This window comes from Chitinophaga sp. YR573, from assembly GCF_900110995.1.
GTDB lineage: Bacteria > Bacteroidota > Bacteroidia > Chitinophagales > Chitinophagaceae > Chitinophaga.
In genome coordinates this window covers 660,243-775,585 of sequence record NZ_FOJF01000001.1, presented here as the reverse complement: position 1 = coordinate 775,585, position 115,343 = coordinate 660,243, and the positions used below count along the sequence as shown (strand labels likewise).

General features: G+C 43.5%; 101 protein-coding genes, 3 tRNA genes and 1 riboswitch (2 of these 105 cut by a window edge). Of the genes, 62 read left to right on the top strand and 42 right to left on the bottom strand.

The genetic code is table 11. The features are described 5' to 3' along the window. From BMW86_RS03380 to BMW86_RS03365, 4 genes are all read left to right on the top strand, one after another. Positions 1–73, top strand: partial view of an HYC_CC_PP family protein gene (locus tag BMW86_RS03380; protein ID WP_089778963.1) — the final stretch only. 302 nt of this gene lie to the left of the window's left edge; 73 of the gene's 375 nt are visible here — the last part of the coding sequence; its start codon lies beyond the left edge, outside the window; it ends in the stop codon at positions 71–73. A 53-nt stretch (positions 74–126) separates the two neighbouring features. Beyond that, positions 127–675 (top strand): heavy-metal-associated domain-containing protein, encoded by a 549-nt coding sequence (locus BMW86_RS03375; protein ID WP_089778961.1) that lies wholly within the window; start codon positions 127–129, stop codon positions 673–675. Positions 676–680: 5 nt separating this feature from the next. Beyond that, positions 681–1,520: a hypothetical protein gene (locus tag BMW86_RS03370; RefSeq protein ID WP_089778959.1), complete on the top strand. Its 840-nt coding sequence runs from the start codon at positions 681–683 to the stop codon at positions 1,518–1,520. A 108-nt stretch (positions 1,521–1,628) separates the two neighbouring features. After that, a complete protein-coding gene (locus BMW86_RS03365; protein WP_089778957.1) occupies positions 1,629–3,290 on the top strand; it encodes a L,D-transpeptidase family protein in 1,662 nt (553 codons plus the stop codon). Between the two features lie 140 nt (positions 3,291–3,430). On the opposite strand, the gene BMW86_RS03360 is transcribed toward BMW86_RS03365, so the two are convergent. Together BMW86_RS03360 and icd are read right to left on the bottom strand one after the other, a co-directional pair. Beyond that, positions 3,431–4,663, bottom strand: a complete 1,233-nt coding sequence (locus tag BMW86_RS03360; RefSeq protein ID WP_089778955.1) for an NADP-dependent isocitrate dehydrogenase — start codon at positions 4,661–4,663, stop codon at positions 3,431–3,433. Between the two features lie 138 nt (positions 4,664–4,801). Then, positions 4,802–6,067, bottom strand: coding sequence for an NADP-dependent isocitrate dehydrogenase (icd, locus tag BMW86_RS03355; protein ID WP_089778953.1), 1,266 nt, complete (start codon positions 6,065–6,067; stop codon positions 4,802–4,804). A 109-nt stretch (positions 6,068–6,176) separates the two neighbouring features. Here icd and BMW86_RS03350 point away from each other — a divergent pair, with 109 nt between their 5' ends. From BMW86_RS03350 to BMW86_RS03330, 5 genes are all read left to right on the top strand, one after another. After that, complete coding sequence (locus BMW86_RS03350) at positions 6,177–6,872, top strand: SGNH/GDSL hydrolase family protein (RefSeq protein WP_089778951.1); 696 nt, start codon at positions 6,177–6,179, stop codon at positions 6,870–6,872. Between the two features lie 174 nt (positions 6,873–7,046). Continuing rightward, positions 7,047–7,769, top strand: coding sequence for a LiaF transmembrane domain-containing protein (locus BMW86_RS03345; RefSeq protein WP_177189139.1), 723 nt, complete (start codon positions 7,047–7,049; stop codon positions 7,767–7,769). Between the two features lie 19 nt (positions 7,770–7,788). Next, positions 7,789–8,142, top strand: coding sequence for a DUF4288 domain-containing protein (locus tag BMW86_RS03340; protein WP_089778947.1), 354 nt, complete (start codon positions 7,789–7,791; stop codon positions 8,140–8,142). A gap of 208 nt (positions 8,143–8,350) precedes the next feature. After that, the gene (locus BMW86_RS03335; RefSeq protein WP_255372838.1) at positions 8,351–9,412 is read left to right on the top strand and encodes a sensor histidine kinase; all 1,062 of its coding nucleotides are present in this window, start codon (positions 8,351–8,353) and stop codon (positions 9,410–9,412) included. Beyond that, positions 9,390–10,130 carry a LytR/AlgR family response regulator transcription factor gene (locus BMW86_RS03330; protein ID WP_089778945.1) on the top strand — a complete coding sequence of 247 codons (741 nt, stop codon included), beginning with the start codon at positions 9,390–9,392 and terminating at the stop codon, positions 10,128–10,130. Before BMW86_RS03335 ends, BMW86_RS03330 begins: the two co-directional genes overlap by 23 nt. 58 nt (positions 10,131–10,188) lie before the next feature. Here the strand turns inward: BMW86_RS03330 and BMW86_RS03325 are convergent, their stop codons facing one another. Both BMW86_RS03325 and BMW86_RS03320 read right to left on the bottom strand, forming a co-directional pair. Continuing rightward, positions 10,189–12,066 carry an Nramp family divalent metal transporter gene (locus tag BMW86_RS03325; protein WP_089778943.1) on the bottom strand — a complete coding sequence of 626 codons (1,878 nt, stop codon included), beginning with the start codon at positions 12,064–12,066 and terminating at the stop codon, positions 10,189–10,191. After that, a complete protein-coding gene (locus tag BMW86_RS03320) occupies positions 12,063–12,722 on the bottom strand; it encodes a metal-dependent transcriptional regulator (protein WP_089778941.1) in 660 nt (219 codons plus the stop codon). The genes BMW86_RS03325 and BMW86_RS03320 overlap by 4 nt, the downstream gene beginning before the upstream one ends. Before the next feature lie 149 nt (positions 12,723–12,871). Here BMW86_RS03320 and BMW86_RS03315 point away from each other — a divergent pair, with 149 nt between their 5' ends. Then, positions 12,872–13,789 (top strand): hypothetical protein, encoded by a 918-nt coding sequence (locus tag BMW86_RS03315; RefSeq protein WP_143056467.1) that lies wholly within the window; start codon positions 12,872–12,874, stop codon positions 13,787–13,789. 87 nt (positions 13,790–13,876) lie between these two features. On the opposite strand, the gene aat is transcribed toward BMW86_RS03315, so the two are convergent. Together aat and BMW86_RS03305 are read right to left on the bottom strand one after the other, a co-directional pair. Beyond that, a complete protein-coding gene (aat, locus tag BMW86_RS03310) occupies positions 13,877–14,494 on the bottom strand; it encodes a leucyl/phenylalanyl-tRNA--protein transferase (protein WP_255372837.1) in 618 nt (205 codons plus the stop codon). A 29-nt stretch (positions 14,495–14,523) separates the two neighbouring features. After that, positions 14,524–14,832, bottom strand: coding sequence for an ATP-dependent Clp protease adaptor ClpS (locus BMW86_RS03305; RefSeq protein WP_089778934.1), 309 nt, complete (start codon positions 14,830–14,832; stop codon positions 14,524–14,526). A 162-nt stretch (positions 14,833–14,994) separates the two neighbouring features. On the opposite strand from BMW86_RS03305, the gene BMW86_RS03300 reads away from it, so the two are divergent. The 4 genes from BMW86_RS03300 to BMW86_RS03285 all read left to right on the top strand — a co-directional run bounded on the left by BMW86_RS03300 (position 14,995) and on the right by BMW86_RS03285 (position 19,245). Then, positions 14,995–17,160 carry a cation:proton antiporter gene (locus BMW86_RS03300; RefSeq protein ID WP_089778932.1) on the top strand — a complete coding sequence of 722 codons (2,166 nt, stop codon included), beginning with the start codon at positions 14,995–14,997 and terminating at the stop codon, positions 17,158–17,160. Then, on the top strand, positions 17,161–18,900 hold the full coding sequence (locus BMW86_RS03295) for a tetratricopeptide repeat protein (RefSeq protein ID WP_089778930.1): 1,740 nt from the start codon (positions 17,161–17,163) through the stop codon (positions 18,898–18,900). Between the two features lie 168 nt (positions 18,901–19,068). Continuing rightward, positions 19,069–19,143, top strand: a tRNA-Val gene (locus BMW86_RS03290). Positions 19,144–19,170: 27 nt separating this feature from the next. Then, positions 19,171–19,245, top strand: a tRNA-Val gene (locus BMW86_RS03285). Between the two features lie 333 nt (positions 19,246–19,578). On the opposite strand, the gene mtaB is transcribed toward BMW86_RS03285, so the two are convergent. After that, positions 19,579–20,856 carry a tRNA (N(6)-L-threonylcarbamoyladenosine(37)-C(2))-methylthiotransferase MtaB gene (mtaB, locus tag BMW86_RS03280; protein WP_089778928.1) on the bottom strand — a complete coding sequence of 426 codons (1,278 nt, stop codon included), beginning with the start codon at positions 20,854–20,856 and terminating at the stop codon, positions 19,579–19,581. Positions 20,857–20,984: 128 nt separating this feature from the next. Between mtaB and BMW86_RS03275 the strand changes: the two genes are divergently transcribed. The 3 genes from BMW86_RS03275 to priA are packed head-to-tail and all read left to right on the top strand — an operon-like array spanning position 20,985 to position 24,667. Continuing rightward, positions 20,985–21,416 (top strand): DUF4258 domain-containing protein, encoded by a 432-nt coding sequence (locus BMW86_RS03275; protein ID WP_089778926.1) that lies wholly within the window; start codon positions 20,985–20,987, stop codon positions 21,414–21,416. Positions 21,417–21,476: 60 nt separating this feature from the next. Next, a complete protein-coding gene (locus BMW86_RS03270) occupies positions 21,477–22,217 on the top strand; it encodes a lysophospholipid acyltransferase family protein (protein WP_089778924.1) in 741 nt (246 codons plus the stop codon). Beyond that, positions 22,217–24,667 (top strand): replication restart helicase PriA, encoded by a 2,451-nt coding sequence (gene priA / locus BMW86_RS03265; RefSeq protein ID WP_089778922.1) that lies wholly within the window; start codon positions 22,217–22,219, stop codon positions 24,665–24,667. The genes BMW86_RS03270 and priA overlap by 1 nt, the downstream gene beginning before the upstream one ends. On the opposite strand, the gene BMW86_RS03260 is transcribed toward priA, so the two are convergent. Together BMW86_RS03260 and BMW86_RS03255 are read right to left on the bottom strand one after the other, a co-directional pair. Next, positions 24,668–26,548, bottom strand: a complete 1,881-nt coding sequence (locus tag BMW86_RS03260; protein ID WP_089778920.1) for a DUF3857 domain-containing protein — start codon at positions 26,546–26,548, stop codon at positions 24,668–24,670. It abuts the gene before it with no gap. Positions 26,549–26,551: 3 nt separating this feature from the next. Beyond that, positions 26,552–27,214, bottom strand: a complete 663-nt coding sequence (locus BMW86_RS03255) for an oxidoreductase (protein ID WP_089778918.1) — start codon at positions 27,212–27,214, stop codon at positions 26,552–26,554. 52 nt (positions 27,215–27,266) lie between these two features. Here BMW86_RS03255 and murB point away from each other — a divergent pair, with 52 nt between their 5' ends. Continuing rightward, positions 27,267–28,283, top strand: a complete 1,017-nt coding sequence (gene murB / locus BMW86_RS03250) for a UDP-N-acetylmuramate dehydrogenase (protein WP_089783539.1) — start codon at positions 27,267–27,269, stop codon at positions 28,281–28,283. Here murB and BMW86_RS03245 read toward each other — a convergent pair. From BMW86_RS03245 to BMW86_RS03215, 7 genes are all read right to left on the bottom strand, one after another. After that, the gene (locus BMW86_RS03245) at positions 28,270–29,238 is read right to left on the bottom strand and encodes a YpdA family putative bacillithiol disulfide reductase (protein WP_089783538.1); all 969 of its coding nucleotides are present in this window, start codon (positions 29,236–29,238) and stop codon (positions 28,270–28,272) included. The genes murB and BMW86_RS03245 overlap by 14 nt on opposite strands. Before the next feature lie 39 nt (positions 29,239–29,277). Beyond that, positions 29,278–30,162 carry a class I SAM-dependent methyltransferase gene (locus BMW86_RS03240; RefSeq protein WP_089778916.1) on the bottom strand — a complete coding sequence of 295 codons (885 nt, stop codon included), beginning with the start codon at positions 30,160–30,162 and terminating at the stop codon, positions 29,278–29,280. Positions 30,163–30,385: 223 nt separating this feature from the next. Beyond that, positions 30,386–32,311, bottom strand: coding sequence for a glucosamine-6-phosphate deaminase (nagB, locus tag BMW86_RS03235; RefSeq protein ID WP_089778914.1), 1,926 nt, complete (start codon positions 32,309–32,311; stop codon positions 30,386–30,388). Positions 32,312–32,594: 283 nt separating this feature from the next. After that, a complete protein-coding gene (locus tag BMW86_RS03230) occupies positions 32,595–33,344 on the bottom strand; it encodes a copper homeostasis protein CutC (protein ID WP_089778912.1) in 750 nt (249 codons plus the stop codon). Further along, positions 33,341–34,387, bottom strand: a complete 1,047-nt coding sequence (locus tag BMW86_RS03225; protein ID WP_089778910.1) for a N(4)-(beta-N-acetylglucosaminyl)-L-asparaginase — start codon at positions 34,385–34,387, stop codon at positions 33,341–33,343. Before BMW86_RS03225 ends, BMW86_RS03230 begins: the two co-directional genes overlap by 4 nt. A gap of 19 nt (positions 34,388–34,406) precedes the next feature. Beyond that, positions 34,407–35,372, bottom strand: a complete 966-nt coding sequence (locus BMW86_RS03220; protein WP_089778909.1) for an ROK family protein — start codon at positions 35,370–35,372, stop codon at positions 34,407–34,409. After that, positions 35,344–36,975, bottom strand: coding sequence for an MFS transporter (locus BMW86_RS03215; protein ID WP_089778907.1), 1,632 nt, complete (start codon positions 36,973–36,975; stop codon positions 35,344–35,346). The genes BMW86_RS03220 and BMW86_RS03215 overlap by 29 nt, the downstream gene beginning before the upstream one ends. Before the next feature lie 327 nt (positions 36,976–37,302). Here BMW86_RS03215 and BMW86_RS03210 point away from each other — a divergent pair, with 327 nt between their 5' ends. Then, positions 37,303–38,592, top strand: a complete 1,290-nt coding sequence (locus BMW86_RS03210; RefSeq protein ID WP_089778905.1) for a sugar MFS transporter — start codon at positions 37,303–37,305, stop codon at positions 38,590–38,592. A gap of 61 nt (positions 38,593–38,653) precedes the next feature. On the opposite strand, the gene BMW86_RS03205 is transcribed toward BMW86_RS03210, so the two are convergent. Continuing rightward, positions 38,654–40,048 carry a Gfo/Idh/MocA family protein gene (locus BMW86_RS03205; protein WP_089778903.1) on the bottom strand — a complete coding sequence of 465 codons (1,395 nt, stop codon included), beginning with the start codon at positions 40,046–40,048 and terminating at the stop codon, positions 38,654–38,656. A gap of 580 nt (positions 40,049–40,628) precedes the next feature. Between BMW86_RS03205 and BMW86_RS03200 the strand changes: the two genes are divergently transcribed. Genes BMW86_RS03200 through argH form a run of 8 tightly spaced genes read left to right on the top strand, consistent with a single transcriptional unit; the run spans position 40,629 to position 48,975 of the window. Beyond that, complete coding sequence (locus BMW86_RS03200) at positions 40,629–41,423, top strand: GNAT family N-acetyltransferase (RefSeq protein WP_089783537.1); 795 nt, start codon at positions 40,629–40,631, stop codon at positions 41,421–41,423. Between the two features lie 19 nt (positions 41,424–41,442). Beyond that, positions 41,443–42,636 (top strand): argininosuccinate synthase, encoded by a 1,194-nt coding sequence (locus BMW86_RS03195; protein WP_089778901.1) that lies wholly within the window; start codon positions 41,443–41,445, stop codon positions 42,634–42,636. A gap of 8 nt (positions 42,637–42,644) precedes the next feature. Next, positions 42,645–43,628: an N-acetyl-gamma-glutamyl-phosphate reductase gene (gene argC, locus BMW86_RS03190; RefSeq protein WP_089778899.1), complete on the top strand. Its 984-nt coding sequence runs from the start codon at positions 42,645–42,647 to the stop codon at positions 43,626–43,628. A gap of 57 nt (positions 43,629–43,685) precedes the next feature. Further along, positions 43,686–44,816, top strand: coding sequence for an aspartate aminotransferase family protein (locus BMW86_RS03185; RefSeq protein ID WP_089778897.1), 1,131 nt, complete (start codon positions 43,686–43,688; stop codon positions 44,814–44,816). A gap of 27 nt (positions 44,817–44,843) precedes the next feature. Continuing rightward, positions 44,844–45,800 (top strand): N-acetylornithine carbamoyltransferase, encoded by a 957-nt coding sequence (locus tag BMW86_RS03180; RefSeq protein WP_089778895.1) that lies wholly within the window; start codon positions 44,844–44,846, stop codon positions 45,798–45,800. Beyond that, complete coding sequence (gene argB / locus BMW86_RS03175; protein WP_089778893.1) at positions 45,797–46,573, top strand: acetylglutamate kinase; 777 nt, start codon at positions 45,797–45,799, stop codon at positions 46,571–46,573. Before BMW86_RS03180 ends, argB begins: the two co-directional genes overlap by 4 nt. 3 nt (positions 46,574–46,576) lie before the next feature. Further along, complete coding sequence (locus tag BMW86_RS03170) at positions 46,577–47,641, top strand: M20 family metallo-hydrolase (protein WP_089778892.1); 1,065 nt, start codon at positions 46,577–46,579, stop codon at positions 47,639–47,641. A 2-nt stretch (positions 47,642–47,643) separates the two neighbouring features. Further along, positions 47,644–48,975: an argininosuccinate lyase gene (gene argH / locus BMW86_RS03165; protein WP_089778890.1), complete on the top strand. Its 1,332-nt coding sequence runs from the start codon at positions 47,644–47,646 to the stop codon at positions 48,973–48,975. A 39-nt stretch (positions 48,976–49,014) separates the two neighbouring features. Here the strand turns inward: argH and BMW86_RS03160 are convergent, their stop codons facing one another. Beyond that, positions 49,015–51,381 carry a TonB-dependent receptor gene (locus tag BMW86_RS03160; protein ID WP_089778888.1) on the bottom strand — a complete coding sequence of 789 codons (2,367 nt, stop codon included), beginning with the start codon at positions 51,379–51,381 and terminating at the stop codon, positions 49,015–49,017. 113 nt (positions 51,382–51,494) lie between these two features. After that, positions 51,495–51,587: riboswitch (TPP riboswitch) on the bottom strand. Between the two features lie 200 nt (positions 51,588–51,787). Here BMW86_RS03160 and BMW86_RS03155 point away from each other — a divergent pair. The 5 genes from BMW86_RS03155 (at position 51,788) to BMW86_RS03135 (ending at position 55,027) form a co-directional block, all read left to right on the top strand. Further along, positions 51,788–52,219 carry a single-stranded DNA-binding protein gene (locus BMW86_RS03155; RefSeq protein WP_089778886.1) on the top strand — a complete coding sequence of 144 codons (432 nt, stop codon included), beginning with the start codon at positions 51,788–51,790 and terminating at the stop codon, positions 52,217–52,219. Positions 52,220–52,330: 111 nt separating this feature from the next. After that, a tRNA-Met gene (locus BMW86_RS03150) sits at positions 52,331–52,402 on the top strand. A gap of 95 nt (positions 52,403–52,497) precedes the next feature. Beyond that, positions 52,498–53,364, top strand: coding sequence for a GTPase Era (gene era, locus BMW86_RS03145; RefSeq protein WP_089778885.1), 867 nt, complete (start codon positions 52,498–52,500; stop codon positions 53,362–53,364). 53 nt (positions 53,365–53,417) lie between these two features. Further along, entirely contained in the window at positions 53,418–54,734 is a 1,317-nt protein-coding gene (gene der, locus BMW86_RS03140) for a ribosome biogenesis GTPase Der (RefSeq protein ID WP_089778883.1), read from the top strand. Positions 54,735–54,817: 83 nt separating this feature from the next. Next, complete coding sequence (locus BMW86_RS03135; RefSeq protein WP_089778881.1) at positions 54,818–55,027, top strand: hypothetical protein; 210 nt, start codon at positions 54,818–54,820, stop codon at positions 55,025–55,027. Between the two features lie 110 nt (positions 55,028–55,137). On the opposite strand, the gene BMW86_RS03130 is transcribed toward BMW86_RS03135, so the two are convergent. Then, on the bottom strand, positions 55,138–56,742 hold the full coding sequence (locus BMW86_RS03130; protein ID WP_089778878.1) for a S41 family peptidase: 1,605 nt from the start codon (positions 56,740–56,742) through the stop codon (positions 55,138–55,140). 209 nt (positions 56,743–56,951) lie between these two features. Between BMW86_RS03130 and BMW86_RS03125 the strand changes: the two genes are divergently transcribed. The 8 genes from BMW86_RS03125 (at position 56,952) to BMW86_RS03090 (ending at position 66,550) form a co-directional block, all read left to right on the top strand. Continuing rightward, positions 56,952–57,794 (top strand): N-acetylglucosamine kinase, encoded by an 843-nt coding sequence (locus BMW86_RS03125; RefSeq protein WP_089778876.1) that lies wholly within the window; start codon positions 56,952–56,954, stop codon positions 57,792–57,794. Between the two features lie 17 nt (positions 57,795–57,811). Then, positions 57,812–58,624, top strand: a complete 813-nt coding sequence (gene murQ, locus BMW86_RS03120; RefSeq protein ID WP_089778874.1) for an N-acetylmuramic acid 6-phosphate etherase — start codon at positions 57,812–57,814, stop codon at positions 58,622–58,624. A 107-nt stretch (positions 58,625–58,731) separates the two neighbouring features. After that, positions 58,732–59,295: a hypothetical protein gene (locus BMW86_RS03115; protein ID WP_089783536.1), complete on the top strand. Its 564-nt coding sequence runs from the start codon at positions 58,732–58,734 to the stop codon at positions 59,293–59,295. Between the two features lie 117 nt (positions 59,296–59,412). Continuing rightward, on the top strand, positions 59,413–60,093 hold the full coding sequence (locus BMW86_RS03110) for a succinate dehydrogenase cytochrome b subunit (RefSeq protein ID WP_089778871.1): 681 nt from the start codon (positions 59,413–59,415) through the stop codon (positions 60,091–60,093). A gap of 19 nt (positions 60,094–60,112) precedes the next feature. Next, on the top strand, positions 60,113–62,086 hold the full coding sequence (locus tag BMW86_RS03105; RefSeq protein WP_089778869.1) for a fumarate reductase/succinate dehydrogenase flavoprotein subunit: 1,974 nt from the start codon (positions 60,113–60,115) through the stop codon (positions 62,084–62,086). 35 nt (positions 62,087–62,121) lie between these two features. After that, on the top strand, positions 62,122–62,886 hold the full coding sequence (locus tag BMW86_RS03100) for a succinate dehydrogenase/fumarate reductase iron-sulfur subunit (RefSeq protein WP_089778867.1): 765 nt from the start codon (positions 62,122–62,124) through the stop codon (positions 62,884–62,886). 118 nt (positions 62,887–63,004) lie between these two features. Then, a complete protein-coding gene (locus BMW86_RS03095) occupies positions 63,005–64,387 on the top strand; it encodes a Gfo/Idh/MocA family protein (RefSeq protein ID WP_089778865.1) in 1,383 nt (460 codons plus the stop codon). A gap of 105 nt (positions 64,388–64,492) precedes the next feature. Beyond that, entirely contained in the window at positions 64,493–66,550 is a 2,058-nt protein-coding gene (locus BMW86_RS03090) for a S9 family peptidase (RefSeq protein WP_218149106.1), read from the top strand. Positions 66,551–66,642: 92 nt separating this feature from the next. Here the strand turns inward: BMW86_RS03090 and murI are convergent, their stop codons facing one another. Together murI and BMW86_RS03080 are read right to left on the bottom strand one after the other, a co-directional pair. Further along, complete coding sequence (murI, locus tag BMW86_RS03085) at positions 66,643–67,479, bottom strand: glutamate racemase (protein WP_089778861.1); 837 nt, start codon at positions 67,477–67,479, stop codon at positions 66,643–66,645. Then, the gene (locus BMW86_RS03080; RefSeq protein ID WP_089778859.1) at positions 67,476–68,144 is read right to left on the bottom strand and encodes a carbonic anhydrase; all 669 of its coding nucleotides are present in this window, start codon (positions 68,142–68,144) and stop codon (positions 67,476–67,478) included. The genes murI and BMW86_RS03080 overlap by 4 nt, the downstream gene beginning before the upstream one ends. A 107-nt stretch (positions 68,145–68,251) precedes the next feature. On the opposite strand from BMW86_RS03080, the gene BMW86_RS03075 reads away from it, so the two are divergent. Then, on the top strand, positions 68,252–69,898 hold the full coding sequence (locus BMW86_RS03075; RefSeq protein WP_089778857.1) for an ABC-F family ATP-binding cassette domain-containing protein: 1,647 nt from the start codon (positions 68,252–68,254) through the stop codon (positions 69,896–69,898). 59 nt (positions 69,899–69,957) lie between these two features. On the opposite strand, the gene BMW86_RS03070 is transcribed toward BMW86_RS03075, so the two are convergent. Beyond that, a complete protein-coding gene (locus BMW86_RS03070; protein ID WP_177189138.1) occupies positions 69,958–70,356 on the bottom strand; it encodes a response regulator in 399 nt (132 codons plus the stop codon). A gap of 343 nt (positions 70,357–70,699) precedes the next feature. Beyond that, positions 70,700–71,662, bottom strand: coding sequence for a hypothetical protein (locus tag BMW86_RS03065; protein ID WP_089778853.1), 963 nt, complete (start codon positions 71,660–71,662; stop codon positions 70,700–70,702). A gap of 106 nt (positions 71,663–71,768) precedes the next feature. Between BMW86_RS03065 and BMW86_RS03060 the strand changes: the two genes are divergently transcribed. Beyond that, positions 71,769–72,494, top strand: coding sequence for a ribonuclease H-like domain-containing protein (locus BMW86_RS03060; RefSeq protein ID WP_089778851.1), 726 nt, complete (start codon positions 71,769–71,771; stop codon positions 72,492–72,494). 10 nt (positions 72,495–72,504) lie between these two features. Continuing rightward, on the top strand, positions 72,505–73,500 hold the full coding sequence (gene holA / locus BMW86_RS03055) for a DNA polymerase III subunit delta (protein WP_089778849.1): 996 nt from the start codon (positions 72,505–72,507) through the stop codon (positions 73,498–73,500). Here the strand turns inward: holA and BMW86_RS03050 are convergent. Beyond that, the gene (locus BMW86_RS03050; protein ID WP_089778847.1) at positions 73,497–74,429 is read right to left on the bottom strand and encodes a bifunctional riboflavin kinase/FAD synthetase; all 933 of its coding nucleotides are present in this window, start codon (positions 74,427–74,429) and stop codon (positions 73,497–73,499) included. The two genes, holA and BMW86_RS03050, sit on opposite strands and share 4 nt — an antisense overlap. Positions 74,430–74,570: 141 nt before the next feature. Here BMW86_RS03050 and BMW86_RS03045 point away from each other — a divergent pair, with 141 nt between their 5' ends. From BMW86_RS03045 to BMW86_RS03030, 4 genes are all read left to right on the top strand, one after another. Next, positions 74,571–75,749, top strand: coding sequence for an AIR synthase related protein (locus BMW86_RS03045; protein ID WP_089778845.1), 1,179 nt, complete (start codon positions 74,571–74,573; stop codon positions 75,747–75,749). 411 nt (positions 75,750–76,160) lie between these two features. Beyond that, positions 76,161–79,316 carry an RHS repeat domain-containing protein gene (locus tag BMW86_RS03040; RefSeq protein WP_089778843.1) on the top strand — a complete coding sequence of 1,052 codons (3,156 nt, stop codon included), beginning with the start codon at positions 76,161–76,163 and terminating at the stop codon, positions 79,314–79,316. A gap of 38 nt (positions 79,317–79,354) precedes the next feature. After that, positions 79,355–83,881: a DUF6443 domain-containing protein gene (locus BMW86_RS03035; RefSeq protein WP_089778841.1), complete on the top strand. Its 4,527-nt coding sequence runs from the start codon at positions 79,355–79,357 to the stop codon at positions 83,879–83,881. A gap of 12 nt (positions 83,882–83,893) precedes the next feature. After that, entirely contained in the window at positions 83,894–84,337 is a 444-nt protein-coding gene (locus BMW86_RS03030) for a hypothetical protein (RefSeq protein WP_089778840.1), read from the top strand. Positions 84,338–84,626: 289 nt separating this feature from the next. On the opposite strand, the gene BMW86_RS03025 is transcribed toward BMW86_RS03030, so the two are convergent. Then, positions 84,627–85,841 carry a TonB family protein gene (locus tag BMW86_RS03025; protein ID WP_089778838.1) on the bottom strand — a complete coding sequence of 405 codons (1,215 nt, stop codon included), beginning with the start codon at positions 85,839–85,841 and terminating at the stop codon, positions 84,627–84,629. Then, the gene (locus tag BMW86_RS03020) at positions 85,838–86,218 is read right to left on the bottom strand and encodes a BlaI/MecI/CopY family transcriptional regulator (protein ID WP_089778836.1); all 381 of its coding nucleotides are present in this window, start codon (positions 86,216–86,218) and stop codon (positions 85,838–85,840) included. The genes BMW86_RS03025 and BMW86_RS03020 overlap by 4 nt, the downstream gene beginning before the upstream one ends. Before the next feature lie 481 nt (positions 86,219–86,699). Here BMW86_RS03020 and BMW86_RS03015 point away from each other — a divergent pair, with 481 nt between their 5' ends. The 4 genes from BMW86_RS03015 (at position 86,700) to BMW86_RS03000 (ending at position 91,164) form a co-directional block, all read left to right on the top strand. Continuing rightward, positions 86,700–87,392, top strand: coding sequence for a cell division ATP-binding protein FtsE (locus BMW86_RS03015; RefSeq protein ID WP_089778834.1), 693 nt, complete (start codon positions 86,700–86,702; stop codon positions 87,390–87,392). A gap of 146 nt (positions 87,393–87,538) precedes the next feature. Further along, positions 87,539–87,811, top strand: coding sequence for a 30S ribosomal protein S15 (rpsO, locus tag BMW86_RS03010; protein ID WP_089778832.1), 273 nt, complete (start codon positions 87,539–87,541; stop codon positions 87,809–87,811). Between the two features lie 86 nt (positions 87,812–87,897). Continuing rightward, on the top strand, positions 87,898–90,252 hold the full coding sequence (locus BMW86_RS03005) for a polyribonucleotide nucleotidyltransferase (RefSeq protein WP_089778829.1): 2,355 nt from the start codon (positions 87,898–87,900) through the stop codon (positions 90,250–90,252). Positions 90,253–90,381: 129 nt separating this feature from the next. Continuing rightward, positions 90,382–91,164 carry an NIPSNAP family protein gene (locus BMW86_RS03000; protein ID WP_255372836.1) on the top strand — a complete coding sequence of 261 codons (783 nt, stop codon included), beginning with the start codon at positions 90,382–90,384 and terminating at the stop codon, positions 91,162–91,164. A 63-nt stretch (positions 91,165–91,227) separates the two neighbouring features. On the opposite strand, the gene BMW86_RS02995 is transcribed toward BMW86_RS03000, so the two are convergent. Then, positions 91,228–91,806: a hypothetical protein gene (locus BMW86_RS02995; protein ID WP_089778825.1), complete on the bottom strand. Its 579-nt coding sequence runs from the start codon at positions 91,804–91,806 to the stop codon at positions 91,228–91,230. Between the two features lie 159 nt (positions 91,807–91,965). Here BMW86_RS02995 and prmA point away from each other — a divergent pair, with 159 nt between their 5' ends. From prmA to BMW86_RS02980, 3 genes are all read left to right on the top strand, one after another. Then, a complete protein-coding gene (prmA, locus tag BMW86_RS02990; RefSeq protein WP_089778823.1) occupies positions 91,966–92,784 on the top strand; it encodes a 50S ribosomal protein L11 methyltransferase in 819 nt (272 codons plus the stop codon). 130 nt (positions 92,785–92,914) lie between these two features. After that, the gene (gene plsY, locus BMW86_RS02985) at positions 92,915–93,547 is read left to right on the top strand and encodes a glycerol-3-phosphate 1-O-acyltransferase PlsY (RefSeq protein WP_089778821.1); all 633 of its coding nucleotides are present in this window, start codon (positions 92,915–92,917) and stop codon (positions 93,545–93,547) included. Between the two features lie 150 nt (positions 93,548–93,697). Next, positions 93,698–94,498: a M48 family metallopeptidase gene (locus tag BMW86_RS02980; RefSeq protein WP_089778819.1), complete on the top strand. Its 801-nt coding sequence runs from the start codon at positions 93,698–93,700 to the stop codon at positions 94,496–94,498. 64 nt (positions 94,499–94,562) lie between these two features. Here BMW86_RS02980 and BMW86_RS02975 read toward each other — a convergent pair whose 3' ends face one another. Continuing rightward, positions 94,563–95,510, bottom strand: a complete 948-nt coding sequence (locus tag BMW86_RS02975) for a hydrogen peroxide-inducible genes activator (RefSeq protein WP_089778817.1) — start codon at positions 95,508–95,510, stop codon at positions 94,563–94,565. A 70-nt stretch (positions 95,511–95,580) separates the two neighbouring features. After that, entirely contained in the window at positions 95,581–96,837 is a 1,257-nt protein-coding gene (locus BMW86_RS02970; RefSeq protein ID WP_143056466.1) for a hypothetical protein, read from the bottom strand. 249 nt (positions 96,838–97,086) lie between these two features. Between BMW86_RS02970 and BMW86_RS02965 the strand changes: the two genes are divergently transcribed. The 3 genes from BMW86_RS02965 to BMW86_RS02955 all read left to right on the top strand — a co-directional run bounded on the left by BMW86_RS02965 (position 97,087) and on the right by BMW86_RS02955 (position 99,441). Next, positions 97,087–97,827 (top strand): glycosyltransferase family 2 protein, encoded by a 741-nt coding sequence (locus BMW86_RS02965; protein WP_089778813.1) that lies wholly within the window; start codon positions 97,087–97,089, stop codon positions 97,825–97,827. Positions 97,828–97,832: 5 nt separating this feature from the next. Next, positions 97,833–98,624 carry an O-methyltransferase gene (locus BMW86_RS02960; protein WP_089778811.1) on the top strand — a complete coding sequence of 264 codons (792 nt, stop codon included), beginning with the start codon at positions 97,833–97,835 and terminating at the stop codon, positions 98,622–98,624. A gap of 67 nt (positions 98,625–98,691) precedes the next feature. Then, on the top strand, positions 98,692–99,441 hold the full coding sequence (locus BMW86_RS02955; RefSeq protein ID WP_218149105.1) for a carboxylesterase family protein: 750 nt from the start codon (positions 98,692–98,694) through the stop codon (positions 99,439–99,441). Between the two features lie 64 nt (positions 99,442–99,505). On the opposite strand, the gene hemL is transcribed toward BMW86_RS02955, so the two are convergent. The 7 genes from hemL to hemA are packed head-to-tail and all read right to left on the bottom strand — an operon-like array spanning position 99,506 to position 106,573. Further along, on the bottom strand, positions 99,506–100,792 hold the full coding sequence (hemL, locus tag BMW86_RS02950) for a glutamate-1-semialdehyde 2,1-aminomutase (protein ID WP_089783535.1): 1,287 nt from the start codon (positions 100,790–100,792) through the stop codon (positions 99,506–99,508). Between the two features lie 15 nt (positions 100,793–100,807). Beyond that, the gene (gene hemB / locus BMW86_RS02945) at positions 100,808–101,779 is read right to left on the bottom strand and encodes a porphobilinogen synthase (RefSeq protein WP_089778807.1); all 972 of its coding nucleotides are present in this window, start codon (positions 101,777–101,779) and stop codon (positions 100,808–100,810) included. A gap of 19 nt (positions 101,780–101,798) precedes the next feature. Further along, entirely contained in the window at positions 101,799–102,710 is a 912-nt protein-coding gene (hemF, locus tag BMW86_RS02940) for an oxygen-dependent coproporphyrinogen oxidase (protein WP_089778805.1), read from the bottom strand. Next, a complete protein-coding gene (hemE, locus tag BMW86_RS02935) occupies positions 102,707–103,735 on the bottom strand; it encodes a uroporphyrinogen decarboxylase (protein ID WP_089778803.1) in 1,029 nt (342 codons plus the stop codon). Before hemE ends, hemF begins: the two co-directional genes overlap by 4 nt. Before the next feature lie 5 nt (positions 103,736–103,740). Next, positions 103,741–104,412, bottom strand: coding sequence for a uroporphyrinogen-III synthase (locus BMW86_RS02930; RefSeq protein WP_089778801.1), 672 nt, complete (start codon positions 104,410–104,412; stop codon positions 103,741–103,743). Continuing rightward, positions 104,402–105,316: a hydroxymethylbilane synthase gene (gene hemC, locus BMW86_RS02925; RefSeq protein ID WP_089778799.1), complete on the bottom strand. Its 915-nt coding sequence runs from the start codon at positions 105,314–105,316 to the stop codon at positions 104,402–104,404. The genes BMW86_RS02930 and hemC overlap by 11 nt, the downstream gene beginning before the upstream one ends. A gap of 3 nt (positions 105,317–105,319) precedes the next feature. Further along, the gene (hemA, locus tag BMW86_RS02920; RefSeq protein WP_089778797.1) at positions 105,320–106,573 is read right to left on the bottom strand and encodes a glutamyl-tRNA reductase; all 1,254 of its coding nucleotides are present in this window, start codon (positions 106,571–106,573) and stop codon (positions 105,320–105,322) included. Between the two features lie 231 nt (positions 106,574–106,804). On the opposite strand from hemA, the gene hemH reads away from it, so the two are divergent. From hemH to BMW86_RS33265, 4 genes are all read left to right on the top strand, one after another. After that, complete coding sequence (gene hemH, locus BMW86_RS02915) at positions 106,805–107,836, top strand: ferrochelatase (RefSeq protein WP_089778795.1); 1,032 nt, start codon at positions 106,805–106,807, stop codon at positions 107,834–107,836. A 10-nt stretch (positions 107,837–107,846) separates the two neighbouring features. After that, the gene (hemG, locus tag BMW86_RS02910) at positions 107,847–109,175 is read left to right on the top strand and encodes a protoporphyrinogen oxidase (protein ID WP_177189137.1); all 1,329 of its coding nucleotides are present in this window, start codon (positions 107,847–107,849) and stop codon (positions 109,173–109,175) included. 410 nt (positions 109,176–109,585) lie between these two features. Beyond that, the gene (locus BMW86_RS33295) at positions 109,586–109,795 is read left to right on the top strand and encodes a methyltransferase RsmF C-terminal domain-like protein (protein ID WP_143056465.1); all 210 of its coding nucleotides are present in this window, start codon (positions 109,586–109,588) and stop codon (positions 109,793–109,795) included. 44 nt (positions 109,796–109,839) lie between these two features. Further along, positions 109,840–110,838 carry a lytic transglycosylase gene (locus tag BMW86_RS33265; RefSeq protein WP_089778791.1) on the top strand — a complete coding sequence of 333 codons (999 nt, stop codon included), beginning with the start codon at positions 109,840–109,842 and terminating at the stop codon, positions 110,836–110,838. 77 nt (positions 110,839–110,915) lie between these two features. Here the strand turns inward: BMW86_RS33265 and fmt are convergent, their stop codons facing one another. Together fmt and BMW86_RS02895 are read right to left on the bottom strand one after the other, a co-directional pair. After that, positions 110,916–111,848, bottom strand: coding sequence for a methionyl-tRNA formyltransferase (fmt, locus tag BMW86_RS02900; RefSeq protein ID WP_255372834.1), 933 nt, complete (start codon positions 111,846–111,848; stop codon positions 110,916–110,918). Beyond that, positions 111,838–113,001, bottom strand: coding sequence for an exo-beta-N-acetylmuramidase NamZ family protein (locus BMW86_RS02895; protein WP_089778789.1), 1,164 nt, complete (start codon positions 112,999–113,001; stop codon positions 111,838–111,840). Before BMW86_RS02895 ends, fmt begins: the two co-directional genes overlap by 11 nt. A 130-nt stretch (positions 113,002–113,131) precedes the next feature. Between BMW86_RS02895 and BMW86_RS02890 the strand changes: the two genes are divergently transcribed. Continuing rightward, positions 113,132–113,557 carry an FKBP-type peptidyl-prolyl cis-trans isomerase gene (locus BMW86_RS02890; RefSeq protein ID WP_255372833.1) on the top strand — a complete coding sequence of 142 codons (426 nt, stop codon included), beginning with the start codon at positions 113,132–113,134 and terminating at the stop codon, positions 113,555–113,557. 56 nt (positions 113,558–113,613) lie between these two features. Here BMW86_RS02890 and BMW86_RS02885 read toward each other — a convergent pair whose 3' ends face one another. The 4 genes from BMW86_RS02885 to BMW86_RS02870 all read right to left on the bottom strand — a co-directional run. Next, positions 113,614–114,009 carry an acyl-CoA thioesterase gene (locus BMW86_RS02885; RefSeq protein ID WP_089778785.1) on the bottom strand — a complete coding sequence of 132 codons (396 nt, stop codon included), beginning with the start codon at positions 114,007–114,009 and terminating at the stop codon, positions 113,614–113,616. Beyond that, complete coding sequence (locus tag BMW86_RS02880; protein ID WP_089778783.1) at positions 113,987–114,199, bottom strand: cysteine-rich CWC family protein; 213 nt, start codon at positions 114,197–114,199, stop codon at positions 113,987–113,989. The genes BMW86_RS02885 and BMW86_RS02880 overlap by 23 nt, the downstream gene beginning before the upstream one ends. A gap of 303 nt (positions 114,200–114,502) precedes the next feature. Next, positions 114,503–114,949: a CARDB domain-containing protein gene (locus BMW86_RS02875; RefSeq protein WP_089778782.1), complete on the bottom strand. Its 447-nt coding sequence runs from the start codon at positions 114,947–114,949 to the stop codon at positions 114,503–114,505. 19 nt (positions 114,950–114,968) lie between these two features. Then, on the bottom strand, positions 114,969–115,343 hold the 3' end of the coding sequence (locus BMW86_RS02870) for a hypothetical protein (protein WP_089778780.1). It continues 879 nt past the right edge of the window; the window shows 375 of its 1,254 coding nt (coding positions 880–1,254); its start codon lies beyond the right edge, outside the window — the gene reads right to left on this strand; the stop codon is at positions 114,969–114,971.

The window sequence follows — 115,343 nt, the reverse complement described above, 5'->3', positions numbered from 1 at the left end:
AGTTTATCGCGATCATGCTCCGCCTTCCGGAGATCATCCCCTTTATATTCAATACTGCACTTATCTGATCTGATTTGAATTACATCTTTTGTAATCAATCTTTTACATTATTTAATTCATCAGATCATGAAGAAATTAACTGTTATTATATTACTGGCCACCGGCCTGCACTTCTCTGCATTTTCCCAGATTAAAAAAGCATCCCTTCAGGCAGCAGGATTAACCTGTGCCATGTGTTCCAGGGCAACGCTGGAAGCGCTGAAGACACTTCCTTTTGTAGACAAGATCGATACAGATCTTAACAGCACTACTTTTCTCCTTTCCTTTAAACCAGGTGTACCTGTTGATATCGATCAGATAAAACAGAAGGTAGACGATGCCGGGTTCTCTGTAGCCAAACTGGTATTGACCGCCAGTTTTGATAAGGTATCTGTTCAAAATGATACGCATATCAATTATGCCGGCAGCACTTTTCATTTTATCAATGCTAAGAACCAGGTTTTATCGGGCGACAAGGATATTACTGTGATAGACAAGGACTTCGTATCTGCCAAACAGTTTAAGAAGTTCAGTACGCAAACGACTATGCCCTGTTATCAGACAGGCGTAATGGCAAATTGCTGTAAGATGGAAGCGAATGCGACCTCTCACCGGATTTATCACGTAACTATCTGATTATTATGAAAAGAGTTTTATTGTTTGTACCGCTGCTGTTGTCTTTGTACGCAGGAGCGCAGGAATTATATGTATCTACAGAGCCGGCAAGTAATATGCCGGCTAATTCCCTGGGCATCAGGATGAGTAGCCGGTTTTTTAAGATGGAGCATGAAGGGATTACCGGAATGCGTTTTGAGCCGGAGCTGATGTGGGGTGTTTCTAAAAGACTGATGGTACATGTGGCCGCATATGCCTCTAACCAGATGCAGGCTTCTATAGAACCGGAAGGCGGAAGTATCTACGCGAAGTATAGATTTTTCTCAAAAGATGGTTTGCATTCACATTTTCGTATGGCCGCTTATGTGAAGGGTGCGTTAATTAACAATCCTTATTATCCGGAAAGTTATCATAATGCAGAGATGGACCTGGATGGGGGAACATCCGGAGTGGCGACTGGTGTGATCGCTACACAGTTGATTCATAAACTGGCTGTTTCCGGTTCACTGGGTTACAACAGGTACATGAACAATACAAAGGACCAGCTGCCGGATGATATGTCTGCAAATGCAGTAAATTACAGTCTGTCTGCCGGGTATTTATTATTACCACGCACATATCGCAGTTTTGAGCAAACGAATCTGAATCTGTATGTGGAGTTGCTGGGAAAGTCGAATACGGATGCTGTGAGCCGCAATCATTATGTGGATATTGCTCCGGCTATTCAGTTCATTTTCAATAGTGTTACCCGTCTGGACCTGTCTTACAGGACGCAATTGTTTGGAAATATGCCGAGGAATGTGTTCAATACTTTTATGATAAGGTTTGAGCATAATATTTTTAATGTTGTAAAGAAGAAGAGATGAAAAAGGTAGTCGTGACCGTATTAAGGTTTATCCAATCCCTTTTTGTTAAGAAGAACTGTTGCAAGTAAAGGCGAATCCTTATCTTTGGGGAATTGTTTTTTATCGCCAATGAAGTATAATTATAAAAGGGGCAATCTGCTATACATAGCGGTTTTATTTGCATTGTTCGCTTGTCACAGGAAAAAGTTACTCCGGGAAAAAGAATTAGTGAAGAATGTAGCAGAATTACAGGAAGTTATACCGGAAAATATCGCAGAGCGCTTAAGCTATATTGCAGACAATGAAGGTAAGATGGAGGATAAGATTCCGGTATTACGTTCGTCTGCTTTGCAATATTACTATCAGCAAACCAGTAATGCACCGGGATGGTCATCCAGTGGGGTATTGAACCCTTCAGCAGATACCCTGTTCAACTGTATTCTGAATGCGGAACAGGAAGGACTACAGCCTGCCGATTATCATTTCCTTGCATTGAATGCAGCTTTCCAGCTTTTCAGAACGGATGAAACGGCGAAAAAGGATGCTGCTTTACTGGCACAGCTGGATATAATGATGACAGACGCTTTTATGAAGATGGCTTCTGATCTGCATTATGGAATAGCCCCACGTGACAGTATTACTATCAGGAAAGATTCCGTATTTACAGATACTTTGCTGACCAGCCTGTTACGTACTTCTCTGCAGGAGAACAATGTAGGGAAGGTATTGCGGCAACTGGAACCTCAGCATCCCGGGTATGCGCAGCTGAAAATAGCCATGCGGGCATTTGAGAGAAAGTATGCACCGCTGCGATGGGATACACTACCTGTCAGTTATACGGATACGATTGCTTTCAGGCAGCTGTTAATTAACCGTCTTGTACAAACGCATCACCTGGATACTTCCGGAGGGCATGGCACTGATACTTCGTTACTGAAGAAAGGCATTCTTGCTTTTCAGAAGGAGTTTAATATGTATGAGGATGGTCTTGCCGGGAAGAAAACGGTGCAGGTGCTGAATCGTCCGTTTCGCGACTGGATGATACAGGGGGCGGTGAATATGGATCGCTGGCGTAAGCTGCCGGATACTTTGCCACCACGGTTCATTATGGTGAATGTACCGGGCTACAGGATGGAGTTGTGGGATAGCGGACGAGTGGTGCTGGAATCGCGTGTGATTGTAGGAGCGCCGCGTACACGTACGCCGTTGCTGAACTCCCGTATGACGAACTTTGTGATGTTCCCTTTCTGGAGAGTTCCGTTCAGTATTACTATTAAGGAGATGCTGCCGGCTATTAAGAAAGACCATGGATATCTGACCAAGAAGAATATGGAAGTGATAGACAGGGATGGGAATGCGGTGAACCCGGATAGTGTTAACTGGAACAGGATGAGTAAGAATTACTTCCCTTATGTGTTAAGGCAGATGGACGGGATGGAGAATTCCCTGGGGATCATGAAGTTTAACTTCTATAATAAGTATAGTGTGTACCTGCATGATACGAATAATCACGGGTTGTTCCGGAATACCTACAGGGCGATGAGCCATGGTTGTGTGAGGATACAGCAATGGGACAGTTTAGCAATGTACCTTATAAAGCAGGATGCAAGACATCCAAGAGATAGTGTACGTGCGTGGCTGAGCAGGGGAGAGAAGAAGACCGTGGATATACAACGTCCGGTACCTATCTTTTTAAGGTATTTCACAGCAGAGGGTAAGAACGGGCAGATCGTGTTTCACGAAGATATTTACGGAGAGGATAAAGTAATGAGAAAATTAATGAGATTATAAATGGGTGCAGGGCGAAGCCCTGCAAAACCCCTTGATTTTTTTGAGATGGTGTGAAGCACCTTCTCAAAAAAATAAATTAAATAAAAAATGTCCCGGAAGTCCGGGACATTTTTGTTCATATCAGTATTGCAATCGTGGTCTTATTTGTTCAGCTTTACCTTTAAAGCATTGTCCAGTTCTGTCAGGAACTCTTCAGTGTAAAGATAATGTTTTCCATGTTCAACTTTGTTACCATGGATACATACAGCTAAATCTTTTGTCATTTTGCCGCTTTCTACGACTTCGATACATACCTGTTCCAATGCCTGGCAGAAATCGATCAGCTCCTGGTTGTTATCCAGACGGCCACGGAATTCCAGTCCACGGGTCCATGCGAAGATAGACGCGATAGGGTTGGTAGAAGTTGGTTTACCAGCCTGGTGATCGCGGTAGTGACGGGTAACAGTACCGTGAGCAGCTTCTGCTTCCATGGTTTTACCATCTGGTGTAACCAGGGTAGAAGTCATGAGACCCAGAGAACCGAAGCCCTGTGCTACTGTATCTGATTGTACGTCGCCATCGTAGTTCTTACAAGCCCATACGAAGTTACCGTTCCATTTCAGAGCGCTGGCAACCATGTCATCGATCAGGCGATGTTCGTAGGTAATACCGGCTTTCTGGAATTCGGCTTTGAATTCTTTCTGATAGATATCTTCGAAAATATCTTTGAAACGACCATCATATTTCTTCAGAATGGTGTTCTTGGTACTCAGGTACAAAGGCCATTTCTTCAGCAGTGCCTGGTTAAAGCAGGCGCGTGCAAAACCGATGATAGATTCGTCTGTATTGTACATTGCCAAAGCAACGCCATCACCTTTGAAGTTATATACTTCGTGTTCTATTACTTCTCCGCTTTCGCTTTCAAATTTGATAGTGAGTTTACCTTTACCTTTTGTAACGAAGTCGGTAGCACGGTACTGATCACCAAATGCATGACGGCCGATACAGATAGGGGCAGTCCAGTTAGGCACCAGGCGTGGTACATTGTCCATTAAGATAGGTTCGCGGAATACGGTACCGTCGAGGATGTTACGGATAGTACCGTTTGGTGACTTCCACATCTGTTTCAGTTTGAATTCCTTTACGCGTTCTTCATCCGGAGTGATGGTTGCGCATTTGATACCAACACCTACTTCTCTGATAGCATTAGCGGCGTCTATTGTAACCTGGTCATTGGTCGCATCACGATGTTCCATACCCAGGTCATAGTATTTGATATCCACTTCCAGGTAAGGAAGTATCAGTTTATCCTTAATGAATTTCCAGATGATCCTTGTCATCTCATCTCCGTCCAGTTCTACAACCGGTTTAGCGACTTTAATTTTTGCAGCCATTTTCAGGTTTGAGTTTTAATTAGTTACAAATGCTTGCTTGTAAACGTGAAATATACAAAATGGGTCACAATTTACAATATAAGACGCAAAAAGCTGAACGCATTTTAACATGCATTCAGCCTTTTGGTGTTGAATAGTTTAGAGGTGTTTGATCACTTCATCTGCAAACTCGCTGGTTTTAACCAGGGTAGCGTCGTCCATGAGCTTATAGAAGTCGATGGTAACGCGTTTGCGTGCGATGGCAGTACTGAGGCCATGTACGATAATGTCTGCGGCTTCTTTCCAGCCCATGTATTCCAGCATCATTACACCACTGAGGATAACGGAGCTTGGGTTCATGGTATCTGTGTTGGCGAAGCGCGGAGCAGTACCGTGTGTAGCTTCAAATACAGCATAACCTGTAGAGTAGTTGACGTTGGCACCAGGAGCGATACCGATACCGCCTACGGCAGCAGCGAGTGCATCGGAGATGTAGTCACCGTTCAGGTTAAGGGTAGCCACTACGGAGTAGTCCTGTGGCGCCAGCAGGATCTGTTGCAGGAAGTTATCCGCAATTACATCCTTTATGATGAGTTTTTTGTGAGCGATGGCCACATTCATTTCTTTGTTGGCTTCGTCTTCACCTTTTGCTTTTTTTGTAGCTTCCCACTGTTCCCAGGTGTAGACCTGTTCGCCGTATTCGCGCAGCGCCAGTTCGTAACCCCATGTTTTAAATCCACCTTCGGTGAATTTCATGATATTACCCTTGTGAACGAGTGTAACGGAAGGCAGTTTCTGTTCCAGAGCGTACTTGATAGCGGCACGGATCAGTCTTTCAGAACCTTCTTTGGATACTGGTTTGATACCCAGGGAAGAGGTTTCCGGGAAGCGGATCTTAGTTACGCCCATTTCATTTTGCAGGAAATTGAGCAGTTTGGTAGCTTCCGGAGTACCATACATATATTCGATACCGGCATAGATATCTTCTGTGTTTTCACGGAAGATGACCATGTCTACCTTTTCCGGGTGTTTCACCGGGGAAGGCACTTTGTTAAACCAGCGTACGGGACGGATACAGGCGTAGAGGTCCAGTTCCTGGCGCATAGCCACGTTCAGTGAGCGGATACCGCCACCAACGGGGGTAGACAGGGGGCCTTTGATAGATACCAGGTATTCCTTAAAGGCATCCAGGGTAGCTTTAGGCAACCATTCACCAGTCTGCTGGAAGGCTTTTTCGCCAGCAAGCACTTCTTTCCATTCTATCTTTCTTTTACCACCATAGGCTTTTTCCACAGCGGCGTCAAATACACGCACACTGGCCCGCCAGATATCAGGTCCTATGCCATCGCCTTCTATAAAAGGAATAATGGGATGGTTTGGCACCTGTAAATGGCCATTGGTCATTGATATTTTTTCTGCCGGCATAAAAAACAGTTTCGTTACGTATTTCGTAATTAATTATAGTATAATCGAGCGCAAAGGTACGTATTATTAGTCCAAGTGGGTAGTTGTTGCGCCGCAAAAACTTTTTCCTATGTTCAGATTAATCTTAATTTGCTCTATATTCTTTGGTTATAAAAATAATGAGGTTCCTATGACCGCCGGTACAAATTTGAGCAAAGACACAGGATTTACTTACCTGGCATTGGGTGATAGCTATACTATAGGGCAAAGTGTGCCCGAATCTGACCGTTACCCGGTGCAGGCCGCAAAACTACTGAGAGACGAAGGGGTAGCTGTCGCTGATCCCGTGATAGTGGCCCGTACCGGTTGGACTACCGACGAATTAAGCACCGGGATACAGGAAGCCGGTATTACAGGTACTACCTATGATGTGGTCACCCTGCTGATAGGGGTGAATGACCAGTACAGGGGGAGGGCGGTAGAGTTTTACAAGCCGGCGTTCACCTTACTGCTGGAACAGGCCATTACATTTGCAGGCGGGCATTCCGACAGGGTAGTGGTGTTGTCTATCCCCGACTGGAGCGTAGTTCCCTATGCTGAAGGCAAAGACAGGCAGGAGATCTCTGAAAAGATCAATGCTTATAATAATGCCAACAGGAAGATCGCGAAGAAAATGAAAGTCCATTATATTGATATTACCCCCGGTACCCTCAATGCAGCCAGTGACCCCAGTCTGGTAGCCAGTGACGGGCTGCATTATTCCGGCAAAGAAATGGCCTTCTGGGCCCATAAGCTGGCCGATACGCTCAAGGGTATCCTCCATTAAATACTTTTACCGGCTTTTTCCTGCTGTTTACCGGAACACTCCCTTTTTTAGCCTAAATACCCTTTTCCGGGCAGTGTGGTCTTGCTAATATTGTATCGTAAATGAAACATACAAATGAGCAAGAAAGATATTAGAAAAAACTCAAGGTCCTCAATCGGAAAGGGATTCATTTTTTTGATAGTTGGAGCATTCTTTTTATTAAGAAGTCTGGCTCTTGATATTCCGGATTGGATAGGTTCCTGGGAAGTGCTGGTGATAGGGATAGGCGCCATTATATGGCTTAGCAGTGAGTTCAAAAACAATGCAGGTATAATAATGATGCTGATTGGTAGTGTTTTCCTGGCAAGAGATATTTATGGTTGGCCTTTTGATATATCCCGCTTTATATGGCCAGGCTGCCTGATCCTCATAGGTATTCTCCTGATATTCAGAAAGCAGGGGAACAGAAGACATTGGCATGATCATTCCACTTCCTTCCATGATGACACTATGCATAAAGATGACACTATGCGTAAAGACGACAAGTACCACGCATTTTCCTATAATTCCGTATCTGATGACTTCGTAGATGTTACGGCTGTGTTCAGTGGAGTAAACAGGGTAGTGGTTTCCAAAGAATTTAAAGGAGGAACAGCTACGGCCGTTTTCGGTGGTACTGATATCAACCTGACCCAGGCGGATTTTAACGGCACCATTCAAATAGAGGCCAACTGTGTTTTTGGTGGTGTGGAAATTGTAGTGCCTTCCAACTGGAACGTAAAAGTAAAAATGGATACCGTCTTTGGTGGTGTTGAGGATAAACGCCCGGTAGAGATGATGTCTAATAACCCCGACAAGGTCCTTGTCATTACAGGCACCTGTGTATTCGGTGGAGTAGAAATCAAAAGTTATAATTAACCCGATTAATCTTATTTATATGCAATGGTTTGTGACCAAAATAGTTTACCAGATCATTTGTGGAAATGGCGATCATACTCCACAGTTCGATGAACAACTGCGCCTGATCAGTGCATCTGATAAAGAAGAAGCCTGGAAGAGAGCTTGCGAGATAGGTATACAGGGCCAGTATTCGTTTAATAACCAACGGCAGGAACTGGTGCAGTGGCGCTTTATCAATGTACCGGAAATGAATACACTGGAAATGCTGGGAGATGGAATGGAGCTGTATTCACGTATAGAAGAGCCCAGTGATGCAGATGCTTATATCTCCTGGTTGCAGGTAAAAGCAGCCAGTCTGAGAGGACAGGAGTATATTGATATTCATTCTTAAGTGCAAAACATAATAGGCTCCGTTAGGAGCCCCGTGTTTGTAGTAAACACATTAAAACAACAAAACAGAGACTCCGTAGGAGTCCCCTGAATCCCGAACATTAGGGGACTCCTACGGAGTCAATTAAAGAGGATAAGAATATTTTACTACAAACACGGAGCTCCTAACGGAGCTAACTAAACGATATTGACTCTTAATCTAATATTCATTGGCCAAACAATTACTCACTGACAAGCTTTTTCGCCGGACGTTCATAGGAACAGCTTATGTTTTTCTGGTGGTACATGCAGCTGTCCTGTTATACTGGTACAAACTGGGTAATGGCCTGGCCTGGACGGACAGTGCAGTGCATATTATATTACTTGCACTCTCTGCAAGAGCAACCAGTTTTGGTCTGGCGTATTACAGACCTGCAAGGGGGAAGTATACTTTTCTGCTGACTTACACGGTTGCTCAGACTGCTTTGTGGTTGTTTATCAGTACCAGTATGATGCGGTGCTATTTCCCGGGAGAACAGGCATATTTAGAGTGGGCACATGAGGCTTTACCGGCGCGTTTTGTAATAGGTTGGCTGGTGATCTGTTTTGTAGCCTTCAGGAGCCTGTGGTGGCATGATATGGAAGCACAGCGGGAAGAGCTGTTGCGTAAGGACACAGCAGAAAGACTGGCCCGTGAAGCAGAGTTATATAAACTAAGACAACAGCTGCAACCACATTTCCTGTTTAACAGTCTTAACTCTATTAATGCCCTGATCATGCTGCGCCCGCAACAGGCCCGTGAGATGGTGCTGAAGCTGAGTGATTTTCTGAGAGGAACATTGAAAAGAGAGGACCAGGACTGGATTGCATTACCTGATGAACTGCAATACCTGCAATGGTACCTGGATATTGAAAAGGTAAGATTCGGACATCGTTTAAGCACTAACGTTACTGCTACGGATGCTACAGCTGATCTGAAAATACCCCCGATGTTATTACAACCGGTAGTGGAAAATGCGATTAAGTACGGCTTATATGATACAACAGATGCGATCACGATTACAATAGAAGCATGGGTACAGGATGAGTTACTGTATGTACAGGTACAGAACCCATTCGATTCAGATCTGCAGCAACCTCAGACAGGAACAGGATTCGGTCTTACATCCATACGCAGGCGTTTATACCTGCTGTTTGCCCGACATGATCTGCTGGAGACCACAGCAAAAGAAAACATTTATACTACACTCATTAAAGTGCCACAACTATATGATAAAAGCGATAATAATTGATGATGAACCACTGGCAAGGGAAATTGTAAAAGAATACCTGCAATCATTTACACAGGTAGCGCTTTTACAGGAGTGTAATGATGGGTTTGAAGGATTAAAAGCGATACAGCAACATCAGCCGGATATTGTATTCCTGGATGTGCAGATGCCAAAGATCACCGGCTTTGAGATGCTGGAACTGGTAGAAGCATTGCCTGCTATTATATTTACTACTGCTTTTGAAGAACATGCCATACGTGCATTTGAAGTGAATGCAGTGGATTATTTATTAAAGCCTTTTTCTAAGGAACGTTTTGATAAGGCATTACAGAAATGGCTGGACCGCCGTGCTGCTGATACACCTGTGGAAACAACTGCTTTGCTGGAAACAGCAGCCAGCTCTCCTTTGCAGAATAACCGTATTGTGGTGAAGATAAACGGGAAGATCAAGATTATTCCTGTGGTGGATATTCATTACCTGGAAGCTGCGGACGATTATGTGAAAATCATTACTTCCGAAGGGTCTTTCCTGAAGAATAAAACAATGGCATTTTTTGATCAGACACTGGATGCACAACAGTTTTCCCGTGTGCACAGATCTTATATGCTGAACGTAAACCAGGTAACGCGTATAGAGCCTTATGAGAAGGAAAACCACCTGGCGATATTACGTTCCGGTGCTAAAATACCGGTGAGTAAAACAGGGTACCCAAGATTAAAATCTGCGTTAGGACTATAGTAAATTTTGCTTTTTTCATAGAAGAAAAGCACCTGTCGTTTGGCAGGTGCTTTCTTTTTTATTGCACTATCAGTACGGGGATCCTTACCTGATGTCTTACCTGGTTGGCAGTTTCACCATAGATCCAATCTTTGATACCGGTGTGGCCGTGGCCACCTAATACAAGGAAATCAGCTTTCTCTTCTTTTACAAGACGAACAATTTCTTTTGCCCTGTGCCTGTAGCCCAGTAATCCTTTTGCACGGATATTCCTGGAGTGGAGTAAGGAGATATATTTTTCCATCTGTTCCTGGTCCTTCCTTGTTTCAAAATCGTCTGATTCACGACCCAGGTATTTGGCAGATGCGCTTTCTACTATATGTATTAAGAGATATTCCGTTTGTGGGTTACCGTGAGCCAGTGCATTAGAGATGATCTTTTCATCATCCTTACTGAAATCCAAGGCCATAGCGATATAGTTATACACAGGGATCTGTAAGTTTCCCAGTGCGATTTCGTGGGTATGATGGATCTCTGCAGATGCTTTTTGCTGATAACGGCTCATCAGCGGATAAACAACCGTGATCACCAGGAGGGTGATGAAACCAAGTCCTGCAAGGATGATAACAATGTCTACCAGTATATTGCTGTTACCGGCTACATACTTTGCAGCTTCGGTATATACCATGCGGCCATTGAGGTATACCAGTACAATGGTAATGATCCAGGCGGTTATTTTCACTATTGGTTTAATGGTGAACTTACCCATCGTTTTTTTATCACTTACGAAATGGATGAGAGGAATTACAGCAAAGCCGAGTTGCATACTTAATAACACCTGACTGAATACCAGCAGGTTTCCTACTTTCTCCGGGCCAGCGATGATGATGACCAGTAATGCCGGGATGATAGCCAGCAGGCGTGTGATGAGCCGGCGCAGCCAGGGGTTGATACGCAGGCTGAGGTAACCTTCCATGACGATCTGTCCGGCAAGTGTGCCTGTCACGGTGGAGCTTTGTCCGGCAGCGATCAACGCAATTGCAAACAACATGGGAGCCAGTTTACTGCCTAACAGACCTTCCATCAGTTTATGTGCATCCTGTATTTCCGCAATGTCGGTATGGCCGGCTTTGAAGAAAACAGAGGCTGCAAGGATGAGGATGGCCGCGTTGACAAAAAATGCCAGGTTGAGGGCAACAGCGCTATCAATGAAGTTGAGTTTGAGCGCCTGTTTAATACCTGCATCATCGCGCTTTATTTTACGTGTCTGCACTAATGCTGAATGCAAATAAAGATTGTGAGGCATAACGGTAGCCCCTATGATACCAATGGCAATGTAGAGCGCCACATTATCCGGAATAGAGGGGATAAAGCCTACTACGACCTCATTCAGGGCCGGTTTAGCCATGATCAGCTCTATAAGGAAAGAGATGCCCACAATAGCCACTAACGCGATAATAAAGGCTTCCATTTTCCGGATACCGTAGCGTTGTAATACTAACAAAAGAAAGGTATCGAAAACGGTAATGCTTACGCCCCAGACCAGGGGTAAGTCGGTCAGTAACTGTATACCAATAGCCATACCCAGCACCTCTGCGAGGTCCGTAGCTGCGATGGCTACTTCTGCCAGGATATAGAGAATGAAGTTGACGAGAGGGGGGTAGGTTTCACGGTTGGCCTGTGCAAGGTCGCGGCCTCTTACAATACCCAGGCGTGCGCTGAGGCTTTGTAACAGGAGGGCCATCAGGTTACTCATTAGCAGTACCCATAATAGTTTGTAGCCGTACTGGCTGCCACCTGCCAGATCGGTAGCCCAGTTGCCCGGGTCCATGTATCCCACGCTGACGAGGTATGCCGGTCCAAAGAAAGCCAGGAGTTTCCTCCAGCGGGCCCCGCCGGAGTTGGTCATATCTACACTTTGATGAACGTCGCCAAGAGATGTGTGCTGATGATTCATATTGCTTTAACCATTATATTCTTTGACACCTGTTCACTGATCGTGAAGGCGGGTTGATTACGGATTTTGATTTCAATTGAGTTGTCGAATGCGTAACGTTCTATCACATCCAGTTGTGTACCCAGCCGGATACCTTTGGCGGTAAGGAATTCCAGGAGAGCGGCAGATTTATCTGATACGGCCATGACTTCCAGTCGTTTAGCCTGGGATTTATGTAAAGAGGTTAGTGTACGGGGTTTACCCATTTTGCCCTGTGCATCGGGAATAGGATCGCCGTGGGGGTCAATTGCCGGATTTCCAAGAAATTCGCTGAGGCGGTTGGTGAGTTTTTCACTACGTACATGTTCCAGTTCTTCTGCCAGTTCATGTACTTCTTCCCAGCTGAAGGCCAGTTTTTCTACCAGGAAACACTCCCAGAGGCGGTGCCTGCGTACAATTTGCAGGGCTGCTTTTCTGCCTTCCGGAGTGAGGTTGATGCCCTGATATTTTTCATATGCAATGAGCTTTTTTTCTTTCAGCTTTTTAGCCATATCCGTTACTGAAGCTGGTTTTGTATCCAGTTCGTAGGCAAGCGCATTTGTCGTAACGGAATCCTGTCCTTCTTCCAGCTTGTATATCGACTTTATATAATTCTCTTCTGAAACAGACAAGTTCATAACTCTTAAAATAATATTTAGGTAAATCTAAATAATAATAGGCGAATTAGCAAGTTTGACAGAGGATGCTGGTAACCATCTTTACATTTTTTATACTTCATATCAATTTTTTCTTTAACTTTTCGGCCATAATAAACAAGCAAATACGCATGAATAAGATCGTGTTAGCGCTATTGGCCATCTGCTTACTGGGTGCCTGTAAGTCGAAACATAAAAAGGTAGCAGGGGATGAATTTACATTTGAGGACTTCCGTGATTTATTCACCACTACCCAATTGCCTTATAAGCTGACACTTGATTCCCTGAAAGCGGAAGAGATTGATTCTCTTTCCATTGAACCGGAACTGATGAAGCAATTCCTGACGGATACATTATCCGCAAAGGATTTTCCTGCAGGCAGTGCCGTGCAGTATTTTCCGCTGGCTTACCTGGAAGGGGATAAGATCAATTATTTTGTGGTGAAGGCAACGGGTAAAACTGCCCGGATGGCTTACCTGTGTGTGACAGACAAAAAGGGACATTACCTGAACCGGTTACAGGTAGGGAAGCTGGTTGATAACGGAAACAGTACAAAGTATTTTTCTATAGATAACAAGCGGGCTGTTAAGATAACAGAAGAGCAGCAGCTGGGGCAGGGGCGTACAGCCACTAAAGAAGAGTTTTATGATGTGGCAGCAGATGGCAAGGCTATGCTGGTGATGACAAATTCCAGCGGGGATGCTGTTGCAGGACAGATCTTCAATCCCATTGATACTTTACCCCGTAAGCATAAATTATCAGGTGATTATGAAGCTGGTGAGCTGAGTATTGTGTCTGTCAGGGATGGTAAGGATGTGAAGTCGTTCCAGTTCTTTATCTCTTTCGCCAAAGAAAGTGGTTGTAAAGGAGAGTTATCAGGTACAGGTCATTTTACAGGTACTAACAAGGGAGAGTACAAGGATAAGGATTCAGATTGTGGTATTGCCTTCCAGTTTTCGACGGGACATTTGAGTATTAAAGAGATAGGGGGATGTGGTGCTTACAGGGGAGTGAAATGTTTCTTTGAGGGTAATTTTAAGAAGAAGTAGGGAAAGTGCGCGGTTAATATGCTTCAGACAGGACGGAGACAGGAAGGAGAGTGGACGGAGAGTGGGAGGAGAGTGGAAGCAGGGTAGTTAAAACTGGTGTTTCTTAATAATATCGATAAAGTCTGTTCTTGTAATAAATCTTGCTCCGAAAGAAGCCAGGTGATCTGTATATACCTGGCAATCAATAATTTCAATCCCTTCTTTTGCAGCACGTTGTACAAACGTGATAAAAGCCGCTTTTGAGGCGTTGCTGACTCTTGCAAACATAGATTCTCCAAAAAAGCATTTCCCCAGTTGGATACCATAAAATCCACCGGCGAGTTTGCCATCCATCCAGCATTCTACGGAGTGTGCCCAACCGTCTTTATGTAGTTTGGTATAGGCGGCTTCCACTTCATTTGTAATCCAGGTACCATCCTGTCCGGGGCGGGGAGCTTCTTTGCAACCGGCAATAACACCGGGAAAATCCTGGTTGAAGGTGATGGTGAACAGGTCTTTTTTCAGCACCTGCTTCATGCTGGTAGCTATCTGCAATTCATTGGGAAATAATACAAAGCGGGGATCCGGGCTCCACCATAGTACAGGCGGCTCATTATACCAGGGGAAGATTCCTTCACGGTAAGCAAGCAATAATCTTTCAGGAGAAAGATCGCCACCATAAGCCAGCAGTCCATCTGGTTCTGCCGACTCAACGGGTGGAAACATTAATTTTGCAGTAATGCGGGAAACGGGCATCAGTGGGCGATGGCTTCTTCAAGAGTAGCGCTGATACCTCTGTCCAGTAACGCGTCGCACAGGGGGCGTAATTTGGTGAACTCGCCTTGTTTTACAGCGTATTTCCCATTGTGATGAATAATAAGAGCACATTGCTCGGCTTGTTCCTGCGTATGGCTGCATACTTCCATTAGTGACTGGATAACCCAGTCAAAGGTGTTGACTTCATCGTTCCAAACGATCAGACTGAACGGGAATTGTTCATCTTCGGCTACCAATACATCTTCCCATTCCTTAGTTTGCGTGCCTGTTTGCTTCCGCTGGCTCATATCAGGTAAAAACTTTACACAAAATTACAGTTAATAATCGTTAAATTAAATAGGAAAGTTTTAACAAAAACACCAGAGTATAGTTTTGATAATCATTTAATTAACATATTCTATAAGCATTGGCTGATATTCATTATTATTGTAATTGCTAGAATCAAGCTTATGAGTGTATTGAATGGAATTAAGTTATTAATAGACATCAGCTTACCGCTGAAAGACCCTGTGCCGATCTTCTCACTGGTATTATTTATCATTCTTTTAGCTCCCATCATTTTACGTAAATTCCGGATCCCCAGTATTATCGGATTGATACTGGCAGGTATGTTTATAGGAGATCACGGATTTAAGATCATTGAAAAAGGGAGTATAGATCTTTTTGGAAAAGCAGGATTATTATATATAATGTTCCTGGCAGGTCTGGAACTGGATATGACCGAATTCAGGAAGAACCGCAACCGGAGTATGGTGTTCGGTGCCTTTACTTTTTTCATCCCGCTGATACTCGGATATTTTGTATGTACCTACCTGCTGCATTTCAATTTTATGGCTACGTTGCTGGTCTCCAGTATGTTTGCCACACATACGCTGGTGGCCTATCCGCTGGCCAGCAGACTGGGTATTACCAAAAATGAAGCGGTCACCGTTGCGGTGGGAGGTACCATCATTACGGATACTGCGGTACTGGTAATACTGGCTGTTATTACAGGCGCTGCAGCGGGCAATCTTAACACGGATTTCTGGATAAGGCTGAGTGTTTCACTGATAGTGTTTGCGAGTATTATCCTGTGGATATTTCCCATGATAGGGCGCTGGTTTTTTAAGAAGATAAAGGACGATAAAACATCACATTTTATTTTTGTGCTGGCGCTGGTATTTCTTGCAGCCTTCCTGGCAGAACTGGCAGGAGTAGAAGGAATCATAGGAGCTTTTCTGGCCGGGCTGGCATTGAATCAGCTGATCCCGCATACTTCTCCTTTAATGAACAGGATACAGTTTACCGGTAATGCATTATTCATTCCGTTTTTCTTAATCAGTGTAGGCATGCTGGTTGATCTGCGGGTATTGCTGAAAGGTCCGGAAGCATTGCTGGTAGCAGGCTCTCTCACTGTTATGGCTATTGCCAGTAAATGGCTGGCGGCTTACTTTACACAGATCTCTTTTAAATATACGCCTGTACAACGGAATGTAATATTCGGATTGAGCAGTGCACATGCTGCCGCTACTATTGCGGTGATACTGATAGGGTTTAATATGGGGATCATTGATGAAGGTGTGTTGAATGGCACTGTGGTATTGATACTGGTCACCTGCCTGGTAAGTTCGTTCGTAACAGAGAGCGCGGGCCGTAAACTGGCCATTGTGGAAGCAGAGCGTAAACCCACAGCAGAAGATACACAGGAGCGTATCCTGATACCTATTTCGGGAGCCGACCGTATTGAGGCGATGCTGGACTTTGCCGTGATGCTGAAAGATCCGGATTCGGCTACTCCTATTTATCCGCTGGCAGTTGTGCAGGATGATGAGGAAGCGAAAGAGAAGATCCCATTGACGAACAGGATCATGGAGAAAGCTGTGGAGCATGCTGCTGCTACCGAGAGTAATGTGCAGGTGGTAACACGTATAGACCTGAATGTATCTGATGGTATTGCCCGTGCTGCAAAGGAGCTGATGATTACAGATGTGATACTGGGGCGTACTGATAAGACCAGCACTACCGACCGTTTATTCGGTTCTATCTTTGGTACTACGTTGGATAATGTGTTGCATAGTGTATGGGAAACGGTGTATGTATGTGACTTTAATTATCCGCTGAATGCAACGAGGAAGCTGGTGCTGGTAATGCCTAAGAATGCGGAGTATGAGATCGGGTTTTCACATTACCTGCAAAAGATCATCCTGCTGAGTAAACAGGTAGGAGCGAGGTTGCTGATATGTTGTCATCATAAAACGCAGGCGGTAATAGAAGCAAAGCTGTTACAAACCAAACAAAGTGTAGATGTTATTTTCAAGCAGTTTGATGAGATAGAGGAGTTGCTGATACTTTCGCGTGAGATCACGGGAAATGACCTGATCGTAGTGATTTCTGCGCGTAAGGGTACGATCTCCTACAAGCCTTATTTTGAAGGGATGTCTGCACGGTTAAACAAGCACTTCCATGATAACAATGTGATACTGTTGTATCCTGAGCAAACGGAGATTGATTATGTGGAAGCGGGATTACAACCGGAAGATCTTACACTGGCTCCTATACAGGAACAATTAGCGAATCTGAATAAATTAAGTAAAGCAGTGAGACGTATCTTCAAAGGGAATAAAGACAGTGAATAGATGAGATGTTGGGTAACATGCATATTGACTATTTTAACGCTGTATGCAGCCGGGCAGACTACGGATAAATATGATCGTATTACTGATTCTCTTACCCGGAGAGGCGAAACCGGGAAGCTCATTGCCTACTTTAAGAAAGAACTAAAAGCAAATCCCCGGAATGAAAACATCCTGCGCAGACTTGGCTATTTATACATTAAAGACAATCAGCATGATCTTGGCAGAAAATATTACCAGGAAGTACTGACATTAAATCCGAAATGTGTTCGATGCCTTGTGAATATTGCGCTGGTGTATGAGTTGCAAAAGGAGCCTGCAAAAGCACTTGCATATTTTGATAAGGCTATAGGGATCGATCCTGCAAACCCGATGTCTTATTCAAACAGGGCACACCTGAAGGAATCGACAGGTGATAATTCAGGTGCATTATCGGACTATGATAAAGCTGTTGCTCTTGACTTTGAGAACGCTGGTTATTATGTTCAAAGAGGCAATTATCATTTCAAACAGGGCGCTTTTGCACTGGCTATTGCAGATATGAACAGGTCTGTACAACTGGCTCCTGGTAGTTATTTTCCATATTATCAGCGGGCGATGATTTATTATAATAGTCAGAAAATAAAGGAAGCGCTGGCAGATGTTAATACGGCCATTCGACTTGACAGTAATCAACAGGTCTTATATAGCTTCAGGGGTACTGTATACGCGGCAATAAACGAACATGAAAAAGCCATCGAAGACTATACAAAAGCCATCCGGCTTAATCCCCAGGATCATCTTCCTTACTATAACCGTTCATTAGAAAGACATGCTATTGAAGACATGGATGGTGCGTGTTCAGACATGCAGGCATGTTATGCACTACTGCCTGCCGGTGATACGCTGAGGGGCGAACTGGAGCATGCGATTGGCTTTTATTGTGATGCAACAAACCCCAGCTATTATTACCAGCGGGGAACCGCTTTCTATAATCTGCAGCAATTTAAAAGGGCGATAGATATTTATAGTGTGGGTATTAATAAGTTTCCGGACAATGCGATGCTGTTGTCTTTCCGGGGAAACGCCCATTTTGTATTAAAGGATTATTCAGCTGCCGTGCTGGATTATAATGCATCTATGCAAAATAAAGGAAATGTGATCCGGGAACTGAAGCATATTTCACAACCAGAATCAGAAAGTTATATTAATGGATTCCTGGCGACTATACAGCTTGGCATTGCTGAAGCGAAATTTGCATTAGGGCAGTATGATGCAGCATTGACATCCATTAACGAAGGGATTAAGTCTGGAACTGATAAAATAGAAGCGTATTATAATACCCGGGGAGATATATTCCTTGCGCTTGGAAAGTATCAGGCGGCAATAGATGATTTTAACAGGTGTATTCAGTTAAACAGTGCCTTTGCGCCGGCTTATGTAAACAGGGCAATTGCAAGAATAAATCTTTCCAGTAAGCTAAAGCTCAAGGCCAAATCTTTCAGCGGAAATGTTAATACATTTAATGTAAGCTGGATATTGCCGCTTAAAGTAACATTGAAGATTAGTGATGAAGACCTCTTTGCTGCGCTGGCTGATTGTAGTAAGTCGATCGATATTTATCCAGACCTGGACTTTGCTTATTACCTGCGTGGGCGAGTCAAAAGAATGCTGGATGCAGGCGGGCAGTGTTATGACTTTGTAAAAGCAAAAGATCTGGGTTATCCGGTAGAACCGGAATTGCTAAGTGGGTGCAGGCAATAATACCAAAGTCAGAAGCCGGATCGTTTTAAAATTTATTCGGGCAGGATGCTTTATAGCAGGCGATGTAAAGAAATCGGTCAGGGATTTTCTGAAAAAAATTTGGTGGAATAAAAATAGTTTTTACCTTTGCAATCCCATCAGACAAACGGTTTGATGAAAATGTAAAAAGGGAGCTTAGCTCAGCTGGTTCAGAGCATCTGCCTTACAAGCAGAGGGTCACTGGTTCGAATCCAGTAGCTCCCACTCTTTTTACGTTATTGGTTTTTTCAAGGGAGCTTAGCTCAGCTGGTTCAGAGCATCTGCCTTACAAGCAGAGGGTCACTGGTTCGAATCCAGTAGCTCCCACAGTAAAAAGGACAAGTCAGGTAATACTGCACTTGTCCTTTTTTTTTGTTGTAAAGCTCCATTAGGAGCGGCGTGTTTGCAGTAAATACCTTATACAACACAATAGGCTCCGTTAGGAGCCCCGTGTTTGTAGAAATTGATTATAACATCAAACCAGACTCCGTTAGGAGTCCCCTATATCCGATTTTTAGGGGACTCCTAACGGAGTCAATTTTTGTTGTTTATTATGTTTGTGCTACAAACACGGGGCTCCTAACGGAGCCTATTGTGTTTTGTTGTAAGAAGTGGAGTTTCTGGCGGGGCCTTTTTAGTATCTCCTGATATGTTTGATTTTTATCTTAAATCCCACTCAACAATACTGTTGACCCATTCCTGGCGGAAGGGAGTGGTAATCTTGATATAGTTATCTGTGTAACCTTCCATCATCCCATCTTTACCTTGTATTTCAAACAATACTTTACGGGTTTGCCCTATGTGTTGTTCTGTGAAATACTGTAGCTTTTTAAGGCTCAGGTTGCGCAGCATTTTGTTGCGTTCGTTGCGGACGTGAACAGGTACGATTGGTTTTATATCTATTGCGCCTGTGTTCGGACGTTCTGAGTAAGTGAATACGTGCAGGTACGATACATCGAGCGCATGCAGGAAGTCGTACGTTTCGCGGAAGTGTTCTTCTGATTCAGAAGGGAAGCCCACGATCACATCTACACCTATGCTGCAATGCGGCATGAACTGGCGGATCAATGCTACTTTCTCTGCATATAATTCACGGCGATAACGGCGGCGCATTAATCCGAGGATATCATTACTGCCGCTTTGCAGGGGAATATGAAAATGAGGCATGAATTTGCGGCTGTTAGCTACGAATTCAATGATCTCATTCGTTAAAAGATTTGGTTCGATAGAAGAGATCCTGTAACGTTCTATGCCTTCTACTTTATCCAGTTCCTGGATCAGTTCATAAAAGCTCTCTTCTCTCTTTTTACCGCCTTCAAATCCTTTTCCGAAATCGCCCAGGTTGACACCGGTTAATACGATTTCTTTGACTCCGGTAGCTGCCAGGTCTTTAGCGTGCTGTATTACATTGGCAACACTATCACTACGGCTTTTACCGCGGGCCATGGGGATGGTGCAGAAGGAGCAGGTATAATCGCAGCCGTCCTGTACTTTGAGGAAGGTGCGGGTACGATCGTTCATGGAGTAAGATGCATGGAAGGTATTAACGTCTTCGATGTCGCAAGAGCAAATTTTAGTGCTGTCTCCTTTGGTGAGGGTTTTGAGGTGTTCAACGATGTTGAACTTTTCCGCAGCGCCCAGTACGAGGTCTACTCCTTCAATTTCGGCAATCTCCTTTGGTTTCAGCTGTGCATAACAGCCGGTGATCACCACCATACTTTCCGGTGCACGGCGCTGGATACGGCGTACCAGATGCCGGCATTCTTTGTCGGCATTGTCTGTAACAGAGCAGGTGTTGATTACATATACATCGGCCTGTCCGTCAAAATCTGTTTTCACAAAACCATCCTGTTCCAGTAACCTGCTGATAGAGGAGGTTTCTGAAAAGTTCAGCTTGCAGCCGAGGGTATGAAATGCTACTGTTTTACCTGTTGTCATAAAGTCGGCAAAGTTACATCTTTTTGCAATGTGCCTTTATATGGTAATTTAATACCGCTTATATTGGCAAAATTACATAGATTGCCGTCGCTTGAGCAATACTAACGTGTTATATCTGAGTAACCACTATGAAATCAAAGGGTAAGTACATACCTGTCATATTACTGGCTTTACTATTATTCATGGCCTGGCGCCAGCAGTGGTGGAAGGGACCACGGCCAGTAACACCACCATACACAAAAACAGGTCATAGTCCGCGTAGCACGGCGAATGATCCTGCTGTACTGAATCGTCATGCCCGGCTGGAATATACCGTTCATGCCCGTTGCCGGATGGAATGCCGTCATATTACCGAGGCAGAAGTGAGCGAAATTCTTGCAGATGGCCGTATCAACACGGAGAAGTCCAATCCCCGTGACCAGCCCTGCCCAACATTTGCCCTGGAAGGTTATTCCGAAGAGGGGCAACATCTTCGTATTGTTTTTGCGCCCTGTGATGGTAACACAAAGGTAGTTACCTGTATCGACCTCGATAAGGAATGGAGTTGCAACTGTAATTAGCACTTATTAGGTATTTACGGTCACTTGCAGTAATTTTCAGGTTTGCTACTGTCGTTATTTATGAAGTTACTGCTGAAACCATTACAATTCGTATACGCTATATACGCTTCTATCTTATTCTTAGGCATCATGTTGCTTATTCTTCCGCCTATTTTCCTGGCCTCTCTCTTTGGCAGGATAAAAGGTGGAAATATCATCTTCTACTTTCTCTGGTTCTGGTCAAATTCCTGGTTCCCGCTGGTGGGCATGCGGGTGAAAAGGATCTACAAATGTGAAAAGAATAACGAACCCTGTATCTATGTGGTGAATCACCGTTCCTACCTGGATGCGGCGCTTGCTGTGGGGGTAATGCGTTTGCCATTTCGTCCCCTGGGGAAGATAGAACTGAAGAAGGTGCCATTATTCGGGTTTATTTATAAGAACTCTGTAGTGCTGGTAGACAGATCAAATGCCAAGGCACGTTCCCGTAGTGTACGTGAAATGATGAATACCCTGAAGGAAGGAGTGTCTATCCTGATATTTCCCGAAGGGACTACCAACGAAACTGACAAACCTTTACAACCCTTTCATAACGGGGCTTTCCGGATAGCGATAGAAACACAGACACCTATTCAACCGGTATTATATCTGGATAATGGTACCCGTTTACCACATTCCGGATTTTTCAAGATCAATCCGGGCCGTTGCAGGATAGTATACCTGCCTCCTGTACCTGTAAAAGGGTTGGGAATGGATGATTTACCGGCGTTGAAGCAACAGGTGTTTGATATTATGGAGAAAGAACTGATAAGCTGGAAATAATGAAATTTGCTGATGTTATACTGCCACTGGCTTTGCCAAAGAATTACACCTACTCGGTACCTCCCGAAATGGAAGATGCCGTGCAGGTGGGAAGCCGTGTTGCCGTACAACTGGGCAAGCAAAAGAAATATACCGGTATTGTAAAAGCAGTGCATGGAATGGCGCCGCTGGAATACAAAACCAAACCCCTGCTGGATGTACTGGATAAAGACCCGGTCGTATACCCCAACCAGATTTTACTGTGGCAATGGCTGGCGTCTTATTACATGTGTACAGAAGGGGAAGTGCTGAATGCCGCTTTACCTGCCCACCTTAAATTGTCGAGCGAAACGTTACTGTTGTTCAATGATGCTTTCGGGGATGATTTCACCGGGTTGGATGACAGTGAATACCTGATAGCAGAAGCATTACATATACGCAAGGAATTACGCATAGAGGAAGTACAGCTGATCCTCGATAAATCTGATGTGTACTCCGTGATAAAAAAGCTGATAGAGAAGAATGTATTGCTGGTATATGAAGAGCTGAAAGAGGTCTATAAAGAGAAGAAGGAGAACTATGTGCAGCTGCATGAACACTATGCAGCTGAAGAACAGTTGGCTGGGTTATTCAACGAGTTGGGGAAAGCTCCCAAGCAGATGGAATTACTGCTGGCATACCTGCATCTGTTAAAGACGCAGGGTAGTGTGTTGCAGAGTGAGTTACTGAAGAAATCAGGTGCTTCGGCTGCACAGCTGAAAGGACTGGTAGATAAAAATGTAGTGTGGATAGAGAAGAGGACGGTAGACCGTGTACCGGGTGGTGGGAAATCTGATGCGCAGGTGGATTTTGTGCTGAGTCCTGCCCAGGAGAAGGCTTTAGCAGAGCTGCACCACTGCTTTGAAAGTAAACAGGTAACGTTACTGCATGGGGTTACTTCCAGCGGTAAAACGCAGCTGTACATGAAGCTGATAGAGGAGCATGTGAACAGCGGTAAACAGGTGTTGTACCTGTTGCCGGAGATAGCATTAACAGCACAGATCATACGGCGTCTGCAAAAACATTTCGGTAAGAAAATAGGCATTTATCATTCCCGGTTCAGTAATAATGAACGTGTGGAGATCTGGAATAAAGTGAAGACCGGCGAGTTACAGATAGTACTGGGCGCACGTTCCAGCCTGTTGTTACCATTCCGTGATTTAGGACTTATTATTCTTGATGAAGAACATGATGCATCTTTTAAACAGCAGGACCCTGCTCCGCGTTATCATGCGCGGGATTCAGCGATTTATTATGCCGGGTTGTTTGGTGCTAAAGTGCTGTTAGGTTCTGCCACACCTGCATTAGAATCTTATTTTAATGCGCAGCAGGGGAAGTATGGCCTGGTTGAGTTAACAGAACGTTTTGGCGGGGTGGCGATGCCTGCTATAGAGATCATAGATCTGAAGAAGGAGCAGGCAGAGAAGACGATGCAGGAGAACTTTACACCTCAGCTTCGGAATGCTATCGGAGTGAGTCTGGCTGATAGTAAACAGGTGATCCTGTTCCAGAACAGACGTGGTTATGCGCCTTTCCTGATGTGTACTACCTGTGGATGGATACCTAATTGTAAGAACTGTGATGTATCACTGACATATCACCGTAACCAGGATAAATTGCAGTGCCACTATTGTGGTACGCGTTATCCTTATGTACATACCTGTGCTGCCTGCGGAAGCAGTAATACACTGATCCCTAAAAACTTTGGTACAGAGAAGATTGAGGACGACCTGATACAGGTGTTCCCCAAGGCTCGTATTGCCCGTATGGACATGGATGCTGTGCGAAATAAGGATAGTCATAATAAGATGATTCAGCTGCTGGAACAGCAGGGGATAGATATACTGGTGGGTACACAGATGGTGGTGAAGGGACTGGACTTTGATAATGTAAACCTCATCGGGATTTTAAGTGCGGATAGTTTGCTGAGTTTTCCTGATTTCAGGGTGAATGAGCGGGCGTTTCAGCTGATGGAACAGGTGGCAGGGCGTGCGGGGCGTCGTGACGGACAGGGGAAGGTGATTATACAGGCGAGTAATACACGTCATCCGATATTACATTTTGTCACTACGCATGATTATAAGGGCATGTATGCCTCTGAGATAGCGGAGCGGCAACGCTTTGGTTATCCTCCTTTTTACCGGCTGTTAAAGATTACGCTGAAGCATAAGCAGCAGCAGGTGGTGGAACAGGCCGCGCATATTCTCAGTAACTGGTTAAGGCCGCATATAGGTGCTAATCTGGTGGGGCCGGCGGCACCATTGGTAGGACGTGTGCGTACTTATTATCTGCAGGAGATGCTGATCAAGCTGCCCAGAGATACGAAAGTCATTGCACAAACCAAGCAGTTGCTGCGTGAGCATTTTACTAAATTACAGGCGGAAAAGCAGTACCGTTCTGTGCTGATAGTACCGGACGTAGATCCGGTATAGTTAGTTTTTAGAGATATACAGTTTTTTGTCTTTTATTTCATTATCTGCTTGCAGAATCTTCTCAAATACTTTCTTTTCTTCGTTATTATAACTGTCTTTCTTAAACCATTTCAGCGAGTAGATAGTGATCTTATTATCTTCCTGTTTACATGTGATTTTATATCCCAGGGAAGTACCAGGAATATCCACTTTATAATCAGCAGTATTCGCCATTTTATACCCTTCAGGTACTGTAATGTAAATCCTGCATTCCTGGTAAAACGGGTAGGACATTTCAATGGGTATGTTCGATGGTGGCATGGATGACCGATATTGTTGTACCAGTCCGTTTATCAGCATGCCTGTATTGATAGAATCTGTTTTAAAGGAAGACTCCAGGATAAAGGGAGCATCAGCCGGAGGATGGTCCCAGTAACCATTCTGCATTTTATGCGTAAGGCCGGATACCCTGATGGGACCTGTAGGCAGCATAGAATTGTATTGCTCATCGAGGGCAGCGATGAGCGTATTTCCTATGATGGTTCTAACCGCCATACCGGGATATCCGCCTACTGTTTGTTTGAGTTTTATATCGTAAACACCCAGTGCATTGATATCTATGTTTGCTTCCAGGCTGATATTATTCTTTGTGTAATCGATGACCGGCGTACGAATAAAGTCTACCAGCACTTCTGCTTTTTTATCTATCAGTGTATCGCGGCAACGCAGGGCCAGCAGGTTTGCCCATGCAGCAGGATAAAAAGGGAAGCGTGTTTCGGCATAAGCAGGCGCCAATGCCTGGCGTAATTCCGGGAAGTAAATGAGTACGTTACTGGCCAGTTCTATATTCACGATACTACTGTCCAGTGGAACAGATTCATGTGCGGATGTAAAGAGTATCTGCGTATGAATTCCGAGCAGATAATATACAGATTCCATCAGTTTTATAATGCCTGTTTCATTACAGTTTTTTGTTTTTAACATCTCTTCGATGTCAGACAAATCATAATTATCCGGATCATTGATCAGTTTATATTGTGATTTTATCTGTTGTTCTACCTGATAGATAAGTGTTGGTAACGGTAACCTGTTTTTCAGAAAATCCCATTTGCTGACCTCTTTCTGCAGCCTTTTGTAAGCAGGATTTTCCATATACACATATTCCAGGAACTGGTCTTTGGCAGGTTGTTGCCAGCCAGTTGACCGCAAAGAAAATTCGGTGCGTTGTATCCAGGTATTATAGTAAAAAAGATCACCCGGAAAGAGCGCTGGTACATGATGTGTCGTTGCACGAAAATAATGTACACCTGTGAATGCGATACTATCCGTTACATCCGGGAAACCATTGCTGCCTCTTGAACGGAACAGCATATCCGGCGGTACTACCAACATAAAAGTAGCCTCATTACAGGGTTCACCGCCTTGCATGTATTCAAAGCCTGCGGGGGTAGTGACTTCATGTACAAGCATATCATATTCCACTTCACAACCCGGCACCAGTTTTAACGGTGATATTCTTATTGTTTCTGCTTTGCCGCTGGTGTATACTTTTGATACAGGCACGCCTACTATATGATTATCGGGATAGATGACTCTTGCGTTGATAGTTTTGATACTTTCATACGGTTCCAGTTGTATGAAGAGCTGAGGAATATTGTCTGCCGCCACTTTGGTGTTAATATGCATCCGTTTATAGATGGTACGGTAATGAGAACCATCTGCGGTAGAACGGGCGAAATCACGGACTACAATATATTTAAGCACGGTAATGGGTAAGCTAGTATCTGTCTGACGATGTAATTGTGGCTGAGCCTCCCAGGTATTAACCACATATTGGTTTATCTGTGAGAAGGCTAATGTACAGCATAGAAGGCACAGCAAGGTGCATATAGGTATTCTCATAAATTATTTACCTGCCAACTCCTTAATGGCATCTGATTCATAAACGTGTGTGCCGGAAGGTGTATTGATGGCGGCGTTGATCATCGCTTTCGCTACATTCACGGCTTTTATGGGGCGGTATTTCCTCCAGCGGCCCTGCAACAGGAAATAAAATACGAGGGTCAGGAATTTACCTATCCATTCTCCCAGCCGGAATTCTTCCCGGGGACCCAGCAATACAGCAGGGCGGAAAATATGTAAGGCAGAGAATCCGGTCTTTTCTATCGCCTGTTCTGTTTCTCCTTTGGTGCGTAAATAGAAATTCATAGATGCAGGATTAGCTCCAACAGCAGAGACTAGCAGGAACTGCTGCATATTTTGGCGATGGGCGATGGTAGCGCAACGAACGGGTATCTCAAAATCCACTTTCCTGAAGCTCTCTTTACTCCCGGCCTTTGCGATGGTGGTACCTATACAGCAGAATAATACATCTCCATGCAGTGCTGATGCAAGGCCCTCTTCATCGTCAAAGTCAACGATAACCGCTTCCAGTCCCGGGCGTTGTTTGAGTGATGGTGAGCGCAGCAGTACTTTTACTTTGCTGAAACGGTTGTCATGCAAAAGCAGTGTTACCAGGCTATTGCCTGTAAGACCAGTGGCTCCTAATACGACAGCTGTTAGCGGCATGCTTTTATTATTATCTTTGTTTGATAAATTTACTAAAGTTTTGTCCGATCATATGCTGATATCTGAAAATGTTTTACTCCGGCCCTATAATACGTTTGGTATCACTGCTCATACCCGCTATTTTACTTCATTTTCATCTGCGGCTGCACTACAAGAGATTTTGTCTGCTCCGGAACAGCAGGGATTACCGCATATGATTCTGGGTGGCGGCAGTAATATGCTGTTTACGAAAGACTTTGACGGGATCATCCTGAAGAATGAAATAAAGGGGATTACGGTGGTAAAAGAGGATGATGCGCATATATATGTGAAAGCAGGGGCAGGGGAGAACTGGCATGGCTTTGTAATGGACTGTATCAAACATGACCGTGCAGGCCTGGAAAACCTGTCGCTGATTCCGGGGAATGTGGGTGCCAGTCCTATGCAGAACATAGGTGCATATGGGGTAGAGATCAAGGATACGTTTTATGAATTAGAGGCTTTTAACCTGCAGAGCTTTACTACAGAGACGTTCGACAATGCAGCGTGTGAGTTTGGTTACCGGGAGAGTGTGTTTAAAAGGAAATACAAAGGGCAGTATGCGATATTGTCCGTTACATTTAAGCTGAATAAAAACCCTCATTTTAATATTAAATACGGGGCTATTGAAGAGGAACTGAAAAGGATGGAAGTACATGAATTATCTATTCAGGCTATCAGTCAGGCCGTCATCAATATCCGTTCTTCCAAACTGCCTAACCCGGCAGAGATTGGCAATGCCGGTAGTTTCTTTAAGAACCCCACGATTGCCGGGGATACCTATGAGCGGCTGAAAGCGGAGTTCCCGCATATGGTAGCCTATCCGGTAGAGGGTGGCCATTATAAACTGGCAGCAGGCTGGCTGATAGAGCAGTGTGGCTGGAAAGGCTTCCGTGAAGGAGATGCAGGAGTACATGCCAAACAGGCCCTGGTGCTGGTGAATTACGGGAATGCCAGTGGTGCGGACATTTACCGCTTATCGCAGCAGGTGCTGGACAGTGTACATGCAAAATTCGGGGTAGACCTGGAAAGAGAGGTTAATATCGTGTAGCCTTTATGTGTGCAATGATTTTATCTGCATGATCTCTTGAGTTTTCAATAAACCATATGTGGGTATTCATCCCACCGCAAACTACTCCTGCCAGGTATATGCCTGGCATGTTTGTTTCCATGGTATCCGGGTTGTAGGTGGGCTGTTTCTTTCCATCGTCAGAAAGTTCTATCCCTGCTTTTTCGAGGAAGCTAAAGTTAGGCTGATAACCGGTAAGTGCCAGTACAAAATCATTCTGCAGGGTAACAATACCATCCGGTGTAAGGATATCTACTTCGTGTTCCCTGATAGCCTGTACAGTGGAGTGTGTGTAGGCTTTGATACTCCCTTCGCTGATCCTGTTTTCTATATCTGGTTTCACCCAGTATTTTACACGTTTACCAATCCCTTCTTCCCTGATCACCATCGTCACATCTGCGCCTTTGCGATATGTTTCCAGGGCAGCATCCACAGAAGAATTATTCGCTCCTATTACCAGTACTTTCTGCATGGCATAGAAGTGAGGGTCTTTGTAATAATGATTTACTTTAGGAAGATGTTCGCCGGGGATATGCAGCATATTTGGAATGTCATAGAAGCCGGTGGCGATGATGACATGTTTTGTGGTGTAAGAGGTTTTTGTTGTGGTGACAGTGTATGATCCGTTTGTTTGTTTTACTGTTTCCACGGCTTCGAAAAGATGTGTATTCAGGTGGTTGGAAACGGCCACACGCCTGTAATATTCCAGGGCTTCCGGGCGTACGGGTTTAGCGCTGATAGATACAAAAGGGACACCTCCTATTTCCAGCTTTTCTGAAGTAGAGAAGAAGGTCATATAGAGCGGATAGTTATACAGAGAGTTGGTAAGGCAACCTTTTTCAATGATGAGATAATTCAGTCCTGCTTTTTTTGCTGCCAGTCCACATGCCAATCCTATTGGTCCGGCTCCGATGATCAGTATATCATATGTTTCCATAGGTATAAAAATACGAATGATCATTCGTATTTGCTATTCTCATTGAACACGGGCCATTGCTACGCGGTAATATTCATATCCTTTCATTTTAGCGGCCCGTTCTTTTCCGTAGTATATCTCACGATAGGTATCGGCACCTTGATCATACTCTAATTTCATATTATAGCCTGCCAGGAAATCGCTGATTTTTGCTGGGTCTATTCCGAAGTTCCAGAACTCGTTATTACTCCGAAGGAGTTTGGTAACATTGGCAGCACCTACAAACTGTTCGGGATTAGATAATACTTTTTCATCTACGTAGGTAAAGATGATAACAGTACCGGGCAGGAATGTTTTAAAGTACTGGAAGATTTTATCTGCTATGGGAGCGGTAAAATAATTGGTAACACCTTCCCATATGAACATGGTTTTATAATGTGTGTTATGGAAGAGACCAGGCAGTACATCTTCCAGGCGTTGTTTATGAAAATCTACCGAGATAGAATCCACGTGTATAACGGGTTTAAGCGGAGAATTTTCCAGGATGGCCAGTTTGGCTTCCTGTTTAACAGGATCATCTATCTCTACAAACATCACCCTTTCTTTCATTTTAAGTCTGTGTACCCTGCAGTCGTATCCTGCACCGAATATGATGATCTGGTTGAAGCCTTCATCTCTGACAAGATTGGTGGTCATTACATCTATGAGCCTGTTCCGGGCAACACAGGAAGTAAGGGCGCCGGTCCAGCGTTGATCAATGTACCAGGAGATAATATGATTGAGAAAGGTAACCCTCGACAGCCATTCTACCAGTTTCAGATGGGATGGGAGAAATAGTTTAGCGTAAGGGTCATAAAACCGCCTTTCATCTGGAGGAAGATTTGAAGCAACTGCACGTAGCAGAGCGAGATAGGCCGCAGCTTTGCTGGCGGTGACCATTTTCATAAAACTTATGGGTTTACTAAAAAATGAGTATGAAGAAATTCGAGGTTTGACAATCACACACTGACTAACGTGCTATCCGATATTGGTTGAAACTTTATAATTTATAAATGTAACGAATATTTCGATTACAATATTTGGGTACTCATATTCATACTCAGCGGATAAAAAAAATACCGGAATGATTGTACTCATTCCGGTATCATTATTTGTAAGTATTGTACTGCTAAATGAAATGATATCTTACGAAAGCCTCCATGGCAGCATACTGCTGTAATCCAAGGTGGTCGTACATCTGAGCGGTATTAGCGTTACGGTCTTCTGCTCTCTGCCAGAATTCACGAATGTCGGTACCCTGGAATGGGATAACATCTTTCTGTGACTGGTGAATGAAGATACCGAGACGTTTCTGTAATACCTGATCGGGGCTCATTGGTACAGCCATTTCGATTTCATGGATGTTCCATTCCTGCCATGCGCCTTTGTACAGCCATACCCAGCAATCCTGCATGAAATCTTCGTGTTTCAGTCTTTCGAGTGCAGCGAAGATAACGTCCAGACATACTTTATGAGTACCATGCGGATCTGCGAGGTCACCGGCACAGAAGATCTGCTGAGGTTTCACTTTACGCAGGAGTTCTACGGTGATATCAACATCCGCGTCGCTCATTGGCTTCTTTTCTACCAGTCCTGTTTCATAGAAAGGCAGGTTCTGGAAGTGGATGTTTTCCTCCGGAATACCCACGTAACGGCAGGTAGCTTTAGCTTCACCGCGACGGATCAGCCCTTTAATAGCGCGGTTCTCAGGAGTATCTTTCTGACTTGGCTTTTTCACTCTCAGGAAGGCTTTAGCGTCTTCCAGGATCTGAGAGCTTTTGCTGCGGTCGATGTCGAACATACCTTCGAAACCTACGGCGAAGTCGATAAAGCGGAGCAGGAATTCGTCTGTAACGGCGATATTACCGGAAGTCTGGTAAGCAACGTGTACATCGTGACCCTGTTCGTGCAGGCGTATGAAAGTACCACCCATAGAGATGATATCATCATCAGGATGGGGAGAGAAGATGATAACGCGTTTATGTTGTGGTTCGGAACGTTCCGGGTGGCTGGGCAACTGTGCACCTGGCTTACCGCCGGGCCAGCCGGTGATGGTATCACGGATGCCGTTGAATTCCTCGATATTCAGTTCGTAGGCAGAGCCATACTGAACGATCAGGTCGTTTAAACCATTTTCATTGTAATCGCTGTCTGTAAGCATCAGGATGGGCTTATTCAGTTTCAGCGCCAGGCTGGTTACTGCTTTACGGCGCATTTTAGGCGTCCATTCGCAATCTCCGGTAAGCCATGGTTCTTTAAAGCGGGTCAGCTCTTCAGCCGCCTGCTCATCGATTACAAATTTACAGTCGGGATGTTGTTGCAGTAAAGAAGCAGGCACCTGATCGGTGGAATGTCCTTCAACTGCTTTGCGAACGATCTTAGCTTTGTGCGTACCCCAGGCCAGCAAAATGATGCGTTTAGCCTTGAAGATAGTGCTGAGACCCATTGTGATAGCGAGACGGGGAACCTGGCTCATATTGGCAAATTCGAATGCATTTGCCATCCTGGTAGAGTTGTCCAGGGTTACCAGGCGGGTATGTGAGCTAAGGCTGGAGCCTGGCTCGTTGAACCCGATATGTCCGTTTGTACCGATGCCCAGTACCTGGATATCAATACCACCGGCTTCTTCCACACGGCGCTCGTAATCTGCGCAGTATTCTTTTACTTTTTCCTTTGGCACAGTACCATCCGGGATAAAATAGTTACCCTCAGGAATGTCGATATGGCTCAGTAACTGTTCCCTCATGAACCGGTTGTAGCTTTGCAGCGCATCGGATTCGATGGGATAGTACTCATCCAGATTGAAGGTAACTACGTTTTTAAAGCTTAGCCCTTCTTCCTTGTGTAACCGGATCAGTTCTGCGTAGAGGTATTTGGGAGTTGAGCCTGTTGCAAGACCTAAAACCACTTTCTGATTGGTGGCTTGTCTTGATTTAATTAGTGCTGCTATTTCCTGCGCAACTGCTCTGGAACCCTCTTTAGCTGTAGGATGTATATCCACGGCTATCTGTTCGAAACTGTCAATCAGTTCAATTTCCTGATGATTAAGCGTCATGATTAGTGTTTTGAATTAGATGCGGTTTAAAAACGAAACGGAAAATTAAAAAAAATCTCTCTATTCTAATAGAACTTTATGCTTTGGTTAAGAATAAACCAGAAATTCCTATAAATGTATAAGGTACGTTTAACAAAATCTTCACGAAAATTTAAAACCGGGGAGTGTTAATTGACGTTTATAATAGTAGAGATGTGAAGAGATTATAACAACAATGACATTTGATGATGTAGAAAATAGAAGATGAATGCTTGATGCCGAAACGCTGAATATCAATTGATATTCAGCGTTTTGCTTGTTGGGCCAGTTCGAGAATGAGTTTTACGTCATCGGCCTGTGTTAATGAGATGCCATATTCCGGCACGCCGGGGATACCACCCATACTAACATGGGGGTTGCGATAGACCATTTTACTTTCTATATATGACCTGGCGGTGGTGTGAAATTCGGTAGCGCCGGTTTCCTTTACCAACATTTCAATGTTGTTTGCCCTTACGCCGGATCCCGCCATAATGATGATACGTCCTTCCGCCAGATTTACCAGTGTTTTCAGCAGCTCAGTACCTTCGGGAGCGGTATTCCGCTGACCGGAAGTGAGGATGCGTTCACAGCCGGTGCTGATGACATCTTCCAGCGCCTGTAAAGGGTCTGCCGTCATGTCAAAGGCCCGGTGAAAGGTAACGCCCATAGGCCAGGCCTCTTCTACCAGTATGGTCGTTCTTTCCACATCTACCTGTCCATCTGCTGTAAGCAAACCGATCACTACACCATTGCATCCCAGTTGTTTGCACATGGCGATATCTTTCTGCATGATAGCAAATTCGAGGTCGTCATACAGGAAGTCACCGCCGCGGGGGCGGATGATAGGGTAGATGTCTATATCCACCTTTTCCCTGGCCAGTGCGATCGTTGCATAACTGGGAGTGGTGCCGCCTTCCAGCAGGTTATCACACAGTTCTATACGTTTTGCGCCACCCTGTTGCGCCGCTATGCAGGACGCAACAGAGCTTGCGCATATTTCAAGTGTTATCATCCGGGGAAATAGCTTTTACCGTCTATCAGCACGTTGTTGGAATCGTTGGATAATACGGCGTAGTTAAAGCCTTTCTGCAGGCAGTAAGCACCGTGTTGACCTTTTTTATTCACTGCCAGGAAACCTACCTGTAAGCCTTTGGCTCTTGCAGGATTCTTTTTCACGATACGGGTAACTGCTTCTTTACAGGCGTTTTCAGGAGAGTAGCCCTGACGCATCAGTTCTACCACGAGGTGACTGCCTACAATGCGGATCACTTCTTCACCTACACCGGTAGAGGTAGCAGCGCCTATTTCATTATCTACATATAATCCTGCACCAATGATAGGGGAGTCTCCTACGCGGCCATGTAATTTAAACGCCATACCACTGGTGGTACAGGCGCCGGAAAGGTTACCTTCTGCGTCCATTGCCACCATACCGATCGTATCATGGTTGTAGACGTTACCCGGCAGTTTAAGCGGGTTAAAGGTGGTTTCCTTCTCTGCACCGTAGGAACTGTTTTCTATATTCATTACGGGCTTGTATTCAGACTTTTTCAGCCATTCTTTCCAGGCCTTTTCAGATTCCGGTGTCAGCAGGTTTTCTTTTTTGAATCCCTGAGACAGTGCGAACTGTAAAGCGCCATCACCTACCAGCATTACATGGGGTGTTTTCTCCATTACCAGCCGGGCTACGGAGATAGCATGGGTAATGTGTTCCAGGGCAGCTACGGAGCCGCAGTTACCCAGTTCATCCATAATACAGGCATCCAGGGTAACACGACCGTCACGGTCCGGGTAACCACTGTAACCCACGGTATGGTTGTTAGGGTCTGCTTCCGGCACTTTCACGCCTGCTTCCACTGCATCTAATGCACGGCCGCCGTTCTTCAGGATTTCCCAGGCAGCAAGGTTGGCAGCACGGCCAAAGTCCCAGGTAGAGAGAACCATTGGTTTGGCTTTGGAGGGCTTTACATATGGAGCAGCTTTGCTAACGCCATCTAATGATAAAGCAGCGGCACTCAGTGCCGCTGCTTTTAAAAAATGTCTGCGATCTTGCATAATTTTTTTATTTATGATTTTAGTCTTTCATCTCCCATGCGAGTGCGCTGGCGCCTAAGATGGCAGCATCGCTTTCCTGCAGTTCGGAGAAGACCAGTTTTACCTTATTCTGGAAGATCGGAAGCAGGTTCTTTTCCATGTGTTCACGTACTGGCTTCATGATCAGATCGCCGGCTTTTGTAAGGCCACCGAACAGTACGATTGCTTCAGGACTGGAGAACATAACGAAGTTGGCCAGGGCTTCACCCAGGATCTTACCGGTAAATTCATATACTTCCATGGCCAGCGGATCGCCTTTCATGGCAGCTTCATATATTACTTTGGAATTGATATCTTCCTTAGCGTAATCGCGCAGGGTACTTTTGGTATCAGGGCGGGCATCCAGGAATTCGTATGCTGTGTTGGTAACACCGGTAGCGGAAGCGTATGCTTCCAGGGAACCGTGTGCGCCGGTGCCGGTGTGCAGACGGCCACCAGGGATTACGATACAGTGCCCCAGTTCACCTGCAAAACCGTCATGTCCGTAGATCAGCTGACCATTCGCAACGATACCGCTACCTACGCCTGTACCCAGGGTGATAACAATAAAGTCTCTCATGCTTCTTGCTGCGCCGTACATGAATTCACCCAATGCAGCAGCATTGGCGTCGTTGGTAAGAATAGCCGGTACGCCGAATTTAGCTTCCAGCAATTTTGCCAGGGGAACTACTCCTTTCCAGCGAAGGTTAGGAGCATATTCAATGTTACCTGTATAGAAATTACCGTTAGGTGCGCCTACGCCGATACCTCTGATGTTTTCTATACCACCTACCTGGGCAATCAGTACGGAAAGATGTCCGTGTAATTCGTCCAGAAAAGCGTCTACTTCTTCATGCTGGTTTGTCAACATACGCCCATCACACAGAATGTTACCTCTGCGATCTACTATGCCGAACTTCGTATTGGTGCCTCCTATATCAATGCCCACCGCTAATTGCTGACTCATAATCAATGCCCTGTGATTTTAATATGTTTTTAACTCTAAATGCGAAGAATGCCAGGTATGCAAAGCATACCACCGGTATTATATAAGAATGGTGAATCCCTATGAAAGGAATATCTGCCAGACCGCCCTGTACGGGAGGAATGAGAGAGCCACCGAGTATCATAAGAATAAGGAAAGAAGATCCCTGGCTGGTATATTTTCCTAAACCAGCAATGGATAATGCGAAAATGCAGGACCACATTACAGAACAGAATAAACCTCCACTGATAAAAGCAAAAATAGAAACAGAACCGGAAGACAATAAACCGATTACCATTGCTAATATACCTAACAGCGCAAAGATCATTAATGTTTTAGCTGGTTTGTCCTGACCGGCAAAGAAACCGATGATCTGGATAACCAATACACCTGCATAAGGATATAATACACTTACATCTGTTCCTTTCAGTGAGTTTGCACCTAATACTACACCATAAGCCACGAATGGTACTATAACGGAGAGCAGTTTGTTGGTCCTCTTTGAAAAGTTGAATACAGTGATAGCGCCTGTCCAGCGGCCCACCATCATGCTTCCCCAGAAGAGGGAAACGTAAGGGTCGATTTCTGATTCAGACAAACCTGATGGTGTAAGATAACCGGGATGTTTCAGCAGGGCGCCCATGTTACTGGCGATGGTTACTTCCACACCAACGTATACAAAGATGGCGATCATGCCGAGCACCAGCTGCGGATACTTCATAGCGCCCCAGCCTTCGCCGTTCTTCTGTGAAGTGAGCTTTGCATAGAACAGGATACCGAGGATACCTACAATACCTGTGATAAAGAAAGGCAGTTCCTGGTGCAGACCGATACCTACCAGGATCAGGATGAACATAGCTGATATAGCTGTGAGGGCACCACTGGCTTTGGAAGAGGTTTCGAAAGGTTCGTCGGAAGTTTCTTTAGGCATTTTAGAGAACCAGAAGATTACTGCTGCGATGAGGAACAGTACGATCAGCAGTATATAAAGGCTGTTGATCTTGCTGATGTCTGTGTGTGCAGCAGCATCAGCATTCTTGGCGCTGCCAAAAAGCAGGATACTTACTACCAGCGGGCCGATAGTTGTACCGAAAGAGTTGATACCACCAGCCAGGTTGAGGCGGTGTGTACCTTTTGCAGGATCTCCCAATAAGATGGCGAAAGGGTTTGCCGCGGTTTGCTGCAGGGAAAAGCCCAGTGCTACAATAAAGAAGGCACCTAAAATAAGATAGAAGGCATAAGTGGTATTGGCCATGCCGTTACCGATATTCACTGCTGCGATTAACGCAATTGCGCCTACAACTGAAATGAGCAGGCCGTAAATAATTCCTTTCTGGTAGCCGATCTTGTTTAAAATGTCTACGCCACGTATTGCTGAGAAGAGATAGAGCAATAACGAGCCGATAAAGTAAGCGCCATAGAATGAAAAGTCGATCAGCTGGGATTCCAGCTGATTCAATTGAAAGTGGGCCTTACAGAAGGGAATAAAAATGCTGTTGGAAGCAGCAACAAATCCCCAGAAAAAAAATACAAGTATCAGTACAAAGAAAGAAGGATGTGTACTTTGCTTTGTTTGTTGAGCCATAAACGTGTTAAATTACTGTAATTTTTGCGTGTTAAATGTATAAATTATTTTTCGACAATTCCTAAATTTTCAAATAATTATTGAGTATTTTTCTGATGCAAAAACGTTTTAGCTAATATGTTGTAAAATTTCTATCTAAACCAAATGAAATTTGATTAATTCCTAAAATGGCATTCTAAAGGTGTACTTTTTAAGCTATTTACTATATAAAATTAGCATCTGTCTATTATTAAGTGTTAGTTGGTCGTTAATCATTATGAAATGCGGATTTTGTTAAGTATGTTCGCAAGTATCAATCAAATCTATAAAAAACATTAAAGCAGCAGTATGACAAACACCGCGTCATCGTCACTGGCCATGCCTAAACAGGCTAGTTTCGTGCAGTCCATGAGTATTCTTGGCATCCTTTATTTTTTGATGGGTTTTATAACGTGGGTGAACGGGACGATGATCCAGTTTCTGAAAATAGCGTGTGAGCTGAATATTTCTCAGGCATTACTGGTAACGCTGGCTTTTTTCATGGCTTATTTTTTCCTTGCATTACCATCCTCATTAGTAATTAATAAAACGGGTTATAAAAGTGGTATGGCTCTCAGTCTTGTTATAATGGCGGCTGGTTGTCTGATCTTTATCCCTGCTGCTAACAGCCGCAGTTTTCCATTATTTCTGACAGGCCTTTTTGTACAGGGAGGTGGTTTATCGTTACTGCAAACAGCTTCCAATCCTTACGCCAGTATTATAGGACCTATTGAAAGTGCGGCAAAACGCATCAGTATCATGGGGATCTGTAATAAAATTGCAGGTGTTATCAGTCCTTTAGTAATAGGTGCTGTTGTATTGAAAAATGCAGCCGGCCTGGAAGATCAGATCGCAAAAGCTACTGATGTTGCTCAAAGAGCTGTATTACTGGATAGCCTTGCTTCAAGGGTGATCATTCCTTATGTGGTACTGGCTATCGTACTGGTGATCATTGCTTTCCTGATCAACCGTTCCTCTCTTCCTGAAATAGAAGCTGCTGACGAACCGGTTGATGAAAAAACAACCATCACCCAACGTTCCAATATCTTCCAGTTTCCTTACCTGTTGTTAGGTGTATTCTGCATCTTTGTTTATGTGGGTGTTGAAGTAATGGCAGGGGATGTAATAGGGCTGTATGGTAAATCTCTTGGTATGAGCCTTGATAAAACCAGGTACTTTACTTCATTTACATTAGTGGCTATGCTGGCAGGTTATGTAATAGGTATTATTACTATTCCAAAATATCTTTCCCAGGATAAGAGTCTCCGGATTTGCGCTATACTGGGTATCATTTTCACTATAGGTGCTTTCTCAACTACAGGTTATACCGCAGTTACCTTTATTGCATTGCTGGGATTGGCTAATTCGCTGATGTGGCCTGCTATTTTCCCCCTGGCTATTTCAAAACTGGGTCGTTTTACCAAGATCGGTTCTGCATTACTGGTGATGGGTATTGTAGGTGGTGGTGTTATTCCACAGATCTATGGCGCCCTGTCAAATGTAATAAACTTCACACATGCATTCCTTTATTGCATGGTGCCTTGTTATATTTATATCCTGTTTTATGCTGTAGCAGGACATAAAATAGGACAACGATAATTTAAGAATATCATTATAAAAGGAAAGGCTTCCCAAGCGGGAAGCCTTTCCTTTTTATGTATTAGTACTGGTCGTCCAGTGCGAAAATCGGTTTCCTGTTCATCCAGCGGCCGCGTGTAAAGTCCGGAATGTACTGTACATTACCGCCTTCGGCTACAGACTGTTCACTGAGCGGGGTGATGGCGTACCAGGTAGCAAGATCATATACGTCCAGTGCATATGGCGCTCCTCGTTTTACACTCTCAATAAATGAATTCATCACATACCAGTCCATGCCTCCATGACCTGCACCTGCAGCGCTTGCGGTGAAGCGTTTCCACAGCGGATGATCGTATTTCTCCATGTAGCTGCCGGCAGTTTTTTCATCGCCTGCTTTTTCCCATTCATCATAAGGACTTTTTCCTTCTACATAAACGGATGCTTTATCATCCATCCAAAGACCATTAGTTCCCTGTACACGGAAATTTAATGAGTAAGGACGGGGAGAGTTGGTATCATGAGACAGCATAATGGTTTCACCATTGTTGGTGCGGATCAGTGTAGTGACGATATCACCCAGTTTGAACTCCACTTTTGCGTTTGGATGGTCTGCACCACCTTTCTCAACGATGTATTTATGTAATCCGCGTGCTTTGGTAGCTACGGAAGTAAGCGACAGCAGGCGGTTACCCCTGTTGATGTTGATCATGTTGGAAACTGGTCCCAGGCCATGAGTAGGGTAGAGGTCACCATTACGGTGTACGCTGTGGTTGGTCCTCCATTTGGCTTCAGAGATGGCTTTGTCGCCAAATTCCACGCCACCACCCGAAATCTGTTTACCGTTGTTGAATTTAACCGGACGCAGATCGTGCTGATAACCACCCTGTAAGTGGGTGATTTCTCCGAATAAACCCTGGCGGACCATGTTCAGTACTGCCATTACATCCCGGCGGTAACAAACATTTTCCATACCAAAGAGGGGAATGCCTGTGTCTTCACTGGTGTTGACGAGGCTCCAGCATTCCTGTACATCGGATGCGCCGCATACTTCCACGGCAGGTGTTTTGCCCGCTTTCATAGCGGCTACGGCCTGGATGGTATGCCATTCCCAGGGGGTGGCAATGATGACAGCATCGATGTCGTCTCTTTTCAGGAGGTTGTAAAAGTCTTCGGGGCCATTGGTATACTCTGCTACTTTTCTTTTGCCGCCGTAGATCTTTGTGATCAGTTCGCGGCATTGAGGAATAGCGAAGTTTACGTCGGGGTCCGCGATGGCAACAACGTCTACATCATCCCGATGGAGACAGAGGCTAAGATGACCTTGTCCACGGGCGCCTACCCCGATAAGGCCTACTCTTACCTTTTCTTTTTTGACATTTGCGAACAGCCGGGCCGGAGTGTTCAGCAGGGAAAGTCCCACGCTGGCGGCCACGGTGGTTTTGAGAAAGTTTCTCCGGTGTAATTGCTGCTTTTTCATGCTTTGTTTGGTTTACTCCTGCCGATAACGTGATTGCTGGTGGTGTATGAGTAGCTGGTGTTTAAAAATAGAGAATTAGATTGTTCTTTTATAATGATTTCTGCAAAAATTGATGGAAGGCGGGATACTCATTTGAAGGTTACTGTCGCGCTGGGAGTGAGCCTGTTATATTTAAGTCGTTGATAATGAATGATAATTAATAATTGGCCCATAATTTGCAAATAGATGATCATAATTTAACGTATCGTCTTAATTTTTTTCAGCGTTATAAAAAAATAATATTATAACTTTGCGTTTGAATTTAATTAAAGACAGTTTTTAACAATTTAATGTTGAACAGAAGTTGGAAAACTTTTCAAATCATACTAACGTTTCCGCTTATCATCCTTCCTTAACGGAAGGTGTGTACTCTGTTGCCTTCAACGTCTGTAGATTCCTTTCCCGACGACCTCGTATTTGATAGTGTCCGCTTACAAAATGCACGCTATCGCACCGTGATACTCCCTTATCACATATGGTGACTTTATCCAGCAATGGATTTCAAGACTTATTTATTGATTTACATTTTCAATTGACAAAATTGGAAAATCCAAATATCATTGTCAGGGTTGCGACCGCTGACGATCAGCATTACGGTAAAACCATCACCGACGAGATGGAATCTTCTGCCAAGGCACGTGGAACAGGCATTGCCAAACGTTCTCCGGAATATGTGCAGTTGAAAATGGAAGAAGGTAAGGCCGTAATTGCGGTAACAGACAAAGGCGAATGGGTAGGTTTCTGCTATATAGAGGCATGGGGTCATGAGAAATTCGTGGCAAACTCCGGGCTTATCGTAAACCCGGCTTTCCGGGGACATGGTGTAGCCAAGGCAATTAAAATGCGGGTGTTCGAATTATCCAGACAGAAATATCCTGATGCCAAGATCTTCGGTTTAACTACGGGTCTTGCTGTGATGAAGATTAACTCAGAGCTTGGTTATGAGCCGGTTACCTATTCAGAGCTGACAGATGACGAAGAATTCTGGAAAGGATGCAGAAGCTGCGTGAACTTCGACGTATTAACCAGCAAAGGCCGTAAGAACTGCCTGTGTACTGCTATGTTGTACGATCCCGCTGAGAAAGCGAAAGAAGCTGAAGCGAAAGCCGCTAATATGAGAGCTTCTTCCATCACCCTGCTGACAGACGTACAGCCTCAGATGCTGGTAGCTGCCAACGGACAGATGCATCATAAAAAGAAGGACAGGACCTTTAAAGGAAACTTTAAGCTGTTCGAAAGATGGATCCGTTTTAAAAGATACGTGCTGCTGAAGACCAATGGCGGTGGCGCTGCTTCTTCCAGCAGAAAGAAGTTCTTCTTATTCAACCTGTTTTAATTTTAAAATATTATCATAAATGAAAAAAGTAGTACTGGGTTTTAGTGGTGGTCTTGATACATCATACTGCGTGAAATATCTGACAGAAGAAAAAGGATATGAAGTGCATTCTGTGATTGTAAATACCGGCGGTTTCACAGAAGAAGAACTGGTGGAAATCGAAAAACGCGCTTATAACCTGGGAGTAAAGAGCCATAAAGCTGTAAATACAGTACACTCTTATTATGATAATGTAATTAAGTACCTGGTATTCGGTAACGTACTGAAAAACAATACTTATCCGCTGAGCGTAAGTGCTGAGCGTATGAGCCAGGCAATTGCCATTGCCGAACATGTGAAGGAAGTAGGTGCTACTGCGGTTGCGCATGGCAGTACCGGTGCGGGTAACGACCAGGTGCGTTTTGATATGATCTTTCATATCATGATCCCTGGTGTTGAAATTATTACTCCTATACGTGATCTGAAACTGAGCCGTGAAGAAGAGATTTCCTATCTCAAGGGTAAAGGAGTACAGATGAACTTCGAAAAAGCTGCATACTCTATCAATAAAGGTATCTGGGGTACATCTGTAGGTGGTAAAGAAACATTGAACTCCAATGGTTTCCTGCCGGAAGAAGCATGGCCTACCCAGTTATCCAGAACGGATGCTGAACAGGTGAAACTGCATTTCGAGAAAGGTGAATTAACCGGTGTAAATGATAAGACGTTTTCACATCCTACCGAAGCCATTCAGTATTTACAAACATTGGCAGGACCATTTGCTTTGGGCCGCGATATACATGTGGGTGATACCATCATCGGTATTAAAGGCCGTGTAGGTTTTGAAGCCGCCGCTCCTGTGGTGATCATCAAAGCACACCATGCGCTGGAAAAACACGTACTTACAAAATGGCAGTTAAGCTGGAAAGATCAGCTGTCACAGTTCTACGGTAACTGGCTGCATGAAGGTCAGATTATGGACCCGGTAATGCGCGACATTGAAGCTTATCTGCAGAACAGTCAGCAGCATGTTACCGGTGATGTGTTTGTAACATTACAGCCATATCGATTCCAGGTAACAGGTATTGAGTCTGTTTATGATCTGATGAGCAGCAAATTTGGTAAATACGGGGAAATGAATAACGGCTGGAGTGGTGAAGATGTAAGAGGCTTCAGCAAGATATTCGGTAACCAGACTATGATCTGGCACCAGGTATCTGAAAGCGCTAAATAGACTATAAAATGGCAAACGATAAAAAGATAAAGGCAGGGATCATCGGTGGAGCAGGATATACTGGCGGAGAGATGATCCGGATCTTATTGAATCATCCTGATGTAATTATTTCTTTTGTTCATAGCCGGAGTAATGTCGGTAATCCCCTGTATGCTGTGCATGCAGATTTATTGGGGGAAACAGAGCTGACCTTTACAGGTGAGCTGAGTAATGAGATAGATGTTCTCTTCCTTTGTCTTGGACATGGGGAAGCAAAGAAATTCCTGGAAGCCAATGAGATCGACGCATCTGTAAAGGTGATAGATCTGAGTCAGGATTTCAGACTGGGCGAGAGCGTGAACGGCCGGGAGTTTGTGTACGGATTGCCCGAGATGCAACGTGAAAAGATAGCTACAGCTAAAAATATTGCCAATCCGGGTTGTTTTGCTACAGCTATACAACTTGGATTATTACCACTGGCCAAAGCAGGATTGCTGAAAGAAGTGCATACAACTGGTATTACCGGATCTACCGGCGCCGGTCAGAGCCTGCAATCTACTTCCCATTTTACATGGAGGGCCAATAACGTATCCACTTATAAAGTACTCACCCATCAGCATCTGAAAGAGATACGACGAAGCCTGCAGCTGTTGCAGCCTTCTTTTGCCGCCGATATCAACTTTGTACCGGTACGCGGGGATTTCGCCAGAGGAATCTGGGTGACATCCTACCTGGAAAGTGATCTTTCTCTGGAAGAAGCACAGCAGCTGTATAAAGCATATTATGCCGGTCATCCGTTCACACATGTAAGCGACAGACAAATAGACCTCAAGCAGGTAGTGAATACCAATAAATGCCTGATCCAACTGGAAAAAACAGGTAATAAACTGGTGATTCATTCTATAGAAGATAACCTGTTGAAAGGTGCATCAGGACAAGCGGTGCAGAATATGAACGTCATGTGCGGACTGGAAGAAACGGCAGGACTTAAGTTGAAGTCGATCGTATTTTAAGTATCTCTTTCATCACAATATGGACCCCTTCCGGATGGTCCCGCAACTTAATAACTAATGCAATTATTTGACGTATATCCCGTTAACGATATTACTATAGAGAAAGCCCTGGGTTCCAATGTATGGGACGATAAAGGTGTTAAATATTTAGATCTGTATGGTGGTCATGCCGTTATTTCTATCGGTCATACTCACCCCCATTATGTAAAACGTCTCACAGACCAGCTGCATAAAGTAGGATTTTATTCCAATTCCATTCATATTCCTTTACAGAAACAGTTAGCAGAAAAGCTGGGTAAGATCTCCGGTAAGGAAGATTACCAGTTATTCCTGTGTAACTCCGGTGCAGAAGCCAATGAGAACGCATTAAAACTGGCTTCTTTCCATAATGGCAAGAAGAAAGTGATTGCTTTCAGGAAATCATTCCATGGCAGAACTTCTCTGGCAGTAGCGGTGACAGACAATCCGAAAATCGTAGCGCCGGTAAATGAAACCGATAATGTAATATTTCTTCCATGGGAAGATGAAACAGCCTTGCAAACTGCTTTCGAAGAAAACGAAGTATCTTCTGTGATTATAGAAGGGATACAGGGTGTAGGTGGTATCAGGGTAGCCAGTTTCTCTTTCCTGCAAAAGATCAGGGTGCTGTGTGATAAATACAATGCGGTATTCATTGCAGACAGCGTACAGTGCGGTTATGGCAGAAGCGGCAGATTCTTTTCTCATGATTATGCAGATGTAAATGCGGATATTTATACTATGGCCAAGGGAATGGGTAACGGTTTCCCTATCGGAGGTATCATTATCGCGCCGCATATCCAGGCATCCTACGGCTTACTGGGCACAACCTTTGGTGGTAATCACCTGGCTTGCGCAGCAGCACTGGCAGTACTGGAAGTGATTGAAAAAGATAACCTGATAGAGAATGCGGCTGAAGTAGGAGCTTACCTGATCGAAGAGCTGAAGAAATTCCCGCAGATCCTGGAAGTGAGAGGAAGAGGACTGATGATAGGTATTGAGTTACCGGAATCACTGGCTCATGTGAAAAAGGAACTGCTGTTCAAGCATAAGATCTTTACCGGAGAAGCGAAGCCGAATGTAATACGCCTGTTACCTTCACTGGCGCTCACCAGGGAACATGCAGATGAATTCCTGGCAGCATTCAAAAAGGAACTGGAAAACAATTAAATTCATCATTACAGCGCTATATACACAATGAAACAATTTATTTCCGTAGATGATGTACCTAGTGTCCCGCGTTTAGTGGAGACAGCACTGGGCTACAAAAAGCAACCTTTCAAGGACAAAACTTTGGGTGAAAACAAAACCCTGGGCATGATATTCCTGAACCCAAGCCTGCGAACACGATTAAGTACGCAGGTGGCTGCTAAAAACCTGGGAATGGAAGTTGTGGTCTTTAATATAGACAAGGAAGGCTGGCAGCTGGAAATGAATGATGGCGCTATCATGAACGGAAATACAACGGAACACGTAAAGGAAGCAGCTGCTGTTATGGGACAGTATTTTGATATCCTGTCTATCCGTACTTTTCCCGGATTGAAAGATAAAGAAGCTGATTATACAGAGAAATATATCAATCAGTTTATTAAATATGCCGGCGTTCCGGTGGTGAGCCTGGAAAGCGCTACCCTGCATCCTTTGCAGAGCCTGACAGATGTTATCACTATTAAAGAAGAGTGGCAGCAGGCTCGTCGTCCCAAGGTTGTAATGACCTGGGCCCCGCATGTGAAGCCATTGCCACAGGCAGTGCCGAACTCTTTTGCGGAGTGGATGAATGCATGGGGAGAAGCTGATTTTGTGATTACACATCCGAAAGGATATGAGTTGGATAAAAAATTCACCGGTAGTGCGCCGATAGAATACGATCAGGATAAGGCATTGGAAGGAGCTGATTTTGTATATGTGAAGAACTGGTCTTCTTATGAAGATTATGGTAAAATCACTTGTACAGACAGTAACTGGATGGTGACGAACGAGAAACTCCGTGGTACTAATCAGGCGAAAGTAATGCACTGTCTGCCGGTAAGAAGGAATGTGGTGATAGCAGATGAAGTGCTGGATGGTCCACAGTCTATCGTAATCAAAGAAGCAGGTAACCGTACATGGGCCGCACAGGCAGTGTTGAGCGAGATCCTAAAAAGCAGTTTATGATCTTTGTTATTAAAGTAGGTGGTAATGTGATTGATAATCCGGAATTGTTGCAACGTTTCCTTGGAAAATTTGCAGCAGTTCCCGGCAAGAAGATATTGATCCATGGTGGTGGCAAGATAGCTACCCGCATAGGAGATAAGCTGGGCATTGAATCTAAATATGTGAATGGCCGCCGTATTACAGATGCGGAAACTATTGATGTAGTGACGATGGTATATGGTGGTTTGGTGAACAAACAACTGGTAGCCAAATTGCAGGCGAATGGCTGTAATGCTATTGGGTTAACCGGTGCAGATGCGAATATCATTCCGGCGGTGAAACGTCCTGTGAAAGAGATTGATTATGGATTTGTGGGAGATGTTTCCAAGGTACAGGCTGCACCGCTGAAAGCATTGCTGGAAGCAGGCTTTACACCGGTATTCGCTCCGCTTACACATGATGGTAAAGGGCAGATGCTGAACACGAATGCAGACACTATTGCCTCTTCGCTGGCAACAGCTTTATCGGAATATTATGAAGTAAGACTGATCTATTGTTTTGAGAAGAAGGGTGTGCTGCATGATGCGAACAATGATGATGCTGTGATTAACCTGATCGATCGTCAAATATACCAGGAGCTACTGGAGGATAAGGTATTGACAGATGGGATTCTGCCTAAGCTGGAAAACGCTTTTGCTGCTATTGAAAGTGGGGTAAAAGAAGTGCTGATAGGACATGCAGATGATGTGCTGAGTAATACTTCTGATACAGTAGCGGGTACTTTAATACGCTGACCTATGTGGAACCAACAATTGTATGATGATGCAGTAAAACTTTTACAGTCGCTGATTGCTACACCTTCTATCAGCAAGGAGGAGCAGGGTACGGCACAACTGATTGGCAATTTCCTGAAAGAAAGAGACATTCCGTACCAGCAGCACTTAAATAATATATGGGCAAAGAACAAGTATTTTGATCCTGCCAAACCCGTAATCCTTTTCAATTCTCATCACGATACTGTTAAGCCTAATCCGCAATACACCCGTGACCCTTTTTCTCCTGATGTAGTGGATGGCCGCCTGTATGGCCTTGGCAGCAATGATGCCGGGGGATGTCTGGTAAGCCTCATCGCTACTTTCCTGCATTTTTACGAACGTAATGACCTGGCATATAATCTCATTCTTACAGCTACTGCTGAAGAAGAGATCAGTGGTGTAAATGGTATAGAAAGTATCCTTGCTTCTTTACCGGCTATTGAGTTTGCTATTGTAGGTGAACCTACACAAACTCAGCTGGCGATTGCAGAAAAAGGACTGATGGTACTGGATTGTACGGTGCATGGTAAAGCGGGTCATGCTGCACGTGATGAAGGAGAGAATGCATTGTACAAAGCATTGCCGGATATTGAATGGTTCCGTACTTACCGTTATCCCAAGGTGTCTGAAACATTAGGCCCGGTAAAGATGAGCGTAACGGTGATCAATACTTCCAATAAAGCACATAACGTAGTACCGGCAGATTGTACCTTTGTGGTGGATGTGCGGGTAACGGAACAATACACTTTAGAACAGGTATTAGCCATTATTCAGGAGCATGTACAATGTGAAGTGAAACCACGCTCTATGCGTATGCGCCCTTCCGGTATTCCTTTAGATCATCCTTTTGTACTGGGTGGTATCAAACATGGTAAAACATGTTACGGTTCACCTACTACTTCAGATCAGGCACTGATACCAGCTACTTCTATTAAAATGGGGCCAGGTGATTCTGCCCGTTCACATACAGCAGATGAATATATTTACCTGGATGAAATTCGTCAGGGTATAGACAGTTATATTAAATTGTTGGAAGAAATTTTATAATTATGAAAATTTGGCAAAAGGATAAAGCCGCGCTGGCTGAGGTGGATAAGTTCACAGTGGGAAAAGACCGCGAGATGGATGCTTACCTGGCGCCGTTTGATGTACTGGGTTCCCTGGCACATACTGCTATGCTGGAAAGCATTGGGCTGCTGACTGCTGATGAACTGGTTATCTTGCAACGCGAATTGAAACAGATTTATAAAGAGATTGCTGCGGGTGATTTTGAGCTGGAAGAAGGGGTAGAGGATATTCATTCACAGGTGGAGCTTTTGCTTACCCGTCGCCTGGGTGAAGTGGGTAAGAAGATCCATAGTGGCCGTTCCCGGAATGACCAGGTTTTAGTGGACCTGAAACTGTTTTTGCGTCATGAATTACAGGTGCTGGTGGAGGAAGTGAATGTGCTGTTTGAATTATTACAGAAGAAAAGCGCTGAATATAAAGACCATCTTTTACCGGGATATACACATCTGCAGATAGCTATGCCATCCTCTTTTGGATTGTGGTTTGGTGCGTATGCAGAGAGCCTGGTAGATGATCTCACGGTATTACAGAGTGCGTATAAAGTAGTGAATAAAAACCCACTGGGTTCTGCTGCGGGGTATGGTTCTTCTTTTCCGCTTAACCGTACTATGACTACGGAGTTGTTAGGTTTTGATGATCTGAATTATAATGTGGTGTATGCACAGATGGGACGTGGTAAAACGGAGAAGATCGTTGCATTCGGATTAGCGGGTATTGGGGCTACATTGGCTAAAATGGCTATGGATGCGTGTCTGTTTATGAACCAGAATTTTGGGTTCATTACTTTCCCTGATGAGCTGACAACCGGTTCCAGTATTATGCCGCATAAGAAGAACCCTGATGTATGGGAGTTGATCCGTTCTCATGGTAATAAGTTACAGGCTTTGCCGAATGAGATTGCAATGATGATCACTAATTTACCAAGTGGTTATCACAGGGATTTGCAGTTGCTGAAAGAGAATTTGTTCCCTGCGTTTCAGTCGTTGAAAGATTGTTTACGTATGGCTGGCCTTATGCTGGATAATATCCGTATTAAAGAGAATATTCTGGATGATGCGAAGTATCAGTATTTGTTTAGTGTGGAAGTGGTGAATGATTTAGTGTTGTCTGGTGTACCTTTCAGAGAGGCTTATAAGCAGGTGGGATTAGATATTGAACGCGGGAGTTTTACACCGGGGAAAGAAGTGAAACATACACATGAAGGAAGTATTGGAAATCCCGGGAATGAAGAAGTGAGCAGGATGATGAAAGAGGTGATAGCAGGTTTCCCTTTTGAAAAAGTGGATAAGGCGATAGAGAAATTAGTAAGTTAATTATAAAAAAGGCCAGCTGATTTAGCTGGCCTTTTTCTTTTAGAAGGAGATGTTAATCCCTGCAAAGAAGTTTGTACCTGCCATTGGATAGTATCCATTACTGTTTACTAATTTTCCACTTTCAGTATACATATAGGTATATCCGTTAGGGGAATATTTTTTATCAAAGATGTTATTAAGCATAAAAGATAATCCCAGTTCTTTAAATAACTTTTGAGGTACTACATAATTGAAACGGAGATCATTGGTATAATAACCATCCAGACTACGTTCTTTCGCTCCTGTGTTGTCCATGTATTGTCTGCTTACATATTTCCCCAGTAAACTTATTTCTAAATGTTTGACAGGTTTAGCTGTTAATGTATATCCACCTACAAAAGAAGGAGAGAAGGCGATGGTACTGTTTTTATAAGTAGCAGTATCCTGTAAGCCGGTATCATAATTATCAATGTAAGTAGTAAAGTCTTTTACTTTATTCTGGCTCAGTGCAGCATTTAATCCCAGCACAAAAATGTTTCCTAATCTTGTACTGCCCTGTAATTCTATACCAGTGCGGTAGCTTTTAGGAATATTAGTACGTGTGTATGCGCCTACATTATTGAGTTTACCGGTTTGTACCAACTGGTTTTTATAATCCATGTAATATACATTGGCAGACAATACTACATTATTACCATGCAAGGTATAACCAGCTTCTACATCGCGTAATGTTTCTGCTTTAGGTGTTTGTTGTAAAGCGGCTTCGAAGTCATCGCGGTTAGGTTCTTTATTGCCGATAGCGAAAGAAGCATATACTTCCTGCTGATCATTTAATGAATAAGTGATACCTGCTTTAGGATTGAAGAAGTTATAGTTGTTATGTTGAATGAGAGTAGGGTTATCTTCAAAACCATCGATGTTGTATTTCACATTGCGGTATTGCAGATCTGCAAATAAACGTAATGCGCTGGTGAGTTTGTATTCTCCTTTCCAGTATACGTTCACATCTCTTTTTGTAGCGTCCAGGTCGTAGTATTTATGGTCTTTATCAATAGCATATTGTGCCCAGATAATTTTACCGTAGTGACCACCTTCATAGCGGTTCCAGCCACCACCTAAACTCCAGTTGAGGCGATCTCCTTTGTAGTTGATGGAGTAGATGCTACCGTAGAAGTTATTGTCGAGCCACAGCTGGCGTATGAGGTCAGTATTCGTTACTGGTGCGCCGTTGATAATAGGATCTGCTATACCGTAAGCTGCATATGTATCCTGTTCCCTGTATTGTTCGTAGTAACCTTTACCACGGGTGTAATGCAGTGCAACGTTGAAGTTTAATTTGCTGCTGAGGGACTGGTTCAGGAACAGCTGATAATTATCCTGTTGATAGTTATCCGTTTCATTATTGTAGTAAGTGCCGTCTGAACGCTGACCGGCAGAGTTATAGGTACGGTGTGTTTTCAGGGAATCCTGTGGCACGCCGTTCCAGGCCTGGTAAGTCTTTTCTGTACCGGAGAAGATATTAAATCTGATAGCGGTGTTTTTGGAAATATAAGCAGCTGAGGTATAGAAGGACTTCAGATCTGAAGAAGCACGGTCTATATATCCGTCGGAGGATATTTTAGAGAGTCTTGCATCTATGGTAAAGTGACCGTTAATCAAGCCGGAGCCTGCTCTTACGGTGTTCTTCCAGGAGTTGAAAGATCCGAAGCTGCTGCTGATTTCGCCGTAGGCTTTATCGCGGAAATCGTTGGTACTGAGGTTTAAGGAAGCTCCGAAAGCACCGGCGCCGTTGGTAGAAGTACCTACGCCGCGTTGCAGTTGAATGCTGCTAACGGAAGAGGCGAAGTCGGGCATATCTACGAAGTAAGTGCCTTGTGATTCAGCGTCATTAACGGGGATACCGTTGGCGGTAACGTTGATACGGGTGATATCAGAACCTCTTACGCGGATACCGGTGTAACCGATGCCTGTACCGGCATCTGAGTTTACAACTACACCTGGTTGCTGATTCAGCAGCATAGGGAGGTCCTGTCCGAGGTTTTGTTTTTTGATGTCTTCTGCGGTTAAAGTAGACTGTGTAAAGGGAGCGTGTTCACCGGCGCGTAAACTGGTGATTTCAACGGGTTTTACGAACAGCCCGGTTTCTTCCAGTACAATATCTATATGAGTATCGCTGTTGACGGTAGTGCTGAAAGTTTTATATCCCAGGTAGCTGGCTTGTAATGTATAGGAGCCTTTAGCGGGCATGATAAGGCGGTAGTGACCGTTGATATTGGTGCGTGTGCCTGTGTTATTGGGCTGCAGGGTAACAGATACGCCTTCCAGCGGATGGCCGCTTTTTTTATCTGTAACGGTGCCGGTAAGAGTGGTTTGTGCGTGTAACATCCCGGTGCTGCATAGCAGCAATAAGCATAGAAGTTGTCTCATGGACTATTGTAATTTAATAGCTACAAATTATCAGCAGCAATTGGCAGACTGTAAGCAATGAAACATGCTTATAGCCGGCGGCTTGTTGCTTATTTATTTTCCGGGTAAGGAAGAGATTGTTCGCTTACCTTTCCTGATCAGCATTACCTGGTCAGGTTCAACGGGTCTGATCTCAGCCTGATAGTAAGGCACCCCGAGGTGAAGCCGGCAGTAGTAATATTTGCGTAACGTACGCAACTCCGGTTTCCAATGCAAAGGTATAGCTGCTGTTGTTAAAAAGAGAAAATATTTTTGCGGGTGTAAAAAATTATTTAATTTCCCTATACAAATGGATTTATTGATCCATCTATATCTCCCCGTTCGAACTTCCGCTTTTTATTGTTAACCATTTATCAATTTAATCAGTATGATCAAACTTCAGTTCATTGGTTATCTGGGGCATGATGCTGTCCGGAAGGAAGTAAACGGCACACCATTATTGAGTTTCAGTGCTGCGCACACGCGCAGGTTCACAAATCAGCAGGGGGAGAAACATGAACAGACTACGTGGGTAGACTGTTCCTTCTGGAAACAGTTAAATGTGGCTCCTTATCTTACTACAGGTAAGCAGGTGTACTTAGAAGGAACACCTGGTGTGGAATCTTATGTTACTAAGGCAGGAGAACCTATGGCAAGATTAAAACTGTACGTAACAAGACTGGAATTATTGGGAAGTCTGAACGACGAATCTCAAAAGTATGGTGAGGATTTATCCTCTAAACATGGAGATTCTGGTCTTCAGGAAGACATGACTGTGACAAATGAAACCGCCTCTGAGGCAGAGGATCTTCCATTCTAAAACTGGCAGACCCCGCTACAACTGCTGTGGTGGCTGATAGCGGGGGCTGCATTTAAATTCTCTTAAAAAGATTTGGTAGAGATTATTTTTCTCTTATCTTTGCACCCTCATTGCGAGGTAGAGCAGAGGTAGCTCGTCGGGCTCATAACCCGAAGGTCAGAGGTTCGAATCCCCTCCTCGCTACAAAAACATAGCACTAAAAGAGCCGAAGTGATTCGGCTTTTTTTATTTCAGGAAGTTCCGGAAATTTGTGAGGATTGCTATAAAAGGTAGAATACATGCACAAAGCAGGATTTGTAAATATTTTTGGTAAGGCTAATGCAGGCAAAAGCACCCTGATGAACGCTCTGGTGGGTGAGAAGCTGGCTATTGTGTCCCCAAAGGTGCAAACCACGCGGCATCGTATTACCGGAGTGGTATCCACAGTAGATTACCAGATCGTATTTTCTGATACACCCGGTATTATTGATCCCAAATACAGGCTACACGAAAAGATGATGGGTGCGGTAAAATCTGCTCTGGAAGATGCAGATATCGCCATGCTGATGATGGACGCGAGGGACAACGTTGCAGAGAACCTGGAATTGTTTAGCTCATTAAGATTAAAAGCCACCTGTATCCTTGTTGTAAACAAGGCAGACCTTCTGAAAAAGGAAGCGCTGGATGAAGTGATAAAGCAATGTGAAGCATGGGGTAAAGCCGAAGTAGTGGCTATTTCTGCACTAAAGAAAGACGGAATACCAGCGTTGCTCGAACGCATAGTAGGTCTGTTACCGGAAAGCGAAGCGTTTTACCCGGATGATACGTTAACTGATAAGTCTACACGGTTCTTTGTTGCAGAGATGATACGGGAGAAAATCTTCCATCTTTTTGATGAAGAAATTCCCTACCATACTGCCGTAGCCGTTACACAGTATCAGGAGAAAACAACGCTGATCAAAATAACAGCGGAAATTATCGTTACAAGAGAAACACAGAAAGCAATTATACTTGGTGATAAAGGGTCTTCTATTAAAAAGATAGGCACCTTAGCCCGCCAGGATATCGAAAAGTTTGTGGGTCAGAAAGTATTCCTTGAATTGTTTGTGAAAGTTCGCAACAAGTGGCGCGACAATGATATTTATTTAAAGGAATACGGTTATTAGTCAATTTTCAATGATCAATGCCTGTCATTGATCATTCGCAATTTTTAAATGTTATGTCAGGATTTACAGTAGCAATCGTTGGTCGTCCTAATGTGGGTAAATCTACCCTGTTCAACCGTTTGCTGGAACAGCGTAAGGCAATTGTGGATGATGTTAGCGGTGTAACACGCGATCGGCAGTACGGTATTGCTGACTGGAACGGGAAGTCGTTCAACGTAATAGACACCGGCGGATTTGTGCCGAGAAGTGAAGAAATATTTGAACGTGAAATACGCAAGCAGGTGCAGACAGCCATGGAGGAATCCAATCTGCTGCTTTTCATTTGTGATGTGGCTACCGGTATTACCGATCTGGACCAGGAAATGGCAAATGTATTACGCCGTTCTTCCAAACCGGTTTACCTGGTGATCAATAAAGTAGATAACAGCAACCGCATGCTGGAAGCAACAGAGTTTTACAGCCTGGGCTTCGACAAAGTATTCTTTATCTCCTCTATGAGCGGCAGTGGTACTGGTGAATTACTTGATGAAGTAGCTGCTGGTATCCCTGAAGATGAACAGGCATTACCCGGTGATGATGCAGTACCAAAATTTGCGATTATCGGTCAGCCAAACGTAGGGAAATCATCTTTACTGAATGCACTGATAGGAGCGGAACGTAACATCGTTTCCGATATTCCCGGAACTACACGTGATACCATTCACACCCACTATAAATTATTCCAGAAAGAGTTCATACTGATAGATACAGCGGGTATCCGCCGTAAAGCGAAAGTACATGAAGACCTGGAGTTTTATTCCGTTATCCGTGCCATTAAGGCAATGGATGAAGCAGATGTATGTCTCTTGCTGCTGGATGCCACACAAGGTATTACAGGACAGGATCTTAACATCTTCAGTATGGCAGGCCGTAAAGGAAAGGGCCTGGTAGTACTGGTGAATAAATGGGACCTGATAGATGATAAGGGTACTAATACTGCCCGTGATTATGAAAAGGAACTGAGAAGCCGCCTGGCCCCATTCAGTAATGTACCTATCATTTTCACCTCTGTTACCGAAAAACAGCGCATATTCAGGGCTATTGAAGAAGGGCTGCGTGTATATGAAAACAGGAAGCGCAGAATCGCTACTTCTAAACTGAATGAAGTAATGCTGAAAGCAATTGAAGCATTCCATCCACCGGTAGTAAGAGGTATCGCAATTAAAATTAAGTATGTAACGCAGTTACCTACACATACACCTGCATTTGCATTCTTCTGTAATCTGCCAGATGATGTAAAACAACCGTATAAAAATTACCTGGAAAATAAAATCCGTGAGAATTTTGACTTCGAAGGTGTGCCTGTGAGGCTGTTTTTCAGGAAAAAATAAAAATATTGCCATATTGTCAGCGCTAAGGGCTTTCATAATTAAAAATATCTATATACCTTTGCGCTTCTTTAAAACATTAAAGCATGAAAAAATTATTCTTCTTAGCAGCTGCTGCTGGTATCTTCTTTGTAGCTTGTAACGGTGGTTCTTCAGAATCAACTACTGACTCTACTGCTACTGCTCCTGCTGTTGACACTGTAGCTGCTCCAGCTGTGGATACTGCTGCTGTTGTTGCTGATACAGCTGCTGTTGTAGCTGATACTACTGCACCTGCTACTGAAGCAAAACACTAATCTGTTTTGTCAAGTTATAAGCCGCATCGTGAAAACGGTGCGGTTTTTTTATGCTAATAGAAAAAGGGTTGATCATTGATCAACCCTTTTTCTACTTATATCAGTATATCTTATTTCTCTGTTTGTAAAATTCCCACGGCTTTCTTCACCATTTCATCATCCTTATTCATCGATTCATAAAAACCTTCATAACTCCATATCTGACGTGCCAGTAATGCTTTCAGACGGGTTCTGATTTCTACTTCATCATGTGGTTTAATGGTTTCAATACCGCGTACGCTATCTTTTGCTGCAAAGTTTTTATATGCATTATAGATATCGTTGTTCAGCTCAAACTGTTTGCTGAATACACCTGCATCTTTATATCCCTTGAACTGATCTCTGTGTGAGTTATAATACTGATAAGCAAAGTTGCTGAAAGTACTGCGTGCATACATGCTGGCAATTACGTTAGAGAAACGGCTGGTATCAAAAGGTATAAATACATCCGGAGTGATACCACCGCCGCCATAAACAACTCGGCCTTTCGCTGTTTTATATTGTACCGTATCCAGTTGTTTGATACTGTCTTTGTTTACAAACTCACCATGATTGAAACGATTCATGATGTCTTCATCATATGCTTCACGGCCATTTGCATAAGACTTCTGTATACTTCTGCCGGAAGGCGTATAGTAACGGGCTACAGTAAGGCGTAAAGCACCACCATTACTCAGGTCAAATTGTTCCTGTACCAGTCCTTTTCCGAAGGTACGGCGACCAATAATAGTACCGCGGTCCCAGTCCTGCACCGCACCTGCTAATATTTCACTGGCACTGGCAGAACCTTCGTCTGCAAGAATCGCCAATGCTCCTCTTTCAAAGAGACCTGGTTTTTCGCAGTCGTAGTCTGTACGTGGGTAGCTTTTGCCTTTGGTGTAGAGGATCAGTTTATTATCGTCCAGCAGTTCATCTGCAATACGGGTAGCCGCATCCAGATATCCACCCGGATTCTGACGCAGGTCTATCACGAGTTTAGTCATGCCGGTCTTTTGCAGTTTACGCATCGCCTCTATAAACTCCTGGTAGGTAGTACCTGCGAATTTGCTGATTTTGATATAACCTATTTCGGGAGTGATCATGTAGCTGGCATCCACGCTGTACAAAGGAATCACGCCACGGGTAATCTGGATCTGCTGTATTTTCTGCTGGCGCAACATGCTGATCACCACTTTGGATTCTTTAGGTCCGCGTAACAATTTGCGGATCTTATCTGCGGTGATGCCATTACCGGCTACCAGGGAATCGTTGACTTTAATGATCTTATCGCCTGTTTTCACTCCGGCAGATTCTGAAGGACCGCCAGCGATTACAGATATTATGTTTACAGTATCAGCGGTAATATTGAATTCGACACCAATACCCTGGAAAGCACCATCCAGATCTTCATTCACTTCTTCTACATTGGAAGGCGGGATGTAAACGGAGTGGGGGTCCAGGTGGCCTAACAAGCCTTCGATGGCTTCCTGTTGGAGATCAGCTACCTGTAAGGTATCAACGTATTTCACTTTGAGGAGGTCCATCACTTCCTGCAGGGGACCCTGAGGAGCTCTGCTGAACAGCAGTGTCTGTGCTCCTGAGTTGGATCCGGGCATCTGATGTCCCAGGTACATACCCAGCGCCAGCACTATTGCAAATAAAAGAGGTAAAAAAACATTCAGTTTCCTGTTCAACATAGTATCAGTATTGAAAAATAGCCTGCAATAAGTAACCTGCGGCTAATTTTGACAGCATTTGTATATGTAATCCCGTTTTGTTTAACTTGTGGCAAAAATAGTATAATAAGTTTATGGATTGAAGTTTGACATTGGATGTTTGAATAACGTATCTTCAAATGGCAAAAACCAAACATTAAAGGTTAAACCTCACCTACAACAGATATGTCATGAAAATTAAACTTATAGCGGATAGCGGGGGCAGTAAGGCTGATTGGAGTTTGGTGGCCGGCGATCAAAGCTGGCACTATAAAACACTGGGAATAAGCCCCTATTTCCTGGATGCAAAGCAGATACAGGAACTCCTGGAAAAGGAACTCCTGCCACAATTACCCCCGGAGCTTAAGATAGACGAAATATTTTATTACGGTACCGGCTGCCTGCAGCCTAAAAGCGTACTGATAATGCAAACGGCTTTAAAAGCTGTGTGGCCATTGGCTGCTGTGGATGTAAAACACGATCTCATGGCTGCTGCCAGGGCATTGTGCGGCAGAGAACCCGGTGTAGCCAGTATCCTGGGTACAGGTGGTAATTCCTGTTATTACGATGGTAAAGAGATCGTGAAGAACAACCCCGGACTGGGTTTTATCCTGGGAGATGAGGCCAGTGGCGCTTATCTGGGTAAAAAGCTGTTGCAGTTGTATATGTATAAGTCGTTCGACGAAGAGCTGAGAGCCCGTTTTGACGCCCAGTACAATACCAATAATGACGAAATCCTGGAAAATGTGTACCGTAAGCCAATGGCGAACCGTTACCTGGCAGGCTTTGCACCTTTCCTTTCAGAGAACAGGGGACATTATCTGATCGAGAATATCCTGGAAGATAGCTTCAATGAATTTTTCTTTAACCATATTTATAAATACAGCGAGAGCTGGACGCACCCACTGCACTTTACCGGTAGCATAGCCTGGAATTTCCAGGATGTATTGAAAGAACTATGTGAACTATACGAGTTGCAGCTGGGCAAGATATTGCGTAGTCCCATGGAAGGGTTGATCGCATATCATCAATAAATCCAAATTTAAACCTGATGTCTTTCACGAGAGTAACCGAGGAAACTTCACACTACCGTCATTTAGAGAAAATGAGTGTGCAGGAAGTCCTGAGCAATATCAACAAAGAAGATAAAACTGTACCGGAGGCTATAGAAAAAGTATTGCCTCAGATAGAAAAGCTGGTAACAGCCATTTCAGATAAAATGCTGGCCGGCGGCCGTTTATTTTACCTGGGAGCAGGTACCAGCGGCCGTTTGGGCATTGTGGACGCCTCTGAATGCCCGCCTACTTTCGGCGTGCCTCATGGGCTGGTAATAGGACTGATTGCCGGTGGCGATGCTGCTATCCGCAAGGCAGTAGAATTTGCCGAAGACGACAGGGAGCAGGGCTGGAAAGATCTGCAGGAATGTAACATCACTGAAAAAGATGTGGTAGTAGGTATTGCAGCCAGTGGAACCACTCCATATGTAATAGGGGCTTTGCAGAGATGCAGAAGGGAAGGTATTATCACGGGCAGCATCTGCTGTAACCCGGGAGCGCCTTTGTCTGACGAAGCTGATTTTCCGATAGAAGTGGTGGTAGGTCCTGAATTCATTACCGGCAGCACCCGTATGAAAAGCGGTACTGCACAGAAGCTGGTGCTGAATATGATTTCTACGGCAGTGATGATACAGTTGGGAAGGGTAGAGGATAATAAGATGGTGAATATGCAGCTGAGCAATGATAAGCTGGTAGACAGGGGAGTGAAGATGCTGATGGAGAAATTGTCGCTGACAGATTATGAAGAAGCGAAGAATATGTTGCTGAAAGCAGGCAGTGTGAGGAAGGCAATTGAAGCTTATATATAGGTACGAATTTTTTCAGAAACGCCACACTACTATTTTTTGATTTTTATATTGAAATTTGTGAAAACATACATCCCGGAAGGCCAATTTCCCGGATAAATATGATTTTCATGCATAATATAGAACCATTTTATAACTGGCGTCATTTATATACATCTGAGGAAGATGAGCAATCACCTTTCTTTGGGAGAGAGTACAGTGAGTTTCAGTATGTCAATACTGTGTATAATTATTATATCCATCCTCAGTGGGATGAATTTGGCTCCCGTACCTTGTATAGTAAAATCCTGTTTGTAGACTATCAGTTCAATTTTGCCATTATCGAATTATTAGGAGAGTGGAATGATTGTATCGAGAATGATATCATGACCCTGAAAAGGGATGTCATAGATATAATGACTGCAAGTGGTATCAATAAGTTTATATTAATTACCGAGAATGTAATGAACTTTCACTCCTCTGATGATTGTTATTATGAGGAGTGGTGGGATGATATCCGCGATGAAGGCGGGTGGATTGTCAGTTTAAACATGCCGGAACATACCCGGCAGGAATTTGAGAGGGCGCATATTGATAATTATGTAAATCTGCTGGATGTTGATAAATGGCGTACTTTCCAGCCCCAGCACCTATATAATCTGGTAGATAACCTTATGATAAGAAGGTTAGAGTAGTTACATGTGGTGAAAAACTGAGAAATATCATTTGCTTTTTACTTTTCCTGCGTTAAATTTGCCCGATATATTCGAAATATTATCATATCATCTTTTAGGAAGCTTAGAATTTTAGTTATGAAGTGGTCACAGTTTTTTAATACCTCTATCGGTAAGAAATTATTAGTGGGTGCTACCGGCCTGTTCCTTTGTAGTTTTATAATTGTACATCTGGCTGGTAATTTCCAACTGCTTTACAACGATGGTGGTAAGGCTTTCAATGCATATGCTGCCTTCATGGGGCATAATGAGATTATCCAGCTTATCGCCTGGGGGCTTAAGATCGCGATCCTTCTCCACGCTTTCATTGCATTACAGCTTACCTTCCGCAACAGGGCTGCACGTCCTGTAAAGTATGCTGTTAATCCCGGTAATCAGACATCTTCCTGGTTTAGCCGTCAGATGGCTATTATGGGTAGTATCCTGCTGATCTTCATTGTTATTCACCTGGCTGATTTCTGGTGGAAATTCCACTTTGGAGAGATTCCAACACAAAATTACGGCGGAGAAGAGCCTTTGAAAGATCTCTACACTGTTGTACAGGTAGCTTTTAAAGAGTTGTGGATAGTAGTACTGTATGTGATCGGTATGATAGCCCTGTCCTTTCACCTGATCCATGGTTTTAAGAGTGCTTTCCAGACATTTGGTCTGAATCATGTAAAGTACAATGGTCTTATCAGTTTTGTAGGAATATGGCTGTTCGGGATACTTATCCCTGTTGGCTTTGCTATTATTCCTGTGGTAATCTATTTCAAATAATTCAGTAAAGTAAGGATATATGTTGGACTCAAAAATTCCTAAAGGTTCATTAGGAGCGAAGTGGGAAGATTATAAGGGGCATTGTAAGCTGGTAAATCCGGCGAACAAGCGCAACATGGAAATAATCATTGTGGGTACAGGTTTGGCAGGTGCTTCAGCGGCAGCTTCTCTTGCAGAATTAGGCTATAAAGTAAAAGCTTTCTGTTTTCAGGATAGTCCCCGCCGTGCGCATAGTATTGCTGCACAGGGAGGGATCAATGCTGCTAAAAACTACCAGAACGACGGTGACTCCGTGTTCCGTTTGTTCTACGATACTGTAAAAGGTGGCGACTACCGTGCGCGCGAAGCCAATGTGCATCGCCTGGCAGAGGTAAGTGGCAATATTATAGACCAGTGTGTGGCACAGGGTGTTCCCTTTGCCCGTGAATATGGCGGATTACTCAGTAACCGCTCTTTTGGTGGTACACAGGTACAGCGTACGTTTTATGCTGCAGGCCAGACAGGTCAGCAGTTATTATTAGGCGCTTACTCTGCACTGGAACGCCAGATTGCATTAGGTAATGTAACAATGTACAGCCGTCATGAGATGCTGGACATCGTTAAGATAGATGGTAAGGCCCGTGGTATCATTGCGCGTGACCTCATCACTGGTAAGCTGGAACGTCATTCCGGTAATGCTGTATTATTATGTAGTGGTGGTTACGGTAACGTATTCTACTTATCTACCAACGCGATGGGTTCTAACGTAACAGCTGCCTGGAAAGCTACCCGTAAAGGTGCTTTCTTCGGTAACCCCTGCTATACGCAGATCCATCCTACCTGTATCCCTGTTTCCGGTGATCACCAGTCTAAGCTGACGCTGATGTCTGAGTCACTGCGTAATGATGGTCGTATATGGGTACCTAAAAAACAAAACGACAATCGTAAGCCTTCTGATATTCCTGAAAACGAAAGGGATTATTACCTGGAAAGAAGATACCCTGCCTTTGGTAACCTGGTACCACGTGACGTGGCTTCCCGCGCTGCCAAAGAAAGATGTGATGCCGGTTATGGTGTAGGTAGCTCTAAACAGGCGGTATACCTGGATTTCGCTTTCAACATGGAACGTTATGGTAAGATTGAAGTCAGCAAAAGACAGATCTCCAACGCATCCCATGAAGAGATCATGAAACTGGGTAAAGAAGTGGTAGCTGAGAAATACGGTAACCTTTTCGATATGTATGCAAAGATCACCGGTGAGGATCCTTACGCGGTACCAATGCGTATTTATCCTGCAGTACACTATACAATGGGTGGCCTGTGGGTGGATTATGAGCTGATGACCTCCGTTACCGGTCTGTATGCACTGGGAGAAGCTAACTTCTCTGATCACGGTGCTAACCGCCTGGGTGCTTCTGCACTGATGCAGGGGCTGGCAGATGGTTACTTCGTAATCCCTTACACTATGGGTAATTACCTGGCAGATGATCTCAAAACGAAAGATATCCCTACCGATTCACCTGAATTTGTGGAAGCAGAGAAGGCAGTACAGGCCGATATTGACAAGCTGATGAACATCAAAGGCACCAAGTCTGTAGATCATTTCCATAAAGCATTGGGTAAGATCATGTGGGATAAGTGCGGTATGGCGCGTAACGAAAAAGGTCTGAAAGAAGCCATCGTGGAAATCCAGCAGCTGCGTGCAGAATTCTGGAAAGATGTGCGTGTACCAGGAACTGCCAACGAATTTAATCCTGAACTGGAAAAAGCTGGCCGTGTGGCTGACTTCCTGGAACTGGGTGAGCTGATGTGCGTAGATGCACTGAACCGCCGCGAATCCTGTGGTGGTCACTTCCGCGAAGAGTCTCAGACAGATGAGGGAGAAGCATTACGTAATGATAATGAGTTCAGCTATGTAGCTGCCTGGGAATATAAAGGCCCAAGCCAGTTCGAGCTGCATAAAGAAGAGCTGGTGTTTGAAGAATGTAAGCCAACACAGCGCAGTTATAAATAAGATACCGGTTTATTCACTACAATAATTGTCCAACTATGGAACATTATAATATGAATCTCACACTCAAGGTGTGGAGGCAGAAAAATACAGATGCTCAGGGAAAGTTTGAAACATATCCGGTTTCGGGAATTTCATCAGAAATGTCCTTCCTTGAAATGTTTGATGTGCTGAATGAGAAACTGATCAATGAAGGCAAAGAGCCTATCGCATTTGATCACGATTGCCGCGAGGGCATCTGCGGTGCATGTTCCATGCACATCAATGGTCGCGCTCATGGTCCATGGGCTGCTACTACTACCTGTCAGCTGCATATGCGTGCTTTCAAGGATGGTGATACCGTTACCGTAGAACCATGGAGAGCTGCATCTTTCCCGGTAGTAAAGGACCTGACTGTAGACAGAGGTGCTTTTGACCGTATCATCGAAGCCGGTGGTTATGTGTCAGTAAATACCGGTAATGCACAGGATGCCAACAGCATACTGGTACCAAAGGATCAGTCAGACGAAGCTTTCGCTGCTGCTGCCTGTATCGGTTGTGGAGCCTGCGTAGCTGCCTGTAAGAATTCATCAGCGATGCTGTTCGTATCTGCCAAGGTTTCCCAGCTGGCTTTACTGCCACAGGGACAGCCTGAAAGAAAGAGCCGTGCACTGAATATGATTGCACAGATGGACAAGGAAATGTTCGGTAGCTGTACCAATACCGGTGCATGCGAAGCGGAATGTCCTAAAGAGATCTCCCTCACCAACATCGCACGTCTGAACCGCGAGTTTATCTCCGCAGGGTTCACATATGAGAAATAGTTGTTGAACACAATATATTGAAAGAAGAACGCCTGATGCAAACCGCATCGGGCGTTCTTCTTTTTGCGTTAAAGTGTTTATATTGTATTAAAACCCACAGTTCTCAACCCATAACGTTATGACAAATAATTCCCGTAGAAAATTCATCCGCAATCTTGGCGGTACTGCAGCTTTGCTGGGTGCCAGCTCACTGGCCACTTTAGGAAAAGAACAGGTTCATATCCTGCAACCCGGCAAACCACCTTCTTCCACAGATAAAATCCGCCTGGGCTGTATAGGTATGGGCATTATGGGCTTTGGCGATGTACAGACCGCCATTAAAGTACCTGGTGTGGAATTCGTAGCAGCAGCAGACCTTTATGATGGCCATCTTACAAAAGTAAAAGAGGTGTATGGCGATAAGGTCTTTACTACCCGCGATTACCGCGAACTGCTGAACAGGAAAGACATAGATGCCGTGATTATCGCAACCCCGGACCTGTGGCATGATACGATTGCCATTGCCGCCATGGAAAAAGGAAAGGCTGTCTACTGCGAAAAACCTATGGTGCAGCAGATAGAAGAAGGACATCAGGTGATAGCAGCCCAGCAGCGAACCAAAGCTGTATTCCAGGTAGGCAGCCAGCGCGTAAGCAGTGTAATGCTGGCAGAAGCACGTAAACGCTACCAGGCAGGTGAAATAGGGCAGCTGAACATCGTAGAGGCCCGTATGGACCGTCATGATGCGCTGGGAGCGTGGCAGTATTCTATTCCACCAGATGCTTCGCCTAAAACCATCGATTTCGATACTTTCTTAAAAGATACGGCCAAAGTGCCTTTTGATCCTACCCGCTTTTTCCGCTGGCGTAACTACCGGGCCTATGGCACCGGCATTCCCGGTGATCTGTTCGTACACTTGATCTCCGGTTTACATTTTATTACCGGCTCTATGGGGCCGGAACGCGTGTATGCCAGTGGTAACCTGGTAGAATGGAAAGACGGCCGGGATGTACCGGATGTAGTGGTCGCTATTTTCGATTACCCTGCAACAAAGGAGCATCCTGCATTTCAGATGACGCTTCGGGTGAATTTCGCAGATGGTGGTGGCGGTGGTGAATTTACCCGCCTGATAGGTACGGATGGTGTGATGGAACTGGGCTGGAATGATTTCAAGATCAAGAAACATAAGTTGTCTGCTGCTCCCGGTTATGGTGGCTGGGATACCTACAATACTTTCCCGAAGGCGATGCAGGAAGAGTATGTAAAGCAATACAAAGAGAAGTATAGTGAGGAACAGCGTAAACCGGCACAGGTATCTGAAAGTAGTTATGCAGCGCCTAATGGTTATGACGATCGCTACGATCATTTTGTTAATTTCTTTGAGGCGATGCGCAATGGGAAACCCATTGTGGAAGATGCTTCTTTCGGGTTGCGTGCAGCAGGACCGGCATTACTTACCAATGAAAGTTATTTCAGAAAAAAAGCAATCAACTGGGACCCTGTTAAAATGAAGATAGTGTAGTACATTCGTAACCTTAACTAATAAGCACCTATGAGGAAATCCGCTGCATTTTGCATGATATTGTCAGGCATGAGCCTGTTTGCCTGTAAGGAAAAAAAACGAGTTATGTCAGAGGAAGTAATAACGATTACGCCCCCTGTGGCGGAGAAAGTAAAGAAGGAATTAACGGTGAACGGGGATACCCGCATAGATAATTACTACTGGATGAATGACAGGGAAGATCCTAAAGTGATCGCTTATCTGAAGGCTGAAAATGCCTACCTGGATACGATGACCCAGTCATCCGCAAAGTTGCGTACAAAGTTATATGAGGAGATGAAAAGCCGCATCATGGAAACTGATGTGAGTGTGCCTTATCTGAAGGAAGGATACTACTATTATTCACGTTATGAGCAGGGAAAGGAATATCCTATCTATTGTCGTAAGAAAGGCAGTACAGAAGCGGCGGAAGAGATCATCCTCAATGTAAATGATCTTGCCAAAGGACATAGTTACTACCAGGTAGGCGCTATGACCGTGAGCCCGGATGGACAATGGCTGGCTTATGGTGTAGACACCGTGAGCCGCCGCAGATATGTGATTCATATCAAGAACCTGCAGACGGGAGAATTACTACCGGAACTGATTGCAGAAACATCCGGTAATGTGGCCTGGGCCAGTGATAATAAAACGTTCTTCTATACAACGAAAGACACGAGTACTTTACGTGAAAATAAAATCTTCAGACATCTGGCCGGTACTAAAGCCAGTGATGATCAGATGGTGTATGAAGAGAAGGATGAGACTTATTCTATCGGTGTTTCCAGGTGTAAATCCGGGAAGTATATCATGATAGAAAGTGGCAGTACTTTATCTTCTGAATACCGTATTCTGGATGCTTCCAAACCTACTGCTGCGTTTAAAGTATTTCAGCCCCGTCAGAAGGATATGTTGTACAATATCGATCATCAGGATGATCATTTTTATATTGTTACCAACTGGGATGCTGTGAACTTCCGGCTGATGCAATGTCCGCTGGATAAAACAGAACGCAGTAACTGGAAAGAAGTCATTCCTCACCGTGCAGATGTATTACTGGAAGGGTTAGATCTTTTCCGTGATCATATGGTGTTAAGTGAACGTTCAAAAGGTCTTACACAACTGCGTGTGATCAATACCCACACACATGAAGACCATTATCTTCATTTCGATGAACCGGCTTATGTAGCAGCTACTTCTGTCAATCCTGAATTTGATACCAAGGTGCTGCGTTACTCTTATACTTCTATGACTACGCCTGTATCCACTTACGATTATAACATGGATACAAAACAGAGCGAACTGCGTAAAAGACAGGAAGTATTGGGTGGTTATGATCCGAAGAATTACGTAACGGAACGGATATACGTAACTGCAAGGGATGGCGCGAAAGTACCGGTATCTATTGTGTATAAAAAAGGTTTCGAAAAGAATGGTAAGAAGCCCTTATTGCTTTATGGATACGGTTCTTACGGGCATAGTATAGATCCTACTTTCAGCTCTAACCGTCTTAGTTTGTTAGACAGGGGATTTGCTTATGCTATTGCACATATCAGGGGTGGAGAGGAAATGGGAAGACAGTGGTATGAGGATGGTAAGCTGTTTAAAAAGAAAAACACCTTTACAGATTTTATTGATTGTGCTGATTATCTTGTAGCGCAGCATTATACAGACAGTGCACATTTATATGCGATGGGTGGTAGTGCCGGTGGCCTGCTGATGGGTGCTGTAGTGAATATGCGTCCTACATTATGGAATGGTGTGATTGCAGCAGTTCCTTTTGTAGATGTGGTGACTACTATGTTAGATGAAAGTATCCCATTAACGACTGGGGAATTTGATGAGTGGGGTAATCCTAAGAAGAAAGATTATTATGATTACATGAAATCATATTCTCCTTATGATAACGTCATTGCACAGGCCTATCCGAATATGCTGGTGACAACAGGTTTGCATGATTCACAGGTGCAATACTGGGAGCCTGCAAAGTGGGTAGCGAAGTTACGTGAAGTAAAAACAGATCATCATTTACTGTTATTGCATACCAATATGGAAGCGGGGCATGGCGGGGCTTCCGGAAGGTTTAAACCTTTGGAAGAGATAGCAATGCAGTATGCATTTCTGATAACATTGGAAGGCAAATAATCTAGTTTTATTTTGGGGTGCAGGGCGAAGCCCTGCAAAATCCCTTTACTTTTTTTGTGATGGTGCGGAGCACCATCACAAAAAAGTTTTAATCAGCAATTAGCTCCTACAGCTACATCTAATTTCTCCGTCTTCACTGTAGCGCCGAAGAATATATTCGTCAGCTTTTCAAATATCTGCGGATCATCAGTGGTATAAAATTTCTGCTCACCGTTTTTACTTAAACGTGTTTCCATTTCTGAATGGCGGTGTAAATAGTCTTTCAGACTATGAGCTACTATTTTACCCTGAGACAATAAAGTAATACCACCTGGTAAATGCTGTTTTATTTTTTTAGTGAGAATAGGATAATGTGTGCAGGCTAATACCAGTGTATCTATATTTGGTGCATCAGTCAATATCTGATCTAAATACTTCTTTACAAAATAGTCTGCCCCATCACTATCTGCTTCATTATTCTCAATCAATGGTACCCACATAGGACAAGCCAGTTGATGCACCTTTACCTCCGGGAAGAATTTCCGGATTTCTATAGGGTAAGATTCTGAGGTAACAGTGCCCTGAGTCGCCAGAATACCCACCTCTCCGGTCTGTGTCAGTGTGCCTACCATTTCGGTAGTAGGGCGTATCACGCCTAATACGCGTCTGTCCGGCGCAATATGCGGCAGATCTTTCTGCTGAATAGTACGCAGGGCTTTGGCAGAGGCTGTATTGCAGGCCAGGACCACCAATGGGCAGCCCATTTTAAACAAATGCTGTACACATTCCAGTGTGTAGGCATGAATAGTTTCAAACCCCCGGTTCCCATAAGGCGCACGGGCATTATCACCTAGATAGATGTAATCATACTGCGGAAGCTCCGCAATAATCTCTTTCAAAACTGTCAGTCCCCCGTAGCCGGAGTCGAATATACCAATCGGGCCCGTCATTTGCTGCCTTTTTTCCTCATGAGTCTCCCGGTACCTGTCAGGTCATAGATTTCCTGTATTTCATGCAGGACTTTTTCAAAATCTATCTTCAGGTCTATTAATTCTCCGTTATGAATATCATATACCCAGCCGTGTACGGTAGGGAAGTGGTTGGCGAGGTAAGACTGCTGTACGGCAGCTGTTTTGATCACATTTACGCATTGTTCCTGTACATTCAGTTCTACCAGGCGGTTGTACTGGGCGTGCTCATCTTCGATGGCATCCAGTTCTTCCTTATGCAGGCGGTAAACATCCCGGATATTACGCAGCCAGGGGTTCAGCAGGCCCAGGTCTTCAGATTCCATGGCAGCTTTTACACCCCCGCAATTGTAGTGCCCGCATACGATAATGTGTTTTACCTGCAGGTGGCGGACCGCATAATTGATCACAGACATGACGTTCAGGTCTATGTTATTCACCAGGTTGGCGATATTCCGGTGAACGAAGACTTCTCCGGCATCCAGTCCCATGATCTCGTTGGTCGGTACCCGGCTGTCGCTACAGCCTATATACAGGTAATCCGGTTTTTGTTCCAGGGCTAATTTCTCAAAGAATTTCTCATCTGTAGCTGTTTTGGAGGCTACCCAGCGCTTATTATTCTCAAAAATCTCGTTGTAATCTGTCATGGGTGTGGTTTTGTGAACATTCAAGAAGTTAAAGATAAGGAATATGGCAGGTATCTATAAACTAGTAAACATTTCGTAACTTTGCGCCTTAAATTTCTTTAGCCAGCATGATCAGTGTTAAAAACGTATCGCTCTCTTTCGGAAAAAGGGTATTGTTTGACGAAGTTAACCTCAATTTCTTCAAAGGCAATTGTTATGGAGTTATCGGAGCCAATGGAGCCGGTAAGACAACCTTCATGAAAATCTTATCAGGAGAAATCGAGCCCAGCAAGGGCAGTGTGGAAATCACCCCTGGTGAGCGTATGAGCGTACTGAAACAGAACCACTTTGAATTTGATGAAGTTACGGTATTGAATACCGTGCTGATGGGTAATAAAAAACTGTGGGATATAGCCAATGAAAAGGACGCTATATACGCAAAGGAAGACTTTACAGAGGAAGACGGGATGCGTGCAGGTGAACTGGAGGCAGAATATGGCGAAATGGGCGGTTATACTGCCGAAAGTGATGCCGGAGTACTGCTGGGTGACCTTGGCGTAAGTGAGGAGTTGCACGGGCTGTTAATGAAAGATCTGAGTGGTAGTTTGAAAGTGCGTGTACTGCTGGCACAGGCCCTGTTCGGTAACCCGGATATCCTGCTGCTGGATGAGCCTACCAACCACCTTGATGTGGAAACCATCGGCTGGCTGGAAAACTTCCTGGCAGATTATGAGAACATCGTAATAGTTGTATCCCATGACCGTCACTTCCTGGATGCTGTTTGTACGCACGTGGCAGACGTTGACCGTACCAAAATCCAGATTTTCTCCGGTAACTACACCTTCTGGTATGAAACTTCCCAGTTAATGGCCCGCCAGATAGCTGATAAGAACAAGAAGATGGAAGATAAGCGTAAAGACCTGCTGGACTTTATCGCCCGGTTCAGTGCCAATGCTTCCAAGAGTAAGCAGGCTACTTCCCGTAAGAAAGCCCTGGAAAAACTGGTTATCGAAGATATCCAGCCTTCCAACCGTAAATATCCTGGTATCATCTTCAAGCAGCAGCGTGAAGTAGGTAACCAGATCCTGAATGTGGAGAAACTGGAAAAGATAGTAGATGGAGAGAAGCTGTTCAGCAATGTGAGCTTCAGCGTGAACAAAGGCGATAAGATCGCTTTCCTGTCTAAAGATCACCTGGCGCTGTCCACTTTCTTTGAAATCATCAATGGTGAACAAAAGGCTGATGGTGGTAAATACGAGTGGGGAACTACCGTAACCACTGCTTTCCTGCCAAACGATAATGCGAAATTCTTCGAGGATAAGTCAGTAAACCTGATGGATTGGTTACGCCAGTTCGTTCCGCCACATGTAACCGATGTGGATGAGCCGTTCCTGCGTGGATTCCTGGGTAAGATGCTGTTCAGTGGGGAAGAGATCATGAAGAAGACCAGCGTACTGAGCGGTGGTGAGAAAGTACGTTGTATGACCAGCCGCATGATGCTGCAGGACCCTAACGTAGTGATCCTGGATGAACCTACGAATCACCTTGATCTGGAATCTATCCAGTCATTCAACGAAAGTATGATCAACTTTAAAGGAGTGGTGCTGTTTACAACGCATGACCATACCTTTATGCAATCTGTGGCTAACCGTATTATAGAAATTACACCGAAAGGGGTGATAGACAGGCTGACCACATTTGATGAATACCTGGCTGATGACAGAGTGAAAGCCCTGAGAGAGGAAATGTACGGAGAGAGAGTACCGGTACAATAATATAAGTACAACAAAATACTAAATGGTCAATTGCAGCAATGCAATTGGCCATTTTTCATTTATGCCAGGCAGTCGGTAATTTGTTTCACTTTAACGGGATCCAGCGGTTTGGTAATGTAAGCCATTAGTTCGGGTGTACGTTTTACCTTCTGCATATCCCTCATATCCATTGAGGAAGAGCACATTATGATAGGGATCTGTTGCTGCAGGCTGCCTTTGATGTCCCGGTAGGCATCAATAAAGTCCCATCCGTTCATTCGCTGCATATTCATATCGAGGATGATAAGGGAGGGAAGTGAACACAATGGCAGATGTTGCAATTGCTCTATAGCATCCTCAGCACAAAGAAAAGAAGTCACTTCCAGACGCTCCGTCTGTTGTTCAAGCATCTTTTTCAGAATGAAATGAAATATTTCATCATCGTCTACGACGTACACCTGCTTAGAGTTTTCCTGCATAATTTGCTTCCTGTATTTTATCTCTGATAATAACATTCAAAAGCGCAAGGGGGTCAATTTAATACATATATGCAAACGTATGCATGCCCCGATTCACATAACTACGAACTTTTAGATGCAAGGATCTGTATAATAAAGTTACATGCAAAGAAACACTAATTAAATATATTTTTATATATGAGTTTTTCACAATAACTAATCATTAACAAAATGATATTTTTATTATCTATTTCATTGTTGCAGATAATGAGGATTCCTAACATCCCGGGCATAAAAAATCCCAGATTCCTGATCCGCCGGGGATAAAGAATCTGGGATGTGGATCTGAGATCCGGCAAGACTACTAGAACAATCCGCCTTTCTTCAGGGTAACTTTACCTGATCCTATTTTATAACCATCATGGTAGATTTCAACACTGTAATCACCTGGTTTAAAGTCGGAATTCTGTTTCCAGTCCATACTAACGGTTTGTTTTTCACCCTGAGTATAGCTAACAGTTTTCTTGGCGGTATATAATTTTTCAGTACCGTCTGACAGTGTGAACCTGCCTGAACCCAGTGCTTCTACAGCCAGTGGAGAACCATCCGGAGCAGAAATAGATACATACAGTTCTTTATCGCCGGTATCAGCAATCCTGTTTTCGTCCAGGTCAAAGGTAATACGCATCATATCGGCACGTTTAGCCTTTGTAGTTTCTACTTCCTTACCATTCTTCTTCACATTGATTGGCAGTAAGTGGATGTTAGATGCGTGCAGTACGGAACCTAAGCTAACTTTCTTATCCAGATTCTGTTTCTGTACACCCAGGGAATCCCTTTCTTTACGTGCGTAATCGCGCTCACCGGTGAGGATGATCTTTTCACCTTCCAGGCGTTCGATGGTCTGAGTATAACCTTCAATGTTACCCTTCAGTTGTTCAATCATCTTACGGGCCTGAGTCAGTTCTGCCTGAGTAGCATTCTTGTTGCTCAGGATACTCTGGATCCTGGACTTCATATCAGCCAGTTCCTTGTCTTTTGTTTTAACAAGGCTATCCATGCGGCTGTTCTGAGAAATCAAATCATCCAGACGTGCGTTGGCAGCATTGTATTCCTGCTGTAATGCATCCCGGGAAGAAGAGATGGAATCTATCTGCATGCCCTGCTGAGCGATGGTATCAGTGGTCTTGTTCTTATCGTACAACATATAGATCCATGTACCGGCCAGTGCTGCGATCAGAATACCATATATAAGACCATTACGGCTTCTTGGTTTTTCAGATCCGGGAGATCCCGGAGCAGGCTTGTTAAAAGTGTTCTCAGTCATAGTTGTTTTGTTTTTTATAGTTAAATTCTTATATGGTTAAAACTTGCTATACAAAGTTAAAGGTTAGAATTGTTTAATTTAGAAAAATTATAAACTGTTAATAACTGTGTTACCAAATATATCGCTAGATCAACTCTTACTCCTGGACATAGAAACAACTCCGGGTGTTTCCTCCTTCGACCACCTGCCGGAAAGGATGAAAGCACTATGGCTGGACAAAATTGCAAAAACTGCGCCAGAATCGCCTGACATGGAAGGAGCATATGCAGACAGGGCCGGACTCTATGCCGAATTCGGCAAAATAGTGTGCATTTCAGCAGGCTACTTTAGTGTGGAAAACAATCGTTATCAATTACGTATAAAATCTTTCTGCGATGACGATGAAAAGGTTGTATTAAACAGTTTTTTAGAATTGATAAATAAATTTCATATAAAATATCCCCGTTTCCAGCTTGCCGGACATAATATAAAGGAGTTTGATATTCCTTTTATTTGCAAGAGGTCTGTTATTCATCAGTTATCTTTGCCCCTGCCTTTACAGGTACATGGTTTCAAACCCTGGGAACTTCCCATGCTGGATACCATGCACTTATGGCGTTTTGGAGACTTTAAAAACTATACTTCACTGAAAATGCTGACCGCCGTCCTGGACATTCCAACACCCAAGGATGATATAGACGGTAGCATGGTAGGAAAAGTATACTGGGAGGAGCGGGACCTGGAGCGGATCTCCAGTTATTGCCAGAAGGATGTAATAGCCGTTGCACAGTTATTAACACGTTTTAAGGGTGTACCCCTGCTGCAACCAGACGATATAGTATATATTAAATAGGTAATAAAGGATGGATTATCAGGATATTATAAAAGAATGGAAACAAAAGAAGTTCCGGTCACTGTATTGGTTGGAAGGTGAAGAAGACTTTTTTATAGACCAGGTAAGTAACTATGCGGAGGAACATATACTGGATGAATCCGAGAAAGGATTCAACCTCACCGTTTTATACGGGAAAGATACCGACTGGAGTACTGTCGTGAATGCCTGCCGCCGGTATCCCATGTTTGCTGAAAGACAGGTAGTTATAATAAAAGAGGCCCAGGCCATGAAGGATATCCTTAAACTGGAGTCCTATATAGATAAACCACTGGAATCTACCATCCTGGTAGTGGCCCATAAACAGGGTAAAATAGATGGGCGCAGCAAAATAGCCAAGCTTATTAAAGACAGGGGTGTTTTACTGAGTACCAAGAAGATGTATGATAATCAGTTACCTGCCTGGGTAGAAGCTTATGTACATGGATTAGGCAGGGCTATTTCCCAGAAAGCAGGTATCCTGCTGGTGGATCATATCGGAAATGACCTGGCCCGTATGGCCAATGAAATAGATAAACTGCTGGTAAACCTGCCGGAAGGTAAAAAGATAGATGAGAATGATATCGAGAAGTATGTAGGTATCAGTAAAGAATACAATGTATTTGAATTACAAAACGCTATAGGTCAGAAGGATATCACCAAAGTAATGCGTATCATCCATTATTTCTCCTCTAATCCTAAAGCAGGTCCTATACAAATGGTACTTCCTGCTTTGTATAATTTCTTTAGCAAGATGAATATGGTGTTTGGCGTAAAAGGGGGTGAAAAAGAGATTGCCGCTGCCCTTGGCGTACATCCGTTTTTTGTAAAGGATTATATAAAGGCTGCCCAGCAATATGGTGCAGAAGGGTCTGAAAAGGCCATCCTTTTGCTGCATGCCTATAACTTACGCAGCATTGGTATCAATGATAGTGGGGTAGAAGATGGTGAGCTGATGAAGGAACTGGTATATAAGATGATGTATTAAGCCAGCATTTCTCTGGCGATGAGACTATCTTTATCCATCTGAACAATCAGGTCTTCTATATTGTCGAACTTCTGACTGCTGCGGATGTAGCTGATGATTTCCACTCTGATCAGCTGATCGTAAATGTCTTCACTGAAATCAAATACATGTGCTTCCAGCCGGAGGTCGGTACCATCAAAAGTAGGGCGGGTGCCTATGCTCATAACGCCTTTTAAAGGGAACTTATGTTTTTTCAGATGTACCCTGATAGCATAAATGCCATGTGCCGGGATCAGCTTGCGCGGATCGGGCAAATGCATGTTAGCTGTAGGGTAACCCAGCTGACGGCCCATTTTATCGCCATGCACCACGGTACCTTCCAGGAAATAATCATATCCCAGTAATTCGTTGGCCAGGTGAATATTCCCTTCCTGTAAACTCTTACGGATCTTGGTAGAGCTCACGGAGAGATCATGTACTACCTGCTGGGGGATTTCTATCAGCTGAAAGCCATAACGGCTTTGTTCAAGCTCCAGCAGTTCCAGTCCGCCTTCCCGGTTATGCCCGAAACGGTGGTCATAGCCGATGATGATGGTGTGTGGTTTGAACCTTTCTATGAGGAAATCTTCCAGGTAGGCCTGGGCAGAAAGTTCAGAGAATGCTATTGTAAAGGGAACAATGACGAGATGGTCTATGCCGTGTTTGGATAACAGTTCAATCTTTTCGTCGAGGGTAGTGAGCAGGCGTACGGGATTGGTACCGGGTTGCAGTACTTCCCTGGGATGCGGATCAAAAGTTATGATCACTGTTTCGCCTTCACATGTTGCTGCTGCCTGCTGTAACTGCTGTATAATATAACGGTGTCCTGTATGAACACCATCAAAAGTTCCGATAGTAATAACTGCCCGCCTTAAAGCCGGCAAGTGGGTCAGGTCCCTGTGTATCTGCATAAAACGCCTTAAAAACGATCTGTATTCATATGCAAAATACAACATTTACGTGTGAGAATAGTCCGGGTTTACATGCTTCCCGTCCAAAATAGCCACTAATCTGTTACTTTTGCACTTGATTATTCATTTTAAAATTACTCAGTGGATCAGAATATCTACGCGCAGCGCGGTGTTTCGGCAGGAAAAGAGGATGTACATAATGCCATTAAGCATATCGACAAAGGACTTTTTCCGAAAGCATTTTGTAAAATAGTACCCGATATACTGGGCGGGCAGGACGAATGGTGCAATATTATGCATGCAGACGGTGCCGGTACAAAATCATCCCTGGCTTACACTTACTGGAAAGAAACCGGTAATCTGGACGTTTGGAGAGGTATCGCACAGGATGCCATCATCATGAACCTGGACGACCTGCTATGTGTGGGCGCTACTGAGAATATCCTGTTATCATCTACTATTGGCCGTAATAAACAACTGATTCCGGGAGAAGTGATTGCTGCCATTATCAATGGTACGGAAGAGATCCTGGAAGAGTTGCGCAGTTATGGTATCAGTATTTATTCCACCGGTGGGGAAACGGCTGATGTGGGTGACCTGGTGCGGACTATCATCGTGGATTCTACGGTTACCTGCCGGATGAAGAAATCTGAGGTGATCTCTAATCATACTATTCAGGCAGGTGATGTAATTGTGGGTTTGTCTTCTTCAGGGCAGGCTACTTATGAAAAGTCTTATAATGGCGGTATGGGCAGTAATGGTCTTACCTCTGCCCGTCATGATGTATTCAATAAAGGCGTGGCGGCAAAGTTTCCGGAGAGTTTTGATCCCGGTATTCCTGCTAACCTGGTATTCAGTGGTAAAAAATCCCTGACAGATAAGGTGGAAGTACCTGGTTTTGGCGCTATAGATGCAGGTTTGCTGGTATTATCACCTACGCGTACTTATGCACCGGTGATTAAAAAAGTACTGGAAGCGTACCGTTCCCGGATCCATGGACTGGTGCATTGCAGTGGCGGAGCGCAGACGAAAGTGCTGCATTTTATAGATAACCTGCATGTGATCAAAGATAACCTGTTCCCTGTTCCTCCTTTATTCAGCCTGATCCAGGAGCAATCAGGTACGGGCTGGAAGGAAATGTACCAGGTGTTTAATATGGGACACCGGATGGAGTTGTATGTACCTGAGAATATTGCAGCGGAGATTATTAAAATCAGTCAGAGTTTTAATATTGATGCAAAGATAGTGGGAAGGGTAGAAGCAGCTGAGAAGAAACAGGTGACGGTGAAAAGCGAAAAAGGAGAATTTATATATCATTAAATAAAAAGGGGCTAACAAAACTCCCTATTTGTAGCAAATTAAAAAGAGGTTGTATCATACTTTTGATACAACCTCTTTTTATTCGGGTACCTGATGGAGACTTATAGTCATTTAGACGATTCTCAGACCCTTTATTTATTTTTGAGACAGCCTGTCTTTTTTATTTCCCTGCGTATATAGGTTGCGTATGCTGGCTTTACCTTTACATAACACAAAGGTGTTAGCAAGGATCCAATAAAGTATAGATACTTTTAAGAGATTATACCTATACTCTGCCAATCAAGACATTTCAATCAACTCGTATGTTCGTAACTGTAAGCGACAACTAAACGTACAACCCAATCAACTATACGTGCTTCCCGCAAGGGGAGTATAAAACATTTTTGTATACATCTCACCTTTAAATGACTCATGAGAAAGGATTTAGTATTATTACTGGTTTTTATTCTTAGCTATGGAAATGTTATTATTGCGCAGCAGATAACACCAGCAAAAACAACTTTAGGTCGCATCGTTTCTGCTTCTCCGGAAGCATCTTCGATAGCCATGTATCAGAGTTATCCCGTCGATTATGTGTCCGGGGCGCCTGATATCGAGATTCCCTTATTTAACGTACCTACGAAAGCAGGTACGATCCCTTTTAAACTAAGTTACCATATTGGGAAACTCAGACCATCTGAATTAGCAACCGGCCCGGGATGGGGCTGGACACTGACGCCCAATCTGGGTATTACAAGATCTGTAAAGGGAAATCCTGATGGCGCAACCAGTGGTTATCCTGCCAATACATTATTCGGACAAACTTCTGATGACTACTATTACAGTATAGCTACAGGCATACAGGATGAAGAGCCAGATAACTTCTTTTACTCTCTGTTAAGCAAAGGTGGACAGTTCGTTTATAACCGGAAAGGTGGCTTTACCCAGATCACTGCTGATGCCGTTAAAATAGTACGCGTTGATGATAATAGTTTTGTAATTACCGATGATGACGGTACCATTTACAAATTCGGTAAATACTCGACAGGTACTAATGCAATGACAGAAGCTTCAGGAACAACAGCCTTTACTTCAACTGCTACCTGGAAGATTACAGAGATCATCCCATATGACAAATCAGATACAGTAAGATTTATCTATGGTTCTCCTACGACTTATATAATGGGATACTATAACATCCAGACACAGGTTTATGAAACCCTCGACTCTTACGATCCGGTAGGTGGAATGGATAAGCCAGTGAACATATACCACAACGTTTATAACAGTGGCCAGGGAACTGTATTAACAGGAGCCCAGGTAATGCGTCCTACAAGCGTCAGAAAAGGGTCTATCAGTAGTTATACACCATTTGATGTGACGCTGCCTGCAATATCTGACGATGACTATAAAATAGCGCTTGTTTATGGCACAGGGAGCACTAGGGAACAGGCTGCATGGGCCAATTTGGATTATGGAACTGATCACGTAGCAGATGTGATGTCGGATGCACTGACAGATGAAATGCCGTTAACGGAAATAAGGTTTAAAGGAGGCCGGGTAGGACTTGTATACACAAATTCCAATAAACAGTTACTTTCTGTTTCACTTTATGCAACCGGTAATTCAGAAACCCTGATCAGAAAAGCATATCTGTATCAACACGCGCTTCATCACGCCAATAATGAGCAGCCTTTCCCCTATTACGAGGGGCTTAATACCCGTTATGGATTGGATTCTGTAAGGATTTCTGGAACAGATAATGCTGCGGGTATGACTTACAAAATGACTTACGCGCTTAAGAATACAAATGAAGAATGTGTGGGTGTATATGGTAATTTCAATACTGATTTCTGGGGATATCCGAATGGTAATAATGTGTTTATAATGCCCCATTTATTTTATCAGGTAGGGCATTTTGTATGGAATTCATTGCTGGAAAATACCGATTATGCCAATCTTAACGGCGCACCAAAAAATGGTGGGGGATGGGTTGAATTTGGAAGTACCCAAGAAAGTAATGCATCTTCTACTCACTATATGGTACCGGGAATTATTAAAAGGCTTTATTATCCTACGGGAGGTTATGCAGAATTTGATTTTGAAAATAATCAGTATCAATCTTCCAATGACCTTACCAGAGTTGTATATGGTGGTGGTTTTCGTGTAAAACAGATCAAATATACTACCGGCGACCAAAGGGATTCAATCATAAAAGTATACAAGTATGGAACCAATGAGGATGGTGTAGGCCGGACAAAGTATAAAAACTATTCTCAGAATTTTATTTCTGTACAGTATATAAATACGACTAAATACGGTCTGTCAGGAAATCATCTTCAAAAGGTAGCAACCATCAACTCAAAACCTTTCCTTGAAATGTCTTTTGCTTCCGGTGCAGCCGTGTTATACCAGCAAGTAGCTGAGTATACAGTGAATCCGGTTAACAATCAGACGCTTGGAAAAACAGTCTATAATTATACGATAGACTCCAGAAATGATTCCTGGATTGCCAACACTCCGTTACAGGTGGATCCCAGAACAGACTGGAAGATTATATCTAACACATCTGTAGCCAATTACAGATACAATAACGGGAATTATGATATTCTGAATAAAACAGAGAATACTTTTACTGATTTTTATACAGATACTGTTCCTGCATCACAGACATTTTTGAAATATTATAATGCCAATCCTGGCAGTACACTCAGTTCTGATGTGCTTTATGGTCAGCCCACAAATATTACTTCAAAATTTGAGCATATTACCTACAGCATTTATGGAGGTTCTCATAAGCTGAGTTCAGTGAAAGAAACTCTTTACAATGCTGATGATCCATCACAATATATTTCCACTACCACCACAATAAATTATGATCCTGTACATCTTTACAGAAGCAGCGAATCCAAAACAGACAGCAAAGGTTTATTAAGGAAAATGGAAGCGCTGTACGCTCATCAGGGAAGTCAGATAACAGACCTTATACCAGGTCAGCAAACCTCTCTGTCAGCTCTTATAACTGCCAACAGGATCAGTCAACCGGTAGAAACCAAAGAATACAACAATGGGACACTGCTTCAAACGATACAACAGAATTTTATGCTGTTTTCAGGAAAGGTATATCCATCTGCTGTATATGCAGCTATTATGAGTAATCCGCTGGAAAAGAAGATAGAAACAACACTGTATGACAGCATTTCCGGTAACCTGCTGGAACAACAAAAAGCGAATGATGTGAAGGAAGTATATGTGTGGGGGTATAATTCGCAATATCCTGTTGCAAAAATACTTAACAGCACCTACGCTATTGTAAAAGGATTTATTAATCAGACCATACTGGATAACGCAAAGAACTACACAGATGATCAGATTCGTACAGAACTGGCGAAGATCCGCACAGGACTGGCAGGGACCCCTGCACTGGTACTGACCTATACCTATAAACCTTTGACAGGTATGACCAGCGAAACAGATCCCACAGGAAAAACAATCTATTATGAATACGACAGTTTTGGCCGCGTTTCTTTAATTAAAGATCAAAATGGTAATATCATCAAAATGTATGAATATAAAGTTGGCTATTAAGAATGCCGCCCATTTGATTATCTATTAAATAACCTTTCATGAAGAAAAAATCTATCAATACATATTTGACTTTTATTTTGTGTTGTATACTTTCCATAACTGCATCTGCGCAAAATACACCGACATCCGGCGGACAAATAACAGCTGTAGCAAGAACGTTGCCGGACGCTTATAATACCTCTGCTATTAACTATGTACGTACTTCGGAGCCATCAGTGCCTATTACAAATGCCGCTTTGATTACTCCGCAGAGAACAGTTGCTGATGTAAAAGTAAGCACACAATATCTTGATGGATTAGGGCGACCATTGCAGACAGTATCCAAAGGAATAAGTTTTAGTGGAAAAGATATCGTTGCACCTACGGTATACGATGCCTATGGTCGTGAGCAATACAAATATCTTCCCTATACTTCAATGTCAGATAGTAGTAACGGAGCTTTCAGAACAAATCCCTTTGCCGCTCAGCAATCTTTTTATCAGAATATTATTTTAAACCCCGGTATTGTAGGTGAAAGTATTTATTATAGTCAGACAGCATATGAATCCTCTCCTCTTAACAGAATACTTAAAACGTATACTCCTGGAAATACTTGGGCATTGGAAGGAGGAAATCATCCACAGGAAAATAAATATCAGATAAATACAACCGCAGATTCTGTGAGAATCTGGAATTTGAGTACAACTTTACCTGCCAGTACTGCTACTTATCCGTCCGGAACATTATATAAGAATACCTTTGTTGATGAAAATGGGAATCAAACCGTAGAGTATAGAGATCTGGATGGAAATATTGTACTGAAAAAGACGCAGGTATCAGCTGCGCCAGGTACTGCACATATAGGTTGGCTGTGTACATATAATGTGTATGATGTACTTGGGAATTTATGCTTTGTAATGCCGCCACTGGCTGTTGAAAGATGCATGCAGCTCTCCTGGAATGTAAGCGCAGTTGCGGATGAATTATGTTTCCAGTATGAGTACGATACCCGTAAGCGAATAACTTCCAAAAAGGTTCCGGGATCCGGCGTTGTATATATGGTATATGATATAAGGGACAGATTGGTTTTTACACAAGATGCTTTGCAGAGAGCCAAATCTCCCCAGGAATGGATGACGACCTTTTATGATGTACTAAACCGGCCTGTAATGACGGCTATCTATAAGACCAATACTACACAGACTGCATTACAAGCAAGTTTGAATACAGCTGTAACAGGGTCACAAAATATTTCATATACATTTCCGGCTACAGCTGAACTGGTATTGGTTAACTATGATGGTAGCAGTGCTTATACCGCAACACAAAATATTACCTTTCAGCCCGGATTTGATTCGGGTACCGGTGCAGAGTTTACGGCAGATATAAATGCTGCTGCAACGAACGGAAGTACAACTATAGCAGCTATTAATCCTTTACCGAATATATCTGCCAGTGCATTAACACCACTTACTTATACCTTTTATGATAATTATAATTACACAGGTGTTTTAAGTTATGATGCTTCACAGATAACAAAACCACAGGCAGGTACTAATCCTAATGCAGAAACATTACCTTCTGTACCTACTACCCTGACTAATGGCATGGTAACGGGGAATAGGGTAAGAGTGCTTGACACGGATCAATGGTTGACTACAACTATCTATTATAATGATAAAGCACGTATAATTCAGTCTATCGCCGATAATAGTGTGAGTGGCAGGGATATACTTACAAACCTGTACGATTTTAACGGAAGAACACTTAGTAGTTATTTAGTGCATAAAAATCCACGTAGTGTTGTAACGCCGCAGATCAGTATGTTGACAATGTCGTCTTATGATTTTGCAGGAAGATTGATCAGTATTAAAAAACGGCTGAATGATGATATTAATAGTGACAGAACTGTTGTAGTAAATGTTTATGATGAACTTGGCTTGCTTAAACTAAGGAAATTAGGAGTAACAGGCACTTCACAGATCGACACCTTAAGTTATGTTTATAATATTCGTGGCTGGCTGAAAGGAATTAACAGGACATTTATCAATACAGCAGGAAGTACTGCCAGCTGGTTTGGTCAGGAGCTAAGTTATGATTATGGATTTAATACGATACAGTACAATGGTGGTATTGCAGGTGCGAAATGGAAAAGTAGGTCAGATGGTATTCCACGTGCCTACGGATATAATTATGATAGAATGAAACGGCTGACAATAGCTGATTTTTCGCAACAAAATACTAGTGACGCAACCTGGACAAATGATCAGAAAGACTTTTCTGTGAGCAATCTTACATATGATGCAAATGGCAATATCATTACCACAAAACAAATGGGGATGATTGGCATAAGTATTTCTCCTGTAGATCAGCTGAATTATAGTTATTTACCTGGTACCAATAAATTATCTTCAGTAACAGATGCGGTTAATACTGTAGCTGCACAAAACGGTGACTTTAACGATGGTAGTAATACAACAGGGAATGACTATAGTTATGACAGTAATGGGAATCTGCTTACAGATCAGAATAAAGGAATCAGCAGCATCAGTTATAATCATTTAAATCTTCCTACAAATATCGTTATTACAGGCAAAGGAAGTATCAGTTATCAGTATGATGCAACAGGTAATAAATTAAAAAAGACAGTTACGGATAATACGGTTAGTCCGGCTAAGATTACGACTACCAACTATGCAAGTGACTTCGTTTACAGGCAGGATAGCTTAGAACTATTCGGACATGAAGAAGGTCGTATCCGCCCGGTGTATAAAACCGGACAGGCAGTTACTTATAGTTATGATTACTTTGAAAAGGATCATCTTGGTGATGTACGGATGGTGCTAACAGACCAGACAGACTTCTCTATGTATTCCGCTACCATGGAAACGGCTGCTGCAGCAACTGAAACAGCATTGTTCAGTAATATTGAAGAAACCAAAACAGAAACGCCATCAGGTTATCCGCAGGATACCGGCAAAAATGCCTTCGTAGCTAAGCTGAATGCAAAAGCCGGTGGCAATAAGATCGGTCCATCATTGGTATTGCGTGTAATGGCAGGTGATACGATAAACATTCATGCACGTGCATTTTATAAGTCTGCAGGTCCGAAAAACAATCCTAAACAACATCCGGCAGAAGAAATGGTGGCGGGTCTTATACAGGCATTTGGCGGTAGTTCTGTAGATAATTCGCATGCTGCAGCAGCAAATAATAGTACCCTTTTAAATAATAACTTTTACAATAACGATTATCAGCATCTTAAAGATAAAAATCGTGAGGGTATTGATAATAACAGACCTAAGGCTTATTTAAACTTTGTTTTATTTGATGATCAGTTTAAATTAGTAGATAATAACAGTGGTGTAAGACAAGTGAAATCTACTCCTGATGAGTTGCAGGAGTTGGGTACAGATCAAATGGTTGCAGCCAAAAGCGGATTCCTCTACGTTTATACAAGTAATGAAACTGAGCAGGATGTATTCTTTGATAACGTAACAGTGGCTTTGGCAAGTGGTCCTTTACTGGAAGAAACCCATTATTATCCGTTTGGTTTAACAATGGCGGGCATAAGCAATAATGCGCTGAAAGGAACTAATTATTCAGAGAACCGGGTGAAATATAATGGTAAGGAATTACAGCAGAAGGAGTTTAATGATGGAAGCGGATTAGGATGGTATGAGTATGGTGCAAGGATGTATGATCAGCAGATTGGCAGATGGACATCAATGGACTCTCATGCCGAATCTTATTTTGGCTGGTCTCCTTATACTTATGTTGGAAATAATCCCGTTGAAGTGATGGATCCTGATGGTAGAGATTGGTTCAAAGACAAAGCAGGTAATATAATCTGGAAAAGCGATCAAGGGAAATTAGGTAGTGCGGCTACATTTGATGGTGTTAAGTATACGAATATCGGTCAGGAACTTACATTTACAGTGGTGAGTGCTATCAGAGCACCTAATGACATTCCATTAGGTGATGGTTTTCCTGGTAATAAATTAGAGAACATGTATAGTATAAAAGGTAACTATGATGATAATGGGAACTTTACAGGATTTACGTCGGATTTTCGTAGAACGGGAGGAGTAACACATCCATTGCCTTTTCTCGCGCTTGAAGGAGCTGCCTCAGTAGATGAAAAGGAAAATACTGTAAATAGAATGCAAAACATATTTGGTGTTGGAGTAGGTGGATTTGAACAGCATACGGAAGTGAATCCTAAGGAGAAACCTGGTTTATTAGCAATTGCTGGCAGTGTCGTAGATGTAAATGTTAGTGCAGTATTCAATGTAAGTAGAGAGGGGAAACTTACATTAAGTATCTCACATGGAACATTCCCCAGTGTTGGCGCTTCCGTAAGCTATAATACACCAACAGGCGTTAAAAGTGAGTATATTTATGATTATCAGCAGGCATCATTTATGCAAACCCATGTTTCCAGCCCGATAGGAGCGGCTTTAGGAAGTCAGCAGAAAGCTAATCTGATGAGTAATTATCAGACTTTTAAAAATGATTATGCCGAAAAAAATATTAATAAAAGTTGGGTTAGATTTACAGGGTTTAACGCAGGAAACCCACAATAATATCTGTTAATCATGAAAAAAACATTTGTAATTTCTTTACTGGCTATTCTTTTAATATCCTGTAGAGGAAAAGTAGAAATAGAGATAAATCCTGAATACCATGGCTGGATTCATATTATGGAAGCAAGGAAAATAAAGACAAGTGCCTACCGTCTTAAACCTGATAAGTATGGAATAGTTTATTTACCAAGTGAAAATTTTGATAAGAAATCCAATGTATTATTGTTCTCGAATGGAAAAAAAATAACTGATAATCTCATGATTACCAGCTATCCGGGAGAATACTATCCATCAAGCGCAACACATGTAATCAGGTACCTGAAGTTTTATTTTCCGCTGGCAGGGGAAACATCTCCTGACCCTTCTAAAAACATACCTGATAATCAGATGAAGTCAGATATTTCCCTTGAGGACTTGCAGAAACAAGGCAAGCTGAATACAGCATTGCTCTGGTAATTATTATCTCCATCAGGTACCCGAATGAAGAGGGCGTCTTTTATTTTTGACGCCCTCTTTTAATTTGCTACAAATAGGGAGTTTTGTTAGACCCTTTTTAGTCAGCCCCTTATAGATAACCCTGGTAAACCTCCTCTACAGCCCTTATATACCTCTGGTATACCCTACACAAAGCCCCTTCGGATCCAAGTCCGTAGTAAAACAGTGTGAAATAAATAATGAGAGTATGAGTTAACAGGCTGGCAATAAACTAATTAAGCCAGCAATAAGGAGATAAAAAAGGGTACTTTTATTTCGTTACCTGATATCTTATAGGGAGGTTAAATTCCACAGCTACAAGCTTTCCTTCCTGCGTACCAGGTATCCAGTTGGGCATAGCTTTTACCACCCGGATAGATTCATCTTCGAAGCCATAGCCTTTAGTCGGACCAACTGTTTTTACACGCTGTATGCTACCATCGGCGGCTACTACAAAGTTTACGAACACAGTGGCATTTACATTTTCCTTTACAGCTTCTTTGGGATAATGTATTTGTTTCGACAGGTACTCCATCAGGGCTTTTTCTCCGCCGGGAAAGGTAGGTGGTTTCTCAACGAAAGTGTATACAGTGGTATCCTTTTTATCAGTTGTTTGTGCAACGCTATCGTTTTTCTGCAGACAGCTGATGAATACAACGAGTGCGGTCAGCACCGGAAAGACAATCATCTTCTTCATAAGTGAGTAGTTTTTATGAGTGTTAAAAAGCATGTTTATACGCCGTTTAACCGGCTTGTGTGTGAAATTGTTAACGGTGACCAGCAGTTTACTATCTAAGGTCATATACAGAATAGTTTCTGCATAATCCGCAGCATCCTTTTCAGCCGCTGCTTTATCGGCTATAAACTCATGCACCATACTCAGTTCCCGTTTAAACAGGTGAAAGAAAGGATTTACCCAGCACATAGCGCATAGTACTTCCATCAACAGTTTATCTGTAGTATGATGACCATTTATATGCGCCAGTTCATGACGCAGAATCTGTTGTCCTTCTTTGCTGTCTGTATTAAAATCATCATGCAGGAATATGTTCCTGAAGAAGGAAAAAGGAGACTTTATCTCTTGATTTTCTACCAGCTGATAGCCTGCAAGTTTATTCACACGACTCTTCTTAAGCAGCAGGTACACGCGCCGGCAGTTATATGCTATTCTGAGTAGCAATCCGGTTGCTACCAGTCCGTAAAGGATACCTATAAGCAGACCCGGAGTCACAAAGAAGTCAGCAACAGGCTTATTATTAATAATAAATTCCTGCATGGTAATCAGTGGTGCCGGGGTATCTACAGAAGGATATAATGACACTGGAATTTTAAGCAGAGGCAGTACCAGTGATAACAGAGGCACCAGCAACAGGTAATACCTGTTCCACTGATGAAAATGATTGTCTCTCAATGCCAGCGTATAATAGGCATACAATACGCCGGAACAGATAAATATCTTGATAAAATAAATACTAAGTAACATCATGGCATTTTGTTTTTAGCATCTTTAATCTGATCCAGTAATTGTTCGAGTTCATTCACGCTGATATCTTTTTCTTTTACAAAGAAGGATACCATTTCGCTGAAGGAGCCGGCGAAATAACCTTTCACAAAATGTTTCATGGTATTCCGGCTGTAATCGTCTTTGCTGATAAGGGAAAAATACTGGTGAGATTTACCATATGCTTTGTAATCAACAAAGCCTTTCTCGATCAGGATCTTTACCAGCGTGGATACTGTATTGTAATGCGGTTTGGGTTCCGGCATGGCATCAATCAGTTCTTTAACGAATGCCGGGCCTGTTTTCCAAAGGGCCTGCATGATCTGTTCTTCTGCTTTAGTTAATACTTTGACGCTACTCATCTGGTATGTTTTAGAAGTATGAAACTAAGTTAAAACTAATTATTTAGTTTTCAAACTATATTTTTAGTTTAAAGTTATTCCATACTACACTGAATTTTCATTATGTTTTATGTATTAATAATCAGTAGTGAAAAAGCATCAGAATATTAGTGGGTAGTGTTAACCTACTGAAATTCTGTGCATTAGGGTATATAACCCGTATATAAGCCCTATATAACCCCTATGTAAGCTGTATATAAGCCGTACTTATATAGATAGGGCTTATATAGGGATTATATAGTAGTCTATTCACAGTTATAAAGAATTTACAGGAATGTTTAGGTACTTTCTAAGACGTTACTACAAACACGGAGCTTATTGGGCCTTTGGCCCAGCCCCCGGAAGTATATCAGAAGTCTTTACCGGGTAAAAACTTCCCCTACAGTTATTATTTATAATTGGCTATTTTTGTTTCACTACTAAACCCATTTTCATAGGATATATGACTGAGCAACCGATTATACAGTTATCAAATGTGAATATATACCAGGGGAATTCCCTGATCCTTTCTGATGTGAATATCACTGTGAACAAGGGAGAATTTGTGTACCTGATCGGTAAAACGGGTACGGGAAAGTCCAGCCTGCTGAAAACGCTGTACGGCGACCTTTACCTGCGTGAGGGTGCAGGACAGGTAGTAGGATTTGACCTGAAGAAGATGGACTGGAAGAAGGTGCCTTACCTGCGCCGTAACCTGGGGGTAGTTTTCCAGGATTTCCAGCTGCTGACAGACAGGACCGTGCATGACAACCTGAAATTTGCCCTGAAAGCCACCGGCTGGGAGGATAATAAGAAGATGGAGGAAAAGATCCATGATGTACTGGAAAAGGTGGGACTGGGAACAAAAGGCTTTAAAATGCCATATGAACTGAGCGGAGGGGAGCAACAGCGCGTGGATATTGCCCGGGCTATGCTGAATTCCCCTAAATTAATCCTGGCAGATGAGCCTACAGGTAACCTGGATCCTGAAACTTCAGACGGAATTATGCAATTATTATTCAGGATCAGCCGGGAAGAAGGTGCTGCTGTAGTGATGGCTACACACGATTATATCCTGCTGCAAAAGTTCCCTTCCCGCGTGCTGCGTACGGAAAACGGGCTGGTGGCAGACAACGCAACTATCAATTTTGTATAAGCAATTCGTATTCAAAGGGGACTCTTCCGGGGAAGCTCCGGAAGCCAATTATTATTTATGATTGTTAATTCGTAATTTTTAATTTACCTTTGCCTCCGGAAAAATAGCGAATAAATAAACCTTTATCATTTTATTATTTATCAAAGATGTCTTACTTAACTGTTGAAAAGAAAGCCAATATTTTTAAAGAATTTGGTGGAAGCGAGAAAAATACAGGTTCTTCAGAAGCGCAAATCGCACTGCTGACAGAGCGTATCAACAGCATTTCCAGTCACCTGAAAGCAAACAAAAAGGACTTTTCTACACACCGTGGTTTAATGAAAATGGTAGGCCAAAGGAAGCGTTTGCTTTCTTACCTGTCTAAAACTAACCTCACAGGCTACCGTGCCCTGCTCGAGAAGTTAGGTCTCAGAAAATAACAAAGAACTTTTTTATAGCGCTATTCCCAACTTATTAGGTTGGGAATAGTTTTTTTTTAGGTATACCAATTTAATCCTCACTTTTTATGAATCTGACACCTATTTCAGTCAATTTCGATATAGGAGATGGCCGGATCGTGACCATTGAGACTGGCAAGTTAGCCCGCCAGGCAGATGGTGCCGTTACGGTACGTCTAGGCAATAGTATCCTGCTGGCTACTGTTGTTGCAAATAAAACTCCCAAACCAGGACAATCATTCTTTCCACTTACTGTTGACTACCAGGAAAAATTTGCTTCCGCAGGCCGTATCCCGGGTTCGTTCTTTAAACGCGAAGGTAAACTGTCTGATTCCGAAGTTTTAATATCTCGTCTGATCGACCGCGCTTTGCGCCCTCTGTTCCCTGATGATTATTACTGTGAAGTACAGGTACTGGTTTCCCTCATTTCTTCTGATGCAGAAGTAATGCCGGATGCCCTGGCTGCCCTGGCTGCTTCTGCAGCACTGGCAGTTTCTGACGTGCCCATCCAGGAAATCATCTCCGAAGTAAGAGTTGCCCGCATAGATGGCAACTTCGTTGTAAATCCTAACCGTACCCTGCTGGAAAAAGCAGATATGGACTTTATTATAGCCGCTACCGAAAAGAACATCATGATGGTGGAAGGCGAAAGTAAGGAGTGCAGTGAAGAAGATGTAATCAAAGCAATCGAAATCGCTCACGCAGCCATTAAAGTACAGGTGAAAGCGCAGGAAGAACTGCATAAGCTGGCTGGTGGTAAAGCGAAACGTGCTTTTGAATTACCCCGTGAGAACGAAGAACTGAAAGCTAAAATCGCTGCATTCTCTACAGACCGTATCCTTACAGTAGCTAAATCTGCTGTTGGTAAACACGAACGTGGAGATGCTTTTGATGCTATACGTACAGAACTGACAGAATCCCTGGGCGAATTACCTGAGGAAGATGCTCCGTTAGTAGGTAAATATTTCCATGACCTGGAAAAAGAAGTGATCCGTAACATGATCCTGGACGATAAAGTTCGTCTGGATGGCCGTAGCCTGGACCAGGTTCGTCCGCTGAACATGGAAGTGGATATCCTGCCTTCTCCGCATGGTTCTGCACTGTTCACCCGTGGTGAAACACAATCTTTAACGACTGTAACTTTGGGTACTCCGGATGATGAGCTGCTGATTGAAAGCGCTGCTGTTTCCAAGTATTCCAAATTCATACTGCATTATAACTTCCCGCCTTTCTCTACAGGAGAGGTGAAAATGATGCGCGGCCCCGGCCGTCGTGAAGTAGGTCATGGTAACCTGGCAATGCGCTCTCTGAAGCAAATGATGCCGGGTAGTGACTATGCTTACACTGTAAGAGTAGTATCTGATATCCTGGAATCTAATGGTTCCTCTTCTATGGCTACTGTTTGTGCCGGTTCACTGGCACTGATGGATGCGGGTGTTCCTTTGCCTAAACACGTTTCCGGTGTGGCAATGGGTCTTATCTCCCGTGCTGCTGATGGAAAATGGGCTGTACTGACAGATATCCTCGGAGATGAAGATCACCTGGGTGACATGGACTTTAAAGTAACAGGTACCCGCGAAGGTATCGTAGGTATCCAGATGGATATCAAGGTGGATGGTTTGAGCATGGATGTAATGCGCGCTGCATTATCCCAGGCCCGCCAGGGACGTCTGCACATCATTGAAGCTATGTATGGCTGTATTGGTGCTGCCCGCCCTGAACCAAAACCACATGCTCCACGTATGGAGAAACTGATCATCGACCGCGAATTTATTGGCGCTGTGATCGGACCCGGTGGTAAAGTTATTCAGGAAATTCAACGCGAAACCGGTACTAACATCAACATCGAAGAAGTTGGTGAAACTGGTGAAGTAAGTATTTTCTGTGCAAACAGAGAAGGTCTGATGAAGGCCCTCGACTGGATAAAAGGCATCGTTGCTGTACCTGTAGTAGGTGAAGTATACGAATCAACCGTTAAGTCAGTAATGCCTTATGGTGCGTTCGTAGAGTTCCTGCCTGGTAAACAAGGTTTGTTACACATCTCTGAAGTATCCTGGAAACGCCTGGAAACTATGGACGGTGTATTGACAGACGGCGAAAAAGTAAAGGTGAAACTGGTAGGTACTGATCCTAAAACCGGTAAGTTCAAATTAAGCCGTCGTGTGCTGATGCCAAAACCGGAAGGTTATGTGGAAAGGCCTGAAGGTGACCGTGAGGACAGAGGCGAACGCAGAGACCGTGGTGACAGAGGAGATCGTGGTGGTGACAGAGGTGGCGACCGTGGTGGACGTCCTCCCTTCCGCAACAATGATCGTGGTGGCGACAGAGGCGGTGACCGCTATGACCGTGGTGACAGGAACGACCGTGGCCCACGCCCGGCTCCCAAATCAGAACCAGACGAGCCTACTTTCGACGAACAGTAGAATCAAATTGATTTAATATACTTAACAGCCGTTCTGATATTTCAGAACGGCTGTTTGTTTTTTACCATTCTTAATATTTACCACGGGTAATTTCTTTTTTCATGATATATTTCGCAAAACGATTTTCACGTGAAAAGAACTCATACCCTCATCATGCTGGCCCTGTTATTTTCAGGTTTCACACAGGCCGGTCAGCTTCCCCCTCAAAAGGAATACTATAGCATTCTCGTTTATCATCTGAAGGATGCTGCCCAGGAAACCCGACTGGATACTTACCTGAAAGATGCTTTATTACCAGCCGCTCATAAAGCCGGTATCAGCAAAGTAGGCGTCTTCAAACCTATAGACAATGATACAGCAGCAGACCGCCGTGTATACGTATTCATACCCGGTCGTTCAGCAGAACAACTGCTTAAACTGCCTAACCAGTTACTGACAAACAGCAGCTACGTTACCGCAGGTAAAGACTATATAGACGCCGCCTGGGACCAGCCGGTATATACCCGCCTGGAAACCATTATCCTGGAAGCATTTCCCGGTATGATTAAAATGGAAGTACCGGTACTGAAATCCGCTAAAAGTGAAAGAGTATACGAGTTACGCAGTTACGAAAGTGCATCTGAAAAACTGCATCAGAACAAAGTAGATATGTTCAACAAAGGAGATGAAATCGGGCTGTTCAAAAGACTTGGTTTTAACGCTGTATTTTATGCAGATGTACTCAGCGGCAGTCACATGCCTAATCTCATGTACATGACTACTTTCGAGAACCGCGCTTCAAGAGAAGAACACTGGAAAGCTTTCAGCAGTGATCCTGCATGGAAAGCATTATTGCCACAACCGCAATACGCTCATAACACTTCTCATTCAGATGTGATTTTATTACACCCCGCAGAATATTCAGATTTCTAAAATAACAGAGGCCATATCAAAAATGATACGGCCTCTTTTCTACTAATTGTTGCAATCCGTAAACTAGCTTTTTGTCTGCACGTATTGTTCTATATAGAAATTGCTTTCCTTAAAGAAAATCTTACCTGTAGGCAGTTTGTATATCTTAAACGGCTGTCCGTTAATATCTTCATAAAATATTGAATATTGAGGTACAGAAGCCTTACTGGCCCTGTCTATCACCTTAATCCTTGCATCAGTTAAAAGCGTTGTTAACAGCTCTTCAATGTAGGGGAGAAGGATCCCTTCATTGGGTGTCCAGAACATTGTGAATTTATCAGTATTATAATTGAATTCTGTGTGCGAAGAATCTGCCAGGTACGCTTTTGCCTGCAGAAAATGCGCCTGCATTTCCGCCGGTGTTAAGTGATTGAACTGTATGTTACGGAACGTTCTGTTATTATAACAGTTGTTCTGCAGCATAGTATCCAGCACCTGGAAATAGTTCTGTAAATCTACTTTGTTGATAACCAGAATACTGGTAGGAGTCTGGTAGGTAATAGAGTCTTTCATGGTATCATCAGGCCGTAACTTGATGACCTCCTGAGCTTTGGTGGCCACGCATAGCGCAAGCCCTGTAATAAATAAAATCAAGGTCTTCATTTAAGTATGGTTTACATTAAGAATTCTGCAAATATATTCATTTTTTGTTATGTTAATGCGAATGAGCCTCAGTTGTCATAAAATGATTAACATTACAATAACATGCTCTACATCGAAAGCTATATAAATAGCTGACTATCTTGATTTACCTTTATTATCATGTCACATACATCAATCACCCTTACCTGTAACACGGAGCTGAAGGATATCCTTATCGCCGAATTATCCGAGAACGGATTTGAAGGTTTTGAGGAGAGGGGTAACGAATTAGTTGCCTATATCCCCGAGAATGATTTTAGTGAAGTTGCCGTTGAAAGGCTGACTAAGATCTATGGCATTTCCTATACAAAGGAAAATATTGCACAAACAAACTGGAATGCAGTTTGGGAAAGTAATTTCGAACCTGTGCATGTAGATACTTTCTGTGGTATCCGTGCCGGCTTCCATCCTCCTTTTGATCCGCAGCCACAACACGAGATCATCATTACACCTAAAATGTCTTTTGGTACAGGGCATCATGCTACTACCTCTTCGATGATACGACTGATGAAGGATGTTGAGTTCAGGGGCAAAAGAGTATTCGACTTTGGAACAGGTACCGGTATCCTGGCTATCCTGGCATCCAAAATGGGCGCTTCTGTAATCGAGGCCATTGATATAGATGAATGGTCAGTAGAAAATACCAAAGAAAACATTATCACCAATAAAGCACTGGCGGTAAAAGTATGGCGCTCTGATACCCCTAAAAGCATTATAAATACTTATAATGTAGTATTGGCGAACATCAATCGTAATATTTTACTGGAATTTATGGGAGATATGCGTCGTTTACTCGTAAGCGGTGGCGTATTACTGCTGAGTGGTATCCTGAAAGAAGACGAAAAAGCCATATTGGAAGCCGCAAGACAGCATGCTTTAGTATTGGACCAACAAATAGAGAAAGAGAACTGGCTGGCAATGAAGTTATTAGCAAGATAATAAACCGGGCGTTTAGAAATAAGTTATATGAAAGTACCTGATTATCCCATCTTTGTGTTAATTAAAATCTTAATATTATCTTAACTTTGACGCTTAAATTTACTATCTTAGCAAAACCTAACTTATTTTGATGCTGGAATTATTATTGCTTTTTTGCGCTTATCTGATCGGATCCACACCAACCGCGGTTTGGGTGAGTAAAGGTATTTTTGGTATGGACATCCGGGAATATGGCAGCGGCAATGCCGGTGCTACCAACACTTTCCGTGTGTTAGGTTCCAAAGCTGGTACCTTTGTGATGATTGTGGATATGATCAAAGGTGTATTGGCAGTTCGTCTTTCTTACCTGTTATCTTACTATCACAATCCTGATCATCTTACACAACTGGTTAATTTCCAGATAGGGCTGGGACTGGCTGCTGTAGTTGGCCACATTTTCCCGATCTGGGCAAATTTCCGTGGCGGGAAAGGTATCGCCACATTATTTGGTCTGGTACTGGCTATTCAGCCGCTGGTAGCGATCTGCTGCGTAGGCGTATTCCTGCTGATCCTGTCACTGACCAGGTATGTATCACTGAGTTCTATTATTGCCAGCATAGCCTTCCCTATCCTCATTCTATACATCTTTAATGAGCCGGAAGTATTTTACCGCATATTTGCTATCGCTGTTGCACTGATGGTGGTGCTTACTCACCAGAAGAACATTACCCGCCTCTTAAGTGGTAATGAAAATAAAGTACCGCTGTTTAAGAAAAGAGGCTAAAATCTGCACTTCCTTTCTGGCATATCTATTGCTCTAAAGAACTAAAATATTAACTTTCCGCCACTTTTGATTATTACAGATCCTGTATCCGTAATAATCAAAAGTGTATTATTAACTGTAGCAAAAAGACCTGTCTAAATTCGTTCTCAGATGCAAAAGAAATTACTTTTAATCGGTAGTCTTGCTTTCATGATGGCTTGTGCGCGCGTGCCTATTACCGGCCGCAGCCAGTTAAACCTGATCCCCGAAAGCACTATGCAGTCAATGGCACTGCAGGAATACCAGACGTTTTTAACAACCAACAAAACTGTATCCTCTGCCACCAGCAAAGATGCTGAGATGGTAAAGAGGGTAGGACAGCGTATTTCTGCTGCCGTTACCCGTTATATGGCACAGAACAACTTATCTGCTGAAGTAGCTAATTATAAATGGGAGTTTAATCTCGTAGATAATAAAGAGGTGAATGCCTGGTGTATGCCTGGTGGTAAAGTAGTGGTATATACAGGTTTGTTGCCTGTAACACAGAATGAAACCGCACTTTCCTGTGTAATGGGGCATGAAATTGCACATGCTATTGCACGTCACGGTAACGAGCGTATGAGTCAGCAGCTGGTATCTCAGGGTATACAGGTAGCAGGACAGGTAGCGCTTAACCGTAATCCTACTGCACAGAATGCTTTCTTGCAGTCGTTTGGTGTAGGTAGTGGCCTGGGGTTACTGGCTTTCTCCCGTAAGGATGAACTGGAAGCAGATCACCTGGGTGTTATCTTCATGGCAATGGCGGGTTACAACCCACAGGAAGCAATTCCTTTCTGGAAACGTATGGCGAGTGCCAGCACCGGTAGTAAACCTCCTGAGCTGACAAGTACTCACCCCAGTGATGAACGTCGTATTGCGCAGTTACAGACTGTAATGCCGGAAGCGATGAAGTATTATCAGCCGATAAAATAGCTTTTTGGGTGCAGGGCGAATTTTTTAGTGATGGTGTGAAGCGCCATCACTAAAAAATTAAAACTTATTTCTCCATCAGTATATCTACCACCTTCCTGTTCTTCTGTACCTTCATCTTATCCGGTACATGTGCCAGTATTTCCTTCTTAAAAGCCTCAATAAGCGCCTGTTTAATAAAGAACCTATGAGTTACCAGGCTAATCTCTCTAACCGGCTCAGGGGCCTTGAAATACCTCACCATGTTCATCTGGCGGGCTGACATGTCCTGCAAAGACAATTCCGGCAGAATAGTATAACCTGCATTCAGGTCAACCATCCTTTTTAATGTTTCTACGCTACCTGTATTATACTCCAGGTTCTTATATTCACCCATCGTGAATCTGTCTTTACAGATATTCAGCACCTGGTTGCGCATACAATGTCCTTCATTCAGCAGCCATACATCGCGTACGTCAATATCTTCCGGTTTAATATACTTCTTCTCGAACAGGCTGTTGGTCTTGGCAGCATACACTACAAAAGACTCATAAAACAAGGGTTGCTCTTCCAGGCTGGGATTCTGCAGGGGAGTCGCTAACAACCCGCAATCGAGTTGCTCCTGTTTTAACAGCTGCACTATCTGTTCTGTAGGATGTTCCCATATCTCCAGTTTTACCTTCGGATATTTTTTTATAAAACCTGTCAGGATCCTTGGCAGTAAATAAGGAGCCAGTGTAGGAATGATCCCTACACGCAAAGTACCCTGTACTTCCTTTTTATGCCCTGCGATGATCTCTTTGATACGGCCACTCTCTTTGAGTATGATACGGCCCTGTGCCACTACGGCGATGCCTATTTCTGTAGGTACAACAGGCAGTTTACTTCTGTCAAATATCTTGATCCCCAGCTCATCTTCCAGCTTCTGTATCTGCATACTAAGCGTAGGCTGTGTAACAAAACATTTTTCGGCTGCAACGACAAAACTTCTATACGTATCAACCGCAACAACGTATTCCAATTGAACTGTGGTCATGGTACAAAATTAATCAAATAAAAAACTCCGCAGGGATTTCCTGCGGAGTTCAATAATAATATAAGCCAGACTAGAAAATCCTATATCTGTATTTAATTTTATCCGTATTGTTATACAGTTCTTTTATGTTGATAGAAGCCTGTATTTCTTTCACTGCTTCATCTTTCAGGTTACGGAACTCACCTTGTTTGGCATCAATGACACTCTTATCAGCTAATCCGTTATCCTGTGCTATTTTCAATGAGCTGTTTACTTTACCATAATAAGAATCCAGTAAAGTAAAATATTCATTATAAAGATTCTCGAAACGTTTGGTTTGCAGGATCAGATCTTCCAGCTGGTTATTCACCTCTTTCAGATTTGGATTCTCACGCAGTAATGCTTCGTAATCTATCTTTTTACCCTTGGTATATTTGGTTTCAAGATCATTGAAAAACACCACTACTTTTTCCTTTTTGAAATCAAAGAAGAAATCGTTCAGCGTTTCACCAATAGATTTATTACCACGTTGAGGTAACTGGTATTTCAATGCACTGGCAGTGAACATGATATGATCATACAGATTATCATGTAACAGATTCAGCTGATCTTTATTGAAATTCAAACCATATTCAAACTTCTGATTGGCATCGTTCAACGCACTGTAATACACTACGTATTTATTCAGCTCTTTCTCAAACTCTTTTAAAGTTTTCTGATTGATCTCTTTATTATTCACACTTACACTGTGCAGGAAGTTCATCACAGAGTTAGCAATAGCCAAAGGAGGCGTTAAAGAAGTGAAACTCTGAAAGATAGGGCTGGCAATAATGGATTTGGTAGACTCTACGATCTTACCGTTCTTCTCATCTTTATCAGCTTTACCTTTTAACACTACTTTTTCTACCAGCTCCACGATACGATCGCTCAGTGAAAAGCCCAGTTCTTTACTTTCCGGGTTATTCAGGGAAGTGATGAATACGTCGAGGTTATTGGTAGTAGTACGTGATTTCAGGTCAATGATCTTTTTATTCAGCAGGTAATATGTTTCGCTGGCATATACGATGTTGTTCCTGATCAGTTCATACTTAGTGATATTGTCAATTTCGCGACCCTGTAATAATCCCTGAATGGCATTGGAATTCTGTTTGTCGCTGTCTGTAATACGTTGTAATTCATCAACAATTCTCCTGAGTGTGGTGTCGGCGGCCCTCACCTGAGGCATGACAGTCTTTAATTCGTTGTTAGGGTCCTGTACTTTAGTAGGTTCCTGTGCGTTGGCCAGTTGAAAACCAGTAAGGAAGATCAATAGTAATGTCAGATATCTCATCATAGATTTTAAATGCATGTTGTTGCCTGGTTTAAGTGCAAATTCATTCACTGTAGGGTGCGACTTCTTAGGTAGGCTGGTAAATACACAGCCCCCAGTTTCGACCTGTAAGTGTTTTTTGCATGCTATGCACGCATTTCAATAACAAAAAGCTAAGAAAATATGGTGCCAAAAAACTTTCCGGTGCAAAGATAACAATTTATAATAAGTTGAAATTGTCAGTCTTTCAACTACTTTATTACCTTTGCAGCCAAATTATCCACTTTCATGTTAAATAATAAGAAGATAGTGGTGGTATTGCCGGCATATAACGCAGCTCTAACACTGGAAAAAACTTACCTGGAGATACCAATGGATATCGTGGACGACGTGGTACTGGTAGATGATGCCAGTAAGGACGAGACGGTAAATGTTGGTAAACAGCTGGGTATCAGGCATATTATCCGTCACGATAATAACAAAGGGTATGGTGGGAACCAGAAATCATGCTATAACAAGGCATTAGAGCTGGGCGCTGATATTGTAATCATGTTACACCCTGATTATCAATATACTCCCAAGCTGATCATGGCTATGAGCACCATTATTGCCAACGAAGTATACCCTGTTGTGCTGGGTTCCAGGATTCTGGGCAAAGGCGCCTTAAAAGGTGGTATGCCGGGTTATAAGTACGTATTTAACCGTTTCCTCACCCTGGCTCAGAATATCCTCATCGGGCAGAAACTGAGTGAATATCACACCGGTTACAGGGCTTTCTCCGGAGAAGTACTGAGGGATATCGACTACATGGCCAACAGTGACGACTTCATCTTTGATAATGAGATGTTATCACAGATTTTCATGAAAGGATACGAGATAGGAGAGGTAACCTGCCCTACCAAGTATTTCGATGAAGCTTCCAGCATTAACTTCAAACGCAGCAGTATTTACGGATTAGGGGTATTGCGTGTATCATTACAGCACCGTTTACATAAATGGGGACTGATAAAAGCAAAAATCTATAATTAACCCTTATGGGCTTACAGTGGGAATTAGCTAAGAAATACCTGCATTACTATTTTACTGCCGGCAACCGCCATGATGTGCATTCTCCCTTTGTATATACACTGGTAGATGAGATTCTGCGCGATAAAAAGAAACCGGCAGCCTTTAAGGAAATTGAACAGGTACGCAAGTCCCTGCTGAAAAGTGATGAAACCTTACAGGTAACAGACCTGGGTGCTGGTTCCCTGATAAACAGTGGTACAGAGCGGAAAGTGAGAGATATTACCCGTAACGCAGCCAAACCTGCTAAGTACGGCCAGCTTTTTTACAGGCTGATCAAATATTATGAACCGGAATACCTGCTTGAGCTGGGTACTTCTATGGGCATGTCTACCTCTTATATGGCTAAGGCCGATCCCACTGCCAAAGTGATCACGATAGAAGGATGTCCTAACATTGCTGCCCGTGCAGCGCAGAATTTCAAGGCTTTACAGTTACACAATATCAAACAGTATATAGGCAACTTTGATACGGTATTACCCACCGTATTAGAGGATGTTCCCAGGCTGGACTATGTATATATCGATGGTAATCATCGTTCTGCACCAACATTACAATATTTTGAACAGTGCCTGGGCAAAGCGCATAATGAGTCCCTGTTTATCTTTGATGATATTCACTGGACACCGGATATGGAAGCAGCCTGGCATACCATACAACAGCATCCAAGGGTCACCTTCACCATAGACCTGTTTTTCATAGGACTCGTATTTTTCCGTCCGGACATGAAAATCAAACAGCATTTCATACTGAAGTACTAGGTTATTATTATCTTGGGAAAAACATTCCATGATGAAAACGCTTTGTTACCTATTTATCTTTCTGTGTATGCAGTTGTTTGCACAGGCACAGGATTACAGTGCTTATAGCCACGAAACATATATTCATAACGGAGATACGCTGCGCTACCGTATGCTCGCTCCTCTCAATTATGATATCCACAAGTCTTATCCGCTGGTAATTTTCCTGCATGGTGCAGGAGAAAGAGGCAGTGATAATGCTGCCCAGTTATTACACGGTGGGAGTTTATTCCTGCAGGATTCCCTGCGCAGTCAATATCCTGCTTTTGTGATCTTCCCGCAATGCCCTTCGGATTCTACATGGGCACCTCTTCATCTGAACAGGGACAGCAACGGTAAAGTAACAGGACTGGCATTCCTGGAGACTGATCGTCAGCCAACTCCCGGACAGTTAGTAAAGTCGCTGGTAGACAGCCTGTTAAGTACCCATAAAATAAACAGTAAAAAGGTATACATCGGTGGATTGTCTCTCGGTGGTATGGGAACATTTGATTTGCTGGCCCGTTATCCGAAAGTATGGGCAGCAGGTTTCCCTATCTGCGGAGCAGGGGATGCAGCAAGTGCTAAAAAGTTTGCAAAGATACCTGTATGGATTTTCCATGGTGGTGCAGACCCTGTAGTACCGGTTACTTTTTCTCAGGATTATTATAAAGCATTAAAAGCATTACATGCGGATGTGCAGTATACAGAATATCCCGGAGTAGGACATAACAGCTGGGATAATGTTTTTGCAGAACCAGGGTTATTGAAATGGCTCTTTTCAAATACAAAGAAATAAAAATAAAACGCCCCGGCACTTGACCGGGGCGTTTCTCCACTCTGCACAGGATTTGAATTGTTAACTATTTGATGACAGATATAGCATCTTTTACAGCTGCTATTGTCTTGTCCATATCTTCGATTGTTAAAGCGTTACTGATAAACCAGCTTTCAAAAGCAGATGGCGGAAGATAAATACCACGTTCCAGCATTGCATGAAAGAAGCGTTTAAATAATTCATTGTTGGCTCCGGATGCTGCATCAAAATTAATGATAGGATATTCTGCGAAATGAACACTCAACATAGACCCAAGGTTATTTACCTGATGAACAATGCCTGCTGCACTTAATGCGGATTGTATTCCACCTGACAGATAAGCTCCTTTTTCCGCCAGCTGCCGGTATATATCCGGGTTTTCGTCCAATGTCTTTAGTAAAGTATATCCTGCTATCATGGCAATCGGATTGCCGCTCAAAGTTCCTGCCTGGTATATCTTACCAACAGGTGCTACATGTTGCATAATTTCACTGCGTCCGGCAAAGGCGCCCACCGGCATACCTGCGCCAATAATCTTGCCAAAGGTAACCAAATCTGCTTTAATATTAAACAGTTCTTGTGCACCACCTCTTGCCAACCTGAAACCTGTCATTACTTCATCAAAAATCAGCAGGATATTATTGGCATCACATACCGCACGCAAGCCTTCCAGGAAGCCCGGCTGTGGCAGGATACAGCCCATGTTACCTGCTACCGGTTCTACGATGATAGCTGCAATCTGGTCTGGAAATTCTGCTACCAGTTTTTCTACTGCCGGTAAATTATTATAAGGGGCTGTCAGGGTGTCTGCTGCAACGCTTTGCGTAACACCCGGAACAGATTGTATATCAAGTGTAGCCACACCACTTCCTGCACTCACTAAAAATGCGTCTGCATGACCATGATAATTACCTTCAAATTTGATGAATTTATTGCGGCCGGTAAATCCTCTTGCTACTCTTAAAGCAGACATACAGGCTTCCGTTCCTGAATTCACCATACGTACCTGATCTATGTTAGGCACCATGCGCACAATCAGTTCTGCTATCTGTGTTTCCAGCTCCGTAGGGGCGCCGAAAGAAGTAGAGTAGGTGGCATATTCCTGAATCTTTTTCACCACTGGTTCATATGCATGACCCAGGATCATAGGACCCCATGAATTGATGTAATCTATGTAGGTGTTGCCATCTACATCATACAGGTAAGCACCTTTGGCGCTCTTCATGAAAATGGGCGTACCGCCTACACCTTTAAACGCACGCACCGGTGAATTAACGCCACCCGGGATAACTCTTTGTGCCCTCTCAAATAATGTTTTACTCAGATTGTACATGGTGTTCATTGTATTTTATGATTGCAATAACCGCACCGCATCTTTTGCAAAATAAGTAGCTGTCAGATCTGCACCCGCACGTTTGATGCTGGTCATGATTTCCAGGATCGCTTTATCTTCGTCCAGCCATCCCATTTTAGCGGCTGCTTTCACCATTGCATACTCACCACTTACATGATAAGCACTTACCGGTACTGTTACACGATCTTTGATGATCCTGATAATATCCAGGTAAGCCAGCGCTGGTTTCACCATCACGATATCTGCTCCTTCCTCAATATCCATCAGTGTTTCCTTGATAGATTCGCGGGAATTCGCATAATCCATCTGGTATGTTTTCTTATCTCCGAAACCAGGTGCAGAATCCAGTGCATCACGGAAAGGCCCGTAGAAGCAGGATGCATATTTGGCACTGTATGCCATAATGCCAACGTTGGTAAAGTTATTCTGTTCAAGGGTATTACGGATAGATAAAATTCTGCCGTCCATCATATCGCTGGGTGCTACAAAATCTGCTCCTGCTTCTGCATGGCTGAGGCTCATGCGCGATAGTACTTCTACTGTTACATCATTCACGATCTGTGTGCCTTCTACAATACCATCGTGGCCGTAGGTAGAGTAGGGGTCCAGCGCCACATCCGTCATCACTATCATCTCGGGAATGGCATTTTTTATGGCTTTAATGGCACGTTGCATTAACCCATCAGGGTTTACTGCTTCCGTTCCTTTATTATCTTTTAATTCATCCGCGCATTTGATAAACAGCAGTACACTCTTAATTCCCATGCTCCACAGTTCTTTCACTTCTTTTACGGTGAGGTCCAGCGAATGGCGGAAATAACCTGGCATTGAACTGATCTCTTCTTTCACATTCTCTCCTTCAACGATAAATAAGGGAGCGATAAAATCGCCGGGCCTTAGTATGGTCTCTGCTACCATCGCACGGATGGCCGGAGATGTCCTCAAAATCCTGTTTCTGCGTATCATGATTTGTATTTTATGATGGTTATACGGCCCATTCCCTGGGCTTGAGATATTCTTCCAGTTTGGCTTCCGGGCTACCGGGTACTGTATGATAATCATACTCCCAGCGGGCTCTCGGAGGCAGGCTCATTAAAATAGATTCTATCCTTCCGTTCGTCTTTAAACCAAACAAGGTTCCTCTGTCATGGATCAGGTTAAATTCTACATAACGTCCGCGTCTGTATTCCTGCCAGTCTTTCTGAGCAGCTGTATAAGGAAGATCTTTTGTTTTATTTACTATAGGCAGATAAGCGTGTATAAATGCTTCTCCGTTTGCTTTAGCAAAGTTGAAGAGATCTTCTGCAGTACGTTCTGCTGTCGGGCGCAGATAATCGTAAAATATACCACCTATTCCTCTTGCTTCGTTATTACGATGTTTGTTTACAAAGTATTCGTCGCAATGTTTTTTATAGAGAGGATATAATTCTTTTCCGAAAGGATCGCAGGCATTTTTAAATGTCTGATGAAAGTGAATACCATCTTTTTCATCCAGGTAATAAGGGGTGAGATCTGCTCCGCCACCAAACCAGCTGTCTTTCAGATTACCCTGTTCATCATACAGTTCAAAGTAACGGAAGTTAGCATGAACAGTAGGTACAAAAGGATTGATGGGATGGATGACCAGTGATACGCCACAGGCCATGAACTGAGCTTCGGTTACACCAAACTGTTTAGCCATCAGTTCAGGCAATTGTCCATGTACAACAGATGTATTTACACCACCTTTTTCAATCACAGCGCCATCTGCGATGACGCGGGAAATACCGCCACCACCACCGGGGCGTTCCCAGCGGTCTTCACGGAATTTCGCTTTCCCGTCCACTTCTTCCAATGCAGCACAGATCTCGTTCTGTAACCGCTGTATCAGCGCTATAAAGTTCTCTTTGATACTCATTTATATTCCTTTACAGTATCCACAAATGCTCTTGCATGATCTACAGGCACATTCGGCAGAATACCGTGACCTAAGTTAGCAATGTAGCGATGGTTACCAAAACCGGCCATCATTTCCTTCACGGCTTTTTTAATTTCCGGGATAGGAGCCAGTAATTTGGCTGGGTCAAAGTTACCCTGTAAAGTAACGTCGTTACCGGCAAACTGTCTTGCACGCTGAGGCTGTATGCACCAGTCGATTCCCAGGCAGTTAGCACCTGTTGCTGCCATTTCTTCCAGTGCAAACCAGGCACCTTTGGCAAATACGGTTACGGGAGCCGCATCTTTCACAGCAGCAACAATCTGCCGCATATAATAGAGGGAGAATGTTTCAAAGTCCTGCGGACTTAATAACCCTCCCCATGAATCAAATAGCTGTACACAGTCGGCCCCTGCTTCTACCTGTGCTTTCAGGTAAGCAATGGTGGTATCTGTGATCATCTGTAACAGTTTATGTGCTACAGCAGGTTGCTGATAACAGAATGCTTTGGCAGCATCAAATGTTTTAGAGCCTTTACCCTGAACCATATAACACAACAGTGTCCATGGAGAGCCGGCAAAACCGATCAGGGGTACAGCGCCATCCAGTGTTTTTTTCGTCAGGCTCAGTGCATCAAATACATAGTGTAATGTATCCTTTACATCAGGTACTACGAGGCGTTTCAGGTCTTCTGCACTTTTGATAGGGTCTGGTAATACCGGGCCTGTTTTTTCTATCAGCTGCACTTCCATCCCCATTGCCTGTGGAACAACCAGTATATCTGAAAAGATGATGGCTGCATCTACACCTACCTGGTATACCGGCATCACAGTGATTTCGGTAGCCAGTTCGGGTTTCATACAACGTTCGAAGAAGGAATATTTTTCCCGTAATTTAATGTAATCAGGCAGGTATCTGCCAGCCTGACGCATCATCCATACAGGTGTACGTTCTGTTGTTTCTCCGCGTAAAGCTTTCAGCAAAAGGTCATTCTTCAATGCACTCATTTGTATCAGTTGATGTTGTTAAAATAAGATATAGCCGTTTGTAGCATCTGCGCTGCCGAAGGTACATCCGGATTGGTAATAATTTTATTGGTAGTATATTCTTTTAATGTGGCAGCAGTGGTATTACCGATAGCAAAACAGACTGTGTTTGCAGGTAATGTGTTCACTGTAAAATAACTTCTTACGCCACTTGGACTGAAAAAGAAAATGCCGTCATAAATGTTTGTTGTAACCGCTGGCACTTCTATCGTTTCATAGACAACTATTTCCTGTACATTGATATGGTGTTGATGTAACAGGTCGGGCAGCTCGTTCCGGCGTATATTACCACAGAAGAAAACAACATCGCTGATATTGCCCTGTTCTATGATATGGGTTGCCAGTGTTGCAGCATTGGAAGCAGTAGCTGTTACCTGCGCATCCGGGCGTCTTGCCAGTAAGGCTTCCAGTGTGGCTCCACCCAGGCAGAAGATCTGCCAGCCTGGATGTATCAGCCGTACATTATTCACTGCATTTGCGCTGGTAAATATGACTACACTGTTTTCCGGTACGCTGTATGTAGCAGCAACGGGCTGTATGTGAATGAACTGAGCAACTGTAATATCCATACCTTGTTCTGCTGCTGCTGCGAGCAGTGACAGAGGTAATTCTTTCGTACTTAAGATGCTAACCTGCATTTCTTATCTGTGCTACGATTTTATCGCCGCCCTGTGCCAGGATCTTCTCAGCTGCGCTGATACCCACTGTGGCCGCCTGTGCCAGGCTGGCCTCTTCCTGTATGGACAGGAGTTCCGTACCGTCAAGACTGCATAATTCTCCGGAGAAAATAATGGTATTATCTTCAATGAAAGCATAAGCACTGATAGGAGTGGTACATCCGCCCATGAGCGTACGTAAAAAATCCCTTTCAATACGTGTGCATAATGCAGTTGTTAAATCATTTAACGGAGAGCATGCCTGTCTGCAATAATCATCTTCTCCACGGCATACCACTACTACTGCACCTTGTGCAGGAGCAGGCAGCATCCAGTCTAATTCTATTGAATTTGCAGGGCGTACACCGATTCTTTCCAGTCCGGCAGTAGCAAAGATGGCACCATCCCAGTTCTCTGCTGCTAACTTCTGCAAACGGGTATTTACATTCCCGCGCAGGTTATGCAGCTGATGCTGAGGATATTTACGTAACCATTGCGCTTTGCGTCTTACACTGCTGGTAGCAATATTTGCTATGGTATTATCAAGAAAAGAAAGATCATTTTTATATACCAGTAAATCCTTTACAGGACCTCTTTCCAGCACCGCAGCCTGTACGATACCTTCCGGTAATTGAGTAGGAACATCTTTGAGAGAATGTACGGCAATATCTATGCGGCCGTTCAGTAAGGCGATGTCAAGGCTTTTGGTGAAAATACCCTGTACTCCTATTTCATACAGCGGAGTTACCAGGTCGATATCTCCTTCACTTTTGATGGGCACCAGCACAGTGGTATAACCCTGTGCTTCCAGCAGGTCTTTTACCTTATTTGCCTGCCATAAGGCCAGCTGACTTTCCCTGGTACCTATCCTTATCTCTTTGTTCATGTTTTATTCCTGGTTAACGCCTGTCTCAAAAATATCGTTGATCATCGCAATGTACTGATCGCTCTTATCTGTTTCCTTGCGCACTTTTCCGGCCATCAGGTTGATCATTTTCTGAATGATACGGGAAGACACTGCTTCCACATCTTCCAGGTTATATTGAGCCCCGTTCTTTTGTTGTTGTATTTCTTTTGTGTGGATTTCGTGTAGTTTATCTTTTACTGCTTTCAGCACTACGGCATGTTTGCGCATCTTGTACCAGTAAAGGAACTCTGTCATATGCTCTCCGATAATTGCCTGTGCTTTAGGCACTTCCTGCAAACGCATCTGCAACGTTTCATCCTGAATCTTGGATAATTCATCCACATTGATCAGCTCTACATGTGGCAGATCATTTACTTCAGGAGCAACGTTGAATGGAATGGAGAGATCTATGATCAGTTTAGAAGATGAATTGGTGAAATGAGCAGGTAATATGGTGGGTTCAGGTGCATTGGACGCCACTAATATGATGTCTGCGGCCTGTAACTCTTCTGCCAGTTGTTCAAAAGGCGCATAACGAAGGCCATGTTGTCCTGCAAATTCTGCTGCTACAGTGGCGGTACGGTTTACGAGAGTGATTTGTTTCACGCCCAGGTAATCCATCATGTTCTTGGTGGTATTACGACCAATTTTACCAACACCTACCAGTAATATCTTTTTATTGAGGATATCCGGTACTTTATGTTCCAGTAATCTTACGGTGGCAAAGGCAACGGAGACGGTGCCGGCACTGAGACTTGTTTCGTTCTTGATCAGTTTTGATACCTGTAACACACTATTGATCAGCCTTTCCTGGAAGCCACCGAGGCAACCATTTTCTTTGGCGAATCTTGTAGCGGTACGTATCTGGCCGATGATCTCATAGTCGCCCAGGATCTGGGAATCCAGTCCTGTGCCTACCTGGTAAAGGTGCCTGATGGCTTCTTCCCCTGATTTGATGTATGAGAGCTGACTGAACAGATTGCAATCACCATCTGTTTCGCGGCAAACCAACTCTACCAGTTGTTGAGGATCTTCGGCAAAGCCGTAGATCTCAGTTCTGTTACAGGTGGAAAGCACGAACACATCATCTATGTGTATAGCTTTCGCATCTTCCAGCAAGTGCTGGTATTGTGACTGATTAATAGCAAACGATCCTCTTATAGCAGCATCTGTTTTCTTATAGTTGATACCAACGATATGAAAATGGGCTATATCTTTTGAATAACTACCCTGCATTTTATTTTATAAGCTTCCGTTTGCAAAAGTACTTGCATACAAGTGAAGAATGTCATAGAGCTGGTCATTAGTGTGTCATTTCTACCGCTGGTATCAGATACTACTGAAAAATGACTTTTATCAGTTAATGAAATGATAGTGGTTATAAACAACAACATTCTTTAATTCAACAATTGTATGACATTTGGAGCGTAATTTACTGGTTACATTTGCAGCAATTTAAAGTAAGGAATGGAAGCTAAATCTGATATAGGAATCATTTTGATGAACCTGGGTTCGCCGGATTCTACGGCTGTACCTGATGTTAAACGTTATCTCAACGAGTTTTTAATGGATGAGCGGGTGATTGATTATCCGTATCTGTTCCGTTTATTACTGATAAAGGGAATCATAGTTCCCAAGCGTGCGCCTAATTCTGCAGAAGCCTATAAAAAGATATGGTGGAAAGAAGGTTCTCCATTAGTTGTGCTGACAAAACAATTACAGAACGCTGTGCAGAATGATTTATCTATGCCGGTGGAAATAGCCATGCGATATGGGAATCCTTCTCAGGAGTCTGCCTATGAAAATCTGTTAAAGCATAATCCTGCACTGAAGGAAGTGATCCTGTTGCCATTATATCCGCATTATGCGATGTCTTCTTATGAGACAGCGGTAGAGCATGCGAAAACTGTTCATCAAAAGAAAGGATATACGTTTAAACTTACCATGGTACCGCCGTTCTATAGTGAACCGGATTACATCAATGCTATGGCAGAGAGCATGCGTCCTTATCTGCAGCAGGATTATGATCAGTTACTGTTCAGTTATCATGGATTGCCTGAAAGGCATATGAAGAAGGCCGATCCTACACATAAACATTGTTTACAGGTGAATGACTGTTGTCATGTGGATTCTCCGGCACATGCTACCTGTTATCGCCATCAGGTGTTCAAAACATCAGAGCTGGTAGCAGAGAAACTGAGTATACCACGTGAGAAATGGGCGTTGTCTTTTCAGTCGCGTCTGGGACGTGAAGAATGGCTGAAACCATATACAGCATTACGTTTGGAAGAGTTGCCTAAAGAAGGGGTGAAGAAGTTGCTGATCGTATGTCCTGCATTTGTGGCTGATTGTCTGGAAACACTGGAAGAGATTGCGATGGAAGGGAAGAAGAGTTTCCTGGAAAGTGGTGGGGATAGTTTTACGATGATCCCCTGTATGAATATACATCCTTTGTGGGTGCAGGCAGTAGTGAAATGGCTTTCTGCATTACAGAAATAAATTACCACCAGTGAAGACACAACCAGTTATTATTGCCGGCGCCGGATTATCCGGGCTTACGATCGCATATGAGCTGCAAAAAAAGGGGATTCCCTACGAGTTGATGGAGTCTGCTCCACAGGCCGGAGGAGTCGTTAAATCGCTGCATATAGACGGTTATGAGCTGGACGCAGGCCCTAATTCCATAGGTGCCACACCGGAAACAATTGCCTTCATAGAAGAACTGGGATTAAAGGATGTATTGATGGAAGCTTCAGCTGCCAGCAAAAACCGTTTCCTGGTGAGGGACGGGCAACTGCATGCAGTATCTCCTCATCCCCTTAAAATACTGCGTTCTGCATATATCAGCGGGGGCGCTAAATTCCGCCTGTTTACTGAAAGGTTCAGGAAAGCCCGCAAAACAGATGATGAAGAGTCTGTGTCTTCTTTTGTGAACCGCCGCTTCGGCAATGAAATAAACGAGTATTTATTTGAACCTATATTATCCGGTATTTATGCCGGTAACCCGGATAACCTTTCTATAAAGGAAACATTGCCTATGCTGCCCCGCTGGGAACAGGAATATGGCAGCGTAACCGCCGGATTGATGAAGAACATGAAAGCAATGGGCGGCAGGAAGATTGTTGCTTTCAAAGGCGGTAATGCGGTATTGACAGAACGCCTGCTTTCACTGTTAACTGGTCCCGTGCGTTTTAATTGTGCGGTTACAGGCATTACGAAGGGCGCTACGGATTACATCGTACAATACAATGAAAATGGCCATACGGCCATGCTAAATGCAGACAGGGTGATCTTTACGACTCCTGCCTATAATACCGGAGTGGCCATTGCTTCTTTAGATATTTCCTTATCAACAGCACTCAATAACATTCACTATCCGCGTATGGGTGTACTGCACCTGGGTTTTGGTGCAGAAGCGCTGGACAAAGTACCCGCAGGATTTGGTTTCCTGGTGCCTCATGCAGCCGGTAAACACTTCCTGGGAGCTATCTGCAACTCTGCTATTTTCCCTTCCCGGACTCCTGAAGGGAAAGCGTTGTTCACTATTTTCACTGGTGGGGCAAGGCTGGAAAAATTATTTACTGACCCAGGCAGGGAGAAACTGCAACAGACAGTGATCACTGAATTCATGTCATTACTGGGTTTGCAAACACCCCCGGAATTACAACATTTTAGTGAATGGCCGAAGGCCATTCCGCAACTGAATGTAGGACATGCGCAAATTCGTCAGCATATAAAAGCCTTTGAACAGCAGTATCCTGGTATACAGCTGGTGGGTAATTATGTGACAGGCGTTGCTGTTCCCGCTATTATACAGGCTGCAAAAGGGATTGCATAGTTAATCTGAAAATCAGATCTTTTATACAAAGGGTATTCCCGGCAGATAAATGTTTTCCACTGTGGAAAAATAACTGGCTCATGTAAAAGGCCGATTATCAGAGCACCTGCGATAATGGAACCGGTAATATACAGCAGGGCTGTGATGATCTGAGCACACACCTGTTATCCCCACAGATACAGCCAGCAGTAAGCCTTTTATACCGATATGTTCAACCCCGGGAAGGACGATGATTCCCGACTAATTTTGTTATTTTCCCGTAAAATAGTGGGGTGGATTTTTTACCAGAAACATTTACAAACACTTCAGCAGCTTTGCCAGGGACGGATTTGGCAGCTTTTTTGCGTGTACATGCAGTAGTCGCCAACAAGTAAACAGTTGCTACGTGTCCTTTTTTTACGTTTGATGTAATGGTATTGCAACAGCCCTTATATTTGCGGAAACCGTTACCTGAGAAAAGAAGACCCGCAGGTAGCAGTCAATACCAGGGTTGGACACTAATGCGTTATAAGGATATATACTCTGGCAGTGACAGGGTCTTATCCAACCGCATTAATAATTACTATCCTAAAGAACTCCGTATACGAGGAAGTTTGAAGTACATAAACCTCAAAACCTAAATAATTTTATAATTTCGTTACCCGAAAGGTACAAACAGCGTAGTATGGTAAAAACGTTCATGACAATTGTAGTAGGACTCGTATTATGTGTGGCAGGAGCAAATGCACAGGATATGTTGCAGGTTGAGGGTACTACTCCCGACCTCTATTTAACGCACACGGTAAAAAAAGGAGAAACATTTTACAGCCTGGGAAGGTCATATAGTATATCTCCTAAAGATATAGCCACAGAAAACAATATCTCATTTGATAAGGGGTTACAACTGGGGCAAACAGTGAAAATTCCTTTGAATAACAATAATTTCTCACAGAAAGCAGATGCGGTAACAGGGAATACGCCTGTTTATCATAAGGTGGAAGAGAAGGAAACGTTGTATCGCTTAAGCCTGAATCATAATAAAGTTCCGCTGGATAATATCCGTCACTGGAATAATCTGACCGGAGACGGCCTGAAGAAAGACAGTTATGTAATTATTGGATTTCTGAAGAGTGGTGGTGGTATCCCAGCTCCTTCTGCTCCGGCAGCAACGCCTTCTGCGCCAGTGACAACAGCGCCGGTAAGTACACCGCCTGCTACCAAACCGGAACCAGTTCCTGCTAAACCAGAACCGGTTGTTACTAAACCAGAGCCTACCAGGCCGGAACCGGTTACTACCAAACCTGATACACCGGTAGCTACACCTCCTGCAACAACACCTGCGCCGGAGCCTGTGAAAACTGCGCCTGCTACGGGTTCTTTCGAGCAGATATACGCTCAGCAGACCAGCAATGGTAAGGTAACTACAGAGAAAGGTCCTGGTGGATGGTTTAAGAGTAATGCCGGTGCGGGTAAATATTATGCGCTGCATAATACTGCCCAGAGAGGAACTATCATCAAAGTAACGAATCCGCTGAACGGTAAATACATTTATGCAAAGGTGCTGGAATCTATTCCGCAGATCAAACAGAATGCCGGGTTGATCATTAAGCTGAGTGATTCTGCGCTGGAAGCATTAGGTACAAGTGATGCCAAGTTCTATGTAGAGCTGAACTACGAAAATTAAATTATTGGGGTGCAGGGCGAAGCCCTGCAAAACCCCTTCATATTTTTAGTGATGGTGCATTGCACCATCACTAAAACTTAGTTTGTAACTCTGTATCCTCTTAAAAAAGCCTCTATTTCCATCTTCTTTTTCCCTTCTAACTGTATCTCCAACAAGGAAAGATAACCATCTGCAGCAGCAATTTTCAGATACGTTTTATTATCCGTTACAAACTCCCCCGGAGCCACTTTAGGCGTAACATGTTCTTTCTCAGCCTTAAATATTTTAATGCCTTTACCCTGTAACGTAGACCAGGCCGTAGGATAAGGACTTAATCCTCTTACTAAATTATAAACCTGATCAACGGGTAAGGTCCAGTTGATCTGGCAATTCTCTTTAAAAATCTTAGGCGCATGTTTAACATCGGCAGCATCCATCTGTGCCTGAGGTTTTTCATGTACATCTCCGGAAACAATTGCCTGTACTGTTTTCAGCAACAACTGCGCACCTGTCTGCATCAGTTCATCATGCAATTCCCCGGCAGTTTCATCATCTCTTATCTGCACTGCCTGACTGAATAACACGTCACCGGTATCAATCTCATGCTGCAATTTAAACGTCGTAACACCTGATTCTTTTTCTCCGTTGATAATCGCCCAGTTAATAGGTGCAGCCCCACGATAGTTGGGCAGGAGAGAAGCATGTACGTTGATGGTGCCCAGAGGAGGCATATCCCATACCAGCTCCGGTAACATACGGAAGGCCACCACTACCTGTAAATCGGCCTGTAATGCCTTCAGTTCTTCCAGGAAGGCAGGGTTCTTGAGCTTCTCCGGTTGTAATACTTTAATATTTTTGGAGACAGCATATTGTTTCACTGCGCTTTCATGTAATTGTAATCCACGTCCGGCAGGTTTATCAGGAGCCGTAATTACTGCTACTACGTTATATCCGTTCTGTACCAGTATATCCAGTGAAGCCACTGCGAAGTCCGGTGTACCCATAAAGATGATCCTGGTGTTATTCTGCATATAATAAATATTTCTTCCTGGTAGTTTTAAATTTTGTCAGACCTGGTTCCCAGCTTTTACGAATCTCTTCTTCACTCAACCCTTTTTTAATCTGTTCCTGCAGAATAGCATTGCCTGCCAGTTTCTTAAAATAAGGGATGAAGAATTTTTCTTTATCAGGGAATAGTTTGTAAGCCTGTATCAGCCATTTCAACTGCACCCGTCCATCCATTTCAGCCCTTACCTGCTCTGGTGTTCCGGTAAGATTATACCCATAACAGGTAGTATCCTTCAGGGGAGGGTTTTTAGCGCCTTCAGTGCTGTGAGGTGTAAAAGAGAAGAGGTCTTTTGGCAGCAGGGGAGAGCCGAATACCTGGAATGGCAGGTCGGTTCCACGTCCCAGGCTCAGCGCCGTACCTTCAAATAAGCAGGTAGAAGGGTACAGGTAAATAGAGGCCATATTGGGCAGATTCGGGGAAGGGCTTATTGGCAGCAGGTAGAAAGTATGATGATCATAATGCTGGCAATGAATAACTGTCAGCTGGCAGTGTACACCATTCTTCAGCATTTTTTCCCCGTTCAGCATACAGGCATATTCCCCTACGGTCATACCATGTACAATAGGAATCGGTTGCATACCTACAAAAGAGCGGAACGTTGTATCTAATATAGGCCCATCTACATAATGTCCGTTAGGATTGGGTCTGTCCAGTACAATCAATGGTTTTTTATTTTCTGCCGCGGCTTCCATTAATTCCTGTAAAGAGGAGATATAAGTATAGAAACGTGTACCTACATCCTGTATATCAAACACTAAGATATCTACATCCTGTAAATCTGTTGCATCGGCCTTCCTGTGTTTACCATATAAGGATACAATCGTAAGGCCGGTGCGGGCATCTTTACTGTTACCTACTTTCTCTCCGGCATCCGCTTTCCCGCGGAACCCATGTTCCGGACTGAATATTTTCTGAATATGTATGCCCCGTTTTAATAAAGAATCTACAAGATGTGTATGTCCTATGGTCGCAGTCTGGTTGACGAGCAACGCTACCCTTTTGCCTTTCAGCAGGGGAAGGTATTCATTTGTCCTGTCGGCTCCGGTAATAACCTGGCTGCTGGCAGCAAAGCTGCAGGCCATCCATATAAATAACGGAATGATGATTTTATACATGGGCGTAAAATTACTTTAAATAGTCCATAGACAATAGACCTCTATAACCAATGCTAAGGCTGGTTCGTGGGTATATAAATTTTCTTACCTTGCAGGTATTAATCCAGTAAACACTTAATACTTTATTATTATGCAAGTTAAAAACGGAGATACGGTACGTGTACATTATCATGGCCGCCTGACCGATGGAACTACATTTGATTCTTCAGAAGGCAGGGACCCGCTGGAGTTCCAGGTAGGTGCAGGTATGGTTATTAAAGGCTTCGACAATGGTGTGATCGATATGAAAGTGGGCGATAAGAGAACCCTCGAAATTCCTGTAGATGACGCATATGGCCCTAAAAACGCTGAGCTGATCATGGAATTCCCAAAAGATAACATCCCGGCTGAACTGAATCCTGAAGTTGGTATGGATCTGCAGATGAGCAATCCTGAAGGACAGGTATTCCCTGTAAAGGTAGCAGCTATCGGCAGTGAATTTATTACCCTGGATGCTAATCACCCGCTGGCTGGTGAAGCGCTGGTGTTTGATATCGAACTGGTAGAGATCAAATAGAAGTAAGTCATTACACAATAGAAAAGGTCACGTAGTAGTACGTGACCTTTTTATTTTTAATCGTGTAATAATACGATCTGTGTAGGTCTTTTCTGATCATCAATTGCCACAAAGGTAAAGGTGCCTGATATGGCTCTTTCCCGATGAGTGTTGTACATCTGTTCCACAAAAATATCTACCTCTACTTTCAGACTTGTTTTTCCTACATGCACTACTTTTCCCACGAGCTCAATAATAGTACCACCCGGTATTGCTTTCTTGAAATCTATACGATCACTGGAAACTGTGACCATACGCATACGGCTGAAACGTGTGGCAGTAATAAATGCTGCTTCGTCCATCAGTTGCATAGCAGTACCACCGAATAGTGTATCATAATGGTTTACTGTGTTTGGGAATACTGCTTTAAAGATGCGGGTAACTGAGTCTTCAATCTGTTTTTCGTATGCCATGACTATTGTATATTTTTTGCATTATTGTGAGACAGTTCGCGCACAGGCATTCTCTGTATGTTTCATTGATGAAAGCACGCTCATCTTCCGTTAATGTCACCTGCTGGCACTGGCATTGGAGTATAGAACCAACCCGGCACTCAAAGGCTGTTTTACAGCGGGGACATGTTACGGTTTCATGATGAGCCATGTAGCAAAATTAGTTTAAAAAAAGGCCGTACTCAAATTACTTTTGAGTAGGTAGTAACTCAGTTTGAATATTATGACAGCGTAGACTGGCAGATGTTATTGATCATAAATACACTGCATCTGACTGTTTAGTTCTCTGATTTAGCTTTGGAATATGGGCTCAGGATTTGTTTTTCAATTTAACTTCACCTAATATTCACGTCAGATAAGGTGTATTTATGATCAATAACATCTGCCACGAAGATTATGTAATCAAACTGAGGCACTACCATTGAGTACAGCCCTTTTTTAAAGATACAATTGTTTAAAGTGAATGAATTGTAAAGTCAAATCCGAGATCGGTACTGATCGCCTTGTTTCCGTCCGCTGTATATACTGTTGCCTGAACATGGAAGATCCCGAATTTGTTTTCAAAAGCTCCATAATGTACTACTGCCAGCATACTGGCGCCAGGAGACAGACTGCCTATTTCTTCAGTTGGCAGTTCTAAGGCCGGGTCCTGATCACCACTCAGTACAAATTTCACCATAAAGCTGCCTGAATCGGTTTTACCATTGTTGGCGATGGTGATGCAGAAATCATACGGTACTCCCTGTACAGGATCAGAAATGAGCGTGGTGCCACCGTCATCACTCACCCATGTGTTCTCGGTTGGAATAAGGAATGAAGGATCTTCTGCGGTAGTTGTAGTGCTAACATCCGTATCTGTTCCTTCTTGTTCATCAGGAGATCTGTAAAATGTAATTTTCATGATTGTTATTTTTTAAGTGTTAAAATTGACTTCTTGATAAAGCATCATTCAGCATCAGTGAAGGAATTGCCTGATGCATTGCCTGCCAGTCGGAGTTGCTGATAATATCTTTAAAAAACGGCTGTCCAAGCAGGGCAAAGGAGCGATTTGGATTATCACTGTTCAGGACCAGTTTACTGTTCCTGATCGCCTGTCCTTTAGCCAGTAACAGGTTCACGTTTGTGGGAGTCCACTGTGAATATGCCCTGACTACTTTCTCGTCACCATATTTCTGTGCCCAGGCATTTGCAAGTTGTACCCAGTTGTCGTTAGTTTGTACCGGTGCATCAAACATGTATACTTCCTGCAGGGTATCTCCGTAGAATTCGCTGAAGTTGTTGTTCCCGGAAGCCTG

Coding starts and splice junctions, on each gene's coding strand:
- BMW86_RS02970 (WP_143056466.1), bottom strand. CDS start 96,837: ATGCATTTAAAATCTATGATGAGATATCTGACATTACTATTGATCTTC.
- BMW86_RS03225 (WP_089778910.1), bottom strand. CDS start 34,387: ATGCAAGATCGCAGACATTTTTTAAAAGCAGCGGCACTGAGTGCCGCT.
- BMW86_RS03220 (WP_089778909.1), bottom strand. CDS start 35,372: ATGAGTCAGCAATTAGCGGTGGGCATTGATATAGGAGGCACCAATACG.
- der (WP_089778883.1), top strand. CDS start 53,418: ATGTCAGGATTTACAGTAGCAATCGTTGGTCGTCCTAATGTGGGTAAA.
- mtaB (WP_089778928.1), bottom strand. CDS start 20,856: ATGACAACAGGTAAAACAGTAGCATTTCATACCCTCGGCTGCAAGCTG.
- hemL (WP_089783535.1), bottom strand. CDS start 100,792: ATGTACAATCTGAGTAAAACATTATTTGAGAGGGCACAAAGAGTTATC.
- BMW86_RS03360 (WP_089778955.1), bottom strand. CDS start 4,663: ATGGCTGCAAAAATTAAAGTCGCTAAACCGGTTGTAGAACTGGACGGA.
- BMW86_RS03115 (WP_089783536.1), top strand. CDS start 58,732: ATGCATAATATAGAACCATTTTATAACTGGCGTCATTTATATACATCT.
- hemA (WP_089778797.1), bottom strand. CDS start 106,573: ATGCAGGGTAGTTATTCAAAAGATATAGCCCATTTTCATATCGTTGGT.
- BMW86_RS03075 (WP_089778857.1), top strand. CDS start 68,252: ATGATCAGTGTTAAAAACGTATCGCTCTCTTTCGGAAAAAGGGTATTG.
- BMW86_RS02890 (WP_255372833.1), top strand. CDS start 113,132: ATGCAAGTTAAAAACGGAGATACGGTACGTGTACATTATCATGGCCGC.
- plsY (WP_089778821.1), top strand. CDS start 92,915: ATGCTGGAATTATTATTGCTTTTTTGCGCTTATCTGATCGGATCCACA.
- BMW86_RS03030 (WP_089778840.1), top strand. CDS start 83,894: ATGAAAAAAACATTTGTAATTTCTTTACTGGCTATTCTTTTAATATCC.
- BMW86_RS03095 (WP_089778865.1), top strand. CDS start 63,005: ATGACAAATAATTCCCGTAGAAAATTCATCCGCAATCTTGGCGGTACT.
- priA (WP_089778922.1), top strand. CDS start 22,217: ATGAAATTTGCTGATGTTATACTGCCACTGGCTTTGCCAAAGAATTAC.
- BMW86_RS03180 (WP_089778895.1), top strand. CDS start 44,844: ATGAAACAATTTATTTCCGTAGATGATGTACCTAGTGTCCCGCGTTTA.
- murI (WP_089778861.1), bottom strand. CDS start 67,479: ATGACGGGCCCGATTGGTATATTCGACTCCGGCTACGGGGGACTGACA.
- BMW86_RS03365 (WP_089778957.1), top strand. CDS start 1,629: ATGAAGTATAATTATAAAAGGGGCAATCTGCTATACATAGCGGTTTTA.
- icd (WP_089778953.1), bottom strand. CDS start 6,067: ATGCCGGCAGAAAAAATATCAATGACCAATGGCCATTTACAGGTGCCA.
- BMW86_RS03255 (WP_089778918.1), bottom strand. CDS start 27,214: ATGCCGCTAACAGCTGTCGTATTAGGAGCCACTGGTCTTACAGGCAAT.
- nagB (WP_089778914.1), bottom strand. CDS start 32,311: ATGACGCTTAATCATCAGGAAATTGAACTGATTGACAGTTTCGAACAG.
- prmA (WP_089778823.1), top strand. CDS start 91,966: ATGTCACATACATCAATCACCCTTACCTGTAACACGGAGCTGAAGGAT.
- BMW86_RS03015 (WP_089778834.1), top strand. CDS start 86,700: ATGACTGAGCAACCGATTATACAGTTATCAAATGTGAATATATACCAG.
- fmt (WP_255372834.1), bottom strand. CDS start 111,848: ATGCAGAATAACACCAGGATCATCTTTATGGGTACACCGGACTTCGCA.
- BMW86_RS02895 (WP_089778789.1), bottom strand. CDS start 113,001: ATGTATAAAATCATCATTCCGTTATTTATATGGATGGCCTGCAGCTTT.
- BMW86_RS03325 (WP_089778943.1), bottom strand. CDS start 12,066: ATGAATCATCAGCACACATCTCTTGGCGACGTTCATCAAAGTGTAGAT.
- BMW86_RS03330 (WP_089778945.1), top strand. CDS start 9,390: ATGATAAAAGCGATAATAATTGATGATGAACCACTGGCAAGGGAAATT.
- BMW86_RS03275 (WP_089778926.1), top strand. CDS start 20,985: ATGAAATCAAAGGGTAAGTACATACCTGTCATATTACTGGCTTTACTA.
- BMW86_RS03155 (WP_089778886.1), top strand. CDS start 51,788: ATGATCAAACTTCAGTTCATTGGTTATCTGGGGCATGATGCTGTCCGG.
- hemB (WP_089778807.1), bottom strand. CDS start 101,779: ATGATACGCAGAAACAGGATTTTGAGGACATCTCCGGCCATCCGTGCG.
- BMW86_RS03035 (WP_089778841.1), top strand. CDS start 79,355: ATGAAGAAAAAATCTATCAATACATATTTGACTTTTATTTTGTGTTGT.
- BMW86_RS33295 (WP_143056465.1), top strand. CDS start 109,586: ATGGTATTGCAACAGCCCTTATATTTGCGGAAACCGTTACCTGAGAAA.
- BMW86_RS02980 (WP_089778819.1), top strand. CDS start 93,698: ATGCAAAAGAAATTACTTTTAATCGGTAGTCTTGCTTTCATGATGGCT.
- BMW86_RS03185 (WP_089778897.1), top strand. CDS start 43,686: ATGCAATTATTTGACGTATATCCCGTTAACGATATTACTATAGAGAAA.
- BMW86_RS03130 (WP_089778878.1), bottom strand. CDS start 56,742: ATGTTGAACAGGAAACTGAATGTTTTTTTACCTCTTTTATTTGCAATA.
- BMW86_RS03005 (WP_089778829.1), top strand. CDS start 87,898: ATGAATCTGACACCTATTTCAGTCAATTTCGATATAGGAGATGGCCGG.
- argB (WP_089778893.1), top strand. CDS start 45,797: ATGATCTTTGTTATTAAAGTAGGTGGTAATGTGATTGATAATCCGGAA.
- BMW86_RS03215 (WP_089778907.1), bottom strand. CDS start 36,975: ATGGCTCAACAAACAAAGCAAAGTACACATCCTTCTTTCTTTGTACTG.
- holA (WP_089778849.1), top strand. CDS start 72,505: ATGGATTATCAGGATATTATAAAAGAATGGAAACAAAAGAAGTTCCGG.
- BMW86_RS03050 (WP_089778847.1), bottom strand. CDS start 74,429: ATGCAGATACACAGGGACCTGACCCACTTGCCGGCTTTAAGGCGGGCA.
- BMW86_RS03065 (WP_089778853.1), bottom strand. CDS start 71,662: ATGACTGAGAACACTTTTAACAAGCCTGCTCCGGGATCTCCCGGATCT.
- murQ (WP_089778874.1), top strand. CDS start 57,812: ATGTCTTTCACGAGAGTAACCGAGGAAACTTCACACTACCGTCATTTA.
- BMW86_RS02885 (WP_089778785.1), bottom strand. CDS start 114,009: ATGGCATACGAAAAACAGATTGAAGACTCAGTTACCCGCATCTTTAAA.
- BMW86_RS03090 (WP_218149106.1), top strand. CDS start 64,493: ATGTCAGAGGAAGTAATAACGATTACGCCCCCTGTGGCGGAGAAAGTA.
- BMW86_RS03315 (WP_143056467.1), top strand. CDS start 12,872: ATGAATAAGATCGTGTTAGCGCTATTGGCCATCTGCTTACTGGGTGCC.
- BMW86_RS03295 (WP_089778930.1), top strand. CDS start 17,161: ATGAGATGTTGGGTAACATGCATATTGACTATTTTAACGCTGTATGCA.
- BMW86_RS02875 (WP_089778782.1), bottom strand. CDS start 114,949: ATGAAAATTACATTTTACAGATCTCCTGATGAACAAGAAGGAACAGAT.
- argC (WP_089778899.1), top strand. CDS start 42,645: ATGGCAAACGATAAAAAGATAAAGGCAGGGATCATCGGTGGAGCAGGA.
- era (WP_089778885.1), top strand. CDS start 52,498: ATGCACAAAGCAGGATTTGTAAATATTTTTGGTAAGGCTAATGCAGGC.
- BMW86_RS03040 (WP_089778843.1), top strand. CDS start 76,161: ATGAGAAAGGATTTAGTATTATTACTGGTTTTTATTCTTAGCTATGGA.
- BMW86_RS03105 (WP_089778869.1), top strand. CDS start 60,113: ATGTTGGACTCAAAAATTCCTAAAGGTTCATTAGGAGCGAAGTGGGAA.
- BMW86_RS03170 (WP_089778892.1), top strand. CDS start 46,577: ATGTGGAACCAACAATTGTATGATGATGCAGTAAAACTTTTACAGTCG.
- BMW86_RS02955 (WP_218149105.1), top strand. CDS start 98,692: ATGCAGTTGTTTGCACAGGCACAGGATTACAGTGCTTATAGCCACGAA.
- BMW86_RS03110 (WP_089778871.1), top strand. CDS start 59,413: ATGAAGTGGTCACAGTTTTTTAATACCTCTATCGGTAAGAAATTATTA.
- BMW86_RS03125 (WP_089778876.1), top strand. CDS start 56,952: ATGAAAATTAAACTTATAGCGGATAGCGGGGGCAGTAAGGCTGATTGG.
- BMW86_RS03070 (WP_177189138.1), bottom strand. CDS start 70,356: ATGCAGGAAAACTCTAAGCAGGTGTACGTCGTAGACGATGATGAAATA.
- BMW86_RS03230 (WP_089778912.1), bottom strand. CDS start 33,344: ATGATAACACTTGAAATATGCGCAAGCTCTGTTGCGTCCTGCATAGCG.
- BMW86_RS03270 (WP_089778924.1), top strand. CDS start 21,477: ATGAAGTTACTGCTGAAACCATTACAATTCGTATACGCTATATACGCT.
- BMW86_RS03160 (WP_089778888.1), bottom strand. CDS start 51,381: ATGAGACAACTTCTATGCTTATTGCTGCTATGCAGCACCGGGATGTTA.
- BMW86_RS03375 (WP_089778961.1), top strand. CDS start 127: ATGAAGAAATTAACTGTTATTATATTACTGGCCACCGGCCTGCACTTC.
- argH (WP_089778890.1), top strand. CDS start 47,644: ATGAAAATTTGGCAAAAGGATAAAGCCGCGCTGGCTGAGGTGGATAAG.
- BMW86_RS33265 (WP_089778791.1), top strand. CDS start 109,840: ATGGTAAAAACGTTCATGACAATTGTAGTAGGACTCGTATTATGTGTG.
- BMW86_RS03245 (WP_089783538.1), bottom strand. CDS start 29,238: ATGGAAACATATGATATACTGATCATCGGAGCCGGACCAATAGGATTG.
- BMW86_RS02930 (WP_089778801.1), bottom strand. CDS start 104,412: ATGCAGGTTAGCATCTTAAGTACGAAAGAATTACCTCTGTCACTGCTC.
- hemE (WP_089778803.1), bottom strand. CDS start 103,735: ATGAGTGCATTGAAGAATGACCTTTTGCTGAAAGCTTTACGCGGAGAA.
- BMW86_RS03080 (WP_089778859.1), bottom strand. CDS start 68,144: ATGACAGATTACAACGAGATTTTTGAGAATAATAAGCGCTGGGTAGCC.
- BMW86_RS02965 (WP_089778813.1), top strand. CDS start 97,087: ATGTTAAATAATAAGAAGATAGTGGTGGTATTGCCGGCATATAACGCA.
- hemC (WP_089778799.1), bottom strand. CDS start 105,316: ATGAACAAAGAGATAAGGATAGGTACCAGGGAAAGTCAGCTGGCCTTA.
- BMW86_RS03260 (WP_089778920.1), bottom strand. CDS start 26,548: ATGAGAATACCTATATGCACCTTGCTGTGCCTTCTATGCTGTACATTA.
- murB (WP_089783539.1), top strand. CDS start 27,267: ATGCTGATATCTGAAAATGTTTTACTCCGGCCCTATAATACGTTTGGT.
- BMW86_RS03370 (WP_089778959.1), top strand. CDS start 681: ATGAAAAGAGTTTTATTGTTTGTACCGCTGCTGTTGTCTTTGTACGCA.
- aat (WP_255372837.1), bottom strand. CDS start 14,494: ATGTTTCCACCCGTTGAGTCGGCAGAACCAGATGGACTGCTGGCTTAT.
- BMW86_RS03020 (WP_089778836.1), bottom strand. CDS start 86,218: ATGAGTAGCGTCAAAGTATTAACTAAAGCAGAAGAACAGATCATGCAG.
- BMW86_RS03300 (WP_089778932.1), top strand. CDS start 14,995: ATGAGTGTATTGAATGGAATTAAGTTATTAATAGACATCAGCTTACCG.
- BMW86_RS02960 (WP_089778811.1), top strand. CDS start 97,833: ATGGGCTTACAGTGGGAATTAGCTAAGAAATACCTGCATTACTATTTT.
- BMW86_RS03210 (WP_089778905.1), top strand. CDS start 37,303: ATGACAAACACCGCGTCATCGTCACTGGCCATGCCTAAACAGGCTAGT.
- BMW86_RS03195 (WP_089778901.1), top strand. CDS start 41,443: ATGAAAAAAGTAGTACTGGGTTTTAGTGGTGGTCTTGATACATCATAC.
- BMW86_RS02880 (WP_089778783.1), bottom strand. CDS start 114,199: ATGGCTCATCATGAAACCGTAACATGTCCCCGCTGTAAAACAGCCTTT.
- BMW86_RS03100 (WP_089778867.1), top strand. CDS start 62,122: ATGGAACATTATAATATGAATCTCACACTCAAGGTGTGGAGGCAGAAA.
- BMW86_RS02975 (WP_089778817.1), bottom strand. CDS start 95,510: ATGACCACAGTTCAATTGGAATACGTTGTTGCGGTTGATACGTATAGA.
- BMW86_RS03025 (WP_089778838.1), bottom strand. CDS start 85,841: ATGATGTTACTTAGTATTTATTTTATCAAGATATTTATCTGTTCCGGC.
- BMW86_RS03240 (WP_089778916.1), bottom strand. CDS start 30,162: ATGAAAATGGTCACCGCCAGCAAAGCTGCGGCCTATCTCGCTCTGCTA.
- BMW86_RS03320 (WP_089778941.1), bottom strand. CDS start 12,722: ATGAACTTGTCTGTTTCAGAAGAGAATTATATAAAGTCGATATACAAG.
- hemF (WP_089778805.1), bottom strand. CDS start 102,710: ATGAGTATCAAAGAGAACTTTATAGCGCTGATACAGCGGTTACAGAAC.
- BMW86_RS03350 (WP_089778951.1), top strand. CDS start 6,177: ATGTTCAGATTAATCTTAATTTGCTCTATATTCTTTGGTTATAAAAAT.
- BMW86_RS02995 (WP_089778825.1), bottom strand. CDS start 91,806: ATGAAGACCTTGATTTTATTTATTACAGGGCTTGCGCTATGCGTGGCC.
- BMW86_RS03305 (WP_089778934.1), bottom strand. CDS start 14,832: ATGAGCCAGCGGAAGCAAACAGGCACGCAAACTAAGGAATGGGAAGAT.
- BMW86_RS03135 (WP_089778881.1), top strand. CDS start 54,818: ATGAAAAAATTATTCTTCTTAGCAGCTGCTGCTGGTATCTTCTTTGTA.
- BMW86_RS03340 (WP_089778947.1), top strand. CDS start 7,789: ATGCAATGGTTTGTGACCAAAATAGTTTACCAGATCATTTGTGGAAAT.
- hemH (WP_089778795.1), top strand. CDS start 106,805: ATGGAAGCTAAATCTGATATAGGAATCATTTTGATGAACCTGGGTTCG.
- BMW86_RS03205 (WP_089778903.1), bottom strand. CDS start 40,048: ATGAAAAAGCAGCAATTACACCGGAGAAACTTTCTCAAAACCACCGTG.
- rpsO (WP_089778832.1), top strand. CDS start 87,539: ATGTCTTACTTAACTGTTGAAAAGAAAGCCAATATTTTTAAAGAATTT.